Annotated in this window: 87 protein-coding genes, 4 tRNA genes and 1 other RNA gene (1 of these 92 running past the window's edge); 41 read left to right on the top strand and 51 right to left on the bottom strand. The window is 59.8% G+C overall.

Going from position 1 to position 115,343, the window contains the following annotated elements:
• The 3 genes from xdhC to xdhA form a co-directional block, all read right to left on the bottom strand.
• Positions 1 to 757: the 5' portion of a xanthine dehydrogenase accessory protein XdhC gene (gene xdhC / locus AC1DWG_RS07285; RefSeq protein WP_477755851.1), read on the bottom strand. Its footprint begins 86 nt before the window's first position; the window shows 757 of its 843 coding nt (coding positions 1-757); it begins with the start codon at positions 755 to 757; its stop codon lies off the left edge, out of view.
• 116 nt (positions 758 to 873) lie between these two features.
• Positions 874 to 3,273, bottom strand: a complete 2,400-nt coding sequence (gene xdhB / locus AC1DWG_RS07280) for a xanthine dehydrogenase molybdopterin binding subunit (RefSeq protein ID WP_477762383.1) — start codon at positions 3,271 to 3,273, stop codon at positions 874 to 876.
• Complete coding sequence (gene xdhA / locus AC1DWG_RS07275) at positions 3,266 to 4,720, bottom strand: xanthine dehydrogenase small subunit (RefSeq protein WP_477762382.1); 1,455 nt, start codon at positions 4,718 to 4,720, stop codon at positions 3,266 to 3,268. The genes xdhB and xdhA overlap by 8 nt, the downstream gene beginning before the upstream one ends.
• Positions 4,721 to 4,987: 267 nt before the next feature.
• On the opposite strand from xdhA, the gene AC1DWG_RS07270 reads away from it, so the two are divergent.
• The 6 genes from AC1DWG_RS07270 (at position 4,988) to ffs (ending at position 14,402) form a co-directional block, all read left to right on the top strand.
• The gene (locus AC1DWG_RS07270) at positions 4,988 to 5,647 is read left to right on the top strand and encodes a GntR family transcriptional regulator (RefSeq protein ID WP_477762381.1); all 660 of its coding nucleotides are present in this window, start codon (positions 4,988 to 4,990) and stop codon (positions 5,645 to 5,647) included.
• 2 nt (positions 5,648 to 5,649) lie between these two features.
• Entirely contained in the window at positions 5,650 to 9,138 is a 3,489-nt protein-coding gene (gene smc, locus AC1DWG_RS07265) for a chromosome segregation protein SMC (RefSeq protein ID WP_477762380.1), read from the top strand.
• Between the two features lie 258 nt (positions 9,139 to 9,396).
• The gene (zipA, locus tag AC1DWG_RS07260; RefSeq protein ID WP_477762379.1) at positions 9,397 to 10,257 is read left to right on the top strand and encodes a cell division protein ZipA; all 861 of its coding nucleotides are present in this window, start codon (positions 9,397 to 9,399) and stop codon (positions 10,255 to 10,257) included.
• Between the two features lie 167 nt (positions 10,258 to 10,424).
• A complete protein-coding gene (gene ligA / locus AC1DWG_RS07255; protein WP_477787563.1) occupies positions 10,425 to 12,782 on the top strand; it encodes an NAD-dependent DNA ligase LigA in 2,358 nt (785 codons plus the stop codon).
• A gap of 158 nt (positions 12,783 to 12,940) precedes the next feature.
• Complete coding sequence (locus AC1DWG_RS07250; protein ID WP_477762377.1) at positions 12,941 to 14,104, top strand: zinc-binding metallopeptidase family protein; 1,164 nt, start codon at positions 12,941 to 12,943, stop codon at positions 14,102 to 14,104.
• 201 nt (positions 14,105 to 14,305) lie between these two features.
• Positions 14,306 to 14,402, top strand: an RNA gene (gene ffs, locus AC1DWG_RS07245) — signal recognition particle sRNA small type.
• A 60-nt stretch (positions 14,403 to 14,462) separates the two neighbouring features.
• Here ffs and AC1DWG_RS07240 read toward each other — a convergent pair.
• Positions 14,463 to 15,260 (bottom strand): substrate-binding periplasmic protein, encoded by a 798-nt coding sequence (locus AC1DWG_RS07240; RefSeq protein WP_477787562.1) that lies wholly within the window; start codon positions 15,258 to 15,260, stop codon positions 14,463 to 14,465.
• Between the two features lie 123 nt (positions 15,261 to 15,383).
• Here AC1DWG_RS07240 and dnaX point away from each other — a divergent pair, with 123 nt between their 5' ends.
• From dnaX to AC1DWG_RS07215, 5 genes are all read left to right on the top strand, one after another.
• On the top strand, positions 15,384 to 17,465 hold the full coding sequence (gene dnaX, locus AC1DWG_RS07235; RefSeq protein ID WP_477753687.1) for a DNA polymerase III subunit gamma/tau: 2,082 nt from the start codon (positions 15,384 to 15,386) through the stop codon (positions 17,463 to 17,465).
• A 67-nt stretch (positions 17,466 to 17,532) separates the two neighbouring features.
• Positions 17,533 to 17,871, top strand: a complete 339-nt coding sequence (locus tag AC1DWG_RS07230) for a YbaB/EbfC family nucleoid-associated protein (protein ID WP_007971455.1) — start codon at positions 17,533 to 17,535, stop codon at positions 17,869 to 17,871.
• Positions 17,872 to 18,092: 221 nt separating this feature from the next.
• On the top strand, positions 18,093 to 19,127 hold the full coding sequence (locus AC1DWG_RS07225) for an NADP-dependent oxidoreductase (RefSeq protein ID WP_477787561.1): 1,035 nt from the start codon (positions 18,093 to 18,095) through the stop codon (positions 19,125 to 19,127).
• Between the two features lie 79 nt (positions 19,128 to 19,206).
• Positions 19,207 to 19,809, top strand: coding sequence for a recombination mediator RecR (gene recR / locus AC1DWG_RS07220; RefSeq protein WP_007995809.1), 603 nt, complete (start codon positions 19,207 to 19,209; stop codon positions 19,807 to 19,809).
• A gap of 164 nt (positions 19,810 to 19,973) precedes the next feature.
• Positions 19,974 to 21,122, top strand: a complete 1,149-nt coding sequence (locus tag AC1DWG_RS07215; protein WP_477753685.1) for an acyl-CoA dehydrogenase family protein — start codon at positions 19,974 to 19,976, stop codon at positions 21,120 to 21,122.
• A gap of 89 nt (positions 21,123 to 21,211) precedes the next feature.
• Here AC1DWG_RS07215 and AC1DWG_RS07210 read toward each other — a convergent pair whose 3' ends face one another.
• From AC1DWG_RS07210 to ccoN (AC1DWG_RS07125), 18 genes are all read right to left on the bottom strand, one after another.
• Positions 21,212 to 21,760 carry an adenine phosphoribosyltransferase gene (locus tag AC1DWG_RS07210; protein ID WP_477753684.1) on the bottom strand — a complete coding sequence of 183 codons (549 nt, stop codon included), beginning with the start codon at positions 21,758 to 21,760 and terminating at the stop codon, positions 21,212 to 21,214.
• Positions 21,761 to 21,840: 80 nt separating this feature from the next.
• Positions 21,841 to 22,575 carry a fumarate/nitrate reduction transcriptional regulator Fnr gene (fnr, locus tag AC1DWG_RS07205; RefSeq protein WP_046041331.1) on the bottom strand — a complete coding sequence of 245 codons (735 nt, stop codon included), beginning with the start codon at positions 22,573 to 22,575 and terminating at the stop codon, positions 21,841 to 21,843.
• 93 nt (positions 22,576 to 22,668) lie between these two features.
• A complete protein-coding gene (gene hemN / locus AC1DWG_RS07200) occupies positions 22,669 to 24,051 on the bottom strand; it encodes an oxygen-independent coproporphyrinogen III oxidase (protein WP_477762608.1) in 1,383 nt (460 codons plus the stop codon).
• 178 nt (positions 24,052 to 24,229) lie between these two features.
• Complete coding sequence (locus tag AC1DWG_RS07195) at positions 24,230 to 24,913, bottom strand: sulfite exporter TauE/SafE family protein (protein ID WP_477787560.1); 684 nt, start codon at positions 24,911 to 24,913, stop codon at positions 24,230 to 24,232.
• Positions 24,906 to 25,124 (bottom strand): cbb3-type cytochrome oxidase assembly protein CcoS, encoded by a 219-nt coding sequence (gene ccoS, locus AC1DWG_RS07190; protein ID WP_477753681.1) that lies wholly within the window; start codon positions 25,122 to 25,124, stop codon positions 24,906 to 24,908. The genes AC1DWG_RS07195 and ccoS overlap by 8 nt, the downstream gene beginning before the upstream one ends.
• A 22-nt stretch (positions 25,125 to 25,146) precedes the next feature.
• Complete coding sequence (locus tag AC1DWG_RS07185) at positions 25,147 to 27,597, bottom strand: heavy metal translocating P-type ATPase (protein ID WP_477787559.1); 2,451 nt, start codon at positions 27,595 to 27,597, stop codon at positions 25,147 to 25,149.
• A gap of 109 nt (positions 27,598 to 27,706) precedes the next feature.
• Complete coding sequence (locus tag AC1DWG_RS07180) at positions 27,707 to 28,246, bottom strand: FixH family protein (RefSeq protein WP_477787558.1); 540 nt, start codon at positions 28,244 to 28,246, stop codon at positions 27,707 to 27,709.
• Positions 28,247 to 28,257: 11 nt separating this feature from the next.
• Positions 28,258 to 29,673: a cytochrome c oxidase accessory protein CcoG gene (ccoG, locus tag AC1DWG_RS07175; protein WP_477787557.1), complete on the bottom strand. Its 1,416-nt coding sequence runs from the start codon at positions 29,671 to 29,673 to the stop codon at positions 28,258 to 28,260.
• Positions 29,674 to 29,878: 205 nt separating this feature from the next.
• Positions 29,879 to 30,289 (bottom strand): PIN domain-containing protein, encoded by a 411-nt coding sequence (locus tag AC1DWG_RS07170; protein ID WP_477787556.1) that lies wholly within the window; start codon positions 30,287 to 30,289, stop codon positions 29,879 to 29,881.
• A complete protein-coding gene (locus tag AC1DWG_RS07165; protein ID WP_477762607.1) occupies positions 30,289 to 30,543 on the bottom strand; it encodes a type II toxin-antitoxin system Phd/YefM family antitoxin in 255 nt (84 codons plus the stop codon). The genes AC1DWG_RS07170 and AC1DWG_RS07165 overlap by 1 nt, the downstream gene beginning before the upstream one ends.
• Positions 30,544 to 30,730: 187 nt before the next feature.
• Positions 30,731 to 31,708 (bottom strand): cytochrome-c oxidase, cbb3-type subunit III, encoded by a 978-nt coding sequence (gene ccoP / locus AC1DWG_RS07160; RefSeq protein WP_477753676.1) that lies wholly within the window; start codon positions 31,706 to 31,708, stop codon positions 30,731 to 30,733.
• On the bottom strand, positions 31,705 to 31,890 hold the full coding sequence (locus tag AC1DWG_RS07155; RefSeq protein WP_003175465.1) for a CcoQ/FixQ family Cbb3-type cytochrome c oxidase assembly chaperone: 186 nt from the start codon (positions 31,888 to 31,890) through the stop codon (positions 31,705 to 31,707). Before AC1DWG_RS07155 ends, ccoP (AC1DWG_RS07160) begins: the two co-directional genes overlap by 4 nt.
• 5 nt (positions 31,891 to 31,895) lie before the next feature.
• On the bottom strand, positions 31,896 to 32,504 hold the full coding sequence (gene ccoO / locus AC1DWG_RS07150; RefSeq protein WP_009042961.1) for a cytochrome-c oxidase, cbb3-type subunit II: 609 nt from the start codon (positions 32,502 to 32,504) through the stop codon (positions 31,896 to 31,898).
• Positions 32,504 to 33,946, bottom strand: coding sequence for a cytochrome-c oxidase, cbb3-type subunit I (gene ccoN / locus AC1DWG_RS07145; RefSeq protein WP_046041350.1), 1,443 nt, complete (start codon positions 33,944 to 33,946; stop codon positions 32,504 to 32,506). The genes ccoO (AC1DWG_RS07150) and ccoN (AC1DWG_RS07145) overlap by 1 nt, the downstream gene beginning before the upstream one ends.
• 482 nt (positions 33,947 to 34,428) lie before the next feature.
• Positions 34,429 to 35,382 carry a cytochrome-c oxidase, cbb3-type subunit III gene (gene ccoP, locus AC1DWG_RS07140; protein WP_477762368.1) on the bottom strand — a complete coding sequence of 318 codons (954 nt, stop codon included), beginning with the start codon at positions 35,380 to 35,382 and terminating at the stop codon, positions 34,429 to 34,431.
• Entirely contained in the window at positions 35,379 to 35,591 is a 213-nt protein-coding gene (locus AC1DWG_RS07135) for a cbb3-type cytochrome oxidase subunit 3 (RefSeq protein ID WP_477753674.1), read from the bottom strand. Before AC1DWG_RS07135 ends, ccoP (AC1DWG_RS07140) begins: the two co-directional genes overlap by 4 nt.
• 3 nt (positions 35,592 to 35,594) lie before the next feature.
• Positions 35,595 to 36,203: a cytochrome-c oxidase, cbb3-type subunit II gene (ccoO, locus tag AC1DWG_RS07130; RefSeq protein WP_008020035.1), complete on the bottom strand. Its 609-nt coding sequence runs from the start codon at positions 36,201 to 36,203 to the stop codon at positions 35,595 to 35,597.
• 10 nt (positions 36,204 to 36,213) lie between these two features.
• Positions 36,214 to 37,638, bottom strand: coding sequence for a cytochrome-c oxidase, cbb3-type subunit I (ccoN, locus tag AC1DWG_RS07125; protein WP_477787555.1), 1,425 nt, complete (start codon positions 37,636 to 37,638; stop codon positions 36,214 to 36,216).
• A gap of 95 nt (positions 37,639 to 37,733) precedes the next feature.
• Between ccoN (AC1DWG_RS07125) and AC1DWG_RS07120 the strand changes: the two genes are divergently transcribed.
• Positions 37,734 to 38,408 (top strand): alpha/beta family hydrolase, encoded by a 675-nt coding sequence (locus AC1DWG_RS07120; protein ID WP_477762366.1) that lies wholly within the window; start codon positions 37,734 to 37,736, stop codon positions 38,406 to 38,408.
• A 99-nt stretch (positions 38,409 to 38,507) separates the two neighbouring features.
• Here AC1DWG_RS07120 and AC1DWG_RS07115 read toward each other — a convergent pair whose 3' ends face one another.
• Entirely contained in the window at positions 38,508 to 40,073 is a 1,566-nt protein-coding gene (locus tag AC1DWG_RS07115; protein ID WP_477762365.1) for a methyl-accepting chemotaxis protein, read from the bottom strand.
• Between the two features lie 322 nt (positions 40,074 to 40,395).
• On the opposite strand from AC1DWG_RS07115, the gene AC1DWG_RS07110 reads away from it, so the two are divergent.
• Both AC1DWG_RS07110 and AC1DWG_RS07105 read left to right on the top strand, forming a co-directional pair.
• Entirely contained in the window at positions 40,396 to 47,946 is a 7,551-nt protein-coding gene (locus tag AC1DWG_RS07110) for an SDR family NAD(P)-dependent oxidoreductase (RefSeq protein ID WP_477787554.1), read from the top strand.
• 8 nt (positions 47,947 to 47,954) lie between these two features.
• Positions 47,955 to 49,304, top strand: coding sequence for an aminotransferase class I/II-fold pyridoxal phosphate-dependent enzyme (locus AC1DWG_RS07105; protein WP_477762363.1), 1,350 nt, complete (start codon positions 47,955 to 47,957; stop codon positions 49,302 to 49,304).
• Positions 49,305 to 49,363: 59 nt separating this feature from the next.
• Here AC1DWG_RS07105 and AC1DWG_RS07100 read toward each other — a convergent pair whose 3' ends face one another.
• The 7 genes from AC1DWG_RS07100 to AC1DWG_RS07070 all read right to left on the bottom strand — a co-directional run bounded on the left by AC1DWG_RS07100 (position 49,364) and on the right by AC1DWG_RS07070 (position 57,805).
• Positions 49,364 to 49,822, bottom strand: coding sequence for an REP-associated tyrosine transposase (locus AC1DWG_RS07100; protein WP_477762362.1), 459 nt, complete (start codon positions 49,820 to 49,822; stop codon positions 49,364 to 49,366).
• Positions 49,823 to 50,186: 364 nt separating this feature from the next.
• Positions 50,187 to 51,614, bottom strand: coding sequence for a capsular polysaccharide export protein, LipB/KpsS family (locus AC1DWG_RS07095; RefSeq protein WP_477787553.1), 1,428 nt, complete (start codon positions 51,612 to 51,614; stop codon positions 50,187 to 50,189).
• A gap of 11 nt (positions 51,615 to 51,625) precedes the next feature.
• On the bottom strand, positions 51,626 to 52,237 hold the full coding sequence (locus AC1DWG_RS07090; protein ID WP_477762360.1) for a GNAT family N-acetyltransferase: 612 nt from the start codon (positions 52,235 to 52,237) through the stop codon (positions 51,626 to 51,628).
• Positions 52,230 to 53,675 carry an LTA synthase family protein gene (locus AC1DWG_RS07085; RefSeq protein WP_477762359.1) on the bottom strand — a complete coding sequence of 482 codons (1,446 nt, stop codon included), beginning with the start codon at positions 53,673 to 53,675 and terminating at the stop codon, positions 52,230 to 52,232. Before AC1DWG_RS07085 ends, AC1DWG_RS07090 begins: the two co-directional genes overlap by 8 nt.
• Positions 53,676 to 53,739: 64 nt before the next feature.
• Positions 53,740 to 54,516: an SDR family NAD(P)-dependent oxidoreductase gene (locus AC1DWG_RS07080; protein WP_477762358.1), complete on the bottom strand. Its 777-nt coding sequence runs from the start codon at positions 54,514 to 54,516 to the stop codon at positions 53,740 to 53,742.
• Positions 54,513 to 55,766: a capsule biosynthesis protein gene (locus AC1DWG_RS07075; RefSeq protein WP_477762357.1), complete on the bottom strand. Its 1,254-nt coding sequence runs from the start codon at positions 55,764 to 55,766 to the stop codon at positions 54,513 to 54,515. Before AC1DWG_RS07075 ends, AC1DWG_RS07080 begins: the two co-directional genes overlap by 4 nt.
• Before the next feature lie 5 nt (positions 55,767 to 55,771).
• The gene (locus AC1DWG_RS07070) at positions 55,772 to 57,805 is read right to left on the bottom strand and encodes a capsular polysaccharide biosynthesis protein (protein ID WP_477787552.1); all 2,034 of its coding nucleotides are present in this window, start codon (positions 57,803 to 57,805) and stop codon (positions 55,772 to 55,774) included.
• Between the two features lie 425 nt (positions 57,806 to 58,230).
• Between AC1DWG_RS07070 and AC1DWG_RS07065 the strand changes: the two genes are divergently transcribed.
• Positions 58,231 to 59,166: a KpsF/GutQ family sugar-phosphate isomerase gene (locus AC1DWG_RS07065; protein ID WP_477762355.1), complete on the top strand. Its 936-nt coding sequence runs from the start codon at positions 58,231 to 58,233 to the stop codon at positions 59,164 to 59,166.
• A gap of 156 nt (positions 59,167 to 59,322) precedes the next feature.
• The gene (locus AC1DWG_RS07060; RefSeq protein WP_477762354.1) at positions 59,323 to 59,952 is read left to right on the top strand and encodes an acyltransferase; all 630 of its coding nucleotides are present in this window, start codon (positions 59,323 to 59,325) and stop codon (positions 59,950 to 59,952) included.
• 176 nt (positions 59,953 to 60,128) lie between these two features.
• Here the strand turns inward: AC1DWG_RS07060 and AC1DWG_RS07055 are convergent, their stop codons facing one another.
• The 7 genes from AC1DWG_RS07055 to trhP form a co-directional block, all read right to left on the bottom strand.
• Positions 60,129 to 63,584 (bottom strand): HAD family hydrolase, encoded by a 3,456-nt coding sequence (locus tag AC1DWG_RS07055; protein WP_477787551.1) that lies wholly within the window; start codon positions 63,582 to 63,584, stop codon positions 60,129 to 60,131.
• A gap of 216 nt (positions 63,585 to 63,800) precedes the next feature.
• Positions 63,801 to 64,883 carry a polysaccharide biosynthesis/export family protein gene (locus tag AC1DWG_RS07050; protein WP_477762352.1) on the bottom strand — a complete coding sequence of 361 codons (1,083 nt, stop codon included), beginning with the start codon at positions 64,881 to 64,883 and terminating at the stop codon, positions 63,801 to 63,803.
• A gap of 40 nt (positions 64,884 to 64,923) precedes the next feature.
• Entirely contained in the window at positions 64,924 to 66,030 is a 1,107-nt protein-coding gene (locus tag AC1DWG_RS07045; RefSeq protein WP_477762351.1) for a KpsE/RkpR family capsule polysaccharide export protein, read from the bottom strand.
• Between the two features lie 47 nt (positions 66,031 to 66,077).
• Entirely contained in the window at positions 66,078 to 66,731 is a 654-nt protein-coding gene (locus AC1DWG_RS07040) for an ABC transporter ATP-binding protein (protein ID WP_115948400.1), read from the bottom strand.
• Between the two features lie 13 nt (positions 66,732 to 66,744).
• A complete protein-coding gene (locus AC1DWG_RS07035) occupies positions 66,745 to 67,539 on the bottom strand; it encodes an ABC transporter permease (protein ID WP_477756101.1) in 795 nt (264 codons plus the stop codon).
• A gap of 375 nt (positions 67,540 to 67,914) precedes the next feature.
• Positions 67,915 to 68,706, bottom strand: coding sequence for a CPBP family glutamic-type intramembrane protease (locus tag AC1DWG_RS07030; RefSeq protein WP_477787550.1), 792 nt, complete (start codon positions 68,704 to 68,706; stop codon positions 67,915 to 67,917).
• 157 nt (positions 68,707 to 68,863) lie between these two features.
• Entirely contained in the window at positions 68,864 to 70,189 is a 1,326-nt protein-coding gene (gene trhP / locus AC1DWG_RS07025) for a prephenate-dependent tRNA uridine(34) hydroxylase TrhP (RefSeq protein WP_477787549.1), read from the bottom strand.
• 160 nt (positions 70,190 to 70,349) lie between these two features.
• On the opposite strand from trhP, the gene AC1DWG_RS07020 reads away from it, so the two are divergent.
• Positions 70,350 to 71,411 (top strand): AI-2E family transporter, encoded by a 1,062-nt coding sequence (locus tag AC1DWG_RS07020; RefSeq protein WP_477756104.1) that lies wholly within the window; start codon positions 70,350 to 70,352, stop codon positions 71,409 to 71,411.
• Here the strand turns inward: AC1DWG_RS07020 and AC1DWG_RS07015 are convergent.
• The 3 genes from AC1DWG_RS07015 to AC1DWG_RS07005 form a co-directional block, all read right to left on the bottom strand.
• On the bottom strand, positions 71,408 to 71,599 hold the full coding sequence (locus AC1DWG_RS07015; protein ID WP_477756105.1) for a hypothetical protein: 192 nt from the start codon (positions 71,597 to 71,599) through the stop codon (positions 71,408 to 71,410). The two genes, AC1DWG_RS07020 and AC1DWG_RS07015, sit on opposite strands and share 4 nt — an antisense overlap.
• A gap of 115 nt (positions 71,600 to 71,714) precedes the next feature.
• Positions 71,715 to 71,909, bottom strand: coding sequence for a hypothetical protein (locus tag AC1DWG_RS07010; RefSeq protein ID WP_008052996.1), 195 nt, complete (start codon positions 71,907 to 71,909; stop codon positions 71,715 to 71,717).
• Between the two features lie 234 nt (positions 71,910 to 72,143).
• The gene (locus tag AC1DWG_RS07005; protein WP_477756003.1) at positions 72,144 to 72,509 is read right to left on the bottom strand and encodes a hypothetical protein; all 366 of its coding nucleotides are present in this window, start codon (positions 72,507 to 72,509) and stop codon (positions 72,144 to 72,146) included.
• 245 nt (positions 72,510 to 72,754) lie between these two features.
• Between AC1DWG_RS07005 and AC1DWG_RS07000 the strand changes: the two genes are divergently transcribed.
• Positions 72,755 to 73,573: a shikimate 5-dehydrogenase gene (locus AC1DWG_RS07000; RefSeq protein WP_477756004.1), complete on the top strand. Its 819-nt coding sequence runs from the start codon at positions 72,755 to 72,757 to the stop codon at positions 73,571 to 73,573.
• Between the two features lie 431 nt (positions 73,574 to 74,004).
• Here AC1DWG_RS07000 and AC1DWG_RS06995 read toward each other — a convergent pair whose 3' ends face one another.
• Entirely contained in the window at positions 74,005 to 74,649 is a 645-nt protein-coding gene (locus AC1DWG_RS06995) for a YceH family protein (protein WP_477765372.1), read from the bottom strand.
• Between the two features lie 305 nt (positions 74,650 to 74,954).
• Here AC1DWG_RS06995 and AC1DWG_RS06990 point away from each other — a divergent pair, with 305 nt between their 5' ends.
• From AC1DWG_RS06990 to AC1DWG_RS06970, 5 genes are all read left to right on the top strand, one after another.
• Positions 74,955 to 75,695, top strand: coding sequence for a glycosyltransferase family 2 protein (locus AC1DWG_RS06990; protein WP_223462622.1), 741 nt, complete (start codon positions 74,955 to 74,957; stop codon positions 75,693 to 75,695).
• On the top strand, positions 75,692 to 75,970 hold the full coding sequence (locus AC1DWG_RS06985; protein ID WP_223462623.1) for a lipid-A-disaccharide synthase N-terminal domain-containing protein: 279 nt from the start codon (positions 75,692 to 75,694) through the stop codon (positions 75,968 to 75,970). Before AC1DWG_RS06990 ends, AC1DWG_RS06985 begins: the two co-directional genes overlap by 4 nt.
• Positions 75,971 to 75,973: 3 nt before the next feature.
• A complete protein-coding gene (locus AC1DWG_RS06980) occupies positions 75,974 to 77,383 on the top strand; it encodes an ArnT family glycosyltransferase (protein WP_477787548.1) in 1,410 nt (469 codons plus the stop codon).
• On the top strand, positions 77,374 to 77,781 hold the full coding sequence (locus AC1DWG_RS06975) for an SDR family NAD(P)-dependent oxidoreductase (RefSeq protein ID WP_477787578.1): 408 nt from the start codon (positions 77,374 to 77,376) through the stop codon (positions 77,779 to 77,781). The genes AC1DWG_RS06980 and AC1DWG_RS06975 overlap by 10 nt, the downstream gene beginning before the upstream one ends.
• 245 nt (positions 77,782 to 78,026) lie before the next feature.
• Complete coding sequence (locus AC1DWG_RS06970; RefSeq protein ID WP_218430397.1) at positions 78,027 to 78,536, top strand: DUF1993 domain-containing protein; 510 nt, start codon at positions 78,027 to 78,029, stop codon at positions 78,534 to 78,536.
• A 144-nt stretch (positions 78,537 to 78,680) separates the two neighbouring features.
• Here AC1DWG_RS06970 and sstT read toward each other — a convergent pair whose 3' ends face one another.
• Positions 78,681 to 79,913, bottom strand: coding sequence for a serine/threonine transporter SstT (sstT, locus tag AC1DWG_RS06965; protein WP_477787547.1), 1,233 nt, complete (start codon positions 79,911 to 79,913; stop codon positions 78,681 to 78,683).
• A gap of 319 nt (positions 79,914 to 80,232) precedes the next feature.
• Here sstT and AC1DWG_RS06960 point away from each other — a divergent pair, with 319 nt between their 5' ends.
• Entirely contained in the window at positions 80,233 to 81,393 is a 1,161-nt protein-coding gene (locus AC1DWG_RS06960) for an MFS transporter (protein ID WP_477787546.1), read from the top strand.
• Here the strand turns inward: AC1DWG_RS06960 and nhaR are convergent.
• Complete coding sequence (gene nhaR / locus AC1DWG_RS06955; protein WP_223462333.1) at positions 81,380 to 82,279, bottom strand: transcriptional activator NhaR; 900 nt, start codon at positions 82,277 to 82,279, stop codon at positions 81,380 to 81,382. The genes AC1DWG_RS06960 and nhaR overlap by 14 nt on opposite strands.
• A gap of 238 nt (positions 82,280 to 82,517) precedes the next feature.
• On the opposite strand from nhaR, the gene AC1DWG_RS06950 reads away from it, so the two are divergent.
• A complete protein-coding gene (locus AC1DWG_RS06950; RefSeq protein ID WP_223462332.1) occupies positions 82,518 to 82,760 on the top strand; it encodes a hypothetical protein in 243 nt (80 codons plus the stop codon).
• A gap of 29 nt (positions 82,761 to 82,789) precedes the next feature.
• The gene (locus tag AC1DWG_RS06945; protein ID WP_477787545.1) at positions 82,790 to 83,539 is read left to right on the top strand and encodes a TerC family protein; all 750 of its coding nucleotides are present in this window, start codon (positions 82,790 to 82,792) and stop codon (positions 83,537 to 83,539) included.
• Positions 83,540 to 83,618: 79 nt separating this feature from the next.
• Here the strand turns inward: AC1DWG_RS06945 and AC1DWG_RS06940 are convergent, their stop codons facing one another.
• Positions 83,619 to 83,786: a hypothetical protein gene (locus AC1DWG_RS06940; protein WP_477754837.1), complete on the bottom strand. Its 168-nt coding sequence runs from the start codon at positions 83,784 to 83,786 to the stop codon at positions 83,619 to 83,621.
• Between the two features lie 179 nt (positions 83,787 to 83,965).
• On the opposite strand from AC1DWG_RS06940, the gene AC1DWG_RS06935 reads away from it, so the two are divergent.
• From AC1DWG_RS06935 to AC1DWG_RS06925, 3 genes are all read left to right on the top strand, one after another.
• Positions 83,966 to 84,700, top strand: coding sequence for a peptidase C39 family protein (locus AC1DWG_RS06935; RefSeq protein ID WP_477787544.1), 735 nt, complete (start codon positions 83,966 to 83,968; stop codon positions 84,698 to 84,700).
• Positions 84,701 to 84,795: 95 nt separating this feature from the next.
• On the top strand, positions 84,796 to 85,002 hold the full coding sequence (locus AC1DWG_RS06930; protein WP_477754839.1) for a DUF6021 family protein: 207 nt from the start codon (positions 84,796 to 84,798) through the stop codon (positions 85,000 to 85,002).
• Positions 85,003 to 85,019: 17 nt separating this feature from the next.
• Positions 85,020 to 85,235, top strand: coding sequence for a hypothetical protein (locus AC1DWG_RS06925; protein WP_477754840.1), 216 nt, complete (start codon positions 85,020 to 85,022; stop codon positions 85,233 to 85,235).
• Between the two features lie 58 nt (positions 85,236 to 85,293).
• Here the strand turns inward: AC1DWG_RS06925 and pbpG are convergent, their stop codons facing one another.
• Positions 85,294 to 86,232, bottom strand: a complete 939-nt coding sequence (gene pbpG, locus AC1DWG_RS06920) for a D-alanyl-D-alanine endopeptidase (protein ID WP_477765332.1) — start codon at positions 86,230 to 86,232, stop codon at positions 85,294 to 85,296.
• Between the two features lie 239 nt (positions 86,233 to 86,471).
• Positions 86,472 to 87,326 carry a bifunctional methylenetetrahydrofolate dehydrogenase/methenyltetrahydrofolate cyclohydrolase FolD gene (gene folD, locus AC1DWG_RS06915; RefSeq protein ID WP_046043051.1) on the bottom strand — a complete coding sequence of 285 codons (855 nt, stop codon included), beginning with the start codon at positions 87,324 to 87,326 and terminating at the stop codon, positions 86,472 to 86,474.
• 274 nt (positions 87,327 to 87,600) lie between these two features.
• Here folD and AC1DWG_RS06910 point away from each other — a divergent pair.
• The 11 genes from AC1DWG_RS06910 (at position 87,601) to AC1DWG_RS06860 (ending at position 98,016) form a co-directional block, all read left to right on the top strand.
• Positions 87,601 to 87,677 (top strand) — tRNA-Arg (locus AC1DWG_RS06910).
• Between the two features lie 32 nt (positions 87,678 to 87,709).
• Positions 87,710 to 87,785, top strand: a tRNA-His gene (locus AC1DWG_RS06905).
• 56 nt (positions 87,786 to 87,841) lie between these two features.
• Positions 87,842 to 87,926: transfer RNA gene (locus AC1DWG_RS06900), tRNA-Leu, on the top strand.
• A 77-nt stretch (positions 87,927 to 88,003) separates the two neighbouring features.
• Positions 88,004 to 88,079: transfer RNA gene (locus tag AC1DWG_RS06895), tRNA-His, on the top strand.
• 384 nt (positions 88,080 to 88,463) lie between these two features.
• Positions 88,464 to 89,774, top strand: coding sequence for a trigger factor (tig, locus tag AC1DWG_RS06890; RefSeq protein ID WP_477754842.1), 1,311 nt, complete (start codon positions 88,464 to 88,466; stop codon positions 89,772 to 89,774).
• A gap of 93 nt (positions 89,775 to 89,867) precedes the next feature.
• Positions 89,868 to 90,503: an ATP-dependent Clp endopeptidase proteolytic subunit ClpP gene (gene clpP, locus AC1DWG_RS06885; RefSeq protein WP_477754843.1), complete on the top strand. Its 636-nt coding sequence runs from the start codon at positions 89,868 to 89,870 to the stop codon at positions 90,501 to 90,503.
• 112 nt (positions 90,504 to 90,615) lie between these two features.
• Positions 90,616 to 91,899 carry an ATP-dependent Clp protease ATP-binding subunit ClpX gene (gene clpX / locus AC1DWG_RS06880; protein ID WP_007982210.1) on the top strand — a complete coding sequence of 428 codons (1,284 nt, stop codon included), beginning with the start codon at positions 90,616 to 90,618 and terminating at the stop codon, positions 91,897 to 91,899.
• 160 nt (positions 91,900 to 92,059) lie between these two features.
• Positions 92,060 to 94,456: an endopeptidase La gene (gene lon, locus AC1DWG_RS06875; protein ID WP_477765331.1), complete on the top strand. Its 2,397-nt coding sequence runs from the start codon at positions 92,060 to 92,062 to the stop codon at positions 94,454 to 94,456.
• A gap of 149 nt (positions 94,457 to 94,605) precedes the next feature.
• The gene (locus tag AC1DWG_RS06870; RefSeq protein WP_002552737.1) at positions 94,606 to 94,878 is read left to right on the top strand and encodes an HU family DNA-binding protein; all 273 of its coding nucleotides are present in this window, start codon (positions 94,606 to 94,608) and stop codon (positions 94,876 to 94,878) included.
• Positions 94,879 to 95,110: 232 nt separating this feature from the next.
• The gene (locus tag AC1DWG_RS06865) at positions 95,111 to 96,982 is read left to right on the top strand and encodes a SurA N-terminal domain-containing protein (RefSeq protein ID WP_477765330.1); all 1,872 of its coding nucleotides are present in this window, start codon (positions 95,111 to 95,113) and stop codon (positions 96,980 to 96,982) included.
• Positions 96,983 to 97,185: 203 nt separating this feature from the next.
• Positions 97,186 to 98,016, top strand: coding sequence for a DUF2242 domain-containing protein (locus AC1DWG_RS06860; RefSeq protein ID WP_477787543.1), 831 nt, complete (start codon positions 97,186 to 97,188; stop codon positions 98,014 to 98,016).
• A gap of 344 nt (positions 98,017 to 98,360) precedes the next feature.
• Here the strand turns inward: AC1DWG_RS06860 and AC1DWG_RS06855 are convergent, their stop codons facing one another.
• The 5 genes from AC1DWG_RS06855 to AC1DWG_RS06835 all read right to left on the bottom strand — a co-directional run bounded on the left by AC1DWG_RS06855 (position 98,361) and on the right by AC1DWG_RS06835 (position 105,195).
• A complete protein-coding gene (locus tag AC1DWG_RS06855) occupies positions 98,361 to 99,401 on the bottom strand; it encodes an AraC family transcriptional regulator (RefSeq protein WP_477787542.1) in 1,041 nt (346 codons plus the stop codon).
• Between the two features lie 3 nt (positions 99,402 to 99,404).
• Positions 99,405 to 100,535: a nitrilase-related carbon-nitrogen hydrolase gene (locus tag AC1DWG_RS06850; protein WP_477765328.1), complete on the bottom strand. Its 1,131-nt coding sequence runs from the start codon at positions 100,533 to 100,535 to the stop codon at positions 99,405 to 99,407.
• A gap of 246 nt (positions 100,536 to 100,781) precedes the next feature.
• Positions 100,782 to 102,110 (bottom strand): TolC family outer membrane protein, encoded by a 1,329-nt coding sequence (locus tag AC1DWG_RS06845; RefSeq protein WP_477765327.1) that lies wholly within the window; start codon positions 102,108 to 102,110, stop codon positions 100,782 to 100,784.
• 1 nt (position 102,111) lies between these two features.
• Positions 102,112 to 103,452, bottom strand: coding sequence for an HlyD family type I secretion periplasmic adaptor subunit (locus AC1DWG_RS06840; protein ID WP_477754737.1), 1,341 nt, complete (start codon positions 103,450 to 103,452; stop codon positions 102,112 to 102,114).
• A gap of 6 nt (positions 103,453 to 103,458) precedes the next feature.
• On the bottom strand, positions 103,459 to 105,195 hold the full coding sequence (locus AC1DWG_RS06835) for a type I secretion system permease/ATPase (RefSeq protein WP_477765326.1): 1,737 nt from the start codon (positions 105,193 to 105,195) through the stop codon (positions 103,459 to 103,461).
• A gap of 673 nt (positions 105,196 to 105,868) precedes the next feature.
• On the opposite strand from AC1DWG_RS06835, the gene AC1DWG_RS06830 reads away from it, so the two are divergent.
• A partial coding sequence (locus AC1DWG_RS06830) for a peroxidase family protein (RefSeq protein ID WP_477787541.1) occupies positions 105,869 to 115,343 on the top strand: 9,475 nt, incomplete at its 3' end.

Raw genomic sequence — 115,343 nt, 5'->3', positions numbered from 1 at the left:
TATAGGTGGCGATGATTTCACCGGCGATGGAGATGGCGATTTCCACAGGCAACTTGCCTTTGACTTCGCCGATGCCCATCGGGCAGCGCATGCGTTGCACGACGCTGTTGTCGAAACCGCGGTCGCGCAGGCGATGTTCGAACTTCACCCGTTTGGTCTTCGAACCGATCAGGCCGAAGTAGGCGAAGTCGTTGCGCTTGAGGATCGCAGCGGTCAGTTCGAGGTCGAGTTGATGGTTGTGGGTCATCACGATGCAGTAGCTGCCGGCGGGCAGGTCATCGATTTCATCCACCGGTTCTTCGCTGACGATCTTGCGCACACCGTGGGGGATATGCTCGGGGAATTCCTCCTCCCGCGAGTCGATCCAGCGCACCCGGCAAGGCAGACTGGCCAGCAGCGGAACGAGGGCGCGGCCGACGTGGCCAGCACCGAACACGGCGATCTGCGCTTGAACCTGCCCCATCGGTTCGAACAGCAAAACGGTTGCACCACCGCAGCACTGGCCGAGGCTGGCACCGAGGCTGAAGCGCTCCAGATGCGTGTCCTGCTTGCCACTGGCGAGCATCTCGCGGGCGATCTTCATGGCCTTGTATTCCAGGTGCCCGCCACCGATGGTGTCGAAGCTCTGGTTCGCGCTGATGACCATCTTCGAGCCAGCGTTGCGCGGCGTCGAGCCGAGCTCTTCGATGATGGTCACCAGCACGCAGGGCTCACCCCGGTTTTGCAGGTCGGCGAGGGCGTCGATCCAGTTATACATAAACACCTCAACATCTCTGTTGTCTGTTCGGGCCTCTTCGCTGGCAAGCCAGCTCCTACAGGTGATATGCGATCCTTGTAGGAGCTGGCTTGCCAGCGAAGCAGGCGACGCGGTCCTTAGAGCGAAGCCAACTCGGTCTCAGCCTCGACAGCCTTCGCCGACTTCAGCTGGCGCATCTGCTCACAACCCCACAACACCCGCTCCGGAGTCGCCGGTGCGTCGATTTTCGGTTGATGCGTGTAATCGCCCAGGCTCGCCACGGCGTCCTTGATCGCACACCAGGAGGCAATGCCGAGCATGAACGGCGGCTCGCCCACGGCCTTGGAATGGAACACTGTGTCTTCCGGGTTCTTGCGGTTTTCCACCAGCTTGACGCGCAGGTCCAGCGGCATGTCCGCCACGGCCGGGATCTTGTAGCTGGCCGGGCCGTTGGTCATCAGCTTGCCCTTGTTGTTCCACACCAGCTCTTCCATGGTCAGCCAGCCCATGCCCTGGATGAAACCGCCCTCGACCTGACCAATGTCGATGGCCGGGTTAAGCGAGGCGCCGACGTCGTGGAGGATATCGGTGCGCAGCATCTTGTATTCGCCGGTCAAGGTATCGACCAGCACCTCGCAGCACGCCGCGCCGAAGGCGAAGTAGTAGAACGGACGGCCACGGGCCTGGCTGCGGTCGTAGTAGATTTTCGGGGTCTTGTAGAAACCGGTGCTCGACAGCGACACCTGGGCGAAATACGCCTGCTGAATCAGTGCTTCGAAGGTCAGGATGTGATCGCGGACCCGCACGTGGCCGTTGTGGAATACCACGTCTTCTTCGCTGACCTTGTATTGGCGCGCGGCGAATTCCACCAGGCGTTTCTTGATGGTTTCAGCCGCGTTCTGTGCAGCCTTGCCGTTCAGGTCGGCACCACTGGAAGCGGCGGTCGGCGAGGTGTTCGGCACCTTGTCGGTGTTGGTCGCGGTGATCTGTACGCGGTCCATTTCCACCTGGAACACTTCGGCCACGACCTGCGCGACCTTGGTGTTCAGGCCCTGGCCCATTTCGGTACCGCCATGGTTGAGGTGGATGCTGCCGTCGGTGTAGACGTGCACCAAGGCACCTGCCTGGTTGAGGAAACTCGCGGTGAAGGAAATACCGAATTTCACCGGGGTCAGCGCCAGGCCTTTTTTCAGGATCGGGCTGTTGGCGTTGTAGCGACGGATCGCTTCGCGACGCTCCGCGTACTGGCTGCTTTCTTCAAGTTCCGCGGTCATCTCTTCGAGCATGTTGTGCTCGACGGTCTGGTAGTAATGGGTGACGTTGCGCTCGGTCTTGCCGTAGTAGTTGGCCTTGCGCACTGCCAACGGATCAAGGGCCAGGTGCCGGGCGATGGCGTCCATCACTTCTTCGATGGCGACCATGCCTTGCGGGCCGCCGAAGCCACGGTAGGCGGTGTTCGACGCGGTGTTGGTCTTGCAACGGTGACCGTTGATGGTCGCATCGCCCAGGTAATACGAGTTGTCCGAGTGGAACATCGCCCGGTCGACGATCGACGCCGACAGGTCAGGCGAGCAACCGCAGTTGCCGGCCAGTTCCAGGTTGATGCCGTGCAGGCGACCGGTGCTGTCGAAGCCGACGTCGTACTCGACATAGAACGGGTGACGCTTGCCGGTCATCAGCATGTCTTCGACGCGCGGCAGGCGCATCTTGGTCGGCTGGCCGGTGAGGTGAGCAATCACCGCGCACAGGCACGCCGGGCTCGCCGCCTGGGTTTCCTTGCCGCCGAAACCACCACCCATGCGGCGCATGTCGACGACGATCTTGTTCATCGACACGTCCAGCACTTCGGCCACCAGTTTCTGCACTTCGGTGGGGTTTTGCGTGGAGCAGTAGACGATCATGCCACCGTCTTCGGTGGGCATCACCGAAGAGATCTGGGTTTCCAGGTAGAAGTGTTCCTGGCCGCCGATGTGCAAGGTGCCCTGGATGCGGTGCTCGGCGGTGGCCAGCGCCGTGGCTGAATCGCCGCGTTTGTGGGTATGGCTGTCGAGTACGAAGTGGCGTTTGCGCAGGGCTTCGACCACGTCCAGCACAGGTTCCAGGTCTTCGTATTCGATGATCGCGGCCATGGCCGCCTTGCGCGCGGTTTCCAGGTCTTTCGCTGCCACGGCGATCACCGGTTGACCGACGAATTGCACGGTGTCGATGGCCAGCAGAGGATCGCCCGGCAGCAACGGACCGATGTCCTTCAGGCCTGGCACGTCTTCGTGGGTGATGGCGATGCGCACGCCTTCGAAGGCGTAGCAGGGGGCGGTGTCGATACTGATGATCCGGGCGTGGGCGCGGTCCGACATGCGCGCATAAACGTGCAACTGGTTCGGAAACTCCAGGCGATCGTCGATGTACTGCGCTTCGCCAGCCACATGCTTGGCGGCGCTGTCGTGCTTGACGCTGCGGCCGACACCGGTGGTCAGGTCCTTGGCGAACAGTTCAGCCAATTCGGCTTGGGTCTTCTCTACGGCGTGATGATTAGACATAAGCGGTCACCCGAGTCTCGATGTGCGGTGTTTGCAGTTCGATGAAGTATTTGCGAAGCAGGTTCTGCGCGCTGAGCAGGCGATATTCCTTGCTGGCGCGGAAGTCCGAGAGCGGCGTGAAATCTTCGCCCAGGGCGGCGCAGGCGCGTTCAACTGTAGCGTTGTTGAATGGCGCACCGAGCAGCGCGGCTTCGCAGGCGGCGGCGCGTTTCGGGATAGCCGCCATGCCACCAAAGGCGACGCGGGCTTCGGCCACCACGCCGTTTTCCAGGCGAATGTTGAAGGCGGCGCACACTGCCGAAATGTCATCGTCCAGACGCTTGGAGATCTTGTAGGCACGGAACAGTTTTTCGGCGCTGGCACGCGGCACGATGATCTTCTCGATGAACTCGCTTTCCTGACGCGCAGTGACGCGGTAATCGATGAAGTAATCTTCCAGCGCCAGGGTGCGGCGGGTTTCGCCTTTGCACAGCACGATTTGCGCGCCGAGGGCGATCAGCAGGGGCGGCGAGTCACCAATCGGCGAAGCGTTGCCGATGTTGCCGCCCAGGGTGCCCTGGTTGCGAATCTGCAACGACGCGAAGCGGTGCAGCAATTCACCGAAGTCCGGGTACTCGGCGTTCAAGGCCTCGTAGCAATCGGAAAGGGCGGTGGCGGCGCCGATTTCCAGGCGATCGTCAAAACGTTCGATGCGCTTCATCTCGGCGACGTTGCCAACGTAGATCATCACCGGCAGGGTGCGGTGGAACTGCGTGACTTCCAGCGCCAGGTCGGTACCGCCGGCCAGCAGGCGGGCCTGTGGATAAGCGTCGTAGAGGTCGGCCAGGTCGGCCACGGTCAGCGGCACCAGGCAGCGTTTGTCGCCGCTGTTGAGTTCGCCGATATCGGTCGGGGCAATGGCTTTCAGGCGTGCGATGGTGTCGGCCTCACGGATGTCGAACTGGTCCGGCTGCTTGCCGCAGCAGGACTGCTCGGCGGCTTCCAGGATCGGCCGGTAGCCGGTGCAGCGGCACAGATTGCCGGCCAGTGCTTCGTGGGCCTTGGCATGATCCGGCGCATCGCTGTTCTTTTGCAGGGCAAACAGCGACATCACGAAGCCTGGGGTGCAGAAGCCGCATTGCGAGCCGTGGCACTCGACCATGGCTTTCTGCACGCTGTGCAGTTCACCTTTGTGCTTGAGGTCTTCAACGCTGATGAGCTGTTTGCCGTGCAGGGACGAAACGAACGTCAGGCACGAGTTGAGGCTGCGATAGCGAATGTGTTCGCGGCCGTTGTCATCCGTCTGCAATTCGCCGACTACTACGGTGCAGGCGCCGCAGTCACCGCTGGCGCAGCCTTCTTTGGTGCCGGGTTTGCCCACATGGTCGCGCAGATAATTGAGCACGGTCAGGTTCGGGTCCAGGGCGTGCTCGCTACGGAGTTCCTGGTTTAGTAAAAACTGGATCACGGAAGGCCTCGCAGACTCATTATTGTTGTTAACCGATAGGAACTGAATTTAGCAGGTCTGACTTTTCGGTCAATGAATTTCTGACTTAAAGGTCAGGAAATTGCAATTTGTCGATTAACCACCTGTTCCTTAATTATTGTCGTTGGTTCGATAGCCTGCTTTTTTGCTTGAATCGTGCCAAAAACCACCGGGCGGGCACTCCGCCCTGATGCAGCAATTGCGCTACACTGCGCCGCTTGTACAGATCGAAGAGTTTGAAGGACAACCATGACGTTCAAGGCGCCGGACAGCCTCGCCGAGCAAATCGCTCACCACCTCGCCGAACGTATCATTCGCGGCGAAATGAAGCCCGGGGAGCGCATCCAGGAACAGAAAGTCACGCTGGCCCTCAATGTCAGCCGTGGTTCGGTTCGCGAGGCCTTGCTGATCCTCGAACGTCGGCACCTGATCGCGATCCTGCCGCGACGTGGCGCCCACGTTACCGAACTCACGCCGCACAAGGTGCAGAGCCTGTGCACATTGATGAGCGAGCTCTACATCCTGCTCGGTAACTCGGTGGCCAGTGGCTGGAAAATCCAGGCCGACATGGCGCCGTTCGTGCAGATCCAGCAGCGCCTGACTGCCAGCTACGAGCGTCAGGACATCCGCACCTTCGTCGACGACAGCTTCAATGTGATGCGCGCCGCGTATCCGTTCGCCAACAACCCGTACTTGCAGGAGACAGTCGAGAATCTGCAGCCGGCCATGAGCCGTGCGTATTTCCTCGCGCTGGACCAGCGCAAAGCGTCGATGAGCGAATTCCTCGAGCTGTTCGAACGCTTGCTCGCTGCCGTGCTGGCCCGTGACTTTCCGCAGATCCGCGAAGTGCTGACGGCTTACGCCCAGCGCAGTTGCGATCTGGTGGTTTCTGCCCTGACGGACGCCTGAGCGTGCGGCTCAAGTGCATCAAACTGGCGGGGTTCAAGTCCTTCGTCGACCCGACCACGGTGAACTTCCCCAGTAACATGGCGGCGGTGGTCGGGCCCAATGGCTGCGGCAAATCGAACATCATCGACGCCGTGCGCTGGGTGATGGGCGAGAGTTCGGCGAAGAACCTGCGCGGCGAGTCGATGACCGACGTCATCTTCAACGGCTCGACCAGCCGCAAACCGGTGAGCCAGGCGAGCATCGAACTGGTGTTCGATAACTCCGACGGCACATTGCTCGGTGAGTACGCCGCCTATGCGGAAATTTCCATTCGCCGCAAAGTGACCCGCGACAGCCAGACCACCTATTACCTCAACGGCACCAAATGCCGGCGCCGCGACATCACCGACATCTTCCTCGGCACCGGTCTTGGCCCGCGCAGCTACTCGATCATCGAGCAGGGGATGATCTCCAAGCTGATCGAGTCCAAGCCCGAAGACCTGCGTAACTTCATCGAAGAAGCCGCGGGCATCTCCAAGTACAAGGAGCGCCGGCGCGAGACGGAAAACCGCATTCGCCGCACCCACGAAAACCTGGAGCGCCTGACCGACCTGCGCGAAGAGCTTGAGCGTCAACTCGAACGCTTGCACCGCCAGGCCGAGGCGGCGAAGAAGTATCAGGAATACAAGGGCGAGGAACGTCAGCTCAAGGCCCAATTATCGGCCCTGCGCTGGCAGGCGCTGAACGATCAGGTCGGCCAGCGTGAAGCGATCATCGGCAACCAGGAAGTTTCTTTCGAAGCCCTGGTGGCCGAACAGCGCAATGCCGACGCAAGCATCGAGCGCCTGCGTGACGGCCACCACGACCTGTCGGAACGCTTCAACCTGGTGCAGGGGCGCTTCTACTCGGTCGGTGGCGACATCGCCCGGGTCGAGCAGAGCATCCAGCACGGTCAGCAGCGTTTGCGCCAGTTGCAGGACGACCTGAAAGAAGCCGAGCGCGCGCGCCTGGAAACCGAATCTCACCTGGGCCACGACCGCACGCTGCTGCTGACCCTCGGCGAAGAGCTGGACATGCTCACCCCGGAGCAGGAAGTCACCAGCGCCGCCGCCGAAGAGGCCGCTGCCGCGCTGGAAGAATCCGAGACCACCATGCATGGCTGGCAGGAGCAGTGGGATACGTTCAATCTCACCGCCGCCGAGCCGCGTCGTCAGGCCGAAGTGCAGCAGTCGCGGATCCAGCAGCTGGAAACCAGCCTGGAGCGCCTGGCCGATCGCCAGAAGCGTCTTGGCGAAGAACGCGCCTTGCTCTCGGCGGACCCGGAAGACGCGGCGATCATGGAACTCAGCGAGCAGCTCGCCGAATCCGAAGCGACCCTTGAGGATTTGCAGACCAGCGAAGAAGCTCAGGTCGAAAAGCTTGAACAATTGCGTCAGGAGCTGCAGCTGGCTCTGACGGCGCAACAGCAGGCCCAGGGCGATTTGCAGCGGCTCAACGGTCGACTGGCTTCACTCGAAGCCTTGCAGCAAGCCGCGCTCGATCCGGGCACCGGCACCGCCGAATGGCTTCGCGACCAACATCTGGCCGATCGCCCGCGCCTGGCCGAGGGCCTGAAAGTTGAAGCCGGTTGGGAGCTGGCGGTGGAAACCGTGCTTGGTGCCGACCTGCAAGCGGTGCTGGTGGACGATTTCAACGATTTCGATCTGTCCGGGTTCGCCCAAGGCGATTTGCGTTTGCTCAGCCCGGCCAGCGATGGCATGCGAGTTCCGGGCAGCTTGCTGGACAAGGTCGAGGCGCAGATCGATCTGTCGCCGTGGCTGGGGCAGGTCAAGCCGGTCGACAGCCTCGAACAGGCCTTGGCCTTGCGCGGTCAACTGGCCGCCGGGCAGAGCCTGATCAGCCGTGACGGTTACTGGGTCGGTCGGCATTTTCTGCGGGTGCGTCGGGCCAGTGAAGCCGAAAGCGGCGTGCTCGCTCGCGGTCAGGAAATCCAGCAATTGGGTCTTGAGCGTGAGGAGCGCGAAGCCGCGGTCGAAACCTTGGAAACCCAACTGCAAAATCTCAGGGCGCAGCAGCGTCAGCAGGAAAACGGTCGCGAACATTTGCGCCGTTTGCTGCAGGACGAAGCCCGTCAGCAAGGTGAATTGAAGGCTCAACTTTCCGCCGGCAAGGCCAAGGCCGAACAGTTGACCCTGCGGCGTACCCGCCTCGACGAAGAGCTCACCGAGCTGGACGAGCAGCGGGCCCTGGAACACGAGAACATCGGTGAAGCGCGCCTGCAATTGCAGGAAGCCCTCGACAGCATGGCGCTGGACACCGAGCAGCGTGAGTTGCTGCTGGCCCAGCGCGACAGCCTGCGCGAACGCCTGGACCGGGTGCGCCAGGAAGCCCGGCAGCACAAGGATCACGCCCATCAGTTGGCGGTGCGTCTGGGCTCGCTCAAGGCCCAGCACGATTCCACGCGCCAGGCGCTGGAGCGTCTGGAGATGCAGTCCGAGCGGCTGACCGAAAAACGCGAGCAACTGAGCCTCAATCTGGAGGAGGGCGAAGCGCCACTGGAAGAACTGCGCCTGAAACTCGAGGAGTTGCTCGACAAGCGCATGACCGTCGACGAAGAACTCAAGACCGCGCAGATCGCCCTCGAAGACGCCGACCGCGAACTGCGCGACGCCGAGAAACGCCGCAGCCAGGCCGAACAACAATCCCAGTTGATTCGCAGTCAGCTCGAAACCCAGCGCATGGAATGGCAAGCCCTGAGCGTGCGCCGCAAGACCTTGCAGGACCAATTGCTGGAAGACGGCTACGATCTCCACGGCGTACTCGCGACTTTGACTGCCGAGGCCAGCGAGAAGGATGCCGAGGAAGAACTCGAGCGCATCGCTGCGAGGATCCAGCGTCTGGGCGCGATCAACCTGGCGGCCATCGATGAGTACCAGCAGCAATCGGAACGTAAACGTTATCTGGATGCCCAGAACGACGATCTGGTGGAAGCGCTCGATACCCTTGAGAACGTGATTCGCAAGATCGACAAGGAAACCCGTAACCGTTTCAAGGATACCTTTGATCAGATCAATGGCGGTTTACAGGCGCTTTTCCCAAAAGTTTTCGGTGGAGGCCGCGCGTATTTGGAACTGACGGGCGAAGATCTACTCGATACAGGGGTAACAATCATGGCGCAGCCGCCAGGAAAGAAGAACAGCACCATCCATTTGCTCTCCGGCGGCGAAAAAGCCCTGACCGCATTGGCCCTGGTTTTTGCGATCTTCAAGTTGAACCCGGCGCCGTTCTGCATGCTCGATGAGGTTGACGCGCCACTGGATGACGCTAACGTTGGACGCTACGCGCGGTTGGTAAAAGAGATGTCACAGACAGTGCAGTTCATCTATATCACCCACAACAAGATCGCCATGGAAATGGCCGAACAACTGATGGGTGTGACGATGCACGAACCCGGTTGTTCACGTCTGGTGGCCGTGGATGTCGAGGAGGCGATGGCAATGGTGGATGCCTGAGTCGGGGTTTCAGGAAAGGGTGTTTACGGTTTGTAGGACTCTTTTGCTGGCTTCGACTTGCTGGCCAATCGACATATTCGCGCTAGCCAACGTGGTAGACGGTGTAAAGTTACCTTTGGTCGTGCTAGTTTAATGTCAATTTTTCGTATACGTGGGCAAAACGCCTGTCAGAACATAGAGTTGGCGCCACGTTTTAAAGCGGTTTGCAGGTTGTAAACCCCTTATTTTTCAGCATTTTTCATAGAGGCACGGGATTACATGGAAATCGGTCTGCGCGAGTGGCTGATCGTCATCGGCATTATTGTCATTGCCGGTATTCTTTTCGATGGCTGGCGCCGTATGCGCGGCGGCAAGGGAAAACTGAAGTTCCGTCTTGATCGAAGTCTGTCCAATCTGCCGGACGAGGACAGCAGCGCCAGCGCCGAGCTGCTGGGCCCGCCGCGCGTGCTGGACACGCATAAAGAGCCGCAACTGGACGAGCAGGATCTGCCGTCGGTGAGCATGCCGGCCCGCGAGCCTCGCGAGTCGGGCTCCAAGCGCGGCAAGCGTGGCCACAGCGAGCCTTCCCAGGGCGACATGAACCTCAGCCTGGATCTGGACGGCGGCCCGAGCTTCAGCAGCCGTGACGACGACTTCCCGGATGACACCAAGGCTTCGCCTTCGGTCAACGGCAAAGAACAACCGCAAGCTGAAGAAGTGCTGGTGATCAGCGTGATCTGCCGCGACGCTGCCGGCTTCAAGGGCCCGGCGCTGTTGCAGAACATTCTGGAGAGTGGCCTGCGTTTCGGCGAGATGGATATTTTCCATCGTCACGAAAGCATGGCGGGCAACGGCGAGGTGCTGTTTTCCATGGCTAACGCGGTCAAACCGGGCGTATTTGACCTGGACGACATCGACCACTTCAGCACCCCGGCGGTGAGCTTCTTCCTGGGTCTGCCAGGCCCGCGTCATCCGAAGCAAGCCTTCGATGTGATGGTGGCAGCGGCGCGCAAATTGTCCCAGGAGCTCAACGGCGAACTGAAGGACGACCAGCGCAGCGTACTGACCGCCCAGACGATCGAACACTACCGTCAGCGCATCGTCGAATTCGAGCGCCGTGCCCTGACCCAGAAACGATAAAAGCAACAGATCGCAGCCTCGTTTCACTCGACAGCTCCTACAGGATTGCGATTTGCCGTAGGAGCTGTGTAGGAGCTGTCGAGTGAAACGAGGCTGCGATCTCTTGAACCTGATTAGATTAAATAGGAGCAGCCTCGGCTGCTCTTTTGCTTTATGAGAGAACACCCATGACCGCCGCCAAGAACCGCATTTTAGAGCTGCGCGCTGAGCTGGATCAGCACAACTATCGCTACCACGTGCTCGACGAGCCGAGCATTCCGGACGCCGAATACGACCGCTTGTTCAACGAGCTCAAGGCGCTGGAAGCGGCCAATCCCGAACTGATCACCAGCGATTCGCCAACCCAGCGAGTGGGCAGCGCGGCGCTGTCGGCGTTTACCCAGGTGCGACATGAAGTGCCGATGCTCAGCCTCGGCAACGCCTTCGAAGAAACCGACATGCGCGAGTTCGATCGCCGCGTGACCGAGGGCCTGGATTTGCCAGCGGGCGACCTGTTCGGTGGCGGCGCGACAGTCGAGTACAGTTGCGAACCCAAGCTCGATGGCCTGGCCGTCAGCCTGCTGTATCAGGACGGCGTACTGGTGCGCGGCGCCACCCGCGGCGATGGCACCACTGGCGAAGACATCAGCGTCAACGTGCGCACCGTGCGCAATATCCCGCTCAAGCTGCACGGCACCGGTTGGCCGGCGACCCTGGAAGTGCGCGGCGAAGTGTTCATGTCCAAGGCCGGTTTCGAACGGCTCAACGCCACGCAACTGGAAGTCGACGGCAAGACCTTCGCCAACCCGCGCAACGCAGCGGCGGGCAGTTTGCGCCAGCTGGATTCGAAGATTACCGCCAATCGCCCATTGGAATTCTGCTGCTACGGTATCGGCCAGGTGTCTGCCGATATCGCCGATTCCCACATCGGCAACCTCAAGCAATTGCAAGCCTGGGGTATGCCGGTCAGCCACGAACTGAAGCTGGCCAACGGCATCGCTGAATGCCTGGATTACTACCGCGATATCGGTGAGCGACGCAGCGTACTGCCGTATGAAATCGACGGCGTGGTGTTCAAGGTCAACAGCATTGCCTCCCAGCGCGAACTGGGTTTTCGCGCCCGTGAGCCGCGTTGGGCCATCGCTCACAAATTCCCGGCAATGGAAGAACTCACTGAGCTGCTCGATGTGGAATTCCAGGTCGGTCGCACCGGGGCGGTGACGCCGGTGGCGCGCTTGAAACCGGTCAAGGTCGCGGGTGTCACGGTGGCCAACGCCACGTTGCACAACATGGACGAAGTCGCGCGTCTGGGCCTGATGATCGGCGACACGGTGATCATCCGTCGCGCCGGTGACGTGATTCCGCAGGTGGTGCAAGTGGTCATGGAGCGTCGTCCGGAAAACGCCCGGCCGGTGCAGATTCCCGAGCAGTGCCCGGTGTGCGGCTCCCATGTCGAACGCACGCAATTGATCAAGCGCAGCAAGGGCCGCGAGACGGTCAGCGAAGGCGCGGTGTATCGCTGCGTCGGTCGTCTGGCCTGCGGCGCGCAACTCAAGCAGGCCATCATTCACTTCGTTTCCCGTCGTGCCATGGACATCGAAGGCCTGGGTGAGAAGAGCGTCGAGCAACTGGTCGACGAAGGCCTGGTGAGTTCGCCGGCCGATCTGTACGCCCTGGCCTTCGAGCAGATCGTAGACCTGGAAGGCTTTGCCGAGCTGTCGAGCAAGAACCTGCTCGGCGCCATCGAAGACAGCAAGAAACCCGGCCTGGCGCGGTTCATCTACGCCCTCGGGATTCCCGATGTCGGCGAAGAGACGGCCAAGGTTCTGGCCCGCTCCCTGGGTTCGCTGGAGCGGGTGCAACAGGCCTTGCCGCAGGTGCTGACGTACTTGCCGGATGTCGGGCTGGAAGTCGCGTACGAGATCCACAGCTTCTTCGAGGACGCGCATAACCAGCAGGTGATCGCTGAACTGCTCAAGCACGGTTTGCAGATTCAGGATCAGGGCGAGTTGGGCGCCGAGTTTTCGGCGAGCACCACGCTGGGCGGTTTCCTCGACAAGCTGCATATTCCGTCAGTAGGGCCGGGCGGGGCGCAGAAACTGGCGGACAAATTCGGCTCGCTGCAGGCGGTGATCGGTGCAGATTGGCTGGATATGCGCCAGGCTCTGCCGGAGAAGCAGGCCAATTCGGTACGCGAGTTTTTTGCGGTCGAAGAAAATCGCCAATTGGCCGAAGCGGCCGAGAAGCAACTGGCCGATTTCGGCATGCACTGGCAGAGCGAGAAGAAGGTCGTCGAAGGCTTGCCGCTGGCCGGTCAGACCTGGGTGCTGACCGGTTCGCTTGAGCTGATGAGTCGCGATGTGGCCAAGGACAAACTTGAAAGCCTGGGCGCCAAGGTAGCGGGCTCGGTGTCGGCCAAGACCCATTGCGTGGTCGCAGGTCCTGGCGCCGGGTCGAAGTTGGCCAAGGCTAATGAGTTGGGGCTGAAGGTGCTGGATGAAGAGGCGTTTGTGGCATTCTTGAAAGGTCACGGTATTCAGGTTTGACGCCCAAGATCGCAGCCTGCGGCAGCTCCTACAGGAGAACGCATTTCTCTGTAGGAGCTGCCGCAGGCTGCGATCTTTTGATTTTTCCAACAAAAAGCATGGGAACGATCATCTCTCGGGAATGATCTAGTCTCTGCAAGCCCCAGGGAGAGATCACCATGTACCCTTTCTTCGAGCAGCTCAGCTCGCGCATCGCCGCGCCGTTCATGGCCGAAAATTCGCGCAACAGCAAGGTCTGGTCCTGTCGTTGCGGGCAGTCGCTGTTCTTTCGCAACAGCCAGTGCCTGGCCTGTTCGGCGGCGTTGGGTTATCAGCCGGAGCAGAGTCGCCTGTCTGCGCTGCAACCGGGTGTACAAACGGACACCTGGCAGCTTGATGTCGATCCCGAGGCGGGCCTGTTTCGACGCTGCGCCAACCTCGACTCCCCGGCAGCCTGCAATTGGTTGCTGCCAGCCAATGACCATGACGTCTTGTGCATTGCCTGCAGCCTCAATCGCACCATTCCTGATCTGTCGATAGCCGACAACCACGAGCGCTGGCGCAAGGTGGAAACCGCCAAGCGGCGTCTGGTCGCGCAACTGCTCAGCCTGGGGTTGCAGGTGATTCCCAAAACCGTCGATGAAGAGACTGGCCTCGCCTTCGATTTCATCGGCGTGGACCTCGAAGGCAAACCGCCGACCACCGGACACGCCAATGGCCTGATCACCCTCGATATCAAGGAAGCCGACGACGCGCACCGCGAGCAGGTGCGGGTGCAAATGCACGAACCCTATCGCACCTTGCTCGGGCATTTTCGTCATGAAGTCGGGCATTACTACTGGGGTCGATTGATCGCCAATAGCCAGTGGCTTGAGTCTTTTCGCGGATTGTTCGGCGATGAGCGCGCCAGCTATGCCGAAGCCCTTGAGCGACATTATCAGCAGAGCGCGCCGCTTGACTGGCAGCAGCACTACGTCAGCGCCTACGCCACCATGCACCCGTGGGAAGACTGGGCCGAAACCTGGGCGCATTACCTGCACATGATGGATGCGGTGGACACCGCGCTGGGCTTGGGCATGAGCGCCCGGGACATGGACTTCGACTATCAGCCGTTTCCGTTGGATACCCTCTATGATCCGCAGCATCCCGATGGCGCGGCATTTCTGTCGTTCGTCAATGCGTGGATCGAACTGGCCGGCATGCTCAACGAGCTATCGCGCAGCATGGGGCAGCCGGATTTCTACCCGTTTGTCCTGCCGCCCGCCGTCATTGCCAAGCTGCACTTTATTCATCTGGTGATTCAGCAGGAGGGCGGCCGGGCGGATGAGGTGTTGGCGCAATAGGATCAAAAGATCGCAGCCTGCGGCAGCTCCTACAGGTGTACGCCGATCCATGTAGGAGCTGCCGCAGGCTGCGATCTTTTAAGGCCAGCGCATGTCCTTGAAGCAGCTCATGTTTTTTAATATCCCCGAACGGTTGTAACTTCGTCTCAGATAGGTACAATGGCGCGGCTCGCCGACAGGTGAGCGTCGTTATGGTGACCCTATCGGTCCCCCCGCAACGATCAGCCGTGAACCCGGTCAGGCCTGGAAGGGAGCAGCCGCAGCGGTGACATTGTGTGCCGGGGTGTGGCTGGTAGGGTTACCACCTTAACGCCACGCGAGTGTTCTCTCGCGTTATTTATCTGAAAACAGACTTTTGCTAGCTGCCAGGATCTTGTCCGGGGCAGTTTTTTGTCGTTTCCGATTTATCGACAGCTGCAGGCTCGCCACCGATATACAGCCGAACTATCGCATCGATCTCCCCGGACATCTTCATCCGCACCAGGGTGCGTAAAATGCGCTGCACCGGCACTTGCGGGTCGTTGCGCACGTAGCAGCCGAGATTCTGCTCCTGCAGTACTGCCACGCTGTGCAGTTGTTGGTCCGGCAGCAGGCGCTGATTGAACCAGTCAAGGCTCCATTGATTGCTGACGGCATAGCGGTTGCGGCCGGCGAGGAGTTTTTCCAGCACCAGTTCCTGATTGCGTGCGTCGTCGCGATGCAGCTGATCGGTGTCGAACAGCGGTTGCAGGGTCGGGTAGCTGTAGGCCAGCACGGTGCCGATGGACTGATCTGGTAAATCCGCCGGGTTCACAGCGGTGGGGCGCGCATTCTGTGTGATCAACAGGTCGGGCTGGGTAAAGAGCGGGATGCTCCAGAGGTAGTCGCCGGACTGATGAGGCAGCCATGATTGCGCGGCATAACAGCGGACATCGATCTCGCCTTGCTCCATGGCGTTTTGCACCCGCCCGCGGGGCAATACATGGAATTCGGCCGGTACGCCGACCTGGGTCGCGAGGCTGAGCATCATGTCATACAGGATGCCCTGGGTCGGTTTGTCCTGTTCAAGTTGCACCATGGGCATGGTCCAGCTGTCGGGTATCACGAAGCGTAGTGGCGTTTGCGCGGCCATGCCGTCCAGACTGATCAACAGCAATACCCCCAAGGCCAGCCGCATAAACACTCCGTTAAATGTCCCCGATGGGCAGCTTGGCCAGAATACACGAGCGCACCGGATGCAATTTGTGCCTTGCTCCGCTAGCATTAGCCGCTTCTGCTTCCTTCGCTGCGACGGTTTTCGATGAGTTATCAGGTTCTTGCACGTAAATGGCGTCCGCGCTCGTTCCGCGAAATGGTCGGCCAGACCCATGTGCTCAAGGCTCTGATCAATGCCTTGGACAGCCAGCGGCTGCACCACGCGTACCTGTTTACCGGTACCCGGGGGGTCGGCAAGACCACCATCGCGCGGATCATTGCCAAATGCCTTAACTGCGAAACAGGTATCACTTCGACCCCCTGTGGCGAATGCTCGGTGTGCCGCGAGATCGACGAAGGCCGCTTTGTCGACCTGATCGAGATCGACGCCGCGAGCCGTACCAAGGTCGAAGACACCCGCGAGTTGCTCGACAACGTGCAGTACGCCCCGAGCCGTGGGCGCTTCAAGGTCTACCTGATCGACGAAGTGCACATGCTCTCCAGTCATTCCTTTAACGCGCTGCTCAAAACCCTCGAGGAGCCACCACCCTACGTCAAGTTCATCCTGGCCACCACCGACCCGCAGAAACTTCCTGCAACGATTCTGTCGCGGTGCCTGCAGTTCTCCCTGAAGAACATGACGCCGGAACGCGTGGTCGAGCACTTGACCCACGTGCTGGGTGTCGAGAACGTGCCGTTCGAAGACGATGCGCTGTGGCTGCTGGGCCGCGCCGCCGATGGGTCGATGCGTGATGCCATGAGCCTGACCGACCAGGCGATTGCCTTCGGTGAGGGCAAGGTCATGGCCGCCGACGTGCGGGCGATGCTCGGGACCCTCGATCACGGGCAGGTCTACGACGTCCTGCATGCGCTGATCGAAGGTGATGCCAAGGCGTTGCTCGAAGCTGTCCGCCACCTGGCCGAGCAAGGCCCGGACTGGAACGGCGTGCTTTCGGAAATTCTCAATGTGCTGCACCGCGTTGCCATCGCCCAGGCCTTGCCGGAAGGCGTCGATAACGGTCACGGCGACCGTGATCGCGTGCTGGCGCTGGCCCAGGCGTTGCCGGCTGAAGACGTGCAGTTCTACTACCAGATGGGCCTGATCGGCCGCCGCGACCTGCCGCTGGCGCCGGATCCCCGGGGCGGTTTTGAAATGGTGCTGCTGCGGATGCTGGCGTTCCGGCCCGCAGACACCGCGGATGCCCCGAGGCAACCGCTAAAGCCAGTGGGGATCAGCCAGGCCACAGTTGATTCCGCAAACTCAGTGGCTGCCGCGCCGGTAGTTGCGCCGGTAGTTGCTGCGGCCGTTGCACCGATAGCGGCTGCGTCAGTGGCGGCTCCAGCGCCTGCACCGGAACCGGTAGCGCCGGTCGTTGTGCCAGAACCTGCGCCTGTGCCTATGGTTGAAGCGGTCGTGGTCGAAGAAGTTGTCGACCTGCCGTGGAACGACCCGGTCGAGCCCGTGCCCGTTCAGCAGCCGGCGGTGGAGCCGGTGCTGGAAACCGCCAGCGAACAACCCGAATTACCGCCGATGCCGTTGCCGGCGCCGGACAGCGTGGTGCCGGACGCCCCGGAGTGGGCCGCCGCGCCGATCCCGGAACCTTCGGTGGCCGACGTCGATGCCGCGACGCCAGGCATGGACCTGGATGACGAGCCGCCGCTGGACGAGGATTACATCGAGCCGGACATGGATTCGGCCTACAGTTACCTCGACGAGCTGGCCAGCGAGCATGCCGCCGACCCGGCTCCGGAGCCCGAGCCTGAGCCCGCGGCAATGCCTGCCACCGGTCTGGCCCTGCAATGGCTGCAGCTGTTTCCGAAATTGCCGATCTCCGGCATGACCGGCAGCATCGCCGCCAACTGCACGCTGATCGCGGTGGATGGCGACAATTGGCTGATGCACCTGGACCCGGCCCACAGTGCCTTGTTCAACGCCACTCAGCAGCGGCGCTTGAACGATGCGCTTAACCAGTATCACCAGCGCACGCTGACCCTGAGCATCGAGCTGATCAAGCCCGAGCAGGAAACCCCGGCACAAGCGGCTTCGCGCCGCCGCGCCAACCGTCAGCGCGAGGCAGAGGAATCGATCCACGGTGATCCGTTCATCCAGCAAATGATGCAGCAGTTCGGTGCGGTCGTCCGTAACGATACTATTGAACCTGTCGACGCCTTGGTCACTCAGGGCTAATAACTGAAGGCGCCCGGCCGCATGGGCCGGGCGCTGTTTTAATCCAAGTACTTTTGAGGTGATTACCATGATGAAAGGTGGCATGGCCGGCCTGATGAAGCAGGCGCAGCAGATGCAGGAAAAAATGGCCAAGATGCAGGAAGAACTGGCCAACGCCGAAGTCACCGGTAAGGCCGGTGGCGATATGGTCACCGTGGTGATGACCGGTCGTCATGACGTCAAGAGCGTGACCATCGATCCAAGCCTGGTTGAAGGCATGAGCGAAGACGACAAGGAAATGCTGGAAGCGGTCATCGCATCCGCAGTCAACGATGCCGTGCGCAAGATCGAAGCCAACAGCCAGGACAAAATGGGCAGCATGACTGCCGGCATGCAACTGCCACCGGGCATGAAACTGCCATTCTGATTCGCCTTCAGGCGACAGATGAGTTACAAAAATGCCAGGCATCGCGCCTGGCATTTTTGTTTCTGGCCATTGGGTCTGTGGTGACAGGCATGCTGCCATCGCGATCCGACTTGCCCGCGAAGAAGTCGCCTCGGTGCAACTGAATAAACATCGAACGCCATACCGCCACAAAGGTCTGCTCCCTATATCACTGAACCCCATCGATCACAGGAGACGCTGCCATGTCCGACCCCATGACCCTCAATCAGCGCATTGTCCTGGCTTCACGCCCGATAGGCGCGCCAACGCCGGAAAACTTCCGCATGGAGCGGGTGGCGCTGCCGGACCTGGCCGACGGCCAGGTGCTGCTCAAGACCGTTTTCCTGTCGCTCGATCCCTACATGCGCGGACGCATGAGTGACGCACCTTCCTACGCCGCACCGGTGGAAATTGGCGAAGTCATGACCGGCGGCGCTGTCAGCCGGGTCGAGCGCTCGCTCAATCCGAAGTTTCAGGAGGGTGATCTGGTGGTCGGTGCCACCGGTTGGCAAAGCCACAGCATCAATGACGGGCGCAGCATCATCCCGGTGCCCAACGGCCTGCCCAGTCCTTCGATGGCCCTCGGGGTGCAGGGGATGCCGGGCATGACTGCGTATATGGGGCTGATGGATATCGGCCAGCCCAAGGCCGGCGAGACCCTGGTGGTTGCAGCGGCATCCGGGGCAGTGGGTTCGGTGGTCGGCCAGGTGGCGAAGATCAAGGGCTTGCGCGTGGTCGGCGTGGCGGGTGGCGCGGACAAGTGCCGTTATGTGGTCGACGAGTTGGGCTTCGACGCCTGCATCGACCACAGGAGTCCGGATTTTGCTGACGAGCTGGCTCAGGCCTGTCCCAAGGGCATCGACATTTATTATGAAAACGTCGGCGGCAAGGTATTCGACGCCGTGGTGCCATTGCTCAATCCCAAGGCGCGGATTCCACTCTGCGGCCTGATTGCCTCCTATAATGCCTATGAAGCGCCGAGCGGGCCGGATCGCCTGCCACTGTTGCAACGCACCCTGTTGACCAAGCGGGTGCGTATCCAGGGCTTCATCGTGTTCGATGACTATGGTGATCGCCAGCCGGAATTCCTCAGTGCCATGGCGCCGTGGGTACGCGATGGCAAGGTGAAGTTCCGCGAAGACGTGGTCGATGGCCTGGAGCAGGCTCCCGACGCGTTCATCGGCATGCTGGAAGGGCGCAACTTCGGCAAGTTGGTGGTTCGGGTTGCCCGTGACTGAGTAATTGACGCTGCAATTTGACGCTCAACCGAGGCGCGGGTATAAACCGCGTCTCGTTGTTTTGTCGGACTTTTCCACCATGAGCTTCAGCCCTTTGATTCGCCAACTGATCGACGCCCTGCGAATTCTGCCCGGCGTGGGTCAGAAAACCGCCCAGCGCATGGCATTGCAGTTGCTCGAGCGTGACCGCAGCGGCGGCTCACGACTGGCGCTGGCCCTGAGCCAGGCCATGGAAGGGGTCGGTCACTGCCGCTTGTGCCGTACGCTGACCGAAGATGATCTCTGCCCGCAATGCGCCGATACCCGTCGCGACGACACCTTGCTCTGCGTGGTGGAAGGCCCGATGGACGTCTATGCCGTGGAGCAGACCGGTTTCCGCGGGCGCTATTTCGTGCTCAAGGGGCATCTGTCGCCGCTCGACGGCCTGGGGCCGGAAGCCATCGGCATTCCGCAATTGATGGCGCGGATCGAAGAGGCCGGCACGTTCACCGAAGTCATCCTGGCCACCAACCCGACCGTGGAAGGTGAAGCCACCGCGCACTACATCGCCCAATTGCTCAGCAACAAAGGCCTGATCGCCTCGCGCATCGCCCATGGCGTGCCGCTGGGTGGCGAACTGGAGCTGGTGGATGGCGGCACGCTGGCGCATTCGTTTGCGGGGCGTAAGCCGATTTCGTTGTAATCGCATCAAGCCGAAAAGATCGCAGCCTGCGGCAGCTCCTACAGAAAGACACCGATCCCCTGTAGGAGCTGCCGCAGGCTGCGATCTTTTGATCTTCTATCTGTCTCTTGTAAACCAAGCAAGCGCTCGGTTAACTTCACTGACCCCTTCAGTGGAGCTCGCCGATGTCTGCCTTTCAGGAATACTTCGACCCCAGCCACCAATTGGTCCGTGACAGCGTCAGACGTTTCGTCGAGCGCGAGATTCTTCCCGATATCGAGCAGTGGGAAGAAGCCGAAAGCTTTCCTCGTGAGCTCTACCTCAAGGCCGGCGCAGCGGGGATTCTCGGCATCGGTTACCCCGAAGCTTACGGAGGCAGCCACGAAGGGGATCTGTTCGCTAAGGTGGCCGCCAGCGAAGAGTTGATGCGCTGCGGCTCAGGCGGGCTGGTTGCCGGCCTGGGCTCGCTGGATATCGGCTTGCCGCCCATTCTCAAGTGGGCCCGGCCCGAAGTGCGTGATCGTGTGCTGCCGCAGGTGCTGTCGGGAGAGAAGATCAGCGCCCTGGCCATTACCGAGCCCGGCGGCGGCTCCGACGTCGCCAACCTGCAAACCCGTGCCGTGCGCGACGGCGATTTCTACCGGGTCAGTGGCAGCAAGACCTTTATCACCAGCGGTGTGCGCGCGGACTTCTATACCGTCGCGGTGCGAACGGGCGAGCCAGGTTTCGCCGGCATCAGCCTGTTACTGATCGAGAAGGGCACGCCCGGTTTCACCGTAGGGCGGCAGCTGAAGAAAATGGGCTGGTGGGCGTCAGACACGGCCGAACTGTTCTTCGATGATTGCCAGGTGCCCGCAGGAAATCTGATCGGCACCCAGAACATGGGCTTTGCCTGCATCATGGGCAATTTCCAGAGCGAGCGTCTGGCCCTGGCATTGATGGCCAACATGACCGCACAACTGGCGCTGGAGGAGAGCCTGAAATGGGCGCGCCAGCGCGAAGCCTTTGGCAAACCGATCGGCAAGTTTCAGGTGATCAAGCATCGCCTCGCCGAGATGGCGACCGCGCTGGAGGTGTCCCGTGAGTTCACTTATCGCCAAGCCGCGAAAATGGCGGCAGGGCAGAGCGTGATCAAGGAGGTTTCCATGGCCAAGAACTTTGCGACGGATACGGCAGACCGGATCGTCTCCGATGCGGTGCAGATACTCGGTGGGCTGGGTTATATGCGTGAGAGTCTGGTGGAGCGGCTGTATCGCGACAACCGGATTCTGTCGATTGGCGGCGGGACGCGGGAAGTGATGAACGAGATCATCAGCAAGCAGATGGGGCTGTAATGCAAAAGATCGCAGCCTTCGGCAGCTCCTACAGGATCAAAGCCATCCCAATGTAGGAGCTGCCGAAGGCTGCGATCTTTTGGCCTTTGTTACTTATCAGTCAACGCAAACTGCGTCAGGCAGAACGTAGGAATGCCCATGTCTTCCAGGCGTTGCGAGCCACCCAGTTCCGGCAGATCGATAATCGCCGCTGCTTCATGCACCCGGGCGCCCATGCGGCGGATCAGGTTGGCGGCGGCAATCAGGGTGCCGCCGGTCGCGATCAGGTCATCGAACATCACCACCGAATCCCCCTCGCACAGGCTGTCGGCGTGCACTTCCAGGAAGGCTTCGCCGTATTCGGTCGCATAGCCCTCGGCCAGCACATCGGCCGGCAGTTTGCCTTGCTTGCGGAACAGCACCAGCGGCTTGTTCAACTGATAGGCCAGTACCGAACCGATCAGGAAGCCACGGGCGTCCATTGCGCCGACGTGGGTGAAGTCAGCCTCGACGTAACGGTGGGCGAAGCTGTCCATCACCAGGCGCAGGGCCGTGGGCGACTGGAACAGCGGGGTGATGTCGCGAAAGATCACACCCGGTTTCGGGAAGTCGATGACAGGGCGGATGAGGGATTTGATGTCGAAGGAGTCGAAGGCCATAGTCGAAGAATCCTGGCAGGGCTGCAAACGACGCAGTATAACGGCGGCTGAACCGTTTCGCGCAGCCGCAACGTTTTGTTTCAGCCTTCCAGCGAGCCACCGGCCAGGGCGCAAAGCTGGATCGGGTCAATAATCCGGATTTCCTTGCCTTCTGCCGCAATCAGTTCGTTTTGCTGGAAGCGGGTAAAGACCCGGGACACGGTTTCCACCGCCAGGCCCAGGTAGTTGCCGATCTCGTTGCGCGACATGCTCAGGCGGAATTGATTGGCGGAAAAACCCCGGGCGCGGAAACGTGCCGAGAGGTTGACCAGGAAGGTGGCGATGCGTTCGTCGGCGGTCTTTTTCGACAACAGCAGCATCATCTGCTGGTCGTCACGGATTTCGCGACTCATCACCCGCATCAACTGACGGCGCAACTGCGGCAATTGCAGGGCCAGTTCGTCGAGGCGTTCGAAAGGAATTTCACACACCGAGGTGGTTTCCAGGGCTTGTGCCGACACCGGGTGCTTTTCGGTGTCCATGCCCGACAAGCCGACCAGTTCGCTGGGCAGGTGGAAACCGGTGAGCTGTTCTTCACCGGTGTCACTCAGGCTGAAGGTCTTGAGGGCGCCGGAACGGACTGCGTAGACAGAATCGAAGGTATCGCCCTGACGGAACAGAAATTCGCCTTTTTTCAGCGGCCGGCCACGTTTGACGATTTCGTCCAGCGCATCCATGTCTTCCAGATTCAGCGAAAGTGGCAGGCAAAGAGGGGCCAGGCTGCAATCCTTGCAATGGGCTTGATTATGAGCGCGCAGTTTTACTGGCTCGGACATTTCTTCAATCCTTGTGGGAATTCACACATAAGACGTAAGGGTAACTCACCCGAGGACATTGGGGCCAGCCTGTGGCACTTTTGTCGCAGCGCTCTAGATCACCCGTGAGAACCGTTGCCGGCCGTGTTGTTCCAGGTATGCGTCAAAGACCATGCACACCGAGCGCACCAACAGTCGCCCGGCGGGCAGGATGGTGATCCTGTCGCGATCGAGTTCGATCAACCCGTCTTTGGCCATGTCTTGCAACTGGGGCCAGAGATCGCCGAAATAGCCTTGAAAGTCGATGTTGAAGGCCTGTTCGATGTCAGTGAATTCGAGACTGAAATTGCAGATCAATTGCTGAATCACCGCGCGCCGCAGCCGGTCATCGGCATTGCACAGCAGGCCGCGGCTGGTGGCCAGTTGCGATGTGGCAAGAACGTTCTGATACTCGGTCAGGTCGCTGCTGTTCTGGCAGTACAGGTCACCGATCTGGCTGATTGCCGACACGCCGAGGCCGATCAAGTCACAATGACCGTGGGTGGTGTAGCCCTGGAAATTGCGTTGCAGGGTCGATTCTTCCTGGGCAATCGCCAGCTCATCGTCGGGCAGGGCGAAGTGGTCCATGCCGATGTAGCGGTAGCCGGCCGTGATCAGTTGCTCGATGGTGCGCTGCAGCATTTCCAGTTTCTGCGCGGGTGTCGGCAGCTCATTGCTGTTGATGCGCCGCTGCGGCATGAAGCGTTCCGGCAGGTGGGCGTAGTTGAACACCGATAACCGGTCCGGTTGCAGGTGGATGACCTCTTCGACGGTGCGGGCGAAATTCTCCGGCGTCTGTCTCGGCAGGCCGTAGATCAGGTCGATATTGATCGAACGAAACTGCAAGGTGCGGGCCGCATCGATCACCGCGCGGGTTTCTTCCAGGCTTTGCAGGCGATTGACCGCTCGCTGAACCGCCGGGTCGAGGTCTTGCAGGCCGATGCTGACCCGATTGAAACCCAGTTCGCGCAGCAGGCCCATGGTCGACCAGTCGGCTTCACGGGGGTCGATCTCGATGCCGTAGTCGCCGGAGTCGTCGTCCAGCAAATGGAAGTGTTTGCGCAAATGCGCCATCAACTGGCGCAGTTCGTCGTGGCTGAGAAAGGTGGGCGTGCCGCCGCCGAAGTGCAGTTGCTCGACTTTCTGCGTGGGGTCGAGGTGGCAGGCGATCAACTGGATTTCCTGTTCCAGGCGCTGCAAATACGGCTGCGCCCGGCCGCGATCCTTGGTGATGACCTTGTTGCAGGCGCAGTAATAGCAAATGTTCGCGCAGAACGGCACGTGCACGTACAGCGACAAGGGGCGTTGAGCCTTGCGGCTGTCGCGCAGAGCATGAAGCAGGTCAAAGGTGCCGACCTGGCTGTTGAATTGCACGGCGGTCGGGTACGAGGTATAGCGTGGTCCCGCCAGGTCATAACGGCGGATCAGATCGGTGTCCCAACGAATGGCGTCGAGCATCATGCGGGCATTCCCCCGGATAGGCTGGCAGTGTCAGCCACTTTATGCGAGGGCGGGGTGGGGCATCTTGATTTACATCAAGATCAAAAGATCGTCCGAACGCGGCCCGAGCCTTCGGCAGCTCATACAGATGTACGCGATCCCTGTAGGAGCTGCCGAAGGCTGCGATCTTTTGCTTTTAATGCCCCATCAACCAATGCTGATGCGGCCCCGGCAGCGTCCAGATGCCGAACAACATCACCAGCAATCCACCCGCCATGCGCACGCTACGCTTGCGCAACAGTGCTGTCACCCTTTCGGCGGCGAGGCCTGTCGCCAGCAGCACCGGCCAGGTGCCGAGCCCGAACGCGAGCATCAACAATGCGCTGTCCAGCGCGTTGCCCTGGCTGGCCGACCATAGCAAGGTGCTGTAGACCAGACCGCACGGCAGCCAGCCCCAGAGCGCGCCCAACAGCAGCGCACGCGGAACGCTCGACACAGGCAGCAACCGGTTGGCGACTGGCTGGATATACCGCCACAAGCCGCGACCGAGGCTTTCGATACGGGTCAGGCCGCTCCACCAGCCGGCCAGGTACAGGCCCATGGCAATCAGCAGCAAGCCGGCGAGGATACGCAGGAACATCGCAGCCGGGCTGCTGGCCACGGCCCATCCGGCCAGGCCGATCAGCAGTCCGGCGCAGGCATAGCTCAGAATCCGTCCCAGGTTGTAGGCCAGCAGCAGGCGAAAGCGGCGGCTGCGTTGTTCCTTGGGAATTGCCAGGGTCAGCGCGCCCATCAAGCCGCCGCACATGCCCAGGCAATGGCCGCCGCCGAGCAAACCGAGGATCACCGCAGACACCAGCAGTGGCGCCAATTCAAGCATGGGGCGGGGCCTTGTCTTGCGGCTTGGCCGGTTGGCCGCTGGCCTCATCCACGGCAGCAGTGTGGTTCGGGTCCTGGTCGTCGAACAGGATGCTGTGGGCCGGGCTGTCGAGGTCGTCGTACTGACCGCTGTCCACTGCCCAGAAGAAGATATAGACGGCGATGGCCACGATCAGCAGCGCAGCGGGAATCATCACGTAAAGAGCTGGCATCTGGACTCCATGCCCACACGGCTCAGGCCGGCAGCGGGCGGGTTTCTGGCGTGGCGCAGTGGGCGGGCGCGCTCGGCATGCGAGTCAGGCGCAGCGCGTTCAACACCACGGTCAACGAACTGATCGACATGCCCACCGCCGCCCAGACCGGAGTGATCCAGCCGAGGGCGGCGAAGGGCAACATGAGGCCATTGTACAGCCCGGCCCACAACAGGTTCTCGATAATGACCCGACGGGTGCGCCGCGCCAGGCTGAAGGCTTGCACCAGCGCGTCGAGGCGGTTGGACAGCAGCACGGCATCGGCACTGGTTTTTGCCAGATCGGTGGCCGAGCCCATGGCGACGCTGATATCCGCAGCCGCCAGCACCGGCACGTCATTGACCCCGTCACCCAGCATCAACACCTTGCGTCCTTCTTTGTGCAGTTGTTGCAGGACTTGCAGTTTATCGTCCGGACGCAAGCCGCCACGGGCTTCGTCGATACCCAGTTCCGCCGCCACGCTGGCGACCATCGGTGAGCTATCGCCGGACAACAACAGCGTGCGCCAGCCACGCGCCTTGCACGCGGCCAACAGCGCGGGCGCATCGGCACGCAAGCGATCATCGAGGACGAGCCAGGCCAGCGGCCCCTGGCTGTCGCCGAGTAGCAGCCATTGGCCAGCCTCTTCGGGCATCGACGGCACCATGGCGCCGCTGAGTTCGCAGACGAAGCGAGGTTGGCCGATGCGCAGGCGTCGCTCTTCAACCAGCCCCTCCAGGCCGAGGCCCGGTGTGCTGTGGACTTCTTCGGCAGCCATCGGCGCGCGTCCGAAAGCACGGGCGATCGGGTGTTCGGAGCGATTTTCCAGGGCGGCGGCGAGGCTCAGGCATCGATCGCTGTCGAGCGTGCCGAGAGGGCGGATTGAGCGCAGCGCCAGGCGCCCTTCGGTGAGGGTGCCGGTCTTGTCGAAAATCACCGTGTCGATCTGGTTCAGGCCTTCGAGCACATGGCCACGCGTCAATAGCAGGCCAAGTTTGTGCAAGGTGCCGGTGGCGGCGGTGAGAGCGGTGGGCGTCGCCAGTGACAAGGCGCACGGGCAGGTCGCCACGAGCATCGCCAGCACGATCCAGAAGGCCCGCGATGAGTCCAGCTCCCACCACAGCAGGCCAATCGCGGCGGCGGCGATCAGCGACAACAGCAGGAACCATTGCGCGGCGCGGTCGGCGATTTCCGCCAGGCGCGGTTTTTCGGCCTGGGCACGATCGAGCAGGCGAACGATGGCTGAGAGGCGAGTGTCCTGGCCCAGGGCCTGGACCTCGACGGTCAGTGCGCCTTCGACGTTCATTGTGCCGGCGGTGACCGCGTCGCCGAGGGTGCGGGGTTGCGGCAGGTACTCGCCGGTCAGCAACGACTCGTCGACACTCGACTGGCCGTCGAGGATCTTGCCGTCAGCCGGAAGAATGGCGCCCGGATGAACCAGCACCTGATCGCCAATACGCAGTTCACTGAGCAGAATGCGTTCGCTCTGGCCGTCAGGTGTCAATCGCAGGCACGAGGCGGGCAATAGATTCACCAGCTGCGCGGTGGCGGCGGCGGTGCGTTCGCGGGCGCGTCGTTCCAGATAACGCCCGGCCAGCAGGAACAGGGCAAACATGCCGACGGCATCGAAATACAGTTCGCCGACCCCGGTGATGGACGTCCAGACCCCGGCAATGTAGGCGCTGCCGATGGCCAGCGACACCGAAACGTCCATGGTCAGGTGGCGGGTACGCAGATCGCGCATGGCGCCTTTGAAGAACGGCGCGCAGCTGTAGAACACGATCGGGGTGGTAAGGAACAGTGCGACCCAGCGCAGGATGGTGTGCAGTTCGGGGCTGAGATCGATGTTGAATTCAGGCCAGGTGGCCATGGTTGCCATCATCGCCTGGAACCACAGCAGCCCGGCCACCCCGAGCTGGCGCAGGGCCAGGCGGTTTTCGCTGGCCAGTTGTTCGCTGGCGCGGTCGGCCTGATACGGGTGTGCGGCGTAACCGATCTGACGCAGTTCACCGAGGACCTGGCTCAGGGGTAATTGCCCATCGGCCCAGCGTACGTGCAGGCGATGGTTGGACAGGTTCAGGCGCGCCTCGGCTACGGCAGGCAAAGTGCGCAGGTGTTTTTCGATCAGCCAGCCGCAGGCGGCGCAACTGATGCCTTCCATCAATAGTGTGGTTTCGGCGAGGTCGCCGTCGTGGCGAACGAAGGGCTGCTGCACATCGGCGCGGTCGTACAGCGCCAGTTCATCCACCATTTGCACCGGCAGGGCTTCGGGGTTGGCCGAGGCTTCGCTGCGGTGTTGGTAATAGCTTTCCAGACCGCCGGCGACGATGGCTTCGGCCACGGCCAGGCAACCCGGGCAGCAGAATTCGCGGGACTCCCCGAGCACGACGGCGATGAAGCGGCTGCCGGCCGGGACGGGCAGGGCGCAGTGGTAGCAGGGGAGTGGGGTGGTCATGGGCAATCTATGGTGACTGGATGGGCCTCTTCGCTGGCAAGCCAGCTCCTACGCAGATTCGTGTGATCCTGTAGGAGCTGGCTTGCCAGCGAAGCGCGAAGCGCAAACATTATTTCTTCAGGTCTTCGGCACCTTGCAGGGGTTCGTCGCCTAGCAGCAGATCCTTGTCATGGCTGACCGGTTCCTCTTCGAACATGCGCCAGATGTGGTCGTCCTGGGTGCCGAGCAACTCGATAAAGCGCCGGCCTTCGATCTTGTCGCTCAACTGGCCGATGTAGCGGCCCTGTTCGGTTTCGCTGCGGGCCAGGATGATCTTGCGATCCTTTTCCGGCTGGGTCGGCGAGATCAGGTTCAGCTCCAGGGTCTTGGGCTGGCTCTCGCCGCTCAGGCGCAGGTCAACCTCGCCGGTCACGCCATCGAGATGAACGCTGGCGCGCATTTTCAGGGTCTGGGCCAGCAGCTCACGGTCGAGGGAGCGGTTGATGCCTTTGCCAGCCTCGTAGTAGTTGTCGTTGACCAGGTTGTCCGGGTTGTTCACCGCGATGGTCACCATGGACAAGGTCAGGGCCACCGAGCAGGCCAGGATCCCGATGATGATCCACGGCCAGAGGTGCTTGTACCAGGGGCTTGCGGCAGTTGCTGCGGGCATGTTCAGTTCTCTCAACGATTTTGTGGGCCGATGAACCGGCTCTTGGCTTCGATGTGGACGCTGTCGTCATCGGCATCCTTGAGGATGAATTTCACCTCGTTGGTGCTCGACGGCAGTTTTTCCGGCGCGACGGACAGCTCGGCAGGCTGGCTGACGATCTCGCCGGCCGCGACCTTGATCTCGCGCCGGCCCTGCAATTTGAGATCCGGCAGGCCAGAGGCTTCGAGCACGTAGATATGGTCGCGCTGGTCCTTGTTCATGATTTTCAGGCTGTAGACGTTTTCGATCCGGCCTTCGGCGTTCTCGCGGTACAGCACGCGGTCCTTGCTGACATCGAAACCCACCAGCGCACGCATGAAGAATGCCGTCGCCAGCAAGCTGATCATCGCCAGCAGCACCACGGCATAGCCGATCAGGCGCGGGCGCAGTTTATGGGTTTTCTGCCCGGACAGGTTGTGCTCGGTGGTGTAGCTGATCAGCCCGCGCGGGTATTCCATCTTGTCCATGATGGCGTCGCAGGCATCGATGCAGGCGGCGCAACCGATGCATTCGATTTGCAGGCCGTCACGGATGTCGATACCGGTCGGACAGACCTGGACGCACATGGTGCAGTCGATGCAGTCACCCAGGCCCTGAGCCTTGTAGTCGATGCCTTTTTTACGCGGGCCACGGCTTTCGCCACGGCGCGGATCGTAGGAAACGATCAGGGTGTCCTTGTCGAACATCACGCTCTGGAAGCGCGCGTACGGGCACATGTAGATGCACACCTGTTCACGCAGCCAGCCAGCGTTGCCGTAAGTGGCGAGGGTGAAGAAGCCGACCCAGAAGTACGACCAGCCATCCGCCTGGCCGGTGAAGAAGTCGAACACCAGTTCGCGGATCGGCGAGAAGTAGCCGACGAAGGTCATGCCGGTGACGAAGCCGATCAGCAGCCACAGGGTGTGCTTGCTGAGTTTGCGCAGGAACTTGTTGGCGCTCATCGGCGCCTTGTCGAGCTTGATGCGTTGGTTGCGGTCACCTTCGGTGACTTTTTCGCACCACATGAAAATCCAGGTCCAGACGCTTTGCGGGCAGGTATAGCCGCACCAGACTCGGCCGGCGTACACGGTGATGAAAAACAGGCCGAACGCGGCGATGATCAACATGCCGGACAGCAGAATGAAGTCCTGGGGCCAGAAGGTGGCGCCGAAAATGAAGAACTTGCGCTCCGGCAGGTTCCACCAGACGGCCTGATGACCGCCCCAGTTCAGCCACACCGTGCCGAAATACAGCAAAAACAACATGGCACCGCCGGTCATCCGCAGATTGCGGAACAAGCCGGTGAAGGCGCGGGTGTAGATTTTTTCTCTGGAGGCGTAGAGGTCGACGCTGTTGTTCGAGTTCTTGGCAGGTGGAGTGACGTCGTGTACCGGAATCTGGTTGCTCATCATTGCATCCCACGGCAGTGGAAGAGTGCCTCGGTCAGTACGTGCCGACCGCGGTCAAAAAGGGGTGTTGCAGTGGCTCAATGATACGCCTGTCGCTCTAGCCTGCGGGTGCGACCTTTGGTCACGTTTGGTAAATTCATTTGATGGTGTAATGACTTGAATCAATTGACTTGGGAATTATGGGCGGTTTTACGCATGTCGCCGGTCATTCGACCCATGGGTTGATCAGTTGTACACCGCTGGACTGAAAGTCTGCGACATTGCGTGTGACCACCGTCAAACCATGAACCAGCGCCGTGGCCGCAATCAAGGCATCGCTTTCATTGGCTCTGTCGGGGATATGCAGACTGGCGCAGCGAATCGCTACGGCGGCATCGACCGGAAGGATTCGGGCGTCGAAGGCTGGCATAACGTGATGCTTCAACCAAGTGCGCAAGACTTTCCCTTGGGCGGGATTCCGACGCTCCATTCGTAGAACGCCTGTTTCCAGCTCCTTCAAGGTAATAGCCRAAATGAACATGCGTGGAGCGATGACACTTTTGGCCCACGCAACGACGTTCGCATCAGCCTGGGGTTTGCGTAGTTCGGAAATTACGTTGGTGTCGAGTAGAAACATCAGGACAGATCCACAGGGCGATGTTTGATCACGGCACGCTCGGTTTCGAATTCGATATCGGCTGCTTCTGGCATGACCAGCAGTTCGGCGATGTCGGCGTGGGTGCCGGTCAGTTTTTGGTAGTCCTCAATGCTTAGCAGTACATGGGCCGGTTTGCCTCGGTCGGTGATGAAAACAGGCCCCTGGCGAGTGGCTTTTTTGGCACCACTTGTGTCCTGGTTGAATTCGCGGCTGGAAATTGTGGTGATGACCATCATGGTTGGCCCTCCTGAAGCTGCTTTGTAGAAACGTTACTACTATGCGTGTCGCCCCACAACCTCAGAGAGGGCATAGGGCATTACCATTGGTCGCCGTACGCTAGAGATCAGCGCTGAAAAAACAAAACGGCCCCGCCAATTCACATTGGCGGGGCCGTTTTTTTTGTTGCTTCAAGCGTTTGCCTTACTCGGCGTCCGCTGCCTTCTCACCGTGAGACAGGCTGTAGACGTAAGCGGCCAGCAGGTGAACCTTGTCGTTGCCTTGCAGCTGTTCTTGCGCAGGCATCTGGCCCTGACGGCCGTAACGGATGGTCTGTTGCAGTTGAGCGAAGCTCGAACCGTAGATGAACGCTGCCGGGTGAGTCAGGTTGGGTGCGCCCATCGCTGGCGTGCCTTTGCCTTCCGGACCGTGGCACGCCACGCAGTTGGTGGCGAACAGTTTCTGCCCGGCAACCGGGTCGGCCTTGGTGCCTTCCGGCAGCTTGCGGCCATCGAGGTTGGTCAGGACAAACGCGGCCACGTCGGCCACGCCTTGCTCGCCGATCACTTCAGCCCATGCAGGCATCACGGCGTGACGACCGCCCATGATGGTGGTCTTGATGGTTTGCGGCTCGCCGCCCCAGCGCCAGTCGGCGTCGGTCAGGTTCGGGAAACCATAGGCGCCCTTGGCGTCGGAACCGTGGCAAACCGAGCAGTTGGAGGCGAACAGGCGGCCACCCATCTTCAGGGCTTGCGGGTCCTTGGCCACTTCTTCGATTGGCATGGCAGCGAACTTGGCGAAGATCGGACCGAACCTGGCGTCCGACTTGGCCATTTCCTTTTCCCACTCGTGAACGCCGGTCCAGCCGGTCTGGCCGTTGGCGAACGGGGTCTGCTTCTCGTTGTCGAGGTAGCCGTAACCCGGCAGCAGGCCTTTCCAGTTACCCAGGCCCGGATACAGCGCCAGGTAGCCCAGTGCGAAGATGATGGTGCCCACGAACAGCATGAACCACCATTTCGGCAGCGGGTTGTCGTACTCCTCGATCCCGTCGAAGGAGTGCCCGACTGTCTCGTCCGTCTGCTCTGCGCGCTGGCCCTTGCGGGTCGACAGCAGCAGCCAGGTCAGGGAAAAGATCGTACCGAGACTGAGGACTGTGACGTACAGACTCCAGAATGTAGTCATTCTTTGTTACTCCTAGAAGCTTGCTCGACGTGCTTGATGGCTTCGGGATCATCCGCGAAAGGCAGCAAGGTCGCGTCTTCAAACTCCGACTTGCGCTTGGGACTGAACACCCACAGTGCCAGTCCGATGAAGGCCACCATCACGACAACGGTGCCCAGGCCACGAATCATCCCGATATCCATCTAATTCACCGTTTGCTTTTGATGATGGTGCCCAGGCCTTGCAGATAGGCCACCAGCGCGTCCATTTCGGTTTTGCCCTTCACAGCATCCTTGGCGCCGGCGATGTCTTCGTCGGTGTAAGGGACGCCGAGCGTGCGCAAGACTTCCATTTTTTTTGCGGTATCTTTGCCGTCGAGCTTGTTTTCCACGAGGAACGGGTAGGCCGGCATTTTCGACTCGGGCACTACGTTGCGCGGGTTGTACAAGTGCGCACGCTGCCAGTCATCGGAGTAACGGCCGCCGACACGGGCCAGGTCCGGACCGGTACGCTTGGAACCCCACAGGAACGGGTGGTCCCAGACGCTTTCACCGGCGACCGAGTAGTGGCCGTAGCGTTCGGTTTCGGCACGGAACGGACGGATCATCTGCGAGTGGCAGCCGACACAACCGTTGGCGATATAAACGTCCCGGCCTTCCAGTTCCAGGGCGGTGCGGGGCTTCATGCCCTCGACCGGCTTGTTGGTGACATCCTGGAAAAACAGCGGAACGATCTGGGTCAGGCCGCCGATGCTGACGGCGATGACCATGAAGAAGGCCAGCAGGCCAATATTCTTCTCGACTGCTTCATGCTTCATCAGTGAGCTCCAACTACGGCAATCTGTTCGGCGGCTTTGGCTTCAGCCGGGTTCGAGGCGCGTACGGTACGGAATACGTTGTAGGCCATGAACAACATGCCGGTGGCGAAGAACGCACCGCCCAGGGCACGGACGATGAAGCCCGGGTGGCTGGCTTGCAGCGCTTCGACGAACGAGTAGGTAAGGGTGCCGTCGTCGTTGATTGCACGCCACATCAGGCCCTGGGTGATGCCGTTGACCCACATCGAGGCGATGTAGAGCACGGTACCGATGGTCGCGAGCCAGAAGTGGGTGTTGATCAGGCCGGTGCTGTGCATCTGCGCACGACCGAACAGTTTCGGGATCATGTGGTAGATGGCGCCGATCGAGATCATCGCAACCCAGCCCAAGGCGCCTGCGTGTACGTGGCCGATGGTCCAGTCGGTGTAGTGCGACAGCGAGTTGACGGTCTTGATGGCCATCATCGGGCCTTCGAAGGTCGACATGCCGTAGAACGCCAGGGAGACGACCAGGAAGCGCAGGATCGGGTCGGTGCGCAGCTTATGCCAGGCGCCCGACAGGGTCATCATGCCGTTGATCATGCCGCCCCAGCTCGGCGCGAGCAGGATGATCGACATCGCCATGCCCAGGGACTGAGCCCAGTCCGGCAGCGCGGTGTAGTGCAGGTGGTGGGGACCGGCCCAGATGTACAGGGTGATCAGTGCCCAGAAGTGCACGATCGACAAACGATAGGAGTAGATCGGACGCTCGGCCTGTTTCGGCACGAAGTAGTACATCATGCCCAGGAAGCCGGTGGTCAGGAAGAAGCCCACGGCGTTGTGGCCGTACCACCACTGGATCATCGCGTCCGTCGCGCCCGAGTAGGCCGAGTAGGACTTGAACAGGCTGACCGGCAGCGACATGTGGTTGACGATATGCAGCATCGCTGTCACGACGATGAACGCGCCGTAGAACCAGTTACCCACATAGATGTGCTTGGTCTTGCGCTTGACGATGGTGCCGAAGAACACCAGGCCGTAGGTGACCCAGACAATGGCCAGCAGAATAGCCAGGGGCCATTCCAGCTCCGCGTATTCCTTGGTGGTGGTGAAACCCATCGGCAAGGTAATGATCGCGCCGACGATCACCGCTTGCCATCCCCAGAAGGTGAAGGCGGCGAGGCTGTCGGAAATCAGTCGCGTTTGGCAGGTTCGCTGCACGACGTAATAAGAAGTGGCAAACAGTGCACATCCACCGAAGGCGAAAATCACCAGGTTGGTGTGCAATGGGCGCAGGCGTCCAAAGCTCGTCCATGGCAGACCGAAGTTCAACTCCGGCCAGACCAGTTGCGAGGCAATGAAGACACCGAGCCCCATGCCAAGGATCCCCCAGACCACCGTCATGATGGCGAACTGGCGGACTACCTTATAGTTATAAGCAGTCGGACTGATTGCTGTGCTCATTCTAAGGTTCCACGGTTTGGGTGTTTTATTAGGATTAAAAATCGGCCGCAAGTATGGAGAAAGCAAGGGGTCATTGCAACGCGCCATGACCTGGGTCAATGCTTTCAAAAGCTGATTCTGCGGCCTTTCCATGCGCCGCGTAAGGACAAAATTGCCCGCGGGCAAAACATCCCGGCGGACTGATCAGGCGAGGGGGTCAGGTCGGATGTAACGGGGTGTGTTCAAACGCAACGTTTGGCTGACCGAAGGCAATTGGTGCGACAGCCGGTATCTACCAGCCTTTGCGGCCTGTCATCGGGCAGATTCGTCGAACACATCGTTCAGGGTCGACCTGGAACCGGCACCGGCCAGTCCGCATCGGGGGAAGCTTAGACCCGAATCCTGGGATCCGAAAGAAAGAGTCACAGAGGGTGCGACAATGGGTCGCAAAGGGACAGGGAACTGCCGCATCCGCGAGAATGCGGCAGCAGAGCGGTCGGGATTTATTCGCGGTTGTCTTCAGCCTGTAAGCGCTCGGTATTCAAACTGTGGGACAGGCTGTACACATACGCGGCCAGCAATTGCACCTTATCGCTGCCCAGCAGTTCGTTCTGCGCCGGCATATGGCCCTGGCGGCCATGCCGAATCGTCTGCTCAAGTTGTGTCAGGCTCGTCCCGTAAATGAAGCCGGCCGGGTGCGTCAGGTTCGGCGCGCCCATGGCTTCAGTGCCCTGGCCGTTTGCCCCATGGCAAGCCACGCAGGTGGTGCTGAACGCTTGCTGTCCGGCCTGCAGGTCGGCTTTGCTGTCGGCAGGCAATGGCAGCTTGGCCAGGCCATGGCGCACATACGCGGCGACGTTTTTCACACCTTCCTCACCCAGGACTTCACCCCAGGCCGGCATCATCGCCATCCGGCCACCCATGATGGTGGTCTTGATGGTTTCTGCATTGCCGCCCCAGCGCCAGTCGCTGTCGGTCAGGTTGGGGAAGCCGAACGCACCCTTGGCATCCGAGCCGTGGCACACCGAGCAGTTGGAGGCAAACAGGCGGCCGCCCATTTTCAATGCCTGTGGGTCCTTGGCCACTTCTTCCACGGGCATTGCCGCAAACTTCGCGAAGATCGGCCCGAACTTCCCGTCAGCCTTGGCCATCTCCTTTTCCCATTCGTGCACCCCGGTCCAGCCGTTTTCGTAGCCGGGGAGGACGCCTTTCCAGTTGCCCAGGCCCGGATAGAGGATCAGGTAGCCGACGGCGAATACCAAGGTGCCGGCGAACAGCATGAACCACCATTGCGGCAACGGGTTGTCGTACTCCTCGATGCCGTCGAAGCTGTGGCCCATGGTCTGGTCGACACTGCCCTTGGTTTCACCCTTGCGGGTGCCGATCAACAGCCAGGTCAGGCCGATCAGGCTGCCGATGGTCAGTACGCAGATCCACGTACTCCAGAAGGTGGTCATGGCCGGGTACTCCTTGTGACAGGTTCTTCAGTGATGTCGGGTTGTGGTTCGTCGGCGAACGGCAGCAGGCGCGCTTCGGCGAATTCCGGGCCGCGCTTGCCGTTGAATACCCACAGCGTCAGGCCGACAAAGGCCACGAACACCACGACGGTGCCAAGGCCGCGGATCATTCCAGTGCTCAATTCGATCTCTATAAAAGACATGGGCATGGCTCACCTCTTGCTCTTGATCGCAGTGCCGAGCACTTGCAGGTAGGCGACCAGCGCATCCATTTCGCTCTTGCCCTTGAGCGAAGCGACGGCGCCGGTAATGTCTTCGTCGGTGTACGGCACGCCCAGGGTGCGCATGGCCTTGATCTTGGTTTCGGTGTGGCTGCTGTCGAGCTGATTGGCCACCAGCCACGGGTAGGCTGGCATCTTCGACTCCGGCACGACGTTGCGCGGGTTGTACAAGTGCGCGCGGTGCCAGTCATCCGAGTAGCGCGCACCGACCCGGGCCAGGTCCGGGCCGGTGCGTTTCGAGCCCCACAGGAACGGGTGGTCCCAGACGCTTTCACCGGCCACCGAATAGTGGCCGTAGCGTTCGGTCTCGGCGCGGAACGGACGGATCATCTGCGAGTGGCAGCCGACGCAGCCTTCACGGATATAGATGTCGCGACCTTCCAGTTGCAGCGCGGTGTAGGGCTTCATGCCTTCCACCGGTTTGTTGGTCACGTCCTGGAAGAACAGCGGGACGATCTGGGTCAGGCCACCGATGCTCACGGCCAGGATCATCAGCAGCAGCAACAGGCCGACGTTTTTCTCGATAGTTTCGTGTTTCATGGCGGACTCCTCAGGCCATCTGCGCGGCAGCGGCGACGGCGGCAGGCTGAGAGGCCCGCACGGTGCGCCAGGTGTTGTAGGCCATCAGGAACATGCCGCTGAGGAAGATCGCGCCACCCACCAGCCGCACGACGAAGCCAGGGTGGCTGGCCACCAGGGTTTCGACGAAGGAGTAAGTCAGCGTGCCATCCTCGTTCACCGCACGCCACATCAGGCCCTGGGCGATGCCGTTGACCCACATCGAGGCGATGTACAGAACGGTGCCGATGGTGGCGAGCCAGAAGTGCGCGTTGATCAGGCCGATGCTGTGCATCTGCTCGCGGCCGAAGACTTTCGGGATCATGTGGTACAGCGCGCCGATGGAGATCATCGCCACCCAGCCCAAGGCGCCTGCGTGTACGTGGCCGATGGTCCAGTCGGTGTAGTGGGAGAGGGCGTTGACCGTCTTGATCGCCATCATCGGCCCTTCGAAGGTCGACATACCGTAGAACGCCAGCGACACCACAAGGAAGCGCAGGATCGGGTCGCTGCGCAACTTATGCCAAGCGCCCGACAGGGTCATCATGCCGTTGATCATCCCGCCCCAGCTCGGCGCTAGCAGGATCAGCGACATCACCATGCCCAGCGACTGCGCCCAGTCCGGCAGCGCGGTGTAGTGCAGGTGGTGTGGGCCCGCCCAGATGTACAAGGTGATCAGCGCCCAGAAGTGCACGATCGACAAGCGATAGGAATACACCGGACGCTCGGCCTGTTTCGGCACAAAGTAGTACATCATCCCGAGGAAACCGGCGGTGAGGAAAAAGCCTACGGCGTTGTGTCCATACCACCATTGCACCATCGCATCGGTAGCGCCGGAGTACAGCGAGTAGGACTTGGTGAAGCTGACCGGCAATTCCATGTTGTTGACGATGTGCAGAATCGCCACGGTGATGATGAACGCACCGAAGAACCAGTTACCGACATAAATGTGTTTGGTCTTGCGCTGCATGATCGTGCCGAAGAACACGATGGCGTAGGCGACCCAGACGATGGTGATCAGGATGTCGATCGGCCATTCCAGCTCGGCGTATTCCTTGGAGCTGGTGTAGCCCAGCGGCAGGCTGATGGCCGCCAGCAGGATCACAAGCTGCCAGCCCCAGAAACAGAATGCGGCAACTGCGGGAGCAAATAAGCGTGTTTGGCACGTCCGTTGTACGGAGTACAACGAACTGGCGAACAAGGCGCAGCCGCCAAAGGCGAAGATCACCGCGTTGGTGTGCAGGGGGCGCAAGCGGCCGAAGCTGGTCCACGGCAGATTGAAGTTGAGTTCGGGCCAGACCAACTGGGCAGCGAGAAAAACCCCGAGCCCCATGCCGACGATGCCCCACACCACCGTCATAATGGCGAATTGGCGGACCACCTTGTAGTTGTAGGCGGTACTGATAGAAGTGTTCATGGTTCCCCATCCACGGTTCAGCCGAAGTGAGCGCACTCGCGCAAGGCAGCGCACCCTTCGGCCGGAGTTATAGGCAGACTAAAAGCGAGGCAAGCATGGACAAAGGGCACAAGGCCGGTATTGACGGGGATCAATGGGCGCAGTGCGTGCGGGATCATGGATGGTTGTGGAATGCCGCCGCTGGCAAGGCTGCGGCGACGCTGATCCTTGCCCATGGCGCCGGCGCACCGATGGACAGCGACTGGATGAGCGACATGGCTGCACGCCTCGCCGCTCAAGGCGTCAACGTGTTGCGCTTCGAGTTTCCGTACATGGCGCAGCGGCGCATCGACGGCGGTAAACGCCCGCCGAACCCGGCGCCGAAACTGCTGGAATGCTGGCGCGAGGTGTATGCCCAGGTGCGACGCCATGTCACTGGGCCGCTGGCCATCGGCGGCAAGTCCATGGGCGGGCGGATGGCCAGTCTGCTGGCCGATGAGTTGGGGGTGGATGCGCTGGTGTGCCTGGGCTATCCGTTCTATGCGGTGGGTAAGCCGGAGAAACCACGGGTTGAGCATCTGGCGGGGCTGAAGACACGGACCTTGATCGTCCAGGGCGAGCGCGATGCGCTGGGCAATCGTGAGGTGGTCGAGGGTTATGCGCTATCGCCGAGTATCGAGGTGTTCTGGCTGGTGGCGGGGGATCATGATCTGAAGCCGTTGAAGGCTTCGGGGTTTACGCATGAGCAACATCTGGACGAGACAGCCAGAAAGGTTGCTGAGTTTTTGTGAGAAGCAAGATCAAAAGATCGCAGCCTTCGGCAGCTCCTACGGGGTGTACGCCGTTCGAATGTAGGAGCTGGCGCAGCCTGCGATCTTTTGATTTTGAGGTTACCGGTTAAACCGCTCCACCAACGAATATTGAGTATTGGCGGTCTTGGTCAGCTCTTCACTCAGCAACGCCGAGTTCTGCGCTTGTTCCGAAGTCTGGTCCGCCAGTTCCGAAATGTTGCTGATGTTGCGGCTGATTTCTTCGGCCACGGCACTTTGCTCTTCGGTCGCGGCAGCGATCTGGGTGGTCATGTCGGTGATGTTGGCCACCGCTTCGCTGATCCCCACCAGTGCCTGGTCCGCTTCCAGTACCCGCGCCACGCCTTCTTCCGCCTGACGATGCCCGGCTTCCATGGTCTGCACGGCAGTACTGGCGGTTTGCTGGAGCTTGGCGATCAGCGCATGAATCTGCCCGGTGGATTCGCTGGTGCGTTGCGCCAGTTGACGGACTTCGTCGGCCACCACCGCAAAACCGCGACCCATCTCGCCGGCACGGGCCGCTTCGATGGCAGCGTTCAGGGCCAGCAGGTTGGTCTGGTCGGCGATGCCTTTGATCACGTCGACCACACCTCCGATTTCGTTGCTGTCCTTGGCCAGTTGGGTCACGGTCACGCCGGTTTCACCGACCACCACCGACAGGCGCTGGATGGCTTCGCGGGTCTCCCCGGCGATGTCACGACCACGACCGGTCAGGCGATTGGCTTCCTGGGTGGCATCGGCGGTGCGTTGTACGTGGCTGGCGACTTCCTGGGTGGTAGCGGCCATCTGGTTGACCGCGGTGGCCACCTGTTCGGTCTCGACCCGTTGACGTTCCAGGCCGCTGGAGCTGTTGTGCGCCAGGGCATCGGATTGCCTGGCCTGATCGGTCAGGTGTTCGGCCGTGTCCTGCAAACGCGTCAGGCAGGTTTTCAGGCGTGCTTCCTGACTGAGTATGGACATTTCCAGACGCGCCTGGGCGCCGCGACTGTCGGTGTACATCTGTGCGATCAACGGATCGGAGGTGGTCTGCTCGGCCAGGCGCAGCAAGCGCTTGAGGCCACGCTGCTGCCACTGAAGGCCCATCAGGCCCAGTGGTACCGAGAGTCCTGCTGCCAGGGCAAACCCCCAATGGGAGTTCAGCGATGCACCGATCATGAAGCTCAATTGGCTGACCAGAATGAACGGCAGCCAGTCCTGCAGGATCGGCAACCATTTATCCGAGGAGGGAACGGCCGGCTTGCCCTGGTTGATGCGTTGGTAGAGCGCTTCGGCGCGTCGGATCTGTTCGGCAGAGGGCTTGACCCGCACCGACTCGTAACCGATCACCTGATTGCCTTCGAAGATCGGTGTCACATAGGCGTTCACCCAGTAATGATCACCGCTCTTGCAGCGATTCTTGACAATGCCCATCCATGGCAAGCCTTGTTTCAGTGTGCCCCACATGTGCGCGAACACCGCGGCCGGGACGTCGGGGTGACGGACCAGGTTGTGCGGTGCACGGATCAGCTCCTCTCGGGAAAACCCGCTGATTTCGACGAAAGCGTCGTTACAGTAGGTGATCATGCCCTTGGCATCGGTGGTGGAAATCAACCGTTGCTGAGCCGGAAAGGTCCGTTCGCGTTGTGTAGTGGGTTGGTTGTTACGCATGGCTTTTTCAATCCGCAAGGCTTTCAAGAGTTGTCGGCTGCGTCGCGGGTTTATTGAATGTTTTTTTAATAGCCTGACGTGTGTCTCAAATTCGCCCTGCGTTGAAAGGATTGACCTGCCCAGCGGTTGAACTTTTCAGGTTTCCCTTAATGGACCCGGCGCGTATGATTCGCGGCTATTTTGCGCGTGACGTTATTTTTGGTCAGGTAGCAAGCGGTACATAACATCCAGGGTGTCGCCGGGTTTCCTGCATTTACATTAATGGAATTTGATTGTTGTTCAGCTTTTGGAAAAGGGCTGGGGATGAATAGGGCAAGTAGCAATGCGTAAGAAAGTTGCAATCATAGGGACGTCGTTCCGTTTTCCAGGCTCTACTTCTGCAACTTTTTGGCCGCACCTACTGGACCGGCAGAGCTTTATTACCCAAGCGGATTTTTCTCGCTGGTCCAAGGACGAGTTCCTGCACCCGGACAAGGCAAACCCAGCAACGTCGTACACGTTTGCTTCCGGTTCCCTGGGCGATATTTCTACTTTCGATGCTGGATTCTTCAATATTTCTCCTCGTGAAGCGGCGGTCATGGACCCTCAGCAGCGATTATTGCTGGAGCTTGGCTGGGAAGTGTTCGAGAACGCCGGTGTCAAACCGTCGAGCCTGCGTGGCAGCGATTGCGGTGTCTACCTGGGGATCGCCAGTGTCGACTACGGCTATCGTCTGACGCATGACATGTCGACGATTGATGCGGCAACCGCCACCGGTAATACCTTCAGTATCGCGGCCAACCGGCTATCTTTTTTTTATGACCTTCAAGGCCCGAGCATGGCCATCGACACTGCGTGCTCTTCTTCCCTGATGGCCTTTCACCAGGCTTGCCAGGCCATTCAGAACGGCGATATCGAACAGGCGATTACCGGTGGTGTCAGCCTGCATCTTCACCCTTTTGGCTTCTTGATCTTTTCCAAGGCTTCAATGTTGTCGCGCACTGGGCAATGTCACGTGTTCGATGAGTCTGCAGATGGCTATGTCCGTTCTGAAGGCGCGGGGCTTTTCTATCTGAAGGATTACGACAAGGCGATCGAGGACGCAAACCAGATCCTCGCGGTCGTTGCCGGCAGTGCGGCTAATACCGATGGGCGAAAGTCGAGTTTGACCGTCCCGAGCGCGGATGCGCAGATAGCCCTGATGAAGCAGGCCTACGACAGTGCTGGCATCAGTGCGACAGACATTGATTACCTGGAAGCTCACGGTACGGGCACGCCAGTCGGCGATCCTATCGAGAGCCGGGCTATCGGTGAGGCGCTGGGGCAGCAGCGCCCGGCGGATCAGCCACTGCTGATCGGTTCGATCAAAAGCAATATCGGGCACCTTGAGGCAGCCTCGGGTGTCGCCGGTTTGATGAAGGCGCTGTACTGCGTGATCGAACGCAAGGTGCCCGCCACCATCGGCATCAAGAAGCTCAATCCGAACATTCCTTTCGCTGACCTCAACCTGAGTGTGGTCACTGAAACCCAAGCGCTCAAACCCAGCGGAAAACTGGTGGTCGGTGTCAACTCTTTCGGTTTCGGCGGGGCCAACGCCCACGTCATCCTGGAAAGTCCGCCACAGGCGCCGCAGGCCCCGCGCCAGATGGGGCAGTCAGTGCCGTTGATTGTTTCTGCCAAGGACAACGCAGCCTTGGCGGCCCAGTCCGAACAGCTGGCGCAATTTTTGTCCGGGCCGGACGCGGCAAACCTTTACGACGTGGCCTACCAGTCGATGTTTCGCCGCGAGTTGCTCCCGCAACGGGTGGTGGTGTTCGGTGCGGATGCTCAACGCAGCGCTCAGACCCTACTGGATTTCGTCACGGAACCGGGCGTTCCGGCGTTGTCGGCGGTACTGGAAAGTGGCCGTGTCCTGGATCAGGCAAAAGGGCCCGTGTTCGTCTTCTCCGGTAATGGATCGCAGTGGCAGGGCATGGGCAAGTCGTTGCTGGCCGATCCGGTTTTCCATCAGGCGGTTGCCGAGGTAGACGCGATTTTCCATGCGCTATCCGGCTATTCGTTGATCGCCGAGCTGGCGGTCGAGCTGGGCGATGACCGCTATCAGTTGACTGAATTTGCGCAACCGGCGTTGTTTGCATTGCAAGTGGGTGTCACCCGCATGCTGGCCGAAAAAGGCGTAGTACCGGTGGCCGTCATCGGCCACAGCGTGGGTGAAGTCGCTGCCGCCTGGGCATGCGGAGCACTGACGCTGAACGACGCCACCCGTGTGATCTACCATCGCAGTCGCCTGCAAGGCTTGACCAAGGGCTGCGGCAACATGTCGGCGGTAGGGTTGTCGGGGGCGGACACTGCGAGCCTGTTGAAGACGCTCGACCTGGACAGCGAGTTGGTCGTCGCCGGCGAGAACAGTTTCAAGGGGGCGACCGTCGCCGGCCAGGTGGCTGCGCTAGAAACCCTGGAACACGCGCTGACCGAGCGTCAGGTATTCGTTCGCCGCCTGGGTCTCGATTATGCGTTCCACTCGCCGGCCATGGATGTGATCGCCGATCAAGTCATCGACGTGTTGAGCGACATCGTCCCGGGTCACGCCAGTATTCCAATGTATTCGACCGTGACCGGCGACGTGCTGGCCGGTGAACATCTGGACGCCGGGTACTGGTGGAAAAACATTCGTTATCCGGTGCTGTTCAAGTCCGCCAGTGAGGCGCTCGCCGAGCAGGGCTACAACGTATTCGTGGAGGTCGGCCCGCACCCGATCCTGCGTGCCTATGTGGCCGATGCGATGGCCAGCCAGGAACTGGAAGGGGTTGTGATCCCGACGGTGCTGCGTGGTGAAGAAAACCCGCAGATGATTGATCGTACGCTGGCGAAGGTACTGATTGCCGGTGTCGACATCGATCTGCAATGCCTGTTTCCTCACTCCGGCCGTTTCGTGCAATTACCCAATTACGCCTGGCAGCGCGAACGTCACTGGCACGCAGACACGCCCGAGTCTTCCGGCCACCTGAGCCGAGAGCGCGTCCATCCGCTGTTGGGTTATCTGCTGCCGGAGCATGAGTTCACTTGGGACAATCGCCTGGATACGCAACTGTTCCCGTCACTGGGCGACCACATGGTGGGTGACTCGGTATTGTTCCCGGGCGCGGGTTTCACCGAAGTCGCACTCGCTGCTGCATTGCAGTATCAACCCGGTGAGTATGTGGAAATCGAAGAGCTGGAAATTCACAGCCCGCTCTTGCTTCACTCGGATTTCAGCAAAAAGGTCCGTGTGATGATCGACACTACCGACGGTGCCCTTTCCATCGTGTCGCGCAGCACTGCCCAGGCTGAGCCGTGGGTGCAGCATGTGGTTGCCAGGCTTGTGGGTGAAGCGCGCGGCGGGTTGCTGGCCAGCACCGCTCCAGTCGTTCCAGCGCGCGCTCCTGATTTCACCTCGTCCGGGCACCTGGCGCTGACCCGTGCGGTTGGTCTCAATTATGGCCCGGCTTATCAAGCCGTCGAGGCAGGCTGGATCGACGGCAACCAGGTGTTGGCGCGGTTGACGGTCCCGGCCCCGATCGAGGATGAACTCGCAACGTTGAATGTGCACCCGGCACTGCTGGACAGTGCCTTCCAGTTGATCACCCAACTGTTGGACCAGGAGGCCGACAGCCGCAAAGACCTGGCCTTTATCCCGGTGAAACTCGGGCGTATCGCCTTCGCTGCTGGCAGCCTGCCGCCTTGTCTGGCCCAGGTCACTCTGGTACGACGTTCAGCGCATTCCCTGTTGGCGGACTTCACGTTGTACGACGTCCATGGCCGCGCGGTCATCTGCATCAAGGACGCCCGTTTTCGTGGGGTTCGGCTGCACAAGGATCGCAGTGGCGACATCAAACTGGTGGACTTTGTCGGGGTTGCCAAACCCTATCCTGCGAATGAACGCGCATTGCCATTGGCGGACTCACGGTTGGAGGCGCAGCTGCAGCAGCACCTTTGCGCTATCGCGGATGATCCCGGATTGCTCCGTTATGCCGATGAAATCGACCCTTTGCTCGACGGTCTGTGTGGCAGTTTCGTGCTGGAAGCCATCGAGAAGCTGGGCGGTGAGCTGACGCTGCAGCAGCGCTCCACTTGGGAAGCTGGAGGTTATCTTGACCATCTTCTTGAGCAAGCGCTGGAGGATGGCAGCCTGGTTGCGGCGGGCAATGGCGGCTGGCAGCTTGCCGATCAAGGCGAGCGAGCGAGTGCGCAAGACATCTGGCAGGAACTGTTCAGCAGCTATCCCGAACACTTCCAGATCATTCATTCGGTCGGCCGGATCGGCATGCATCTGCTGGAGCTGATCAGCGGTCAGGTGAAGATTGCGCAACTGCTGCCACGGGAAACCACGCCCGCCGCATTGACCCGCCTGGTGCTCGGCGCGTCCGGTCACCAAGCGTTGCTGGGCGGTCTGCGAGAACATATCGCCCAACGGTTGAGCGCTCTGCCTGACGGGCAGCGCCTGCGTATTCTCGAACTCGGTTTCGAGGGGGCACCACTGGCGGCAGACTTGTGTGTCGGCCTGGATTTTGACCGGGTCGATTATCAGTACTCTGCGCAGAACATTGAAATCGCGTCGATGCTCCAGGCTGAGCTCCCGGAGCTTCAGATACTGAGTCTGGAGGCGTCGGAAAAAATCGCTCGGGTGCCGGCGAACGACTTCGATCTGGTCCTTGTCGCCACCGACCTGGCACCGCTGGAAGCCGTCAGTCAAGGCTTGCACCATGGCGCTGCAAGGCTGTGTGCCAACGGTGAAGTGCTTCTGTTGGCGCAACACCCTGCGCGTTGGGCGGACTTCACATTTGGCGCCGAACCTTCCTGGTGGCTGGCCCGACAGGGGCAACAGGCGTTAGCGGTGCAACAGCCCCCGGGATTCTGGCAACAGGAATTGCGGCGTCATGGCCTGAAGGTGTCCGAGCCGCTGGAGTTCATTCCGGACTCGGCGTCTGGCTGCTATCTGTTGGTAGCCGCCGAAAATTCCGCGAAGACCCTCGCGGTTGCACGTGAGTATCCGCGCCAGAGCTGGTTGCTGGTAGCCGATGGGCAAGGTCCTGAAGCACCGTTTGCCCGGGCACTCGCCTCGATGTTGCGCGAGCAAGGTCAAGAGGCCGCGCTGCTCGCGCCTGGCTCGGCATCGGATCTGGCGCAACAGTTACGTGAACGTCCAGCGGTGCCTCAACACGTGGTAATGCTGGCCGGCCTGTTCGCACCCCAAGGGCTTGATGCCCAGGCTGACCGCTGCATGCACGCCGCTGCCATCACGCAAGCCTGTGAATCGGCCGGCGTCGCTGCGGATTGCTGGTTGCTGACCTCCGGCGCCGCCATCCATTTGTTACCGCAAGGCACCCGCCTGGATACGACTGTGCAAGGCATTGCCGATGCTGCCTTGTGGGGCTTCGGTCGGACGTTGACGAACGAAGCAGTCGGTTGTCGAGTTCGTCTGCTCGATCTGGCGATTGGCGCTGGCGTCGAGGCCCTGGTGCCGGCACTGCTCAATGCGGATGAAGAAACCGAACTGGCGATCAGCGCGGCGGGCGATCGGTATGTCGCACGGCTGCGAATCCAGCCCGATGAGTTGCCAGGCAGTGCGCTGCTGGATGCGCCGACGCAGATCAGGCTCGGCTTCGATTTGCCGGGGCAGCTGCGCAATTTGCGCTGGGAAGCACGAGCGCCGCTGGTGCCGGCAGACGATGAACTGGATATCGAGGTTCAGGCCACGGGTTTGAACTTCCGCGATGTTATGTTCGCGTTGGGTCTGCTGTCTGATGAAGCGATCGAAAATGGCTTCTCGGGCCCGACGCTGGGCTTCGAGTTTGCCGGTGTGGTGCGCGGTAAAGGGGCGATGGTCGAGGGTGATTTCCAGCCGGGCGACCGTGTCGTCGGTTTTGGTCCGTCGAGCTTCGCCAATCGCCTGATCACCAACGCCAATGCTGTGGCGCGCATTCCTGAAGGCATGTCGTTTGAAGCGGCGGCGACCATTCCGAGTACTTTCTTCACCGTGTATTACGCCGTGCATCACCTGGCGCGGCTTGAACCGGGAGAGAAAATCCTGATTCACGGTGCAGCGGGCGGCGTCGGCATTGCCGCGATCCAGATTGCAAAATGGTGCGGCGCCGAAATCTACGCCACGGCGGGTAGCGACGAGAAGCGCGATTTCCTGCGCCTGTTGGGCGTCGAGCATATCTTCGACTCGCGTTCGCTGGCGTTTGCCGATGACATCCTGGCCATTACCGATGGCCGCGGCGTGGACGTAGTACTCAACTCCCTGGCGGGTGAGGCCATCAATCGCAACCTGCGAGTACTCAAGCCGTTTGGTCGCTTCCTCGAACTGGGCAAGCGCGACTTTTACCAGAACACCAAGATCGGCCTGCGGCCGTTCCGCAACAACATCAGCTACTTTGGCATCGATGCCGACCAGCTCATGAGCGAACGTCCGCAGCTGACCCGTCGGCTGTTTGGCGAAATGATGGCATTGTTCCGCGACGGCATTTTGAGTCCGCTGCCTTATCGCGCCTTCGATGCCAATGAAGTCGTCGAAGCATTCCGCTACATGCAGCAGGCCAGGCAGATCGGCAAGATCGTCGTCACCTACCGCACACCGATCCAGCAGGTTTTCCACGCGCCGGTGGCGCAGGTTCAGGCCTTGCAACTGGCCGCCGACGGCACCTACCTGGTGACGGGGGGGCTCAGCGGTTTCGGTCTGCGTACTGCGCAATGGCTGGTGGAGAAGGGCGCGCGTCACCTGGTGCTGCTCGGTCGTCGCGGTGCTGCTACCGAAGAAGCGCAGCCGGCGCTGGCGGCGTGGCGCGAGCAAGGTATCGAGGTGCAGGCGCTGGCTTGCGATATCACCGATAGCGCTCAATTGCGCAGCGTGCTGGCGAGCATCGAAGCCTCCAAGGCACCGTTGCGGGGCATCGTGCATGCGGCCACCGTGTTTGATGATGGGCTGATCCGCAACCTCAGCCAGGAGCAGTTGCAACGGGTGCTTGAACCCAAGGCCAAAGGCGCGCAATACCTGCATGAATTGACGGCCCATTTGCCGTTGGACTTCTTCGTGCTGTTTTCCTCGGCAACGACCTTGTTCGGCAACCCGGGGCAGGCCAACTACGTCGCCGCCAACCATTGGCTCGAAGCGTTGGCGCGTCATCGCCTGGCGCAGGGGCTGCCGGCAACCAGCGTACTCTGGGGAGCCATCGATGATGCGGGTTTCCTGGCGCGCAACCAGGACATCAAAGATGCCCTGCAAAGCCGCATGGGCGGTGCTGCCCTGCAGTCGCAAGCGGCACTGGAAACTCTGGAGCGGTTGCTGTTGCAGCGGCGTTCGGGGCTGGGCGTACTTGAGCTGGACTGGAAAGCACTGTCGCGATTCCTGCCGGCAGCCGGCTCGCCCAAATTCAATGAGCTGGCCAGATTGCACGGTGGTGAGCAGGACGAAGAAAGCGATGTCGACGATATCCAGCGGCTGTTGACCGAAATGGACGACTGCGAGCTGATCGAACTGTTCGGTGAAATGCTTAAACAGGAAATCAGCGAAATCCTGCGGTTACCAACCAGCAAACTGGACGCCACGCGACCGCTTCAAGAGTTGGGGCTGGACTCGCTGATGAGTGTCGAACTGGTGGTGGCAGTCGAGGAGCGATTCGGGGTGCGTCTGCCGGTAATGGAGCTGAGCGAAGCGTCAAGCATCGGCAAAATCACTGTTCGAATCCTTGAACTCCTGCGAGGCAATCAGGATTGCGATGTGCAACCGGATACCGAACATAACGGGCAGACGCTGACGAGCGATACGCTCGCCCGTCACGGGGTCGACATTTCCCGCGACGACATTGCGCCGTTGAGCACCCAGGATTTGAAACCTTCACGTTTGATTAATTGATCCGGACCATGACCAATAAAACCACGCCCGGGCTTGCCACTTCGATGAAGGACAAGTTGATTCAACAGGCCCTGGAACGGCGACTGCGCAAGATCGGCGATTGCGCTCCAAGCCCTTCACTAGAGGGCGTCAAAGGCGCCCCGCGCGAGGGCTTTGAGCAGTTTTGCCGATTTGATCAGCACCCTGGCTATCAGCATTTGCGCATCATGCTCGACGGGGCTGCGCGCTTCGGCCTGGCCAATCCGTTTTTCAAGTTGCACGAAGGTTTGGCGGGTGCGGAAACTGTCATGGGCGGTAACCGCTACGTGAACTTCGCCAGCTACAACTACCTGGGCTACTCGGGGCATCCGGTGGTCGCTGAAGCCGCCAAAGCGGCCATTGATCGCTATGGAACGTCAGTTTCCGCCAGCCGTCCGGTGTCGGGTGATCGTCCGATCCATCGCGAGCTGGAGCAGGAACTGGCCCGGCTCTATGAGGTGGACGACGCTATTACTTTCGTCAGCGGCCATGCGACGAACGTGACCACCATTGGTTATCTATTCGGTCCGCGGGATTTGATCCTGCATGACGAACTGATCCATAACAGCGTTCTCCAGGGGATTCAATTGTCCGGCGCCCGGCGTCTCGTCTTTGCCCACAACGACTGGGAAGCGGTTGACCGGGTGTTGAGCGATCAGCGTCAGCATTTCGAGCGCGTGTTGGTGGTGCTCGAAGGCATCTACAGTATGGATGGCGACTTCCCGGATTTGCCGCGCTTCGTCGAACTCAGGAAGAAACACCAAGTGTTGCTGATGGTCGATGAAGCGCATTCACTGGGCGTAATGGGACAGACCGGCAAGGGCATCCGTGAACATTTCGGTCTGGCCGGCAGTGACGTGGATATCTGGATGGGCACCTTGAGCAAAAGCCTGGCCAGTTGTGGTGGCTATATCGCCGGTGAGTCAGCGCTGGTAGAGCATCTCAAGTTCCTGGCGCCGGGTTTTCTCTACAGCGTCGGCATGCCGGCACCGGTGGCTGCGGCAGCGTTGGCGGCATTGCGTTGTCTACCTGAGGATGGCGAGCGCGTCACAACCTTGCAGGCGCGCGGCAGGCAATTCCTCGAGTTGGCCAGGGACGCCGGCCTGGATACCGGCACAAGCACCGGTCTGGCAGTGGTGCCGATCATCACCGGCAGTTCGCTCAAGGCTACCCAGTTGTCCAGCGCGCTGTCCCGTCGAGGTATCAACGCCCAACCCATTCTTCATCCGGCGGTGCCCGAAAAATCGGCTCGTGTACGCTTTTTCGTGTCGTGCCTGCACACCCGGGAGCAAATCGCCGAAACCGTTGCCATTGTTGCGCAGGAACTTCAAAAGCTATAAGCCGAGCAGCCGAAAGATCGATGCAACGGCCGAAAGCACCTGCACCAGTAAGCCGGCTCCTACAGCCAGATGGCATCCCACAGTGAGTAGTCATGCACCCGTTTGACCAACCCTGCGCGTAATGGGTTGGCAACGATGTAGCGGGCTACTGCCTGCAAATCTTCTTCGCGACGAATCGCTCGGTCGTGGAAACCTTTCTGCCACAGCTGCCCCTTGCGTGCCAGACAGGCATTCACTGCTCTCGCGCTGCGGGATTTGGTGGCGAGCATCAACCCTGGCAACGTGCTGTTCCTGAGCTCGAGCAACCAGTGAAAGTGGTCGGGCATCACTACCCAGGCAAGGGAGTTGGCCCGTTCCTCTGTCTGGGCCTGACGAAATTGATCCACCACCAAACGCCCCACACGCCAGTCACTGAAGAGCGGCTCACGCAGATGGGTGACTGTGGTGAGCAGGTAGATCTGCCCGGATTGAGAGTGGCGCCCTGTGCGCAGGTGGCTGGCGTGTAGACGAGTGGGCAATCCGTTGCCCTCCTTTGTCGGTCGGAAAGGGTAAGGCTAGTGCGCAGATGAATTTACGTCGTATAGGTTTGGGGCCGGATGTGACAGGACTACCGCCTTCGCCGGCAAGCCGGCTCCTACAGGGAATGTGTGGACACAAAAAATGACGGTGTGTACGCGTTTTTGTAGGAGCTGGCTTGCCAGCGAAAACGGCCGTGGGGCATGCAGCGCCATCAAAAACGCCTTCGCCGGCAAGCCGGCTCCTACAGGGAATGTGTGGACACAAAAAATGACGGTGTGTACGCGTTTTTGCAGGCGCTGGCTTGCCAGCGAAAGCGGCCGAAAGCGCAACGCCAGTTTCAAAGACGCCTTCGCCGGCAAGGGATCAGAACATGCGTCTGAAGTAGCGGTGAATTTGTCGATAACGTGCGCAGCTGTCGAACAGGCCGGTTTTGGGATGGGAGTTGTACTCCCGGGCTTGATGGGGACTGCACGGCAGGCCGCGAATCTGAACCAGTGGTTGCTCATCGCCACCCGGTGATTGCAGCATGCCCGGGCTGATGCGCCATAGCGGCACGCTGTGGGCCTCGGCACGGGATTGCAGATCGCCGGGTTCGCTGGCTCGCCACACCAACAGCTTGCCGGTTTCGCCGACTACGGATTGCATCAGCTCGGCACTATCGCTGACGAACGTCAACCGGCCCCATCGGCTTTTGAGCAGGGTCCGGATCGCCGGCCGCTGTCGGTGTGGCACACCCAGCAAGGTCAATGTCCCCGCGAACTGGCTGTCCTGGTGTTTTTGCCGGGCCAGTTGACGGGCCACAGTCATGACATCGCAACGCTGATCGGTCAGCGGGTCGACGTAGCGGCAATAGCGGATGTACGCCGCCGCCACCAACTGCTCAAGGTTCGGTCGGGCCTGGCGACGGGGGATTGCCTGGCGATCATCGGTCAGGCCCCAGCCGGCGTAGAACGGCAAGCCGAAGCAGGTGACCGGGATGCCTTGAATCAAGGCCTCGAGCCCGGCCTGACTGGTACCTACATAGACCCGCTGCGCCCGGCGCGCCAGCGAGGCCCAGGACACATGGCGACTTTCCAGCGTCACGCCCCGGGCAAGAGCGGCGTCAAGCAGGCAACTTTTTTTGTGGCCGTTGATGCAGTCCGGGTGAATCCGCACCCGCACGTCCGCCTCGGGGTGTTGCGCCAGGGCTTCGTCGAGCATGCGGATAAAGTCGGCTTCGCACAGCCCGCCGCCGGGGATGGAGAAGTCGCCATAAGTCTGGTCGACCACCAGAATCAGCGGCTTGTCACGGCCCAGCGGGTCGTCGTCGCTCAGGTCCGGTGCGTTGTTGTATTTGCCGATGCCACTGCTGCGCATCAGGGCAATCAGCTCCCGTGCGGTCGCCTGCTCCGAAGAGCTCAGGGTCTGCGGGGTTTGCAGGATGTTCTCCAGCCGTGACGGGCGATCGGCCAGGTAGTGAATGCCAATGGGGTCGACCACCATCGACATCGGCGTATCGCCTTCGACGCCCAGCGAAGATGAACGCAGGAAGCCATCCTCCAGTGCGACGTAGGGAATGCCCCAGCGCTTGCACAAGACCCGGGCATGGTCAGAGGAACTTTTGTAGCCAATTCCGGCAATCGCCTTCAAGCCTGCGGGGCGCTGCCGGCTGCGTCGCCACAGCCAATGAGGCTGACCTTCGGGGTCGAGAAACTCCTCCAGATGATGGACTTTCCACATCACCCACTGCGACATGATGCCCACCCGACCGGGACCATCCACCAGCGATTCAAGGGGTACGGATCGATTCATTTGCGGGCTGCTCATGGATGGGGCGATAGTCTGCGGCGCAGGTTGATGACCGTCGGGAAGGGCATCACGCGGCTCAGCCAGTTCGTTGGAAAGGTGTGTATCGGCATGAAGGCGTGGCGGGCATAGAACGCCCTGGCCGCAAGGTTCTTCACCTGCACTTCCAGCTCGATTTTGGTATGGCCAAGGCTGAGTGCCTGATCAAAGGCGACCTGCAGCAAGGCACTGGCCACCCCCTGGCGCCGTGCGGTTTTGCGCACATGCAAGCCGTACAGATAAAAACCGTAGTACCACTCGCGACACTCGCTGATCACGAACAGGCCATAACGCAGCGAGCCGCCCAGTCGCCCGAACTCGCGAACGAATGGCCGGATGCCCGGTGAAAATGGTCCGCGGCGTTGGTGTTTGAACGAGGCGTAGCCCACCGGTGCGCTGTCGTGATAGGCCAGCAGGACGCGGTCCCAGTTGATCGACTGCGCGAGCAGGCGATGACGGCAGTCTTCATCGCCGAGGATGAACGCCAACGAGCCGCGCCCCGCGGTGATCCAGCGCGCAACCGCAGGGTCGCGCTGCGCAAGGCTGGACGCGAGAACCACCTGCACCGGTTCACCCCGGGTTTCAGTCATCGGCAGTAGGGGCCAGATGGTCGATAAAGGCCTTGGCCAGATGCTCGACTCCGAGGTCTGCGCAGGTATTGGCACGCGGCGAAGTATTGGACCAGATGAAGTACTCGGTATCGCCATTCGGTGCCTCCAGGGCGCCATAGACGTCAGGCAGGATCGGCACATGGTCACCGAAAAAGCACAGCCCGGTTGGTGTGCTGCGGGTCAGAAAATGTTCGCGCAGCTGACCGAGCATGCGATCGGCATTGCTCAAGTGGCGCACGTACGGGGCCAGATCACGCAGGCTTTCTGGTAGCGGCCGGTCGAACCACTGCGGCAGGTCGCCGGCTTCGACATTTTCCAGGTGCAGCGGGCCGTGGTTTTCCATGGTGATGGCATGAATAAACAACGGCTGGGTACGGGACGGATCATCAAGCAACGCGCTGATCTTGTCCGCCACCGCGCAGTCACCGATGAACGGGCCGGCCTTTTGCTGTTCGGTGAAACTGCGAACGTCGATGAATTCGTCGAAGCCCAGTGCAGGCAACACCTTGTCCCGACCATAAAAACTGCCGACATAGGGATGCACGCAGACCGTACGATAACCCTGGCGTTTGAGCGCCTTGGCGATGCTCGCAACGCCTTGTCGCGCCAGGTGGCGATAAGGGTTGAATCGATGGACGCCCAGTTGGTCGACCTTGATCCCGGTGAGGAAGGCAAACTCGCTGCGGACCGTGTTGGCGCCCCACGCGGCGACTTGCAGACGACCCTGGGCCAGCGCCTCGGCCCGCAAGGTGTCGAAGTGGCTGAGCACCTGCGCACGGATGCCGGGCCATAGTCTGCGCGCATCGAAGAACGATTCGCTTTGTACCGATACCAGGTCCGGCAGCACGGTGTCGGACGCCGGGCGTGGCAGCTCATCGGTAAACGCCGAGTTCAGTCGATTGAGGTCCACCGGGCGCCGGGCCGCGAAAAAGTACGTCCACAAACTGGCCGCCAAACCCCAGCGACCGAGGTCGAGGCTGGCGTCGAACGTCGGGCGCAGAGGCTTCAAGCTGCCGAGCATCAGCAGTACCAAACTGCCCAGCAACGTGCTCGCAGCCACGACGCGAGCATTGCTGCCCACCGGTTCGAAATATAACCCGCACGCCAGGTAGGCGATAAACAGAAGGGCCAGGCCGATGGCTTTGCCAATGCCGAAGAACGGCAAATACAGGCGTGGAAAGCGTACGGCGTCGCTGAAGTATTCGAAATCGGCGCAGACAAATGGCTCGCGCAGCGAATGGTATTTGGCGTTGCTCACCAGCACGATCAGCAGCCACAGCGCCAGCACGTTGACCGCACTGAAATACGCGCGACCGCTGATCAGGTACAGCAAGCCAACGGCGAATGCCCAGGCACCGCCATGCAACAGCCAGCTGCGAAGCGGACGGGACCAGCCGGTACGCGGCACCAGGAGCATTTCGATTGCGCAAGACAGGAGAAAACCAGGCACTACAACCGAGCAAAAAACGTTATTCAAAAAATCAGGCACCGTAATCCAGCCACCGCAAAATGATCGACGACAGTCGTGGCGGGATGACCCCCAGAGCCCAGCACCCAAGGTTCAGCGGGAACGGAAAGCTGATGCGCGCCTGGTTCGCCGCCAGCCCGCGCTGAATCCGTCGCGCGGCCTTGTCCGGGGTCCAGAGCAGCGGTTTTGGCCCAGGCATTTCAAAGCACATTTTCGATTCGACGTAGCCCGGCATGATCACGTTGATCTTCACACCATCGGTTGCCACCAGGTCGCGCATGGCTTCGCCATAAGCCTTGATCGCTGCCTTGCTGGCGCTGTAACTCGGTGTGGCCGGCAATCCGCGCCAACCGGCCAGCGAGCTGAACAGGGCGATCTGCCCGGACTTGCGGGCACGCATGGCCGGCAATGCGGCCTGCACCGTGGCAAGGGCGGCCAGCACGTTGATTTCGATCAGCGCCTGGGACAGCTCCCAGACTTCGTCTTCGCCGTTGTCGCCGGTGGACGTATTGACCCCGGCACCGACAATGATCAGGTCCGGTTGCTCGGTGACACTGATCTCGCCGATCCAGCTGCGCAAGGCCTGCAGATCCTGAACATCCAGCGGTTGCAGCAGTACGCGAGCGCCAGCGGCGCGGCACTGGGCGGCCATTTCTTCCAGGCGGTCCAGGCGTCGGCCCTGCAGGATCAGCGTAACCCCCGGTTTCGCGTAGGCGGGTGCCAGCGCGCCACCGATGCCGCCTGTGGCACCGGTGATGAGAATGCAGCGTGGAGACTGTTGCGAGGTCATAGGTACTGTTCGATTTTCGAGGTTTTGGCCATCAGCACTTCCAGGGAATTGTTCACCGCCATGTCGATGCCGCAGCGGGTGTAAAAGCCGCCGTTGACTTGCGTGGTGTGAATGACCGTGCTGCGAAAGCGCTGAAACAGGGTGGAGTCGGGAGGCTCCGGGTTGTCCCAGAACTCATCGAGACCGCCCTGGTGGGTCAGGCCCTTGAGGTTGTAGATCGGGTCGCTGAGGGCAATGGTCGGCACGCTGTGCATCAGTGACGAACCACCCACGGTGCTATTGACCGTGACTACGCCAGCGACATGCGACAGCAGTGTCGGCATGTGGCCGCTTTCGAGGAAATCCACGCGATCGGCAATGCCGAATTTGTCGGCAATCCGCCGGGTGATGCGGTGGTAGTTGACGATGCCCGGCGTCAGCGGGTGGTTCTTGACCACCAGCCGCGCATCGCTGCCGGCATGGCGGGCAAACGAGCCCAATACGTGTTTCAACACATCCTTCATATGCTTGAAGGGCGAGTGGTCGCGGATCTGCGCATCACTGTCGAGTTGCAGCGGCAACAGGAAGGTTCGGTGACGGTTGCGCGCCACTTCACTGATGACTTCGGAGTCACGGCCCCTGGCACTGACCAGGCGCAGGCCCTGGCGAATGTAGCCGGCATACTCCACGGCCGCGTTGAACGGGGCGTGGGTTTTATAGTGGGGGAACACCACTTTGTTCAGTGCACCGCCGACGTGATACATCACATCATGGAAGGCCCTGGAGGCAAAGGACAGGCGGAATGAATTGCCGTTGTGATAGCGCGGGATGTACTTGCCCACTTCCCGATACCACTGCGGATCGCGGGGCAGTAGCGAGTGATTGTTCACGCCATTGCGCTCAAGGGTGATCCAGTACGGGCGGAAGTAACCCTCTTCGAACACGTGTACGCGAATCCCCAGAGACCTGGCCAGTTCCACCGCCGGTTGATGCACGGGGCGGCAGTCACCGAAGAGCACCACATCGGTAATCTGGTCGGCGCTGAAACACTGGCTGTAGAAGTCTTTCAACTGCTCGGGGCGCGCCGAACAAAACACGCGCGCGCCGCTGCCGTACAGGGTGTCGCCCATATTGAAGTTGATGGACTTGACCCGTTGTCCCTCGGCCCGCAGCGCTCGCACCAGGCGCGCGAAAAACGGCGAACTGACGCCCTGCAAAAACAGGAACGAGTTGCGTGGTTTCACCGATACCAGGCGTCTGGAGCGCTGCATGGGAACTAAAATTTCCTTGGCGACGGTCTCAAGACGGTAAGGAGCAAACGCTGAATCATCTCTCGCCATGTTGGCGTTCTTCCTTGCGCAGGTACTTCATCCCAGTTCTGAATCTCGATCAACGTACGTTCGGGGGTGGTGAATCTTCGGGTAATGCGGCTGACATAAGTCGGGTAGCGAATCAGGGTCGCGGCCACCAGTTCGTCCAGGCTCAGGCGCCGGGTGCGACGCGCCTGGACCTGCGGGCTGAGGTCCTGATCGTGGGTCAAGCCCCAGCCGGCATAAAACGGCTGGCCGTAAGTGGTCACCGGCACGCCGCGCAACAAGGCTTCGAAGCCCGATTGCGAGGTCAGCACATGCACCTCATCGACCTCGGACAACAGCTCGTGGAAGGGCACATCGCCCACCACCTGGTTGCACCATTGACGGGTGTGTTCTTCGTCCTCGCCAGCCTCGCGTGTGCCGGCCAGCACTTCAGGGTGCGGCTTGTACAACAGCCATGCCATCGGGTGGCGGGCGCGCACTGCCTTGAGCAAATCAAGATTGCGCCGCATGCGGTGTGCGCCGTAACGGATCGAGGCGTCGGACTCCACTTGCCCCGGCACCAGAATCACTTGCTCGACACCCGGCGGACGTTTCCACGCGGCACCGGGCAAGTTGTATTTGGTCACTCCGGCGGCGCAGATCGCTTCGCGCAGCGCCGCGGCCCGCCGCAACAACTCAGGCGGGCACGACTGGTTCTGCAAGAGCTGTTCCAGACGCGAAGGACGCGTGGCGTCGTAGTAGATGCCCAGGTCGTCGAACACCCAGGACAGCGGCCGGGTTTTCTTCGCGCCCAGGCCGACAGAACGGAGGAAGCCATCTTCGACGCGGCCCAGGTGGTTGGCAGTGTTCTGTTGCGCCAACGCCGAGTCGTGCTGGCAACCCCAACTCACCACCATTGCAGGGGGCTTCGAACGTCTGGAAGGTGCGGAAAATCGGGTGGATGAACCATTGAAAAAGTCCAGCACCAACGGCCGTTTCCACTTGCTGAAACCAACCATCTGCAAGTCCTGCGGCAAGCGACTGCGCATCCGTCGCTGCAACCCCAGCCACGCCAGCACGGTCTCGGGTTGGCACGGCGCGCCCGTCTCCGGGTCGACATAACGCGGGTACTCCACCAGCGCCGCATGCACCAATTGCTCAAGACTGACCGGCTGGCGCCGCTCGGGGGCGGGCAGGGCATCCACGGTCAAACCCCAGCTGGCATAGAACGGCATGCCAAAGGTGCGCACCGGCACGTCCCACAACAGTGCATCGAAGCCCAGTTGCGAGGTCATCACATACACGGCCTGAACTTCGCTCAGTAACTCGGCAGGATGAACATTACGGCTGATCACATGGACGCGCGGCCGTTTGCTCAGCGCTTCAAGATCAAAGTGGCCTTGCTTGCGGCCTGCCGCGACATCGGGGTGGACCTTCACCACGACAATGCTCTGAGGATGCTCATCGAGTGCAGCCTGGAGCATGCGCTCAAAATCAGCCTCGCCGGCGCCCTGAAGTGAGGCATCGCCCTTGGTCTGGTCAGCGACCAAAACGCAAGGTTGCGGTAAATGGCATTGTTCGATGCGGGCGCTGTTGTACTTGGAAACGCGCTCTTCCCGCCAGCTCGCCTGCAAAGCCCGGGCGCGGAGAGTCTGAGATTCACTCAAGGATGTCGGGATCAATACTTCCAGGCGCGACGGATTATCGGCATCGTAATAAATGCCCAGGTCATCGACGATCAGCGACAGCGGCGGCTCATCCGCGCCAAGGCCCACCGAACGCAAAAAACCATCCTCTACCGACAGCACAGGCAGACCGGCTTTTTGTGCTTCCCGTTGGGCAAACAGGGCGCTTGGCTTGCGACCCCACGCCAGCAACACATCGGCCTGAGTGACGTCACGAGTCGAACCAGGCAGTAATCGATAGTCGGGCAACAGGGCGGGAAGCGTGGCAACTTGCTGGGCGCCTTTAGAAAGCACCAGCAAGCACGGTCGATTCAGGAGGTTTTTGTCCATAAAAAACAGCAGATGTCCGTAGGTGACGCACTCGCTTGCGAGACGCGCAAAAAATCCAAAGCGTCTCAGGCAACGCTCTTCGATAAGTGGGTGCGGATGATAATACAAAGCCGACAATTTATAACGATAAAAGTGGGGGATTGCCTACAAACATTGGGTGTTGCTCAGGGGAGGGGGCACTGCCGGCGCTGAGTAGTGCGGTATGACTATTGGCACCTGAAAGGCGAGGAGTCCTTGCGTATCCTCTGTGACAGTCGATCAAAAGGGGGCGACATTAAAAATTTCCAACCGGCAACTGCCATGTTCGAGGTCTCGGTGACACAGAAAAGTGACTATTTTTCCTGGGTTGATAGAACGTTAGTTTCCGTCAGGCTATTGAGTCGTTAACATACGCGCCACTTAAATCAAGGATCGATCGATTTCCCATGAATCACCTTCCAATTGCCAAAGAAGCGCTCAGCGCCCAGGCGCAAGCCATCAGCCAACTGGCAGAACGCCTGGACGGCGAATTCCAGCGTGCCGTTGAACTGATTCTCGGTTGCAAAGGCCGCGCAGCGGTCTGCGGTATGGGGAAATCGGGCTTGATCGGTCAGAAAATGGTCGCTACCTTCGCCTCCACCGGCACCCCGAGCCTGTTCCTGCACCCGGCTGAAGCCTTCCACGGCGACCTGGGCATGCTCAAGCCAATCGACGTGTTGATCCTGATTTCCTACAGCGGCGAAACCGAAGAAGTCATCAAGCTGATTCCGAGCCTGAAGTCCTTCGGCAACAAGATCATCGCCATGACCGGCAATGGTCAATCCACGCTGGCCAAGCACGCCGATATCTGGCTCGACATCTCGGTCGAGCGCGAGGTGTGCCCGAACAACCTGGCGCCAACCACCTCCACCCTGGCCACCATGGCAATGGGCGATGCCCTCGCGGTGGCCCTGATTGCCGCACTCGACTTCAAACCAATGGACTTCGCCCGCTACCATCCCGGCGGCAGCCTCGGCCGCAAACTGCTCACCCGCGTCAGTGACGTGATGCACACCAACATCCCCAAAGTCAGTCGCGACACTTCGTTCCACGACTGCCTGCTGGTCATGACCTCCAGCCGCCTGGGCCTCGCCCTGGTCATGGACAGCGACAAACTGGTCGGCATCGTCACCGACGGCGACCTGCGCCGGGCGCTGCTGAATAACCCGGGCGTGATCAACGAAAGCGTCGCCAGCTTCATGACCGCCAAACCGCATACCGTGAAAGCCACGGCGCAGTTGTGTGAGGCAGAAGCCTATATGCAGGATCACAAGATTCGGGCGTTGCCGGTGACGGCAGAGGGGAGTGATGAGGTGGTGGGGGTTGTGGAGATTTTTGATTGATCGATCGTTTCAGGTGGCTGCAAGTGGTAGCAATGGAGTGCCTGTTACTGATGGGTAGTGCTGATAAACGGCGTTTTTAAAAATGCCTTGGTGCTAGAGCCGCAAAGAATTGTGAAAAATAAAAATTACGCCATTTTTACCTATTGCGAGGTCTAAGTGCTACCCGAACATCCAAGCGTTATCAATAATGGCGAGAACAACGTCATTGAAATTCACCCCTCTGTGCGAATTGAGCCTACAGCCAGAATCCAGATTGAAGGCAATAATCACGTTCTGCGAATAGCTGAAAATACAGTGGTTCGCAATATGAATATTCTTTTTTCTGGTGCCCATAACGTTGTTGAAATAGGCAAGGGATGCAATTTGCGAGGCGCTATACATATGCGCCAAGCCGAGTCAAAACTGGTGATTGGGGCGGGGACGACGTTCGTTGGCGCACATCTGTTTGCCATGGAAGGTAAAAGTATATTGATCGGGGAGGATTGTATGTTCTCAAGCGGAATATTCGTCCGCACCTCTGATGAACACCCTATTTACGATCTGCATGGGGGGGAGCGTTTGAATGAGGCACAAGACGTTGTACTGGGACGCCATGTGTGGATTGGTGAGGGCGCGACTCTTGGCAAGGGCGCTAACATTCCGGAAGGTTGCGTGATTGGAGCAAGGTCCTACGTCAGTAAGCGCCTTACAAGAACAAACTCGATTTACGCCGGCGCGCCTGCACGCCTTATGAGGGAAAGTGTCGTTTGGGATCGTCGCTTGAAAAAGACGCCACTCGAACCTTAATTGTGGTTGTTGTTACAGGAAAAATAACCCGGTTATATTTTTCGTGATTTGACTGATGAGTTTTCTGAGGGAGTAATTCCGAAAAATTGATCGCGGTTTGCTTTCCTGCGATTGAATGGGCTCGGCACGTCAGTCATTGCATGGTTGCTTGCAGTGACCGACGTACCGGGCTTTTTTTACTGGTTGGCGGCCCTGATCAGATACAGGCGCCCCAGCAATCGAACATGTGGGCTTTTAGAGTCGCTGAAGAATTTTGCCGGGGTCAGTTCGAACTTTTGGAACTTTCTATCGTTCGAGGTTTTTCTAACTACCCAGCGAACCAGTCGTTGTTCAATGCGGTTGAACCTCTTGGTTTGCACGGCAGATTTTGGCGACGTAGCTTTGGGGGGCGCTGTCGTGCCGGTTGCCTTTTGATCACTATTGGCACGTTGCAAAACCGCAGCACCCACTTTCCAGACGCAGTTCGCTTCCGGGTTGCCGTCTATTGGCAATATCGTTTTCAGGCCGGCACCGCCGTAAGCATCTTCAAAAACCAGGCCTGCGAACATCTGGGCGTCAACTGGATGCGGTTCACTGAAGAATTTCTCGAGCACCCGAAGTGATTTGACAGGTTCGATATCCAGATTCTTCAAGTGGCTGCCAAAAATGCTGGCTGCTTCCTCAATAAAGCTCAGGGCGCCCTTGTGGATTCTATGAACCACTTCTTCGCGTTTTGCTTCTGCCGCAAAGCGTTCCATGAAGATGGGGGTCAGTCGACCTTTCCAGTCACGATCCATGCGAACAAATGAGGTATCCACGCTGCTGAACAGTGTCTCGTAGAGCGGGACGTTACGGCAGAACGGATGGTGGGTGTCGTGGCGGTCCACGAATTCACCCAGATAGCCTCTGATCGGCATTCCATAGGCATCTACGCGTTTCAGCGCCTGACGGAAGGTCATCAAGTAGTAACCGCCAAACAGCTTTTGGCGATCAGTCAGCAGGTACAGGGATTCCTGCATGGTGCCGGCATACCCGATGTCAACCAGGGCAACCTCACCGTCATCCAGCAGGCCTGTGCCTTCAAGGTACTCAAGGTAGTTTGTCCGTTCCTTTTTTGCTGCACTGACGATTAGTGGAAGCAGATCCAGGAAAAACGGCTTGAGCATTTCCTGATGCTTGTTAGTGACAATCGTCTCAAGTGTAAGGTTGTGTTTTGAGAGAATGTCCATCGGGACGTTGGCTGGGTATACACCAAAGCGAGACGAGAGCAGGTGCTGGATGCTAGTGCGTGCAAAATCTACTTGTAGCAGATCCATGACGCCATGTTCATCACGTACCTTGGCCAGATTCACGGCTCTGCGCGAGCAGAGCAGGTAGTGGCTGCTTGGCGCATCGGGATAGTTCTGGGCGATACGGTCATAGGCTTCCTTCATGATCAAGCCGTCGCGAGACAGGAAGTAGAGACGTTTGACTCCGTCACGAATGGCTTTTTCCATCAGCCACTTTGTATAACCCAAAAGCATCGGGCCTTGACCGTAGTAACCCAGGCGCCAAGGGTCGCCGCAGAACAGGGTGCCGCGTCGATGTGGCAAGTAAGGGTTGTCATGGAATCGGTTGCCCGCGACAGCCAGTATCATTTTCCAGTCGAGAGAATGGCGTTCTTCGTCACGGGACCAAGGATTTTTGAAGCTGTCGCATTCTGCGAACACCTCCGAAGCTTTGACCAAATGAAACGGTTTGATGCCGCGCTCTTTGGCGCGCACTACGTCAGCCGCGACGTTATCCCCAACGTGGAGAATCGTTTTCGGATCAACATTCAGATCTTCAAGGACGTGGTCGAACAGTCGTCCATTGTGTTTCTTTACGCGGGCTTCAGACGATACGTAAAAGCGGTCATAACCTTCGTAACCATTCTTTTTGAGGATGGCTTCGAGGAAGTCACGGGGCAGATACATGTCGGAAATGATGATGATGCGTTTGCCCAGGCTGCGGGCTTCATTGAATGCCTTGAACCCTGACAACCTTGGATAAAGGATGTCCATTTCCATCTGCATTTCCAGCTGTTTAACGCGCTCGGCCAGTTCTTGACCTACACCGGTTTGTTCTGCGAATGCCTGATAGATCTCATCGATATGGGTTTCGCCATCTCCACGTGCGATCGCTTCTTCGAAAGCGGCTTTTTCCGCTGCGCGTCTTGCGGCACGGAAATCAAGCGACGGAAGATTGCAAATCTGTCGAACTTCTTCGGACATGAATTCAAACATGTCGGAAGGAGACTTGAAGGGGCGGTACAGCAGTGTGTCGAATACGTCGAATGAAATAATCGGGTGCCGAAGAATCTGCTGTGAAAGCTCTCGGCAGTGATCCATCGACGACTCTTCACGTACCAAATTGAAGTAGCCAAGCTGCTTGAGGTATTCGGACTCGCGCCGCAGTTCCATCAGTGCTTCTGCGACAGGCTCTTTATCGGTCCAGTGCGGGAAGTCACCGACGGGGCGAGAGGCGACTTCTGCCAGCCAGCCAGCATAACCTTTGCCATCTTCGGCAAGCATTTGTGCCGGCAGGTGCTTGGTGCCAATTGCTGAGACGATCAGGTCGTCACGAACTATCGGCTCACCCGCGGTGACCTGGGCGAAGAATTCATCCCAGTCGTTGGTGGTGGCGAATGGGGATATGTGACTGGCGCCAAGTGTCAGCAAAGGTTTTTGCCAGAACGCTGCCTGATAGCCGAGAGAGGACGAGATCGTAATAACCCCGTCCATTTCCGGAACCAGTAACTGCGAAACCGACGGGATTTTGTCGAAGTTTTCGAAGTAAGCGAAGTTTGGGAAGCGTGAGCGCAGGTAACTGATGTTCTGTGCAGTCAGGACCGCGCTTCGCGTCTGGCCGGACCAGTAATTTGTCACTACCAGGGCCTGATTGGCTGGCATGCGGCTCATGATGTCTACCAGTACATCGAACTGGCTACGTCGCCCCAATACAGAGTCGATCATGAAGTAACCGTCGATCTGCAACGGCAACAGCACCACGCTGCGAAAGCGTTGTTTCAAGTCGTTGATTGAAACTTGAGTCGGAGCAATCGAGCTCAGAAAACGAGCTTCATGGTCCCTCAAGGCTTCGAGAGCGGATATTTCTGCTGCGCTGACAGATGGGTTGGCAGGGACTGTGCTGTCGCCCAGCAGGCCGGTGTCAAACGCGACAAGGTTGGCAAACGGGGCGCGCGAGAAGAAGCCAGGCATCTGATAAATGATGCGTGCCTTTGGGAAGATTTCCCCGAGGCAGGACATGGGGGCTTCCCAAACAAGAATGATGTCCGGCTCGAATCCGGCCGGCAGATCTGCTTTCAGCAAATTTGCGAGGCGAGTGTGCTCACCCTCTTTGTAGGCTTTGGCTTGATGGCGGAGCGAGCGCTCAAGCGTATTTTCGCCCTCGGTCCAGGTAAGCGGGTCAATCGTTGACAGCGAGCCAAGCGCTTCGACATGGCCATCGCGTAGCGCTCGTTCAGCAATGACTTGGCTAACGATGCAGTGTGTGTTCACGCCAGCGCCGCGAAGCGCCGTGACCTGCGCAACGATGGAGCTGCGAAGCGTGGCGTAGCGAAACTCAGGGTTACCCAGCTCGATGGCGGGCTCCAGGTAGAAAAGGACGTTCATTCAATTTCCTTGAAATCTGCTGGAGTGTTTCTTACCGGGCAATCCTTGAGTCAGCGTATATAAAGATCAGTATGTAACGCCCCTGTCTTTCAACTTGTTAGCGCTGTACAAAACTCACTGGCCCAACAAACACTCCACGCTTGATAAATATCGATTTGGCACGCCGTCATGACAGGGTCTAAGGCGGCGGTCATGAGGCCGTTCAGGCGCTTTTGTTTAGTTTGGGCTCACACCCGCGGCCCGACCCAATACAAGGGTCTGAACGATTGGCCCAATAATTTTTTGCCATTCGTACACAGCGGCGTTGGTTACATAGATCGTATCGTCTGGCTTGAGCATGACTTGCCGGGCATAAAAAATGGCGGCCGGGTCACGCATGTCAATGCGCATGACGATCGGTTTGGCGGCTTGTGCAGGAGTGGCCTCACCCATCCGGAACACGAATACACCCTGTGGATTCGCATTTGCCTCTTTCAAGCCGCCCACGGAACCCAGAGCATCCAGCAAGCTGGCGTTTTGAGAGGGCAGGTCGTGCAAGCCTGGCTCGCCCACGGCACCCATCGCCACAAAGCGTTGGCGTGCGCGGTCCAGAACCACTTCGGAATTTGGCTTCAGCACGAAGTTGTTACCGGCAAGGATATCTTCGTAGTTGAAGGTATTGGCTTGAGCACCATTGCGAACAGTGACATTAACCAAATGCGGTTCCATCACCGGACCGCCAGCCTGGTTGACGGCATCAAGCAGTGTCAGCGGACCTTGCAGGGTGGAGAAGCGTCCAGGCGCTTTTACCGCACCCGCCACCAGCACCGAGCCAGACAGATCACCAACCAGATCAACGTGTGCCTGAACGTCAGTGGTCACGCCTTTGAGCTTCTGGCGAATCATGTCTTCGACCTGGATCAGGGTCATGCCGGCAACGAACTGATGGCCAACGTACGGCAGGGAGATCATTCCCTTGTCGTCGATGCGCACTTTGAGTTGGGTACCGCCCGTAGAAAGCGGGGCGAACAGGCCACTGCCTTCTGGAGCGTTGTCGGTGATCAGCACGTTGATCACGTCACCGCTCATCAGGCGCACGCTTTGCGCCAGGGGAGTGGTGATTGTGGCTTTGACCGGTTTGGCGGCTGGACGCATAAACGGTGCGATGGTGTTGGCGTTGATGTCCACCAGGTCATACGCAGTATTTTGGTTTTTGCTTTCGATATCGCCTTTGTAAGGGCCGGCGCCGGACATGACGCCGCTGCAACCAGACAAAGTGAGGGTCACCAGCATCAAACCCGCAACAGCGCTGTTTCGCATGTTCAAGTTCAGGGGGCGAAGGGGCAGGCCGGAAATGGATTTAATCACGATGATCCTCGATCGATGCAATTAGGAAGCGGGTAATGCCGTAGAGCAGAAGCAGGGCCAGTAAGATGGTTGCCAGGTTGTACCAGCGCTCCGGATACAGGGCCATTTGTGGTGTGTTCGGGCTGACCACGGTGACCAGAGTGCGAATCTTCTTGCTGGCTTCGATACGGGCGTTGTCCAGCGCGGCAACGGCGGTCTTGTAGGTCTCTTCGGCGATGCCGGCGTCCAGGGTCAATTGCTGGAAGCGCGAAGCGACGACGTTCAATTGGTCGCCATCGGGAGCGGAAACCAACAAGCGTTTCTCGGCAGCCAGTTGTTCACGAATGGCACTGACGCGTTGCTGCTGTTGCTTGACCTGAGGTGAGTCCGGGCGAAGCTTGTAGCTCATTTGCGTGAGTACGGCGCGCTCTTTGGAGTGCTCGCCTTCGAGGGTGTCGATGATGCTTGCGCGGCCTTGAGCCGAGCTTTTACCGTCCAGTACCTTGTTGCGGTTCTGGAAGCTCAGCAGCTCTTCCTTGCGTTTGGTGTAGTTCTTTTTCGCGCCTTCCAGCTCGCCCTGGGCGAAGCGCATCTGCTCGCGGGCGATGCTGTGGGAAACTTCGTTCACGAAGTGTTCGCTGGCTTCCAGAATGGTCTTGACCATTTGTTCGGCCAGCTCCGGGCTGAAGGCTTGCACTTCAACTTTCAGCAGGCCGGTGGTTTCGTCGTAATGAGCCGAGACCATGCGCTGGTAGTACTCGAGCAGGTCTTCGCGTTCGGTGTCGCTGGCCAGCCAGAAGAACGGGTCGCTGCGTTGCTTGCTGTATTGCTCGACCCAGTGCAGGCGATCTTCCAGCAGTTGCATCATGTCCATCGACACAATGTATTCGCGCAGGTAAAGGGTTTCTTCGCGGGAAGCCGGGTTGGCACCGCTGAGCAGCATGCTCAGGCCAGGCATTTGCGCCGCCGGGTTGTTGCCGTCCTGGCGTACAACCACTTGCGCGGAGCTGACATAGCGATCCACGGCGAAAAAGCTGTAGTAAACGGCGGCCAGTACCATTGGCAGCACGATCAGCCCCAGAGTCAGGCGCCAGCCCTTGAATTTACCCGTACTGCTCATATGCTCACGCATCCTTGAAATGAAACTGTCACGCCACGGTCAGGCGATCAGGTGTTGTAGGCCTTGATGCCTTCATCGACATCGTCATAGATCTGCACCCCGCCATCGCGCACCAGCAGCACGACGTCACAGAGCTTTTTGATTTCGGGCATGCTGTGGGATACCAGCACCACCTTGGATTTCTGCAGGCGAGTTTCGAACACGTCCGCGCACTTGCGCTTGAAGTGCGCGTCACCTACCGACATCACTTCGTCGATCAGGTAGTAGTCGAAGTCGAAGGCCATGCTCAGGCCGAAGGCCAGGCGCGAGCGCATGCCGGAGGAGTAGGTTTTGACGGGCTCGTCGATCCAGCTGCCGATTTCCGCGAAGTCTTCGACGTAGCGGACTTTCTGGCGCATGGCGTCGCCTTCCGCGCCGTATACCCGGCTGACGAACTTGATGTTTTCGCGCCCGGTCATGGTGCCGTGGAGGCCACCGGACAAACCCACTGGCCAGGAAATGCTCTTGTTGGTGACCACCGTGCCGGAGTCCGGTACGTCGGCACCGCCCAACAGGCGCATCAGGGTCGATTTGCCCGAGCCGTTACGACCGATCAGGCCGATGTTTTTGCCTGGCGGAATCTGCAGTGACAGGTCGCGGAAAACGTGCCGGCGACCTTTGGGGGTCAGGTAAGACTTGGTGATATTTCTGAGCTCGAACACGGGAAGCCTGCGGTTAGCCGTTCTTGGTAGAGATCAAATGCAGTCGACGAACCCGGTAAGTACCAAGGGAGACGAACAGCAAGACCAGGGTGAACGCGATGACGTAGTGCGCCGACACACCATCGACCGGAACGTAGTGCGGGAAGATTTCGGCACGGATCAGTTCCAGCAGGTGCAGGAATGGATTGAGCAGCAGCAGTGGCAGCATGGCGTGAGGCAGGTAGGCGGCGGGAATCAGTACGCCCGAGAGGAAGTACAGCGGGAAGAACATCATCCGCAGAAAGAGGGTGCTGCTGGGCATGGCGTGGGCAATCAGTGACAGCAACATGCCCAGGCCAAAGGAGAACAGGACGCCCAGAAGGATGGTCAGCATCCACTCGATGGGGGATTTGATGGACATGTCGAAGCCGTACCATGCAAAACCGAAGACCAGGATGGCGTATGCGCTCGCGGAAATGCTGAACTCCACCAGAACCCGGGCGATGTAGGTATCCAGCGGCTTGATCTGTTTGTAGGCAAACAGTGAGCGGTTTTCCTTGGGGCTGTTCATCAAGCGCAAAGCGGTGTTGCGAAACAGCAGGAATGGTGCAAGTCCGACAAGGACGAACACCGGGAAATCGATGCCGGCGACGGTGCTGCCGCGAATCAGGGTGAACGCTACGCTCAGAATCAACAGGTGGGCAATCGGTTCAATCAGTGTCCAGCTCGCGCCCATGCGCCGGTCGCCAAAACGCGAACGCGCTTCACGCAGCACCAGGGCAAAAATGACGGATTTTTTGATTTGGAGGGAAGAGCGAGGCTTCAGCATGATTTACCGCACAGTACAACGGCGCGATAAACGCGTTGCCAGAATTCATTTTCAGAGGACGCCGTCGTGTAGAACGGTTCGCTTCCATTCGTGGGGCGGGAGGTTAAACGCAGCGCAAGACAGTAGTCAAGGCGATTGGTTCCCGAGCAGTGCCTGACGAAATATAACTGTAAAAACGGACTGGTCAAGCGTAAAAAAACGGTTTCGTTCAGTGTTTATTGGGTGTTGTCAATGGTGGTGCCAAAATCTCGTCGGCATTTGAATGATTTATAACGTCGACGCGCAGTTATCGGGAGGGCGATTGCAGATGCGAAAATCAGCGCCCGAAGCAGTTGATGGCACCTGGTCCGGTTAGTGTTTTTAGTCGATGGGTTGCTACCCGGCCAACATTGGATAAGTGAACAATCCGAAGTGCAGCAGATTCAAACCGAAGTGGGTGGCAATGGCTGCACCCAACCCGCCGAAACGGTAGGCCAAGCCATAACCGATCCCCGCCAGGCTCGCCAGCAACACCCACTGCCAGCCTGCGCCCACATGCGCCAGGCCGAACAATAGCGATGCCAGTAGAAGGGCCAGGTTTTCGCCGTAGGGCAGGTCTTTGAAGCACCGGCTCAGACTGCCCTGGATGTAGCCGCGAAACAGCGCTTCCTCCACCAGCGTCACCAGCAGCAGATTATTAAGCACCCACAGCCATGCGTGGTCCGGCCATTTCGGTGCCCAACTGATGACACCCAGCAAGAGCGCGCCACCCAGGGCCAGCACGGCGCTCAGGGGCAGCGCGATAGCGGTGGCATAGATGGAAAGGCGCAACGAACGCCGGCCGACAATCCACGGGCAGGCCAGTAATAGCCAGAAGCCAATCAGGGGTTTGTCCTGATTCAGGTACATGGAAAATGGCACGCCATCGTCGGTGAGTCGCTGAGGATCGATGCCGCGACCATTGTAGAAACCGGGGAGCCAATGCATTGCCAGCGCCAGGGCCATGAAGATGAACAAGCCGTGGCCGAGGTAGCGAGCGATGGGGAGTTTTTGCTGGCGGACTGCGAAACCGGCGAACAGCAACAACACTACGGAGATCGCGGCCAGCCAGCCGAGTTGGCCGTAGATTAAAGCGAGCCCGTAGCCGAGGGAGAGGAGGGCCAGGTCGATCCATGGCAGGGCAAGCATGTTGAGTCCTTGTGCATGAAATTCTGCAAGGTGACTCGGTCCCTTGGGGGAGCGAGCTTGTTCGCGAAGAGGCCATGACATTCAATATCAATGTCGTCTGTTACACCGCTTTCGCGAGCAGGCTCGCTTGTACAGGTGTTTTGTGCGGATTTGAAGTTCAGGCCGCACCCACATCCCGCATCAACAACCCGAACTCCAGATCCACCGCATCCGGTATCGGCAAATACACCGTATGCCCATCGCCCGGCGCTTCGTCGATCGCTTCACCTTTAGCGTTTTGCAACTGATGCAGATCGAAGTGGAAGTTGCCCTTGGGCGTCATCAGTTCCATGTGGTCGCCCAGGCCGAAGCGGTTCTTCACCTTGACCTCGGCCAGTCGATCCCGGCGCTGGCCCGTCAGTTCACCGACAAACCGCTGGCGCTCCGACACCGAGCTGCCGTTCTGGTAGTTCTGGTACTCGTCATGCACATGCCGGCGCAGAAAACCTTCGGTGTAGCCGCGCTGGGCGAGGGATTCCAGGTCGGTCATCAGGCCGCGGTCGAAGGCCCGGCCCGCCACCGCGTCGTCGATGGCCCGGCGATACACTTGGGTGGTGCGCGCGCAATAAAAGTGCGATTTGGTCCGGCCTTCGATTTTCAGGGAGTGCACGCCCATGTGCGTCAGGCGTTCGACGTGCTGCACGGCGCGCAGGTCCTTGGCGTTCATGATGTAAGTGCCGTGCTCGTCTTCGAAGGCGGGCATCTGTTCGTCGGGACGATTGGCTTCCTGCAACAGGAACACCTGGTCGGTAGGCGCGCCGATGCCCAGGGTCGGTTCGGGATCGAATGTCTGGACGATCTCGCCGAGCTGATTTTCGGTGGCCGGTTGCGCTGAATATTTCCAGCGACAGGCATTGGTGCAACTGCCCTGATTGGCATCGCGCCGGTTCATGTAGCCCGACAGCAGGCAGCGCCCGGAATAGGCCATGCACAACGCGCCGTGCACGAACACTTCCAGTTCCATGGCGGGCACTTGCTCGCGGATCTCGGCGATTTCTTCCAGCGACAGCTCCCGCGACAGGATGATCCGGCTCAGGCCTTGCTGCTGCCAGAACTCGACGCTCGCCCAGTTCACCGTATTGGCCTGCACCGAAAGGTGGACCGGCATCTGCGGGTAGTGTCGACGCACCAGCATGATCAGGCCGGGGTCGGACATGATCAGCGCATCCGGGGCCATGGCGATCACCGGTTCAAGGTCCTTGAGGAAGGTCTTGAGCTTGGCGTTGTGCGGCGCGATGTTCACCACCACGTAAAAGCGCTTGCCCTGAGCCTGAGCCTCGCGAATGCCGAGGGCCAGGTTGGTGTGGTCGAATTCGTTGTTGCGCACCCGCAGGCTGTAGCGCGGCTGACCGGCGTACACGGCATCGGCGCCGTAGGCGAAGGCGTAACGCATGTTTTTCAGGGTGCCGGCGGGGGCGAGCAGTTCTGGCGCGGAGAGGTTCATGGCGGAGTCGGTCGCAAAAGCCGCGCAGGGTAAACGTTCGGTGGCGAGGGTTTATTGACCTGGATCTATGCTTGTTCAACAAACCGATGGCACTCGCGCGAGCCGTAGTGGACTAAATATCAGGGCGGAAGTTTTTCGTCCTCTCTGGCACGGATCGGACATGAACGAAACGCCCCTACAAGACAAATCACTGACGGTTTTGCTGGTGCTGGTGAGCGCTGCGTTCATCTGGATCTTGCTGCCGTTTTACGGCGCGGTGTTCTGGGCGGTGATCCTCGGCATCGTCTTTGCGCCACTGCAGCGCCGGCTGCAAGAGAAGTTCGGCTGGCAACGCAACCTCACGTCGCTGTGCACATTGAGCATTTGCCTGGTGATTGCGATTCTGCCGGTGATCATCATCAGCGCCTTGCTGGTTCAGGAGGGCGCGGCACTCTACAAAAGCGTCGAGAGCGGCGAACTCGATATTGCCGGGTACGTGTCGCAGTTCAAGCACAGCCTGCCGCCGTATTTCCAGCATCTGCTGGATCGCTTCGGCATGGGCGAGTTGAACGGGCTGCGAGAGAAAATCGTCAAAAGCGCGATGACCGGCGGTCAGGAGCTGGCGGCGCAGGCCTTCATTTTTGGCCAGGGTACCTTCGAGTTCGTCGTCAGTTTTTTCATCATGCTGTACCTGCTGTTTTTCTTCCTGCGCGACGGTGCAGAACTGGCACGCAAGGTGCGTCTGGCGGTGCCGTTGCAGGAACAGCAGAAACGTCGTTTGCAGCTCAAGTTCAATCGTGTGGTGCGGGCCACGGTGAAGGGCAACCTGCTGGTGGCTATCACGCAAGGCGCACTGGGCGGTCTGATTTTCTGGTTTCTGGACATCCCCAGCGTATTGCTCTGGGCGGTGTTGATGGCGTTTCTGTCCCTGCTGCCGGCGGTGGGGGCGGGAATAGTCTGGGCGCCAGTGGCGGTGTTTTTCCTGCTCACCGGGGCGATCTGGCAGGGCGTGGTGCTGGGATTGTTCGGGGTCTTCGTGATCGGCCTGGTGGATAACGTGCTTCGACCGATTCTGGTGGGCAAGGACACCAGGATGCCGGACTACATGATCCTGATTTCGACCCTCGGCGGCCTGGCGATTTTCGGCCTGAACGGCTTTGTCATCGGCCCGTTGATCACGGCCCTGTTCATGTCGAGCTGGGCCATTTTCATTGAAACCAAACCGCGGGTGCAGCTGCCTTAGGCGCTGAGCCTGCCGGACTGGCCGGTGCCGATGCGTTGCGACAATGCCTGGGCGGCGGGCAGCGAAGTGAGCGGGCCGCTGATTGGCACGCCGTCCTGCACGAGGTACCAGCAGGCGAGCATGCCCAGCTCCCTGAGCTGTGGGGGAACCGCGCTGCCGATAACGGACATGATCTGAACCTTGGACATGACAAGTACCTCCATCAATCTGTGGAGCTACTTTAAGGTCCGTGTGCCATGAGGGGTAATCAACGCTTTCGATAGTGGTCATTGATGCCAGCGGGGGCAAACGACCGTTGGTCGGTCAGCTGACCACCTGATCGAGCATATGAACCACTTCCTGCTCGTTGAGCAGGCCCTTGCGCACCAGGCTTTGCGTCAGCAGCGAGAGAAACTTGGCGCTGCGATGGCCTTCAAGGTGCTTGAGTTCGGTCAGTGCGTTGTAGACCTTGCTGGAGGTGCACAGACCGACGATGCGGTGCGGGTTTTGCGTTGGCATGTGGTCGTCCTTGTTGTTATCAACCTGTTATCGACGGACAGAGCCGAGCTTGCGCAACTGTCATGACAAAAATATGACCGTTTTTTGCCGCACGGCAGAAAACGGGTCGAGTCCATCTTGCCCGTTTCCACCACGGGCATTGTCCCGATAGCGACCTTGGCGAGATTTATCCAGACCTGCACCGAAAAAAGGGATAAAAAAGCCCCGCTGTTTCAGCGGGGCCTGATGAGTCCGTTACCAGCGGCCGTAGTGATGGCCGTAGTAGCCGCGAGGCGGGCCGTAGTAACCATGGGGTGGTCCGTAGTACACCGGAGCCGGGCGGTAGTAGATCGGTTGCTGCACGTAGACCGGGGCCGGCTGGTAGTAAACCGGAGGCGGTGGTGCGTAATAAACCGGCGCGGGCTGGTAGTAGACCGGTTGCGGTGCGACATAAACCGGGCGGTTGGCGTTGATCAGGGCCGAGCCGACAATGGCAGTACCGACGATCGCGCCAAACACCGCCGGGCCCTGCCAGTAATTACCACCACCATGGGCTTGCGCCTGTCCTGCGATAGCGAGGGCGCCGATCAGCAAGGCTACTGTGGGGACTTTACGGATCATGATAGTTCCTCGGTTCTTCAGCCCGGCGCCTGTGTCTGCAATAGACCCAGGGATTGTCGCGGGGATACTTCTAAGACAGCTTTTTTCGAGAATCAGCACGGCCGTTAGGTAAATTTTGTGTAAGGTCGGTACCGACTTTCTTACCGGTCTGTGTAAGTCCATGTAATCAGGCTTATATGATCGATCAGAACCCGATGGGGGGCTAATCCCGTCCATCCGAAAAGTGCACTTGAAGGAGCTTCCCCATGCAGATGAACCCCAACAAAGACACCCAGCTGTGCATGTCCCTTTCAGGACGCCCCGGGAACTTTGGTCTGCGTTTTCATAATCATCTGTATGAACAGCTGGGCCTGAATTTTTACTACAAGGCCTTTGCCAGCCAGGACCTGCCGGGTGCCGTTGCCGGCATTCGTGCCCTGCGGATTCGTGGCTGTGGCGTGTCGATGCCGTTCAAGGAAGCCTGTATTGCCCTGGTGGATGAACTCGACGCGTCGGCCGCCGCCATTCAATCGATCAACACCATCGTCAACACCGACGGTCATCTCAAGGCCTACAACACCGATTACATCGCCGTGGCCCAGTTGCTGGAAAAACACCAGGTGCCCAAGGACTCGACCTTTGCCTTGCGCGGCAGCGGCGGGATGGCCAAGGCCGTGGCGAGCGCCTTGCGCGATGGCGGGTATGAAAACGGCCTGATCGTGGCCCGCAACGAGCGCGCCGGCCAGGCGCTGGCGCAGTCGTTGGGGTATGAGTGGCAGGCAGAGCTGGGGAATCGTCGCCCGCAGATGCTGGTCAACGTCACCCCGATTGGCATGACGGGAGGACCGGAGGCCGATCAACTGGCCTTTGAGGCGGACGTGATCGAAAAAGCGGAAACTGTGTTCGATGTGGTGGCGATTCCCTCGGAAACACCGCTGATCGTGCGTGCTCGTGCCGAAGGCAAGCGGGTCATCACCGGGCTGGAAGTGATCGCGATCCAGGCACTGGAGCAGTTTGTGCTCTACACCGGTGTACGCCCGACGGACGAGCAATTCCAGAAGGCCGTGGCGTTTGCCCGCAGCTAGGCGATGTAGCCTCTGTAGGAGCTGGCTTGCCAGCGAAGAGGCCGGCCCATTCAACATCGATGCTGCCTGACAGACCGCCTTCGCTGGCAAGCCAGCTCCTACAAGGGATTGAGGGTGATCGCTGGTTTCGCGCCAGACACCAATCAACTGTAGGAGCTGGCTTGCCAGCGAAGAGGCCGGCCCATTCAACATCGACGTTGCCTGACAGACCRCTTTCGCTGGCAAGCCAGCTCCTACAAGGGATTGAGGGTGATCGCTGGTTTCGCGCCAGACACCAATCAACTGTAGGAGCTGGCTTGCCAGCGAAGAGGCCGGCCCATTCAACATCGACGTTGCCTGACAGACCGCCTTCGCTGGCAAGCCAGCTCCTACAAGGGATTGAGGGTGATCGCTGGTTTCGTGCCAGACACCAATCAATGCGGGGGCTGCGTTTACTCGAGCCGGGCCAGTCTTTCTTCCAGCGCAGCAATCCGCGCTTCCAGCTCTTCGATCCGTTCAACCGAAACCCCGCTGCTGCCACGCTCCGCCGGGTTTTGCCGTGCCGCCATGATCGCTTCGATATCCGCCGGATCGCCCAAGGCGTGGGTGTAACGGTCTTCGCGCTGGCCGGCCTGACGTGGAATCAGCACGGCCAGGCCCCGGGCAATCAGGCGTTCGAGTTGATGCACCACCTGTTCGGCATCTTCGAACTCATGCATGCGGCCGCTGCGGGTCAGCAGTTCATTGACGGTCTGCGGGCCGCGCAGAAACATGAGCCCGGTCAGGATGACCTGCGCCGGCACCAGTTCCAGAGCCTTGTCGACCTTGTGTTCCCAGCGGTCGGCGCGACTGCCCATCACCAGTCTGGTGAAACCGCGTCCTTCGAGGACGCGCAGGCTATGGCCGACCTGGCCAGGTGTGAGGTTCATCACCGGCTCGCGGCTGGTTTTCTGGTTGCAGGCAATCACCAGGGCATTGAGGGTCAGGGGATAGGTTTCCGGGCTGGTGGCCTGTTTCTCGATCAACGAGCCCAGAATGCGGATTTCCGTACTGTCGAGCCGCTGCTCGTCTAAAGTCGTCTCTTGCTCAGTGCTCATGGTTCTGCGTCCTTACCCGATTCATGTTTTTCACTTGCGTGGGTGCACTTTAGATGGGCAAGCGCCAATGGCAACCGAATTCGTTGCGTCATCAAGGGAATGATGACAAAAAGTGTATGAAATATTAACGCCATTTTTACAATTGGCCGGGCACCGTATGCGGGGTCGCGCGCGAGTGCGTCCACAGGGCGGGATATTGTTGGCGTCATCGCCCAAAATAGCTGAACCCTGCATCGAGTCGGCCGGTGTACGACACCTTCATTCGCCTCTGATAAAAGAAATCCAATAAAGGCGAGAGTGACTCCATGAGCCAAGACATTTTTGTATCTGTACTGATCCCCGCCAAGAACGAAGCGAACAACCTCAAGCCATTGCTTGAGGAAATCCGCGTCGCATTGGCCGCTGAATCGTACGAAATCATCGTCGTCGACGATGGCAGCACCGATTCGACCCTGCAGGAACTGCGGCAGATCCGCCACGACGGCTTGAACACCCTGCGCATCCTCCATCACGAACGCTCGCTGGGGCAGAGCACTTCGCTGTACCACGCCGCGCGAGAGGCCCGCGGGCAATGGCTGGCGACCCTCGATGGCGACGGCCAGAACGACCCGGCGGACATCCCCGGCATGCTGGCGCTGGTGCGCGGCGAACCGGGCCAGGTTGACGTGCAACTGGTCGCCGGGCATCGGGTCAATCGCCGTGATACGGCGAGCAAGCGCTACGCCTCGCGTTTCGCCAACAACCTGCGCCGCCGCCTGCTCAAGGACGCCACCCCGGACACCGGTTGCGGCCTGAAGCTGATCGAGCGCGCGGCGTTCTTGCGCCTGCCGTACTTCGACCACATGCATCGCTACATTCCGGCGCTGATCCAGCGCCATAACGGCCGCATGATCGTGCACCCGGTCAACCACCGGCCACGCACGGCCGGGGTGTCGAAATACGGCAACATCGACCGCGCGCTGGTCGGCATTCTCGATTTGTTCGGTGTCTGGTGGCTGATCAAACGCACGCGGTTGAACACCATTGCCCAGGAGATTGAAGGATGAATCTCTCCCGCGAAGCCTTGTGGCTGATCGTAGGTTTTGCCGGCCAGATCGCCTTTACCGGGCGGTTTGTCCTGCAGTGGCTGTACAGCGAGTACAAGAAACGCAGTGTGATCCCGGTGAGCTTCTGGTACCTGAGCATCGTCGGCAGCACCTTGCTGCTCGCCTATGCCATTTACCGTGAAGACCCGGTGTTCATCGCCGGCCAGGCCTTTGGCTCCATCGTCTACTTTCGCAACCTGCAATTGATCAAAAAAAGCAAACACCTAAAGGAGTAGGTCATGCGCGGATCGTTATCGACCCGAAATATTACGTTGCTCGTGACTATCGCGATTGCGTTGCTGTTTTTCTGGGGACTGGGCAGCGTGCCGTTCCTCAGTGTCAACGAGGCCCGCCGCGCCGTCACCGTGCGCGAAATGCGCGAGGCAGGCAGCTGGCTGCTGCCTTATATGAACGGCGACTTGTACTTGTCCAAGCCGCCGTTTTTCTATTGGGCCGGCCTGGTTTCAACGGCGGTGCTGGGCAGCTTGTCCGAGTGGAGCGTGCGCCTGCCTTCGGCGTTGGCCGCCGCCTTGTGCTGTGTTGGCACTTATCTGTACGGCGTTCGGCAGGCGGGGCGACAGGTCGGTCTGTTCGCTGTGGTGTTCCTGGCCGCGAACGGTGCCTTCAGCCTGTTCGCACGGCGCTCGGAAATCGAGATGCTGTTGACCCTGCTGTGCTTCGGTGCGCTGCTGGCGGCCTGGCAGTTCATTTTCCAGCAGGGTCGGGCCTTGTGGAGTCGGCTGAGCTACGTGTTGCTGGGTTGTGCGCTGCTGACCAAAGGCCCCGTTTGCCTGTTGTGGGTGACGGCACCGATTCTGGCTTATGCGCTGATCTACCGTGATGCCCGGGCCAAGGCTTATCTGTGCGACGGTAGGGGCTGGCTGATTGCCGTGGTGCTGGGCAGTTCCTGGTACGTGGCGGTGTCTGTGAGTCAGGGCTGGGGCATTTGGGCCTCGATCATCAGCGAAGACATCGTGAAGAAGATCGACGGGCAGGGCGCCGAGGCTTGGTATGCCTATCTGCTGTACCTGGCCGGGGATTTTTTCCCGTTCTGGCTGATCGTGTTCGTGCAGCCGCGCAAGTTCTGGGCAATGATCCGCTCGCGCCGCGAGGCGGGCATGTTGCTGATTTGCACTCTGTTGCCGCTGCTGGTGTTTTCCCTGTTCACCGAAAAGCATGGCAAATACCTGTTGCCGGTTTATCCGTCCATGGCATTGCTGCTGGCGATGCACTGGTCGGCGCTGCTCGAGGACCTGAAGGGGCGCTGGCGCACGGTCCTGGCCGTTGTGCCCTACGTGATGCTGGCCGGGTTCGTGGTGTTCTACATGTTCGTCGAAGCGCGGGTGCTGTCGCACCGGGTTGGCGGTCTTGAGCAGGTGGCCACGTTGGCCGACGGGCAGCCGGGGCAGAAGGCCTATACCCTCGGCGAGCCGGATATCCGTCTGGTCTATTACATGGGCCGGCCGGTGGCGCCGCTGACAGTGGCGCAGTTGCAGTCCGAGTCGCGTCCGGCTGGGCTGCTGTTTGTGCAAGAACCCCTCGCACCGGAACTGCAGAACCTGGCGTCGTGCCAGGTCGGTGAAATCAACCCGTACCTGAAACCGGACCGTTCAGCGCTGCTGGTGCGCATGGGTGGAGACTGCCGCTGATCGGCTTCCCGGCTGAGCAGTCAGCGCAGCACATCACCCGCTACGACTCGGCGGGGCTGATCGAGCGCCAGGCCACCGCAACCTTCGGCGACCTGAATGTGGTGGTCAACAACGCCGGCATCTGCCGCGACTGCATGTTCGCCAGCCTCAGTGAATCCGACTGGGACGCCGTGGTGGCCGTGCACCTGAAGGGCCACTTCTGCATTTCCAGCCACGCCGTGAAGTACTGGCGTGAGCAGGTCAAGGGTGGCGCCAGGGTCGATGCGCGGATTATCAATACCAGTTCCGGCGCCGGTTTGCAGGGCTCCATTGGCCAGTCCAACTACGCGGCGGCCAAGGGCGGTATTGCCAGGGCCGCTGGGCGGTCGGTGAGATGGGCGATGCCGTCGCTCAACTGATGACGCAAGCGGTTCCGGCGGCCAAAGTGTACGGCAGCTGAAAAAGTCCGGTCTCGGGAGGGCTGTGCATGGCTATAATCGGCCCACGTTCCAAAGCCGATCACCTGTAGGAGCGAGCTTGCTCGCGAAGAACTCAAGCGCAGCGCGTTCATCCAGACAGGACGCGTTATCGTTAACGTCCATCGCGAGCAAGCTCGCTCTTACAGGTGGCCGACGTTTCCCTCTGTCACCACACGAGACCTGCCATGACCATTTCCCTGTACGACGCTTCCATCCCTGTTCTCCAGCAAATGCTCAACGCCCTCAGCGGTGTGCTGAAAAAGGCCGAAGCCCACGCCACCGAGAAAAACATCGACCCGAACGCGTTCCTGCAAGCGCGCCTGTTCCCGGACATGTTCCCGCTGGTGCGTCAGGTGCAGATCGCCGTTGATTTCGCCAAAGGCATTTCTTCGCGTCTGGCCGAAGTCGAACTGCCGAAGTACGACGACACTGAAACCACCTTCGCTGAGCTGCAAGCACTGATCGCCAAGGTTCTGGCCTACATCGGCGAGTTCACGCCAGAGCAGATCAACGGCAAGGAAGGCATCGAGATCGTGACCCGTCCGGGCACGCCTAAAGAGAAGCGCTTCACCGGCCAGGCTTACCTGCTGACCTACGGCCTGCCGCAGTTCTTCTTCCACGTCACCACCACTTACGCACTGCTGCGCCACAATGGCGTGGAAGTGGGCAAGCGCGACTACATGGGCGCGTTCTAAACCGTCCAGGTACAAAAAAGCCCGCCAAGGATTGCACCTTGGCGGGCTTTTCATTGGTGAATCAAAAGATCGCAGCCTGCGGCAGCTCCTACAGTTGCACGCATTCCAAAGTAGGAGCTGCCGAAGGCTGCGATCTTTTGATCTTTACGCCAATCGTTCTGCTTTTGCCTCTTCACCCAGGCAAGCCGCCGCGGTGAACAGCACATCGGTGGACGAGTTCAGCGCGGTTTCCGCCGAGTCCTGCAACACGCCGATGATGAAACCGACCGCCACCACCTGCATGGCGATTTCGCTCGGGATGCCGAACAGGCTGCATGCCAGCGGAATCAGCAACAGCGAGCCGCCGGCTACGCCCGAAGCGCCGCAGGCACAGATCGCTGCGACGACGCTCAGCAGGATCGCGGTGGGAATGTCCACGGCGATGCCCAGCGTGTGCACCGCCGCCAGGGTCAGCACGGTGATGGTGATCGCCGCGCCGGCCATGTTGATGGTCGCACCCAGCGGGATCGATACCGAGTAGGTGTCTTCGTGCAGGCCCAGACGCTTGCTCAATTCCAGGTTGACCGGAATGTTCGCCGCCGAACTGCGGGTGAAGAACGCGGTGATGCCGCTCTCGCGCAGGCAGGTCAGCACCAGCGGGTACGGGTTGCGGCGCAGTTTCCAGAATACGATGAGCGGGTTCATCACCAGTGCCACGAACAGCATGCAGCCCAACAGCACGGCCAGCAGGTGGGCGTAGCCGATCAGTGCGCCGAAACCGGAAGTGGCCAGGGTCGAGGCCACCAGGCCGAAGATGCCCAGCGGGGCGAAGCTGATCACCAGGCGCACGATCACCGTCACGCCGTTGGACAGGTCACCCAGCACTTCACGAGTGGTGTCGCCGGCGTGGCGAATGGCGATGCCCATGCCGATGGCCCACGCCAGGATGCCGATGAAGTTGGCATTCATCAGGGCGCTGACCGGATTATCGACCACGCTCAGCAACAGGCTTTGCAACACTTCGCCAATCCCGCCCGGCGCTGTGACCGCAACGTCCTGGGTCGACAGCACCAGGCTCGACGGGAACGTCATGCTGGCAACCACCGCGACCACGGCCGCGGCGAAAGTGCCCAGCAGATACAGGAACAGAATCGGCCGGATATGGGTTTCCTGACCGTGCTTGTGGTTGGCAATCGACGCCATGACCAGTACGAACACCAGAATCGGCGCGACGGCTTTCAGTGCCGAGACAAACACTTTGCCGATGAACGCCGTGGACTTCGCCATGTCGGGGGCAAACAGCGCCAGGGCAATACCGGCGATCAGGCCGATCACGATCTGCGTGACCAGGCTAAGGCGTTTGAGGCGGTGCAATAGAGAAGGGGATGAAGCAGTCATAAAACGGCATCTCTGATTTTTTATAAGTGCAAGGTTTCACCGCACGTGCAGCCCGCAGGAAACCGAAGAGGAGCGCGACATCGACGCCAAAAATGGCCGATGAACACAGGGTGTACGTTTTTCAGGGCGCGGACTTTATCACAGCGTAGGAGCGATCTTTCAGACCTGTGACGAACTGCCACCATGGCATTCAACGAGATAGGCAGGTTCGTGCAACCGCGTTCGGAAACACTCTGTTAAGATTCGCCATCCTCATTTTCATGTCTGCCAGTGGGCCTCCGGGCTATCGCTGGTGTCGTCGTTTTCTCTGGAGTTCTGCATGCTGTTGCCCATTCTTCTGTTGTCTGCAGCCGGCTTTACGGTGCTGACCACGGAATTCATCATCGTTGGCCTGTTGCCGGCCATCGCCCGGGACCTTGACGTCAGCATCCCGCAAGCGGGTTTGCTGGTGACTTTGTTCGCCTTCACCGTGGCCGCGTTCGGGCCGTTCCTGACGGCGTACTTCGCCCGCTTCGAACGGCGCAAGCTGTTTATCTCGGTGTTGATCATGTTTGGCCTGGCCAACACGCTGGCGGCGCTGGCGCCGAATATCTGGGTGATGGCGTTTGCCCGGTTGATCCCGGCGCTGGGGCTGCCGGTGTTCTGGGCGCTGGCCAGCGAAACGGCGGTGGACATCGTCGGGCCGGATTACGCCGGTCGCGCCATCGCCAAGATCGGCTTCGGTATCGTCTGCGCAACGGTGTTCGGCATTCCCGTGGGCACGCTGATTTCCGATGCGTTCGGCTGGCGCAGTGCCTTCGCGATTCTGGCGGTCATCGCCTTTGCCAAGGCGTTGCTGCTGTTTATCTATCTGCCCAAGACCAACCTGCACCAGCATCAGGTGAGCTTCCGCTCGCAGTTCAAGATCCTGCGCAGCCCGCTGATGCTCGGTCACGTGCTGCTGTCAGTGATTGTGTTCAGCGGTATGTTCACCGCCTACACCTACCTGGCTGACATCCTCGAACGTCTGGCCGGCTTCAACGGCACCGTGGTTGGCTGGTGCCTGATGGGCTTCGGTGCGGTCGGGCTGATCGGCAACTCCCTGGGCGGCCGGGCGGTGGATCGTCATCCATTGATGGCGTCGATGATGTTCTGTGCGTTCATGATCGCCGGCCTGGTGGCGCTGGTGCCGAACATCCATTCGCCGCTCGGTCTGGCGGCGGCGATGGGCATCTGGGGCGTGACCCAGGCGGCGTTGTTCCTGGTCAGTCATGTGCGCCTGATGAAGGCCGCGCCCGAAGCGCCGGCCTTCGCCGCGTCGCTGAACATCGCCGGGGCCAACCTCGGTATCGGTCTGGGCGCGATGATCGGTGGTCGGGTGATCGACAGCGTCGGCCTGCAAGGTCTTGGCTTTGCAGCGGCCGCTTTCATTCTGGCTTCGATCCTGCTGGCCATCGCGCTGATGACCTTCAAGCCCCGGGAAGAAATCACAGCGCTGTAAACAACTCGCGTCGGGCACCTTCGGTAATGGCGACAATGCCGGGGTGCTTGACCTTGCGTTCAACTGAGATGGCATAGAACGACTCGCTCACCGCATCGGTCTGGCCAATCACCTCCACGCCATATTGGCGTTGCACTTCATCGGCAATCACGCTCGGGCCGATGAAGATCCCGCTGCCGGATTGGCCGAAGGCCTGCATCAGGGCGCTGTCGTCGAACTCACCGACAATTTTCGGCTGGATCTGTTGCTCGGCGAACCAGCGTTGCAAACGGCTGCGCACCACGGTTTCCGGGCCGGGAATCAGCAGCGGCGCACCGTGCAGATTGCGCGGGAAGTCCCGGCCGTAGCGTGCTGCCAGCTCAGGGGTGGCGAAGAAGCTGATCCCGCACTCACCGAGTTTCTGGCTGTAGCCCTTGATGTCCAGGTGCGACGGCATCGGGCTGTCGGATATCACCAAGTCCAGGCGCTGGATCGCCAGGTCGGCCAACAAACGCTCAAGCTTGTCTTCGCGGCACGTGATGCGCAGCGGTTCGCTCAGCTCCATGGTCGGTGCGATCAGGCGATAGACGATGGACTTGGGCACCACGTCGGCCACACCGACGCGAAACAGGATCTGCTGTTCATTGGGTTGTGCCCGCAGCATCAGTTCCAGTTCGCCACCGAGCTGGAACATTTGTTCGGCGTAGGGCAGTGCCTGGCGGCCGGCCTCGGTCAGTTCGAGTTGCCGTCCAACGCGCCGAAACAACTCGATGCCAAAGGTCTGTTCCAGTAACGATATCTGCCCGCTGATGGTTTGTGGCGTGAGATTGAGCTGCTCGCAGGCGCGCACGATGCTGCCGGTCTTGGCCACCACCCAGAAGTAATGCAATTGCCGATAATTCAACATATGTATGGCCCTCTGTAGGAGCTGTGTAGGAGCTGTCGAGTGAAACGAGGCTGCGATCTTTCAATCGCCCGAGAAAATCAACATCAAAAGATCGCAGCCTTCGGCAGCTCCTACATTCGTAAAAACCGAAGTATACATGGCAAAAATACGAATTTTCCTGAAGTATTCACTTCCCTAGAATGCATCGCTATCAACGGGCCATTGTTCAGGTCCCGTTTGTTCTAACGAGGGAAGCATCATGAAGCTGAAAACCACGGCACTGTTGATTACGTCTTTACTGGTACTGGCCGGTTGCGACCAGGCCGAGAAAAGCGCGCAACAGTTGATGGGCAAGGCTGCCGAAAGCGCCAAACAGGCGATTGACGATACCCACAAGGCTGCCGAGCAAGCACTCAGTGACGCCACCAGCGGGTTGATCAGCAAAAAAGAATCATCGGAAAAAGAATCGGAAAAAACCGAATCTTCCTCCCAGGAAATCTAAACCGTATTACAACGAGTCAGGACTGACCCATGGACTACCTTTTACAACTTGCCGCCAGCCCCACCGCCTGGGTCGCCCTTGCCACCCTGATTGTGATGGAGATCGTGCTCGGCATCGATAACCTGATCTTCATCTCGATCCTGACCAACAAGCTGCCCTTGCACAATCGACAGCGGGCACGACGCATCGGTATCGGCATGGCGTTGATCCTGCGCCTGGGCTTGCTGAGCACCATCGCGTTCATCGTCCAGTTGACCAATCCGGTGATCGAGATTCTCGGCCACGCGTTTTCCTGGAAAGACATGATTCTGATTGCCGGTGGCCTGTTCCTGTTGTGGAAGGCAACCACCGAGATCCATCACAGCATGGACCCGGCACCGGAAGATCCGAAGTCGGCGACCTCGACCGTGACCCTGGGCTTCGCTGCTGCGATCGGTCAGATCCTGATGCTGGACATGGTGTTCTCCATCGACAGCATCATTACCGCAGTCGGCATGACCGAGCATTTGCCGATCATGGTCATCGCGGTGGTGGTGTCGGTCCTGGTGATGTTGCTGGCGGCGGATCCGCTGGCCAAGTTCATCAACGAGAACCCGACGGTGGTGATGTTGGCCCTGGGCTTCCTGATCATGATCGGCATGACGCTGATCGCCGAAGGCTTTGGCGCCCATGTACCGAAAGGCTACGTCTATGCGGCCATGGCATTCTCGGCTTCGATCGAGGCGTTGAACATGATGTCCCGCCGGGCCAGGCAGAAGCGGGTAGCCACTGAGGCTTGACCCACGCTAAAAGAAACGGCCGCCTGAACTCCAAGGAGTGCAGGCGGCCGTTTTTGTTGGTATCGGGTAAAGGTGTTTGTCAGTGAGCGTTGGCGTGTTGGCTCCGCGTTTTGTCCGCTTGCGGTGCAGGTGCTGGCTGAACAGGGTGATGGTGGCGGCGAGTAATGCGCAGCACGCCCCACAGCATGGCGGCGGCTACCGCCAGCCAACCGCCAATCAACATCACAATGATCATGGTCAGGCTCATCTTTGCCTCCTCTTTGCCCTGCTGTGGGCACACGCGCTTCGCTGTCGTCCCTTCAGGGAACAGTCTAGCCGTTGCTGTATTTCAGGCTATTGAGCGAAAGTCGGCAGTCACCAACCAGTTCGCTCTATCGAATGCACGCGACTACCGTTTAGAGCTATACCGTAGCGGCGCGGCGCCCTATGATCGACGGCCAAGCCGGGAATGGGATTGCCCGGCGTCTGAACCTGAACAAGAGAGAGATGATGGTGCGGGTATTTTCTCGAATTTTGTCGACCATGCTCATAGCTGGTTGCGTGGCAAGCCTGGTGGGCTGTGCCGGTAGCGTTGCGCCCGAGATCAAGCGTTTGCCGGAGCGTGTCGAGCTCAGCGGCCGATTCTACCGAGGCGATGCGTATCAAAGCGGACCGCAGGTGCTGGCCAGCATGCTGTCCCAGCAGGGCATCGTGATTACCCCGGGGTTACTCGACAAACCCTTGCATTTGCCGGGGGCCGAAGCCCAGTTGCAACAGAACATGCAGAGCCTGGCCCGCGAGTACGGGATGGTGGTCTATCCCCTCGACAGCAACCTGCCGGCCTTGTTGACGCAAGTCGCCGCCGGTTATCCGGTGATGGTGCGCTTTACTGAAGGCTCGGCCATGTGGGCCGAACCGCGATACGCCATTCTGGCCGGCTACAACCGCCAGAAGCAGACGGTCCTGCTGCGGGCCGGGATGAATCACCGCGAACTGATGAGCTTCAGCTCCTTCGAGTCGGCGTTCAAGGACGCCGGCGGTTGGGCCGTGCTGATCCAGAATCCGACGCAAATCCCGGCCCAGGTCGATCAGCAGCGTTGGCTCAAGGCCGCCAGCGATCTGGCTCAGGCCGGTCAGGAACAGGCCGCCGCCAGGGCAAAAAAAGCCTTGGCCAGCCAGTAAGTCCGTTGGTCACCCGCCGGGCACCTTCGCCCGTCGCCAGCCTCTGATCCTTAAGGGCCCGGAATAATATCCCGGGCCGAGATCAGGAGGCGCCCATGGCTCATTCCACAACGCCCGTCGGTCCGCACTCGTCTGAGCATTCGTCTGGCAATGAGCTGGGCTTCGATCCCGATTCTCCGGACCTTGCCGATCCACAGGTCGACCCCATCGGGCCCGCCAAGGCACCGAGGGATGTGAAACCGGGGGATAATCCCAAGGCCCCGGCCAAGCCCTACGATCCACTGGCAAATCTGAAACCCTAGGTCCAATGGAGGTGCGTATGTCTACCGACTCCAGTTTCGACGACAAGCGTCCAGAGGCTGTTCCCACAACCCCCGAGCAAAGCACCGATCCGGTGATGGATCCCGACAGCCCGTTGAGAGATCCATTGGCGAGGCCAACGGTGGTGCCTACTGAAAAACCAAAGGGTTGGAGAGATCCAAGTACCGGCGACGGCATCCCGGATGACGACCAGATGCCACTGCCTAACGACTAACTTCGCGACGAAAAAAAGCCCCGAATGTTCGGGGCTTTTTCATGCGTTTGCAGCAAGGTTACTTCGACGCTTCAACCACGCCGCTCTGCCGATGCTTGAGGTTCTTGTCTGCCTTGTACTGCAAGGCTACGGAAGGCACGTCCGCGCTCCTTCCGCTCTCTACCCAATTACGCATGCGCGTGGCATCGGCAAAATGGGTGTACTTGCCATAGGCGTCAAGAATCACCAAGGCCACCGGGCGGTTACCCATTCGGGTCACCAGCACCAGGCAGTGACCGGCTTCGTTGGTGAAACCGGTTTTCGTCAGCTGGATGTCCCAGTCCGGCTTGCGGACCAAATGGTCGGTGTTGCGAAAGCCCAGGCTGTAGTTGGGTTTACGGAACGAGACGGTTTTTTCCTTGGTCGTGCTCAGCTCGGTCAGAAGCGGGTACTTGTGCGCGGCGATCAACAGCTTGCTCAGGTCGCGAGCGGTCGATACGTTGCGCGGGGAGAGACCGGTCGGCTCGACGAAATGCGTGTTGGTCATGCCCAGTGCCCGGGCCTTGGCGTTCATTGCAGCAATGAACGCGGCATAGCCGCCCGGATAGTGGTGCGCCAGAGTCGCCGCGGCGCGGTTTTCCGAGGACATCAGGGCAATCAGCAGCATTTCCCGGCGCGGCAGTTCGCTCCGGAGTTTGACCCGGGAGAACACGCCTTTCATTTCCGGTGTGTCGCTGATGTTGACGTCGATGTATTCGTCCATGTTCTGTCGGGATTCAACCACGACCAGGCCAGTCATCAACTTGCTGACGGAAGCGATCGGCACTACCACGTCAGGATTGCTGGCATAGATGACTTTGTTGGTCTGCATGTCCAGCAGCAAGGAGCTGCCGGAAGCGAGCTTGAGTGTCTTCGTATCTCGCGGCGCTGCGGTGGTCTCGTCAGCACTGGCGATTGGCGTGAGGAAAGTCCCTGTAACTGCAAAAAATAGGCTCAGGATGGAAAGACGGATTTTCACGCTGGCAGACTCATAAAGGGTGTTGATAAGCCGTTTTGTAACGGGCTGTTTCCTGAAAAGCGCGACATTCTGGAGTATGGCTGAATAACTGTCGATGGTTGTTCAAGTAACAGGTGAAAGTCCTGAGAAGCATGAAAAAAATGTCATTTTCCGGCGGGCGGTCGAGGTTTTTTCGCAGGCAAAAAGAACCCCGCCGGGGGCGGGGTTCTTTGACTCGCTGTCAGCGTCCGCGTTGAAACTCAGCTGTGCAGGGTTTCAGCAGCGTACAGGGTGTTCTCCAGCAGGCAGGCACGAGTCATCGGGCCTACGCCGCCCGGTACCGGAGTAATCCAGCCGGCGCGGGGCAGGGCGGTTTCGTAGATCACGTCACCGACCAGCTTGCCATCGTCCTGACGGTTGATGCCGACATCGATCACGATCGCGCCTTCCTTGATCCATTCACCCTTGACCAGGCCCGGCTTGCCAGCGGCCACGACGACCAGGTCCGCACGGCCGACATGGCCGGCAAGGTCCTTGGTAAAACGGTGGGTGACCGTCACGGTGCAACCGGCCAGCAACAATTCCATGGCCATCGGGCGGCCAACGATATTGGACGCGCCAACAACCACGGCATCCATCCCGTAAAGGTCGACACCGGTGCTTTCCAGCAGGGTCATGATGCCTTTGGGAGTGCATGGGCGCAGCAGAGGGATACGCTGGGCCAAGCGACCGACGTTATAAGGATGGAAACCGTCGACGTCTTTATCCGGACGAATGCGCTCCAGCAGTCTGGAGGCGTCGAGGTGTTCGGGAAGCGGAAGCTGAAGCAGAACGCCGTCGATTGCAGGATCGTCGTTCAGGCGATCGATCAGCTCGGTCAGCGCTTCTTGAGTGGTTTCGGAAGGCAGGTCATAGGCTTGGGATAGAAAGCCGACCTCTTCGCAGTCTTTACGCTTGTGCGAGACATAAACCTGAGAGGCAGGATCGCTGCCGACCAGGATCACCGCAAGGCCGGGCGTGCGCAGGCCTTGCTGGCGACGCTCGGTGACACGTTGGGCGATCTGCTGGCGCAGGCTGGCGGCGATCGATTTGCCGTCGATAAGTTGTGCAGTCATTGCGCGTGATTAACCATCGAGAGGGGAAAAAAAGAGAACGCATTCTCGCATGTCATGCGGTGAGGGCAAAGGCGCTTGGTCTGCAAATTCCCCTAACTCCTTTAATTAAATGAATTTTTTTTAAAAATGATTTGACGACCTTCGGGGGGCTCTATACTATTCGTCGCACTTGTCGGGCACAGCCTAGCACTGGTTAAGAAGGTTGAGCAGGATTACGATTCTGCGAGACTGGAAAGCACTTAGTTTGTAGTCCTCCAAGGGTACAGCTAACAAGGCGCCCGTAGCTCAGCTGGATAGAGCATCCGCCTTCTAAGCGGATGGTCGCAGGTTCGAGTCCTGCCGGGTGCGCCATTAGGCAGCTTTGGCACAAGTAACGCGATATGGTGGGCGTAGCTCAGTTGGTAGAGCACGGGATTGTGACTCCCGTTGTCGTGGGTTCGATCCCCATCGTCCACCCCATATTTCGAAAGGCGCCAGATTAACAGTCTGGCGCCTTTGCTTTAAAGACTTCATCCGCGGATGTGGTGGAATTGGTAGACACACTGGATTTAGGTTCCAGCGCCGCGAGGCGTAAGAGTTCGAGTCTCTTCATCCGCACCAAATAAAGCTTCAATCAGGCTGTTGGCCTGGCTGGAGCTTGATAAAGAAGTTGTTTGGCTTCTTTAACAGGCAATATGGTGGGCGTAGCTCAGTTGGTAGAGCACGGGATTGTGACTCCCGTTGTCGTGGGTTCGATCCCCATCGTCCACCCCATATTTTGAAAGGCGCCAGATTGAAAAGTCTGGCGCCTTTTTTGTTTCAATGGCCGCAGGTTCCGGGCTGCAGGGGCGAGGCGTTTCGTCGTATTTATGTTTCTCGATGATGCCGTCCTGTCCGCCGGCCTTGCTTGCGAGATCGGCTGTCAGGGAAGTGATTGGCGACCTCTTCTATATAGAAAGGTCGGCGCAGAGCCCTGGCGTGATTGATTGTATTTGCCATCGGGGCGAGGTGCATTCGTGCATTCGCACCTATAAATTGCCTGCTGCGTTTTTACCCGTTTTCAGTAGGGTGACTTCTTGAGTTTGACCCACTAGAATGCATGCCCTTGATTCTGGGGTCGGAAACGGCCGGCTAACGTCTGTGCAACGAGGAATATCCATGCAAGTTTCTGTTGAAAATACTACTGCTCTTGAGCGCCGCATGAGCGTCACCGTGCCGGCTGAGCGCATCGAGAGCCAGGTCAACAAGCGTCTGCAGCAGACCGCCCAAAAGGCCAAGATTGCTGGCTTCCGTCCAGGCAAAGTGCCAATGAGCGAAATCAAGCGCCGTTTCGGTGCCGACGCTCGCCAGGAAGCTGTAGGCGACGTGATCCAGTCTTCCTTCTACGAAGCGGTGGTTGAGCAGAAGCTGAACCCGGCTGGCCAGCCTTCGATCGAGCCTAAGTCCCTGGAAGCGGGCAAGGACCTGGAATACGTTGCCGTATTCGAAGTGTTCCCTGAGTTCACCGTTGCCGGTTTCGAAGGTATCACCGTCGAGCGCCTGAGCGCTGACGTGGCTGATGCCGATCTGGACAAAATGCTGGAAGTCCTGCGCAAGCAGAACACCCGTTTCGAAGTGGCCGATCGCGCTGCCCAGAACGAAGATCAGCTGAACATTGATTTCGTCGGCAAAGTCGACGGTGAAGTGTTCGCTGGCGGTTCCGCCAAGGGTACTCAGCTGGTTCTGGGTTCCGGCCGCATGATCCCTGGTTTCGAAGATGGCCTGGTTGGCGCTAAAGCCGGTGAAGAACGCGTTCTGAACCTGACTTTCCCAGAGGACTATCAGAACCTGGACCTGGCTGGCAAAACCGCCGAGTTCACCGTGACCGTCAACACCGTTTCCGAGCCAAAGCTGCCAGAACTGACCGAAGAATTCTTCGCTCAATTCGGCATCAAGGAAACCGGTCTGGATGGCTTCCGTGCCGAAGTTCGCAAGAACATGGAGCGCGAGCTGCGTCAGGCGATCAAATCCAAGGTCAAGAATCAGGTAATGGACGGTCTGCTGGCCACCAACCCGATCGAAGTGCCAAAGGCTCTGCTGTCCAACGAAGTTGACCGTCTGCGTGTGCAGGCTGTCCAGCAGTTCGGCGGCAACATCAAGCCTGACCAACTGCCGGCCGAGCTGTTCGAAGAGCAAGCCAAGCGCCGCGTAGTGCTGGGCCTGATCGTGGCTGAAGTGGTCAAGCAATTCGACCTGAAGCCTGACGAAACCCGCGTTCGCGAGATGATTCAGGAAATGGCTTCGGCCTACCAGGAGCCTGAGCAGGTTGTGTCCTGGTACTACAAAAACGACCAGCAACTGAACGAAGTTCGTTCGGTTGTGCTGGAAGAGCAAGTTGTGGATACTGTTCTGCAGAAAGCTAGCGTGACCGACAAATCGGTCTCTTACGAAGAAGCGGTCAAGCCGGTAGAAGCACCACAAGCCGACTGATCACTTTTGCGGTAAGAAGCAAACACCATAAGCCAGCCTTCGTGCTGGCTTATGCGTATTCAAGACATAACTATTTGGGAGTGACTGCAGAGCATGTTCCGTAATTCGTATATTCAGCAGAACTCTGATATCCAGGCCGCAGGCGGCCTGGTCCCGATGGTTGTCGAGCAGTCCGCTCGTGGCGAGCGCGCCTACGACATCTACTCGCGCTTGCTCAAGGAGCGAGTGATCTTTCTGGTTGGCCCGGTAGAGGACTACATGGCCAACCTGATCTGTGCGCAACTGCTGTTCCTTGAAGCGGAAAATCCGGACAAGGACATCCATCTCTACATCAACTCCCCGGGCGGTTCGGTGACGGCAGGCATGTCGATCTACGACACCATGCAGTTCATCAAGCCCAACGTGGCAACCACCTGTATCGGTCAGGCGTGCAGCATGGGCGCGTTCCTGCTGACGGCTGGTGCCCCTGGCAAGCGTTACTGCCTGCCAAACTCGCGTGTGATGATTCACCAGCCACTGGGCGGTTTCCAGGGCCAGGCATCGGATATCGAAATCCATGCCAAGGAAATCCTCTTTATTCGTGAGCGTCTCAACACGCTGATGGCCCTGCATAGCGGGCGCACTCTTGAAGAAATCGAGCGCGATACCAACCGCGACAATTTCATGAGTGCAGAAGCCGCGCGTGAGTACGGGTTGATCGATGAAGTGATCACCCAGCGCCCTGCTTGAAATAAGCAGCTCAAAATAGGGCTGGTCGGCGGGTCCGATCACCAGCGGGCTTGAAAAAGCCCGCAATAGCCTTCATCTTGTGTTGCAAGCCTATCGGATTTGGATCGAACGAATGACTGACACCCGCAACGGCGAGGACAACGGCAAGCTGCTCTATTGCTCCTTCTGTGGCAAAAGCCAGCATGAAGTACGCAAATTGATTGCCGGCCCCTCGGTCTTTATCTGCGACGAGTGCGTCGACCTGTGCAATGACATCATCCGCGAGGAGGTGCAGGAAGCACAGGCCGAAAGCAGCGCGCATAAATTGCCTTCGCCTAAAGAAATCAGCGGCATCCTTGATCAGTATGTGATTGGTCAGGAGCGTGCGAAAAAGGTTCTGGCCGTAGCGGTGTACAACCACTACAAGCGCCTGAATCAGCGTGACAAAAAGAATGACGACGTCGAACTCGGCAAGAGCAACATCCTGCTGATCGGCCCGACAGGCTCGGGTAAAACCCTGCTTGCCGAAACACTGGCCCGCTTGCTGAACGTTCCGTTCACCATCGCTGATGCAACCACCCTCACCGAGGCGGGTTACGTGGGTGAAGATGTCGAGAACATCATTCAGAAGCTGCTGCAGAAATGCGATTACGACGTGGAAAAAGCCCAGATGGGTATTGTCTACATCGATGAAATCGACAAGATTTCGCGCAAGTCTGACAACCCGTCGATCACCCGGGACGTATCCGGTGAAGGCGTGCAGCAGGCCTTGCTCAAGTTGATCGAAGGTACGGTCGCTTCCGTTCCGCCTCAAGGTGGTCGTAAGCATCCGCAGCAGGAATTCCTTCAGGTCGACACCCGTAACATCCTGTTCATTTGCGGTGGTGCGTTCTCTGGTCTGGAAAAGGTTATTCAAAACCGTTCCACCAAGGGCGGCATCGGCTTCAATGCAGAAGTGCGCAGCAAGGAAGAAGGCAAGAAAGTCGGTGAGTCCCTGCGTGAAGTCGAGCCTGACGATCTGGTCAAGTTCGGTCTGATCCCGGAATTCGTCGGTCGTCTGCCGGTACTTGCCACGCTGGACGAGCTTGACGAGGCTGCATTGATGCAGATTCTCACCGAGCCGAAAAATGCTCTGACCAAGCAGTATGCCAAGCTGTTCGAGATGGAAGGCGTTGATCTGGAATTCCGTTCCGACGCACTGAAATCGGTCGCCAAGCGTGCCCTGGAGCGTAAAACCGGTGCCCGTGGCCTGCGTTCGATTCTCGAAGGTGTATTGCTCGACACTATGTATGAAATCCCCTCGCAATCGGAGGTGAGCAAAGTAGTGATCGATGAAAGCGTGATAGAAGGCAAGTCCAAGCCACTGTATATCTACGAAAACAGTGAGCCGACCGCCAAGGCCGCGCCAGACGCTTAAGCGTCACGCAGCCGGTATAAAGAAGGGGCCTTCGGGCCCCTTTGCTTTTTGCGCGTTTTACACAGTCTTTGTGCTTGTTTTTTTTGAAGGCTGCCCCCATCTTGGTTTCAAGCTTACTTCCATCTGTTTCCGGCCTTACGGCCGCCGTAGAGGCGAAATCATGAAGACAACCATCGAATTGCCTCTCCTGCCATTGCGTGATGTCGTGGTTTATCCGCACATGGTTATCCCGCTGTTCGTGGGACGCGAGAAATCCATCGAAGCCCTCGAGGCTGCGATGACGGGTGACAAGCAGATTCTTCTGCTGGCCCAGAAAAACCCGGCTGATGACGATCCCGGTGAAGATGCCCTGTATCGCGTAGGTACAATTGCCACCGTTCTGCAGCTGCTGAAGCTGCCTGACGGTACGGTCAAGGTTCTGGTCGAGGGTGAGCAGCGGGGCGCCGTTGAGCGCTTCAGCGAAGTGGACGGCCACTGCCGTGCCGAAGTCTCCCTGATCGACGAAGTCGACGCGCCAGAGCGCGAGTCGGAAGTATTCGTACGCAGTCTGCTATCCCAGTTCGAGCAATATGTGCAGTTGGGCAAGAAAGTCCCGGCTGAAGTCCTGTCATCGCTCAACAGCATCGATGAGCCAGGCCGCCTGGTGGATACCATGGCCGCGCACATGGCCCTGAAGATCGAACAGAAGCAGGAAATCCTCGAAATCATCGATTTGTCGGCCCGGGTCGAGCACGTTCTGGCGTTGCTGGATGCCGAGATCGATCTGCTGCAAGTCGAAAAACGCATTCGCGGTCGCGTCAAAAAACAAATGGAGCGCAGTCAGCGCGAGTACTACCTGAATGAGCAGATGAAGGCCATTCAGAAAGAGCTCGGCGACAGCGATGAAGGTCACAACGAAGTCGAAGAGCTGAAAAAGCGTATCGATGCCGCCGGCCTGCCAAAAGACGCGCTGGCCAAGGCCACGGCCGAACTGAACAAGCTCAAGCAAATGTCGCCAATGTCCGCGGAAGCGACCGTGGTGCGTTCGTACATCGACTGGCTGGTTCAGGTGCCGTGGAAGGCCCAGAGCAAAGTGCGCCTGGATCTGGCGCGTGCAGAAGACATTCTGGATGCCGACCACTATGGCCTGGAAGAAGTCAAAGAGCGCATCCTCGAATACCTCGCCGTGCAAAAACGCGTGAAGAAAATTCGTGGTCCGGTGTTGTGCCTGGTCGGTCCTCCCGGGGTGGGTAAAACGTCCCTGGCGGAGTCGATTGCTCACGCCACCAACCGCAAATTCGTACGCATGGCCCTCGGTGGCGTGCGTGATGAAGCGGAAATTCGTGGCCATCGCCGTACTTACATCGGTTCGATGCCAGGAAGATTGATTCAAAAGATGACAAAAGTGGGTGTCCGCAATCCGCTGTTCCTGCTCGATGAAATCGACAAAATGGGCAGCGATATGCGTGGCGATCCGGCATCAGCGTTGCTGGAAGTGCTCGATCCCGAGCAGAACCACAACTTCAACGATCACTATCTGGAAGTCGACTACGACTTGTCCGATGTGATGTTCCTGTGCACCTCGAACTCGATGAACATCCCGCCGGCGTTGCTGGACCGGATGGAAGTGATCCGTCTGCCGGGCTACACCGAAGACGAGAAGATCAACATCGCGGTCAAATATCTTTCGCCAAAGCAGATCACGGCCAACGGCTTGAAGAAAGGCGAGCTGGAGTTTGACGCAGAAGCGATCCGCGACATCATCCGCTACTACACCCGTGAAGCCGGTGTGCGTGGGCTGGAGCGTCAGATTGCCAAGGTTTGCCGCAAGGCCGTCAAGGAGCACGCGCTGGAAAAACGCTTCTCGGTGAAGGTGACCGCAGACATGCTGGAGCACTTCCTGGGCGTGCGCAAATTCCGCTACGGCCTGGCCGAGCAGCAGGATCAGATCGGTCAGGTGACCGGACTGGCGTGGACTCAAGTGGGCGGCGAATTGCTGACCATCGAAGCGGCTGTCGTGCCGGGCAAGGGACAGTTGATCAAGACCGGTTCCCTGGGTGACGTGATGGTCGAGTCGATCACCGCAGCCTTGACCGTTGTTCGCAGCCGGGCGAAGAGCCTGGGCATTCCCCTGGACTTCCATGAGAAGCGCGATACGCACATCCATATGCCGGAAGGGGCAACGCCGAAAGACGGTCCTAGCGCCGGTGTGGGCATGTGCACGGCCCTTGTTTCGGCCTTGACCGGTATTCCGGTTCGCGCAGATGTCGCCATGACCGGCGAAATCACTTTGCGTGGCCAGGTACTGGCCATTGGCGGCTTGAAAGAAAAACTGCTGGCTGCCCATCGTGGCGGAATCAAGACCGTGATCATTCCTGAAGAAAATGTGCGCGATCTCAAAGAGATTCCGGACAATATCAAGCAGGATCTACAGATTAAACCGGTTAAATGGATTGACGAGGTCCTGCAAATTGCGCTGCAATACGCGCCGGAGCCCTTGCCGGATGTGGCTCCGGAGATAGTCGCGAAGGATGAGAAACGCGACGCAGATTCTAAGGAAAGAATTAGCACGCATTAGTACGTATTTGCCTGGGGGGCTTTCTTGACAGCTTTTTAGAGCCCTTGTTATAAAGCGGCTCTTAAGTGTCTGTAGGCCATTCAGCACTCGTTTTTGCTTTCACCAAAAAAACTTAGAATCATACTCAAATAGATATAAGGGGACTTAGAGTGAACAAGTCGGAACTGATTGATGCTATCGCTGCATCCGCTGATATCCCGAAAGCTGCTGCTGGCCGTGCGCTGGACGCTGTAATCGAATCCGTCACTGGCGCTCTCAAGGCTGGCGACTCTGTTGTTCTGGTTGGTTTCGGTACTTTCTCCGTAACTGATCGTCCAGCTCGCATTGGTCGTAACCCACAGACCGGTAAGACGCTGGAAATCGCAGCCGCCAAAAAACCAGGTTTCAAAGCCGGTAAAGCACTGAAAGAAGCTGTCAACTAAGTTCGATTCAGGTTTTTACCCATCCGGGTCGGGTCATGCCTGACTTGGCAGCGGAGCGGCAGTCCTGACTGCAGGTCGCCGGTTCAAGACACCGAGGGTCGCCAGTTCGAGCCCTCGATCCGCTCCGCCAGTTACGAGAAGGCGCATCCTCGGATGCGCCTTTCTTCTATCCGGACTCTACCCACGCTCCACGGTTGCCTAATTTTGAAGTTCAACCGTTTCTGGGGGACGCATGCTGCAGAATATCAGGGACAATTCACAAGGCTGGATTGCCAAGACTATTATCGGGGTCATCGTTGTTCTGATGGCTTTGACCGGTTTCGACGCCATTTTCAAGGCCACGTCGCACAGTAATGATGCGGCCAAGGTCAATGGCGATGAAATCAGCCAGAACGAGCTGAGCCAGGCGGTCGATATGCAACGCCGTCAGCTCATGCAACAGCTGGGCAAGGATTTCGATGCATCCTTGCTGGATGAAAAAATGTTGCGCGAATCGGCGCTCAAGGGCCTGATCGATCGCAAACTGCTGCTGCAAGGCGCAGAAAACTCAAAATTCGCTTTCTCCGAAGCGGCGCTTGATCAGGTCATCCTGCAAACACCAGAGTTTCAGGTTGATGGCAAGTTCAGCACCGAGCGTTTCGACCAGGTGATTCGCCAACTCGGCTATAGCCGCATGCAATTCCGCCAGATGCTGGCCCAGGAAATGCTGATTGGTCAGCTGCGTGCCGGCCTGGCAGGTAGCGGTTTCGTGACCGATGCACAGGTGCTGGCGTTTGCCCGTCTGGAAAAACAGACCCGCGATTTCGCCTCCCTGAACATCAAGGCCGATCTGTCGGCTGTGAAGCTGACCGACGATGAGGTCAAGGCTTATTACGACGAACACGCCAAGGAATTCATGACGCCGGATCAGGTGGTCATCGATTACCTCGAGCTGAAGAAGGCTTCCTTCTTCGACCAGGTCAGCGTCAACGACGAAGACCTGCAAGCGGCCTATCAGAAAGAAATCGCGAACCTGTCCGAGCAACGTCGGGCTGCGCACATTCTGATTGAAGTGAACGACAAGACCACCGAGGCGCAAGCCAAGGCGAAGATCGAAGAAATTCAGGCCCGTCTGGCCAAGGGTGAGAAATTCGAGGCGCTGGCCAAGGAGTTCTCCCAGGATCCAGGTTCGGCGAACAACGGTGGTGACCTGGGTTATGCCGGTCCTGGCGTCTACGACCCAGCGTTCGAAAAAGCCCTGTATTCGTTGGGCCAGGACCAGGTCTCGGGGCCGGTTCGTACCGACTTCGGTTTCCACCTGATCAAGCTGTTGGGCGTGGAAGCTCCAGAAGTGCCAACGTTCGCCAGTCTGAAAGACAAGCTGACCCGTGGTCTGAAAACCCAGCAGGTCGAGCAGCGTTTCGTTGAGGCGAGCAAGCAATTGGAAGACGCCTCGTTCGAATCGTCCGATCTGGCTCAGCCAGCGCAGGACCTGAAACTGACCGTCCAGACGTCCAAGCCATTCGGTCGTGAAGGCGGTGAGGGTATTGCGGCCAACCGTGCCGTAATCACTGCTGCGTTCAGCCCGGAAGTGCTGGATGAGGGGGCGAACAGCACCGCCATCGAGCTCGATCCGGAAACCGTGGTCGTGTTGCGTGCCAAGGAGCACCTGAAGCCTTCGCAATTGCCGCTGGAAAGCGTTTCTGCCGCGATCCGTGTGCAATTGGCCAAGGAGCACGCCAGCGCCGATGCCAAGACCAGGGCTGAAGCCTTGATTGCCAGCCTGCGCGATGGCAAGACCCCGCTGGATCAGGCGATAGGTGGCCAGGCCTGGAAAGTCACCGAAGCGGCGACCCGCGCTCAGGAAGGTGTTGACCCTGCGGTGCTGCAAGCGCTGTTCCGCATGGCCAAGCCTGCGGCCAAGGACAAGCCGACCTTCACCAGCGTGACGCTGGCTGATGGCAGTCTGATGATCGTGCGCCTCAATGGCGTGAACGAAGCAGCGGCGCCGACCGAGGACGAGAAAGCACAGTATCGTCGCTACCTCGCTTCCCGCATCGGCCAGCAAGACTTTGCGGCTTATCGCAAGCAGCTGGAAAGCCAGGCGGACATCAAGCGTTACTGATGGCTGACCAGGTTTAGCGCTGCACAGGAGACCCCGGCCGAAAGGCCGGGGTCTTTTTATTTGGCCGTACGTCATTTGCTGCGGTGACTTTTCCGTAAAACCGGGGTCAATCAGCCTGTAACCGTTTTAAGACACGATCGATGCTCCGCTAAGCATCGATCTGTTGCACAATATGCCCCGAACCGTTTTCCTCAGGATGTTCAATGTTTAAATCACTTCCCATGCGGGTTGTCGGGCTGGCAGCCATGCTTGCCGCTGCGGCCGGTTGTTCATCGAACAAGGCCGCCATCTACGAGCATGAGAACTTCGACGATTCCGGAACCTTTTCCCGCAACTATCCGGTAACCGATGCGCAGAGCTGTGAAGCCGCCCGTCGTGCCTTGCTCAGCCAGGGTTACATTATCACCAGCAACGATTCGAAGCTGGTCAGCGGTCACAAGAGCTTCCAGCAGACCGGCGAGAACCACATGGAGATCAGCTTCAGTGTGGTCTGTACCGATGACGGCAGCGAAGGGCACCACGCGACCGTATTCGCCAACGCCCTGCAGGATCGTTACGCACTGAAGAAAACCAACAACTCCGCCAGTCTCGGTGTGGGTGTGTTGGGCTCGGTGTCGATGCCGATCGGCTCCTCTGATGACTCGATGGTCAAGGTCGCCAGCGAAACCGTATCGTCCGCCAAGTTCTACGAGCGTTTCTTCGCACTGGTCGAGCTGTTCCTGCCGCCGGAAGCGAAAAAGGCTGCGCACATCACCGAAAAGCCGAAAACAGACCTGGGCATGCCTGAAGCCAAGGCTGCACCGGCAGCGGTACCCGCTACACAGCCTGCTGCAGCTGCCCCTGCACCTGTACCCGTTGAAGCGGCGCCTGCGGCCTCCGAGCCGGTTGCCCCGCCTCCTGAAGTGACGCCGATCACGCCGACCGGGAGTGTAGTGCCGGCACCGTCCCCGGAAATCGTCACGCCACCGTCGAACCCGAGTGACTTGCCGCCGCCGAGCGAATCCATTCCGGCGATGCCTGTCTCCGGCCAGTGAGGGTGACCCCACAGGGTCGGATCAAATGACCCGATCCTGTGACCAGCCAAAAGATTGACCCGCATCAAGCAAGTCCGCTGTTCTGCGGTCTCCCGCGAAAAAAACCAATGATAAATTCCTGACCAACTGCTACGTTTTATTCAGTGGCGACAGAGTGTCGTATCCGCGTCATTTTTCTTTCACGCGGGCACTTTATGCTCATGGAATGGGTCATTTATTCAGACGTTTTTCAATACGGGTTGGGGGATTCAAAAATGGACGATTATCAAGAAGAACTGCTCGAGTACCAGGCTTTCGAACTCGACCCACTGGAGCCGGCGGAAGACGCTACCGAGTTGTAGGCATCAGGCGGATTGGCGATGGCTGCGGCGAAATTCGCCGGGTGTCTGCCCGTTCCAGCGTTTGAATGCGCGTTGAAACGCTTCGGCTGAGGCAAAACCCAGCAGGTAGGCGATCTCTCCGAACGCCAGTTCGGTGTCGCGTATGTAGGTCATGGCCAGGTCGCGACGGGTGTCGTTGAGAATCGCACGAAATTGTGTGCCTTCATCGGCGAGCTTGCGGCGCAAGGTCCAGGTGGGCAACTTCAGGCGTGCCGCCACCTCTTGGAGGTCAGGCTCCCGGCCACCACTGAGCAACGGTCCCAGCAGCGCGATGATGCGCTCACGCAGGCTGCGGGTGCGTGTCAGTTGTTCCAGTTCCCGCTCACACAGTTGCAGCAAATGTCTCCAGGTGCTCGGGCAATGCTCGGGGTTGCGCTGGGCGAGACTTACCAGGCTCAAGCGCAGTTGATTGCGCTCGCCGCCAAACTGAATCGGACAGTCACCTAAAACGTCATAGGCCGCGCGGTAACCGGGCTCTTCGAATTCGATCTCGATGCGTTCGGCACGCAGCGGGGCAGGGCTGACACTGGACAGTTGCTGCAACCAGCCGGCGATGATCGAATCCACCACGAAGCGGTTGTAGGCGTTATAGGGGCTGATCGAATAGAAACGCACCCAGGCGCCCTGGGCGTCTTCGTGAAAGCTTGATTGACCCCGATAATTCGAACCATACAAGGCTTCGAACCGGATCAGGCAGCGCGCGGCTTCACGTACGGTCGGCGCCTGGGCGGCGGTGACCCCTGCGAGGCCGATCTGGCTCAGGCGACTGAGCTGACCCATGCGCAAGCCAAGGGCCGGGTTGTCGGTCAGTTGAATGGCGCTGTGGCCCAGGCGCATGTAGCGCGGTATCGACAGTCGGGCACCGGCTTCGCTCAGGCGTGCTGCATCGAGGCCGTATTGATCGAGCAGTGGCTGCGGATCGATGCCATGACTGCGCACGGCATCGGCCAGGCTATGAACAAAGCCCACCGACAGATCGCCGAGGCGCATCGGCTGCGGTTTCATGGCTTACAACCAGAGGTTCAGCAAACGCGCACCCTGGGCGTTGCCGTCGGCAAAGTGCTGGCCGTTACTGCTGAGAAAACTGTGCCCGGCGCTGCCCTGATCCCAGAACTGACCCCGCAGGAACACACTCATGCCAGCGACAGCCTGACTGGCCGGTATCTGGGTCGTGAGGGTCAGGCGCTGCCAGGCCTGGCCTTCACTGACTTCTCCAGGCTTCAAGTTGACCGATGCCGGCTCCGGCGAACCCCTGTAGCCGCGCCACGGTTGATCCCAAGTGCCACGGCCGGCCACAAAGGCTGGTACTGCAACCAGCTGTACGCTTTGGTCGTTGAGCTTGAGGTAGTTTTCCGGGTACCAGCTGTCGTGGCCGATCAATACGCCCAGCCTACCTGCAGGGGTATCAACGACGCTGAGCGAGTGCTCGCCGTTCGCCTTGATCCCGTTCTGTTCTGCGAAGAACGGGTGCATCTGGCGCTGGGGCTGGCCGATCGGCAGGCCTTCGCTGTTGAACACCACGCTGCTGTTGTACAGCGCGCCGCGGCCGATTTTCAAGGTGCCGTCGATGATGCTCGGTTCGGGCAGCACGATGGAGCCCGCCACCAGCGTCACGTGGAATTCCCTGGCCAGCCCTCCGAACAATGCCTGGTAGTCTCTGGCCATCGCCTTGGCTTTCATGCGCAGGTGGGCATCGTCCAGGCGGTTGCCACCCTCGGCGCTGATCAACGCCTTGGCGAACTTCAGGGGATTGCTCACCGCCAGCCAGTTCATGGCCTCCTTGAGGGTGCTGGCCTGATACAACTCATCCTTCTCGCCACTGACCATCAGCCATGTACCGACGTGTTCCGGCAACACCACGACGGTCTTGCCGTTCAACAAACCCTGGTCCCGGGCTGCTTGCAGATAGGCCGCGAGCTTGCGATGCAAGCGCTCGGGGCTTTGATAGTCGGTAGGAAACAGTTCGGGCTGGACGCCCAACAGATTGCCACGGTCCGCAGGCGTGCCCTGGTCGACAGCCAGGTTGATCCGCAGGTCCGAAAGGTAATGACCCACCGGCCGGTCCGCGGCCCACATCGCGTAGGTCGTGAGGGCGGCGAGCAACGCCATGGAAAATGTCAGGTACAAAAGTTTGCGCATGGGGAAACAGTTTACAGCCTGGAGCCGGGCGTGGCTTTTCAATAGGAACTGAATCGAGCATAAAGGGAATCAAGGGCTTAGTGGGCAAATTTCAGCGTTGACGTTTTTTTCGCTAACGGCTGCCGTCCTGCGCCGAGATGCCACAACGAAGGACCGGGTTAAATGAGAGCTGATTTGACGGGGTGGGGATCGAGGAGGGGAACGCCGGTCAGCCATCATTTGGCTCGACCGGCCGGCAGGTTAGCGTTATTTGGTGACCAGCAGTTCCGGGCCGAGGTAGTCGTTGATCTGGTTGATATCGTCGTCACCCAGGCTGCCCACCGATGAGGCCAGGCGCAGGCGCGACATCAAATAGCGCACCTTGGCTTCGAACAGATCGTGGCGCGCAACGAAGAGCAGCTCTTCGGCATTGAGGACGTCCGAGTTGGTGCTGGTGCCGCCCTCTTTGAAGCCCTTGCGTGACGATGCCAGTGAGCGTTCGTTGGACTCCACTGCCTTCTCCAGCGCGCGAATACGTTTGGCGCCGCTCAGAATGCCTTGATACTCACGGGTGGTTTCGGTGATGACTTCCTGTCGCGCGGCGTCGAGTTCGTCCACGGCCTTATCGCTATTGGCACTGGCCTGGCGTGTCAACGCGCTGACGCCGCCACCGCTGTACAGTGGGATATTGACTTCCAGCCCGATCGAGCCGTAGTGGTTGCGTTGATTCAACTCGGAGAGTGACTGGCTCTCACCCGCGGTGTAGCCGGCAATGAAATCCAGTGTTGGCCAATGGCCGGCGCTGGCACGCTTCACTTCTTCTGCTGCGAGGTCGCTGCTATAACGGCGCGCATGAATCAGCGGGCTATCGGTCTGGGCTTTGACCAACCAGTCCTGCAGGCTGCTCGGTAGCAGCGGTGGTGTATCGAAGCTCGGGCGCAAGGTGGTCACTGACTCGGGGGTTTCACCGATATATTCCTCGAGCTTGCGGCGCGCGTTGATCAGGTTGTCCTGCGCTTCGATCAGCTCGGCTTCGGCGAGGTCGCGGCGAGCGGTCGACTCGTCGATGTCGGTGACGGTGCCGGCCCCCAGCTCCATGCGCCGCTTCGCCGAAGCGAGTTGCTCTTCGAAGGCGGTCAGCTTGGACTTGGCCAAGACGATGGTTTCGCTGGCCAGGAGCACATCGAAATAGCTTTCGGACAAGCGCACCGCGGCGTCCTGGGTCTTGGCATCGAACACCGCGTTGCTGTAGTCGGCACGCTGCTGACCCTGGCGGTATTCGGCCATCTTCTGTTTGTTGAACAGCGGTTGGCGCAGGCGCACGTTAGCGCCCTTTGAGTCGTAATGGAGATCTCTGTCGATGCCGCTCTGGCTTTGGGAGCCATTGACCTTGTTGTGGTAACCCGAGGCATTGATCTGCGGTAGCAGGCCGGCCTTGCCGATGGCGCGGTTTTCCTCGCCAGCCTCTTTTTCATGCACGGAGGCTTGGTAAATAGGGCCCTGGAACTGCAACAGATCCCAGGCTTGCTTGAGGTCCATGGCACCAGCCGGCAGGGACAGCCCCAGCAGGCAGAAGAGCAGGCAACGACGTTCCATCTCATTGTTCCTTGAATGAGCTGTCCACACGATCAAGCATTGGTTTTAGAAGATAGCTGATCATGTTGCGCTCGCCAGTCTTGATGGTGACGCTGGCGGGCATACCGGGGCGAATGTGGTTGCTGCCAAGCAGGCCCATGCCATCGGGTGTGACCTCCACCTGAGCCAGATAGAACGGTTGCTTGCTTTCCTCGTCCATCAGGCGGTCGGCGGAGATGGTCTTCACGCGGCCGGGGATGTTTGGCGTCCTGGCATGGTTGAAAGCCGGGAAGGAAATGTCCACGGGCAGGCCGGGGACCATCTTGTCGATAGCCTGCACGGGAATCATCGCGTCGACCTGCAACGGTTCGTTGAGCGGAACGATTTCCATGATCTTGAAGCCGGGCTGAATGATCCCGCCGACGGTGGCAATGCTCAGGCCCTGGACCATGCCATCGATCGGCGAACGAATCACCGTGTGGGTCACTTCATAGTCGAGCGAGCGCAAGCGGTCGGCCAGGGTGGTGTTTTCCTTGGCGGTTTCAGTCAGCTGCGATTCGACTTCCTTCAGGTAATCGTGCTGGCGCTGCAGGATGCGCAGCTTGATTTCGGTGGTCTGGCTACGTATGCGGGCGATGTTGTTGAGGTTCTCGGCCTGGCCGGCGGAGAGGTCGGCATTGCTGCGTTCCAGCTCAAGCAGGCGGTTGCGCGGCACATAGCCTTCGGCCGTCAACACGCGGGTGCCTTGCAGTTCCTGGTTGAGGAAGCTGATCTGCGAGGCGCGGGCGCTATAGACCTGCTGCAGGCCCTTGAGCTGCACTGCCGAGGCTGCCAGGTTTTCCTGCAGGATGCTGATTTCGCCAGCGAGTCCGGCGCGCCGGGTGTCCAGCAGGCGCTGTTGCAGGTCCATGGCGGCCTCCAGGCGGTGATCACCCTTGAAGCGCGTGAGCATCTCGGGATCGAAGTTCACCACATCGCGACCGTCACGTTCCGCTTCCAGGCGGTTCTCCACCGTCTTGCTGACGATGTACTGGGCGCTGACCGCACCCTCTTCGGCAACGGCACGCAACGAGTCGAGGCGGACCACCTCCTGGCCTTTTGTCACTAAATCGCCTTCGCGAACGAGAATGGCCTCCACGGTACCGCCGCTCAGATGCTGCACGGCTTTGCGATTGTTGGTGACTTTGACCGTGCCTGTCGCGACCACGCCGGCATCCAGCGGCGCCAGCCAGGACCACAGGAGGAAGCCGCCGAAGCCGGCGAGCACCAGCCACACGCCCCATCGCGCGGGTTTACCGACGTCCAGATCTACCATGCTCCGGGTATCGGCTTTGATCATCTCGGTGTGTTGGCTCATTTGCATGATCGGTCACTCCCGTGCTTTGACGGAGGCCAGAGGGGTCGACGCGCCTGCCGGCATCACACTGGCCTTGCGCAGCGCTGCGAATACTTCATCGCGCGTACCGAGCATCTGCACGCCGCCGTCGCGCAGCATCAGCACCTTATCGACGGCGCAGAGTACGTTGGGACGGTGGGAAATCAGAATGACGGTGGCGCCGCGGCCCTTGAGTTCGGCCAACGCATCGACCAAGGCCTTTTCGCCGACGTCGTCGAGGTTGGCGTTCGGCTCATCCAGCACGATCAGATTGGGCTCGCCATACAACGCGCGGGCCAAGGCGATGCGCTGCTTCTGGCCGCCGGAAAGCGGGCTGCCATCGGTGCTCAGGCGGGTGTCATAACCCTGCGGAAAACGCAGGATCATCTCGTGCACGCCAGTGATCTTGGCGGCGCGGATGACCGCTTCGCTGTCCACTTCGCCAAAGCGCGCAATATTGTCGGCGATGTTGCCTTCGAACAGCTCCACGTCCTGTGGCAGGTAGCCGAGCCAAGGGCCAAGTTCGCCCTTGTTCCAGGTAAATATGTCCGCGCCGTCCAGGCGTACCTTGCCAGCCTGCGCCGGCCAGACGCCAACCAGCAGGCGGGCGAGGGTGGATTTGCCCGAGGCGGATGGACCGATAATGCCAAGGCTTTCGCCGGGGACAAGGCTGAAGCCTACCCCGCGCAGAATCGTGTTGTTGGTACCGGGGGCACCGGCATACACATTCTCCACCGCCAGCATGCCCATCGGCCGCTGCAGCGACATGCTCGGTGGCCGGCGCGGATAGTCATGCAGCATCTCGTTGAGCCGGCCCCAGGCCGAACGGCAGCCGAGCAGTTGCTTCCACGACGCGATGACCTGTTCCACCGGGCCCAGTGCGCGGCCGGTGAGGATCGAGCAGGCGATCATCATCCCCGGGGTGATCTTGCCTTCGATCGCCAGCAGCGCGCCGGCGCCGAGGATCAGCGACTGCAAAGTGATGCGCACGAAGCGCCCGGTGCTGCTGATCAAGGCGGCGCGGTCGGAGGCCAGGGTCTGCATTTCCAGAATGCGTAAATGGCTTTGGAACCAGCGCTTGCTGATCGACGGCAGCATGCCCATGGCCTCGATGACCTCGGCATTGCGCAGGTTGTTGTTGGCGTACAGGGCGGAGGAGAGGGCGGCCTGATTGGCTTCGGACAGCGGCTTCTGCGTCGCCTTTTCAGTGAGATAAGCCAGGCCCATCAGAATCAGCGAGCCGATCAGCGTGAGCAGTCCGAGCAATGGGTGGATCAGATAGGCGACCAGCAGGTAGATCGGCGTCCACGGTGCATCGAAGAAAGCGAACAGGGAATTGCCGGTGACGAACTGACGAACCTGAGCGAGATCTTGCAGGGCCTGGGCCGGATTACCTCCGGCGCGGCTCAGGTTGCGCTCGAATGCAGCGGTGAAAATGCGCTGGTTGAGGTCCATGTCGAGGCAGTTGCCGACCCGGATCAGCACGCGGGTGCGGACCATTTCCAGCGTAGACATCAGCAAGAACAGACCTACCACCAGCACAGTCAACATCGCCAGCGTCGTGACGTTGCGACTGACCAGGGCTCGATCATAGACCTGCAGCATATAAACGGCTGGCGTCAACATCATGACGTTTATGACGCCGCTGAACGCTGCCAGCGAATAAAAACTGCGGCGCATGCGAAAGAGCGCGTCGGCCAGTTCGGAACGGATGCTCGACTGCTTGGGCATTTTTGTCCTCCCACTTCGAATAGCCGGTTGCCCTGGTGGCGCAACAGGTAACAGTAAATGTAGTCCCGTAAACAGCTTATGGACACGCAGGCTGGTCGCTCTATGGATGGCGAGTCTTCCGAAATCGCTGCGTTGCTCCCTTATGCAGCAGCGTAGGTGGCGGCGAAACAGTTCGAAATAACATTTTGCTCTATACCTGCACTCAACTTTCTATATGTCTTTTAAAAACAGCTAGTTGTGAGGCTCAGCACCAGTCGTCTGTTTTAACGACGTAATATTGACAAAAATTTGCTATGGAACTTTAGTCTTAGTTATCGGGTGGCCCGCCCGCCTGAAGCTTGCCATTGCTTTGGCAACGCAAGGCGCGGTGATTCTCCTGAGAGGAGCCGAATCATGTCGATCATTCCGTTCTTTTGCAGAGGGAAGGGGCTGTCCAGGACGTTCGCCTTCACTTCCAGATTCCATGGCCCGCCCAGGGCTCGAATCCGCTCTGCCTGATCGCCCGGCGAGCAATTCATTTCGCGAATTCCAGACGGGTATCCCGGGTCTCGGGTAACGCCAGAGCTCTCGCTAAAAAACATAACCAACACACTGCGCAAGCCAGCACTTGACTTGGCGCGGGAGGATTTTCTCGTCCCGTGCCTTTACCCAGACAGATCGAGGGCAATCCAAAATGGCCAACTTTAATCAATCCGATCTTGAGTTCGTTCTCCAGCAGATTTTCATCGCGGAAGCAAACTCGGCCGGCCAGTCGCTCGCCAGCCTGATACCGAGCCCGGAATTTGCTTTCGGTCTGCGTACGGTCGACGGGACCTTTAACAACCTGAGACTGGGTCAGAGCGAGTTCGGCGCAGCCGACAACTTTTTCCCGCGCTTGACCACTCCAGTCTTCCTCCCGGCTGAGGCGGGCACCTCTTACACCCAGACCAGCGGCCTGGTGATCGACTCGCAGCCACGCACCATCAGCAACCTGATCGTCGACGATACCGCCAACAACCCGGCGGCGGTCGCGGCCACGTTCGATCCCGGTCTGGATGGCATCCTCGGCACGGTTGACGATGTCTTGAAGGACGGTGCGCAGGTCGTTACTGGAACCCGTACCGACGGCACGACGTTCCAGACCTTTTTCATGCCTAACGAGGCGCCGGACGCGGGCCTGTCCGCGCCGTTCAACTCGTGGATGACATTCTTCGGTCAGTTCTTCGACCACGGCCTCGACTTGGTGACCAAGGGCGGCAGCGGCACGGTGTTCATCCCGCTGCAGCCGGACGATCCGCTGTTCGTCCCGGGCAGCCCGACCAACTTCATGGTGTTGACGCGGGCCACCAACTTGCCCGGGCCCGATGGCATCCTCGGCACCGCCGACGACATCCACGACGCTTCAAACACTACCACGCCGTTCGTCGACCAGAACCAGACCTACAGCTCGCATCCCTCGCACCAGGTGTTCCTGCGCGCCTATGAATTCGATGCCGCCGGCAAGCCGGTGGCGACCGGCGAGCTGATCACCAATCGTGACCTGGGCGCCGATGGCCTGTTCGGCACTGCCGACGACGTTGAAATCGGCGGGATGGCCACCTGGAAAGTGGTGAAGGCGCAGGCGCGCGACATTCTTGGCATTGAGCTCGACGATCTCGACGTCCTCGATCTGCCGCTGTTGGCGACCGACCCCTACGGCAACTTCATTCGGGGGGCGAACGGCTTTGCGCAGATAGTGACCGCGACCGGCTTGGTCGAGGGCAATCCGCTGGCGCCGATCGACGCATCGCTGGCGATCCGCACTGGTCACCAGTTCCTCATCGACATCGCGCACAATGCCAGCCCGGTGGACAGCCAGACCGGTGCGCCACTGACGGCCGATGCCGACCTCATTGCCGGCGGCCCGGTGGCCGCCGGCTTCTACGACAACGAGCTGCTCGACGCGCACTACATCGCCGGCGACGGCCGGGTCAACGAGAACATCGGCCTGACCACCGTCCACTCCATCTTCCACTCCGAGCACAACCGGCTGGTCCAGCAGACCAAGGACACGGTCCTCGCCTCAGCGGCCGCCGGCGACCTGACGTTCCTGAACCAGTGGCTGCTGACGCCCGTCACGTCTGTTCCTGCTGATCTGTCGACCTTGAACTGGAACGGTGAGCGCCTGTTCCAGGCGGCGAAATTCGGCACCGAGATGCAGTATCAGCACCTGGTGTTCGAAGAGTTCGCGCGCACCATTCAACCGCAGGTCGATGCCTTCCTTGACTTCGATGACACAGTCAATCCGTCGATCGTCGCCGAGTTCGCACACACGGTCTTTCGCTTCGGTCACTCGATGCTGACCGAGACCATTGACCGGCTGGACCCCAACTTCGTCTCCAGCGAGATCGGCCTGATTCAGGCCTTCCTCAACCCGCTGGCGTTTGCGACCAGCGGCCCGACGCCTGCGCAGGCGGCCGGCGCCATCGTCCGCGGCTTGACGCGCCAGGTCGGCAACGAGATCGATGAGTTCGTCACCGAAGCGGTGCGCAACAACTTGCTGGGCCTGCCGCTCGACCTGCCCGCCCTCAACATCGCGCGCGGCCGCGATACCGGTATCCCGTCCTTGAACGCGGCGCGCCGTGAATTCTACGCCGGCACCGGCGACAACCAGCTGAAGCCCTACACCAGCTGGGTCGATTTGGTGCAACACCTGAAGCACCCGGAATCGCTGATCAACTTCATCGCCGCCTACGGCACGCACGCCTCCATTACCAGCGCCACCACGCTCGACGCGAAACGCGCAGCGGCCACGCTCCTGGTGTTGGGCGGCGTTGGTGAGCCGGCGGATCGCCTGGACTTCCTCAACAGCACCGGCGTCTATGCCAACCTGGCAAATGGGGCAACCATTACCGGCGTTGATGCCATCGACTTCTGGATCGGCGGCCTGGCCGAGGAAAAAATGCCGTTCGGCGGCATGCTCGGCTCGACCTTCAACTTCGTCTTCGAGGACCAGCTCGAGAAGCTGCAGAACGGCGACCGGCTCTACTACCTGCACCGCACCCAGGGACTCAACTTCCTGAGCGAGCTCGAGAACAACTCGTTCGCCAAGATGGTGATGCTCAACACCGACGCGACCCATCTCCCGGGCCTCATCTTCTCGACCCCGACCTTTACTCTCGAGGTCGACCCCACCAGGCAGTTCAACCGGAGCGTGATTGCCGGTCCGGACGGCATACTGGGCACCGCCGACGACCTGCCCGGCAATGCCGATCCCACTGGCGGCATCATCATCAACGGCGTCGTGATCACGCCGCTGGTCATCCGCGACAACCCCAACACGGTCGGTCCCGATACCAACTACCTGCAGTACACCGGCGAAGACCATGTCGTGCTCGGCGGCACCGCCGGCAATGACATTCTCGTCTCTGGCGACGGCGACGACACGCTCTGGGGCGACGCCGGTAACGATCGCCTCGAAGGCGGCTACGGCAACGACGAGATCGAGGGTGGCGATGGCGATGACATCATCACCGACATGGGCGGCGACGACGTAATCCACGGTGAGGCCGGCAACGACGTCATCCACGGCGGCAACGGCACCAATATCATCCTCGGCGGTGACGGCAACGATTTCATCGTCACCGGCGAGGACTTTACGGAGGTCTTCGCCGGCGCTGGCAATGACTTCATGCTCGGCAGCCGGCTGAACGCACAAATGATGGGCGGCGATGGCGACGACTGGATCGAGGTCGGGACCCAGGACGGCGCCCCCGGCGACAATTTCACCGGTAACCTGCCACCGGCTTTGCTGGCAAAGTTGACCGACGGCAACGACGTCTTCAGCGGTGACGGCGGCTTCGATGAAATGATCGGTGAAGGCGGCGATGACATCTTCATCGGCAGTGAGGGCCCGGACAAGATGTTGGGCATGTCCGGTTTCGACTGGGCCACCTACAAGGATGATCATTACGGCGTGACTGTGGACATGAGCCGCATCGCCTTCGAGCAATCGGCCCTGTCGCCTTCAGTTGCAGGCGTGCATACCAAGTTCCCCGAGGTGGAAGGACTGTCGGGGTCGGCGTTCAGCGACATGCTGACCGGCGATGATGCCGACGCGCTCGCGATCGCCACTGCCGGTGTCCAAGGCAGCGTGCTCACCAATATTGACCTCGTCAACGGTCTGCGGGCGTTTCTTGGCGCGGCTGCAGCCGGCCCGGACGGTATCCTGGGCACGGCAGACGATCAGTTCGGCGCGGGCAACATCATCCTCGGCGGCGGTGGCAGCGACATCATCGAAGGCCGCGGCGGTGACGACCTGATCGACGGCGACATTTGGCTGAACGTGCGCATCAGCGTGCGCCAGAACCTTGACGGAACTGGGCCCGAGATTGCCACCTTCGACAGCATGGAGCCCATGATCCCGTTCATGCTCGATGGCACCTACAACCCCGGTCAGTTGGTCATCGTCCGCGAGATCCTGACGGCGGCCCCCGCCTTCGATACGGCCTTGTTCACTGGCAACCAGCTCGACTATACCGTCACCACTGTGGGCGGCGTGACCACCGTGGTCGACAGCGTCGTCGGTCGCGACGGCACCGACCGCCTGACCAATATCGAGCGGCTGCAGTTCAACGATCAGTCGCTCACCCTGCCTGGCGGGGTCGGGCTCAACAACGACCCGCTGGGCTTGCTGACCATACTCGATGCTGCCAGCAACACCCCGGACGCTACGCCGACCACGGGTCAGTTGCTGAGGGTGTCGGCTGCCGACGTGACCGATGCCGACAACGCCGGCGGTGCCATCACCGGACCGATCGCCTTCTACTGGCAGTTCGAAGCAGTCCCGGGTACGGGCGTCTTTCAGGACATCACCCGTATTGCGGACGGGGGCGCAGCATTGGCGCACATAACCGGGCCGACATTCAGGGTGACCCCGGATCTCGCCGGGCTGGAATTGCGCGTCAGGGCCGTCTATAAGGATGAAAATGGCGTGCTCGAGACGGTGTTCTCTGCTCCAACCGCAGCGGTCGTAGCCGGCGTTGCTCCGCCAGCGGCAGCCCCGCTGCCGGTCGAGACTCCGGTCGCCAGCACTGGTGTGCACTATATCCGGGCCGATCTGCAGTTCATTCTCGACCAGATTCTGATCTCGGAAAGGAATGCGGCCGGTGAGGATCTCCTCAGCATGCTGCCGAATGCACGGGTGCCTTTGGGCCTGCGCACGGTCGACGGGTCGTTCAACAACCTGGTGGCGGGTCAGAACGAGTTCGGCGCAGCCGACACGGTCTTCCCGCGACTGGTTCCGGCACAGTTCGATACGGCGGAGGCGGGCACCTCTTACGCCCAGACCAGCGGCCTGGTGACCGACTCGCAGCCTCGCACCATCAGCAATCTGGTCGCCGACAACACCGCCAACAACCCGGCAGCGATCGCGGCCACGTTCGATCCCGGTCCGGATGGCATCCTCGGCACGGTTGACGATGTCTTGAAGGACGGTGCGCAGGTCGTTACTGGAACCCGTACCGACGGCACGACGTTCCAGACCTTTTTCATGCCTAACGAGGCGCCGGACGCGGGCCTGTCCGCACCGTTCAATACCTGGATGACCTTCTTCGGTCAGTTCTTCGACCACGGCCTCGACCTGGTGACCAAGGGCGGCAGCGGCACGGTGTTCATCCCGCTGCAGCCGGACGATCCGCTGTTCGTTCCGGGCAGCCCGACCAACTTCATGGTGTTGACGCGCGCCACCAACCTGCCTGGGCCCGATGGCATCCTGGGCACCGCCGACGACATTCACGAGGCTGCAAACACCACCACGCCGTTCGTCGACCAGAACCAGACCTATACCTCGCATCCCTCGCACCAGGTGTTCCTGCGCGCCTACGAGTTCAATGCCGCCGGCGACCCGGTGGCGACCGGCAAGCTGATCACCAATCGTGACCTGGGCGCCGATGGCCTGTTCGGCACTGCCGACGACGTCGAAATCGGTGGGATGGCTACCTGGAAAGTGGTCAAGGCGCAAGCTCATGACCTGCTCGGGATCAACCTCACTGATGCCGACTTCGACAACGTGCCGCTGCTCGCCACCGACGCCTACGGCAATTTCATCAAGGGCCCGAACGGCTTCCCGATGGTCATGATGAGGGGCCCGGATGGTATTGCTGATACCGCCGATGATGTTCTCGTCGAGGGTAATCCTGCTGCGCCGATCAGCCTGGTCAATGCCGTGCGCACCGGCCACCAGTTCCTCATCGATGTCGCCCATAACGCCGTTCCGGTGGACAGCCAGACCGGTGCGCCACTGACGGCCGATGCGGACAATGTCGTTGGCGGTACGCCTGCGCCGGGCTTCTATGACAATGAACTGCTCGACGCGCACTACATCGCCGGCGACGGCCGGGTCAACGAGAACATTGGCCTGACCACCGTCCACTCCATCTTCCACTCGGAGCACAACCGTCTGGTCCAGCACACCAAGGATGTGGCCATCGCCTCCAACGATGTCAACTTCCTGAACCAGTGGCTGATGCCCGATGCCCAATTGTTGGTGTTGCCAACAACCGCGGCTGAGATCGCTGCCCTGCACTGGAACGGAGAGCGCCTGTTCCAGGCGGCGAAATTCGGTACCGAGATGCAGTACCAGCACCTGGTGTTCGAAGAGTTCGCGCGTACCATTCAGCCGAACATCGATCCCTTCCTTGGCGAACACCAAAATTATCAAACCGAGATCGACCCGGCGATCGTCGCCGAGTTCGCGCACGCGGTCTACCGCCTCGGCCACTCGATGCTGACCGAGACCATCGACCGGCTGGACCCCAACTTCGTCTCGAGCGATATCGGCCTGATTCAGGCATTCCTCAATCCGCTGGCGTTTGCGGCCAGCGGCCCGACGCCTGCGCAGGCGGCCGGTGCCATCGTCCGCGGCGTGACGCGCCAGGTCGGTAACGAGATCGATGAGTTCGTCACCGAAGCGGTGCGCAACAACTTGCTGGGCCTGCCGCTCGACCTGCCCGCCCTCAACATCGCGCGCGGCCGTGATACCGGGCTTCCGACCCTGAACGAGGCGCGTCGTGAGTTCTACACCGCTTCTGGCGACAGCAATCTGAAGCCCTACATCAGCTGGGCCGATTTGGTGCAACACCTGAAGCACCCGGAATCGCTGATCAACTTCATCGCCGCCTATGGCACGCACGCCTCCATTACCAGCGCCGCCACGCTCGACGGGAAGCGCGCCGCGGCCTCGCTCCTGGTGTTGGGCGGCGCCGGCGAGCCGGCGGACCGGCTGGACTTCCTCAATAGCACCGGCACCTGGGCGAGTGGCCCGACCGGCGTCACCATTACCGGTCTGGACAACATCGACCTCTGGATCGGCGGCCTCGCCGAGGAAAAAATGCCGTTTGGCGGCATGCTCGGCTCGACCTTCAACTTCGTGTTCGAGAACCAGATGGAGAAGCTGCAGAACGCCGACCGCTTCTACTACCTGGAACGCAACGCGGGGCTTAACTTCGTCACCGAGTTGGAGAACAACTCGTTCGCGAGACTGGTGATGGCCAACACCGATGCGACCCACCTCCCGGCCGTCATGTTCTTGACTCCGGCCTTTACCCTGGAGGTCGACCCGACCAGGCAGTTCAACGCGAGCGTGATTGCCGGGCCGGATGGCATACTGGTCGACAATCCATTGACGCCAGTCAATGAGGCCGCCGACAACCTGCCGGGCAATGCCGACCCTGTCGGCGGCATCCTCCTCACGCCGCTGGTCATTCGGGACAACCCTGCGACGGTCGGCCCTGATACCAACTACCTGCAGTACACCGGCGAAGACCATGTGGTGCTCGGTGGCTCGGCCGCCAATGACATTCTCGTCTCTGGCGACGGCGACGACACGCTCTATGGCGACGGTGGCAATGATCGCCTCGAGGGTGGCAACGGCAACGACTTCATGGTCGGGGGCGACGGCGACGACATCATCACGGACATGGGCGGCGACGACACCATTCATGGCGGCGACGGCAACGACGTTATCCACAGTGGCAACGGCCTGAATCTGAACCTCGGCGGCTCCGGCAAGGACTTCATCGTCACCGGTGAGGACTCCTCGGAGGTCTTCGGCGGCGCGGGCGACGACTTCATCATGGGCAGTGTCGCCGACGAACAACTGATGGGTAACGAAGGCGACGACTGGATCGAGAAGGGAACCGCCGATGGTGCTCCCGGCGATAATTTCGACCCGAACGGGCTCGACCTGATACGCGGTAACGACATCTTCATCGGCACCGGCGGGCCCGACAGATTCATGGCCGAAGGTGGCGACGACATCATGTTCGGCAACGGCGGCGCGGGGGACCGCTACCTGGGTGGCTCCGGTTACGACTGGGCCGGCTTCAAGGACGACCCGTTCGGCGTGTCCGTCGACCTGGGCCTCGCCGAAATCGCTCTCGCGCCGCCACTGCCGGAGTTGGCCGCAACCGTGGCTCGGTTCCAACTGGTGGAAGGTCTGACGGGATCGCACTTCAGCGACATCCTGCGTGGCGATGATGCCGATGCCACCGTGATCGCGGCTGCCGGTGCTCAGGGCAGCGTGCTCACCAACTTCGACCTGGTCAGCGGCCTGCGCTCGTTCGTCGGCACCGCAGCAGCCGGCCCGGACGGCATTGTGGGCACGGCAGACGATCAGTTCGGCGCCGGCAACATCGTCCTCGGCGGCGGCGGCAGCGACATCATCCAAGGCCGTGGTGGCGATGACCTGATCGACGGTGACAAGTGGCTCAACGTACGTATCAGCGTGCGGCAGAACATTGATGGCACAGGTCCGGAGATCGCAACGTTCGACAGCATGGTCCCGTTGGTGCCGCTCATGCTCAACGGCACTTACAACCCCGGCCAACTCGTCGCCGTCCGTGAGATCCTGACGGATGCGCCTGACCCCCTTAACCCTGGCCATTCCTTCGACACGGCCCTGTACACCGGCCTTCTGGCTGACTACACCGTCATCGAGAACGTCGACGGCACGACCACCGTGGCCGACAGCGTCGTCGGTCGGGACGGTACTGACAGGCTCAGCAATATCGAGCGGCTGCAGTTCGCCGATCAGTCGCTGGTCCTGGTGGCGGGCTTGAACGCCGAGCCGGTGGGCTTGCTGAGGATCAGCGATGGCACGCCGGCCGTTGGCCAAGTGTTGACGGTGTTGGCCGACACCGTCAGCGATGCGGACAATGTCGCTAGCGGAGGTGCGATCACCAGTCCCATCGCCTTCGTATGGCAGGTCGAAACAAACCCGGGCAGCGGTATCTTCGACGACATCGGTATTGCGCTCGGAGGCGGACTAGGAACCGCGACCGGTCCGACCTTCACGGTGACCGCGGCTGAGGAGGGACTGCTGATGCGCGTCAGGGCCGTCTATCAGGACGCCCACGGCGTGCTGGAAAGCGTGTTCTCGGCGCCGACCGCGCCAACTGCGCCGCTCGGCGGCAGCCCCGTCAACGTCCTGCCGGTTGGCACTGTGCTGATCAGCGATACGACCCCCACGTTAGGCTCGGACTTGACCGCCACGGATGCGTTCACCGACGCCGACGGGACCACGACCTCGGTGATTACCCACCAGTGGCAGGTGGGGAGCGGTGCGGTCTTTGCCGACATCGCCGGTGCGACGGGCACGACCTTCACGCTCAGCCCGGCGCAGGTCGGTCAGCAACTGCGTGTCGTCGCGAGTTACACCGATGACCTCGGCACAGTTGAGCGAGTCACCTCTGCCGCAACGACAGTGGTCGGTAATCTGTTTGTCGGTACCGCGGGTGTCGACATATTCACCGGCACGGCAGGCGACGACGTGGCCAGTGGAGGTGATGGCAACGACATCCTGAACGGCTTGGGCGGCAACGACATCCTCAATGGTGACGCGGGCAATGACATTCTCATCGGGGGTGCGGGTGCCGATACCATGGCCGGCGGTGTTGGCGACGATGTCTACGAAGTCACCGACCTCGGGGACGTGGTGACCGAGCTCGCCGGTGCCGGCAACGACACGGTCTGGACCTCGCTCTCGGGCTACACGCTGAGTGCCAACGTCGAAAATCTGTTTTTCGGCGGCAGCGGCAACTTCGCGGGCACCGGCAACGCGCTCGACAACACGCTCGTGGGCGGTGCGGGTAACGACGTCCTGATCGGTGGCGCAGGTGCCGACACGATGG

Source organism: Pseudomonas sp. P4_B3, assembly GCF_056402295.1.
This window is presented reverse-complemented; position numbering and strand designations above follow the sequence as displayed.

Coding starts and splice junctions, on each gene's coding strand:
- AC1DWG_RS07085 (WP_477762359.1), bottom strand. CDS start 53,675: ATGCTCCTGGTGCCGCGTACCGGCTGGTCCCGTCCGCTTCGCAGCTGG.
- AC1DWG_RS07195 (WP_477787560.1), bottom strand. CDS start 24,913: ATGCTTGAATTGGCGCCACTGCTGGTGTCTGCGGTGATCCTCGGTTTG.
- ccoP (WP_477762368.1), bottom strand. CDS start 35,382: ATGACCACCTTCTGGAGTACGTGGATCTGCGTACTGACCATCGGCAGC.
- AC1DWG_RS07270 (WP_477762381.1), top strand. CDS start 4,988: ATGACGTTCAAGGCGCCGGACAGCCTCGCCGAGCAAATCGCTCACCAC.
- AC1DWG_RS07015 (WP_477756105.1), bottom strand. CDS start 71,599: ATGTCCAAGGTTCAGATCATGTCCGTTATCGGCAGCGCGGTTCCCCCA.
- xdhB (WP_477762383.1), bottom strand. CDS start 3,273: ATGTCTAATCATCACGCCGTAGAGAAGACCCAAGCCGAATTGGCTGAA.
- nhaR (WP_223462333.1), bottom strand. CDS start 82,279: ATGTTGAATTATCGGCAATTGCATTACTTCTGGGTGGTGGCCAAGACC.
- AC1DWG_RS07110 (WP_477787554.1), top strand. CDS start 40,396: ATGCGTAAGAAAGTTGCAATCATAGGGACGTCGTTCCGTTTTCCAGGC.
- ccoO (WP_009042961.1), bottom strand. CDS start 32,504: ATGAAGCATGAAGCAGTCGAGAAGAATATTGGCCTGCTGGCCTTCTTC.
- trhP (WP_477787549.1), bottom strand. CDS start 70,189: ATGAACCTCTCCGCGCCAGAACTGCTCGCCCCCGCCGGCACCCTGAAA.
- dnaX (WP_477753687.1), top strand. CDS start 15,384: ATGAGTTATCAGGTTCTTGCACGTAAATGGCGTCCGCGCTCGTTCCGC.
- AC1DWG_RS07010 (WP_008052996.1), bottom strand. CDS start 71,909: ATGCCAACGCAAAACCCGCACCGCATCGTCGGTCTGTGCACCTCCAGC.
- AC1DWG_RS06850 (WP_477765328.1), bottom strand. CDS start 100,535: ATGCGCAAACTTTTGTACCTGACATTTTCCATGGCGTTGCTCGCCGCC.
- ligA (WP_477787563.1), top strand. CDS start 10,425: ATGACCGCCGCCAAGAACCGCATTTTAGAGCTGCGCGCTGAGCTGGAT.
- hemN (WP_477762608.1), bottom strand. CDS start 24,051: ATGCTCGACGCCATTCGTTGGGACACCGATCTGATCCGCCGTTATGAC.
- AC1DWG_RS07165 (WP_477762607.1), bottom strand. CDS start 30,543: ATGGTCATCACCACAATTTCCAGCCGCGAATTCAACCAGGACACAAGT.
- AC1DWG_RS06855 (WP_477787542.1), bottom strand. CDS start 99,401: ATGAAACCGCAGCCGATGCGCCTCGGCGATCTGTCGGTGGGCTTTGTT.
- ccoN (WP_477787555.1), bottom strand. CDS start 37,638: ATGAACACTTCTATCAGTACCGCCTACAACTACAAGGTGGTCCGCCAA.
- folD (WP_046043051.1), bottom strand. CDS start 87,326: ATGACTGCACAACTTATCGACGGCAAATCGATCGCCGCCAGCCTGCGC.
- AC1DWG_RS07120 (WP_477762366.1), top strand. CDS start 37,734: ATGGACAAAGGGCACAAGGCCGGTATTGACGGGGATCAATGGGCGCAG.
- AC1DWG_RS07020 (WP_477756104.1), top strand. CDS start 70,350: ATGAACGAAACGCCCCTACAAGACAAATCACTGACGGTTTTGCTGGTG.
- AC1DWG_RS06835 (WP_477765326.1), bottom strand. CDS start 105,195: ATGCCCAAGCAGTCGAGCATCCGTTCCGAACTGGCCGACGCGCTCTTT.
- AC1DWG_RS07050 (WP_477762352.1), bottom strand. CDS start 64,883: ATGCGAAACAGCGCTGTTGCGGGTTTGATGCTGGTGACCCTCACTTTG.
- AC1DWG_RS06960 (WP_477787546.1), top strand. CDS start 80,233: ATGCTGTTGCCCATTCTTCTGTTGTCTGCAGCCGGCTTTACGGTGCTG.
- recR (WP_007995809.1), top strand. CDS start 19,207: ATGAGCTTCAGCCCTTTGATTCGCCAACTGATCGACGCCCTGCGAATT.
- AC1DWG_RS06980 (WP_477787548.1), top strand. CDS start 75,974: ATGCGCGGATCGTTATCGACCCGAAATATTACGTTGCTCGTGACTATC.
- AC1DWG_RS07250 (WP_477762377.1), top strand. CDS start 12,941: ATGTACCCTTTCTTCGAGCAGCTCAGCTCGCGCATCGCCGCGCCGTTC.
- AC1DWG_RS07075 (WP_477762357.1), bottom strand. CDS start 55,766: ATGCAGCGCTCCAGACGCCTGGTATCGGTGAAACCACGCAACTCGTTC.
- ccoP (WP_477753676.1), bottom strand. CDS start 31,708: ATGACTACATTCTGGAGTCTGTACGTCACAGTCCTCAGTCTCGGTACG.
- AC1DWG_RS07055 (WP_477787551.1), bottom strand. CDS start 63,584: ATGAACGTCCTTTTCTACCTGGAGCCCGCCATCGAGCTGGGTAACCCT.
- zipA (WP_477762379.1), top strand. CDS start 9,397: ATGGAAATCGGTCTGCGCGAGTGGCTGATCGTCATCGGCATTATTGTC.
- AC1DWG_RS07000 (WP_477756004.1), top strand. CDS start 72,755: ATGCAGATGAACCCCAACAAAGACACCCAGCTGTGCATGTCCCTTTCA.
- ccoG (WP_477787557.1), bottom strand. CDS start 29,673: ATGAGCAACCAGATTCCGGTACACGACGTCACTCCACCTGCCAAGAAC.
- clpX (WP_007982210.1), top strand. CDS start 90,616: ATGACTGACACCCGCAACGGCGAGGACAACGGCAAGCTGCTCTATTGC.
- AC1DWG_RS07105 (WP_477762363.1), top strand. CDS start 47,955: ATGACCAATAAAACCACGCCCGGGCTTGCCACTTCGATGAAGGACAAG.
- AC1DWG_RS07230 (WP_007971455.1), top strand. CDS start 17,533: ATGATGAAAGGTGGCATGGCCGGCCTGATGAAGCAGGCGCAGCAGATG.
- AC1DWG_RS07210 (WP_477753684.1), bottom strand. CDS start 21,760: ATGGCCTTCGACTCCTTCGACATCAAATCCCTCATCCGCCCTGTCATC.
- AC1DWG_RS07180 (WP_477787558.1), bottom strand. CDS start 28,246: ATGCCCGCAGCAACTGCCGCAAGCCCCTGGTACAAGCACCTCTGGCCG.
- AC1DWG_RS07005 (WP_477756003.1), bottom strand. CDS start 72,509: ATGATCCGTAAAGTCCCCACAGTAGCCTTGCTGATCGGCGCCCTCGCT.
- AC1DWG_RS06840 (WP_477754737.1), bottom strand. CDS start 103,452: ATGCAAATGAGCCAACACACCGAGATGATCAAAGCCGATACCCGGAGC.
- AC1DWG_RS07115 (WP_477762365.1), bottom strand. CDS start 40,073: ATGCGTAACAACCAACCCACTACACAACGCGAACGGACCTTTCCGGCT.
- AC1DWG_RS06860 (WP_477787543.1), top strand. CDS start 97,186: ATGTTTAAATCACTTCCCATGCGGGTTGTCGGGCTGGCAGCCATGCTT.
- AC1DWG_RS07215 (WP_477753685.1), top strand. CDS start 19,974: ATGTCTGCCTTTCAGGAATACTTCGACCCCAGCCACCAATTGGTCCGT.
- AC1DWG_RS06985 (WP_223462623.1), top strand. CDS start 75,692: ATGAATCTCTCCCGCGAAGCCTTGTGGCTGATCGTAGGTTTTGCCGGC.
- fnr (WP_046041331.1), bottom strand. CDS start 22,575: ATGTCCGAGCCAGTAAAACTGCGCGCTCATAATCAAGCCCATTGCAAG.
- AC1DWG_RS07155 (WP_003175465.1), bottom strand. CDS start 31,890: ATGGATATCGGGATGATTCGTGGCCTGGGCACCGTTGTCGTGATGGTG.
- ccoN (WP_046041350.1), bottom strand. CDS start 33,946: ATGAGCACAGCAATCAGTCCGACTGCTTATAACTATAAGGTAGTCCGC.
- tig (WP_477754842.1), top strand. CDS start 88,464: ATGCAAGTTTCTGTTGAAAATACTACTGCTCTTGAGCGCCGCATGAGC.
- AC1DWG_RS07095 (WP_477787553.1), bottom strand. CDS start 51,614: ATGAATCGATCCGTACCCCTTGAATCGCTGGTGGATGGTCCCGGTCGG.
- AC1DWG_RS06990 (WP_223462622.1), top strand. CDS start 74,955: ATGAGCCAAGACATTTTTGTATCTGTACTGATCCCCGCCAAGAACGAA.
- lon (WP_477765331.1), top strand. CDS start 92,060: ATGAAGACAACCATCGAATTGCCTCTCCTGCCATTGCGTGATGTCGTG.
- AC1DWG_RS06935 (WP_477787544.1), top strand. CDS start 83,966: ATGATCGACGGCCAAGCCGGGAATGGGATTGCCCGGCGTCTGAACCTG.
- clpP (WP_477754843.1), top strand. CDS start 89,868: ATGTTCCGTAATTCGTATATTCAGCAGAACTCTGATATCCAGGCCGCA.
- AC1DWG_RS06970 (WP_218430397.1), top strand. CDS start 78,027: ATGACCATTTCCCTGTACGACGCTTCCATCCCTGTTCTCCAGCAAATG.
- ccoO (WP_008020035.1), bottom strand. CDS start 36,203: ATGAAACACGAAACTATCGAGAAAAACGTCGGCCTGTTGCTGCTGCTG.
- AC1DWG_RS06925 (WP_477754840.1), top strand. CDS start 85,020: ATGTCTACCGACTCCAGTTTCGACGACAAGCGTCCAGAGGCTGTTCCC.
- AC1DWG_RS07065 (WP_477762355.1), top strand. CDS start 58,231: ATGAATCACCTTCCAATTGCCAAAGAAGCGCTCAGCGCCCAGGCGCAA.
- sstT (WP_477787547.1), bottom strand. CDS start 79,913: ATGACTGCTTCATCCCCTTCTCTATTGCACCGCCTCAAACGCCTTAGC.
- AC1DWG_RS07045 (WP_477762351.1), bottom strand. CDS start 66,030: ATGAGCAGTACGGGTAAATTCAAGGGCTGGCGCCTGACTCTGGGGCTG.
- AC1DWG_RS07080 (WP_477762358.1), bottom strand. CDS start 54,516: ATGACCTCGCAACAGTCTCCACGCTGCATTCTCATCACCGGTGCCACA.
- AC1DWG_RS07185 (WP_477787559.1), bottom strand. CDS start 27,597: ATGACCACCCCACTCCCCTGCTACCACTGCGCCCTGCCCGTCCCGGCC.
- AC1DWG_RS06865 (WP_477765330.1), top strand. CDS start 95,111: ATGCTGCAGAATATCAGGGACAATTCACAAGGCTGGATTGCCAAGACT.
- AC1DWG_RS07135 (WP_477753674.1), bottom strand. CDS start 35,591: ATGCCCATGTCTTTTATAGAGATCGAATTGAGCACTGGAATGATCCGC.
- AC1DWG_RS07225 (WP_477787561.1), top strand. CDS start 18,093: ATGTCCGACCCCATGACCCTCAATCAGCGCATTGTCCTGGCTTCACGC.
- AC1DWG_RS07030 (WP_477787550.1), bottom strand. CDS start 68,706: ATGCTTGCCCTGCCATGGATCGACCTGGCCCTCCTCTCCCTCGGCTAC.
- AC1DWG_RS06945 (WP_477787545.1), top strand. CDS start 82,790: ATGGACTACCTTTTACAACTTGCCGCCAGCCCCACCGCCTGGGTCGCC.
- AC1DWG_RS07070 (WP_477787552.1), bottom strand. CDS start 57,805: ATGGACAAAAACCTCCTGAATCGACCGTGCTTGCTGGTGCTTTCTAAA.
- AC1DWG_RS06940 (WP_477754837.1), bottom strand. CDS start 83,786: ATGAGCCTGACCATGATCATTGTGATGTTGATTGGCGGTTGGCTGGCG.
- AC1DWG_RS07090 (WP_477762360.1), bottom strand. CDS start 52,237: ATGACTGAAACCCGGGGTGAACCGGTGCAGGTGGTTCTCGCGTCCAGC.
- AC1DWG_RS07035 (WP_477756101.1), bottom strand. CDS start 67,539: ATGCTGAAGCCTCGCTCTTCCCTCCAAATCAAAAAATCCGTCATTTTT.
- ccoS (WP_477753681.1), bottom strand. CDS start 25,124: ATGCCAGCTCTTTACGTGATGATTCCCGCTGCGCTGCTGATCGTGGCC.
- AC1DWG_RS07240 (WP_477787562.1), bottom strand. CDS start 15,260: ATGCGGCTGGCCTTGGGGGTATTGCTGTTGATCAGTCTGGACGGCATG.
- AC1DWG_RS06950 (WP_223462332.1), top strand. CDS start 82,518: ATGAAGCTGAAAACCACGGCACTGTTGATTACGTCTTTACTGGTACTG.
- AC1DWG_RS06845 (WP_477765327.1), bottom strand. CDS start 102,110: ATGGAACGTCGTTGCCTGCTCTTCTGCCTGCTGGGGCTGTCCCTGCCG.
- AC1DWG_RS06995 (WP_477765372.1), bottom strand. CDS start 74,649: ATGAGCACTGAGCAAGAGACGACTTTAGACGAGCAGCGGCTCGACAGT.
- AC1DWG_RS06930 (WP_477754839.1), top strand. CDS start 84,796: ATGGCTCATTCCACAACGCCCGTCGGTCCGCACTCGTCTGAGCATTCG.